Source organism: Sphingomonas echinoides, from assembly GCF_029623395.1.
GTDB lineage: Bacteria > Pseudomonadota > Alphaproteobacteria > Sphingomonadales > Sphingomonadaceae > Sphingomonas > Sphingomonas echinoides_A.
In genome coordinates this window covers 1-111,569 of sequence record NZ_JAPYKK010000004.1, presented here as the reverse complement: position 1 = coordinate 111,569, position 111,569 = coordinate 1, and the positions used below count along the sequence as shown (strand labels likewise).

General features: G+C 65.6%; 105 protein-coding genes, 3 tRNA genes, 1 pseudogene and 1 riboswitch (1 of these 110 running past the window's edge). Of the genes and pseudogenes, 61 read left to right on the top strand and 48 right to left on the bottom strand.

Annotated elements, in window-relative coordinates:
- From QBJ92_RS04180 to QBJ92_RS04160, 5 genes are all read left to right on the top strand, one after another.
- Positions 1-341: the 3' portion of a carboxymuconolactone decarboxylase family protein gene (locus QBJ92_RS04180; protein WP_277968423.1), read on the top strand. It extends 220 nt beyond the left edge of the window; 341 of the gene's 561 nt are visible here — the last part of the coding sequence; the start codon falls outside the window, past its left edge; its stop codon occupies positions 339-341.
- A 28-nt stretch (positions 342-369) separates the two neighbouring features.
- Positions 370-1,188 carry an SDR family NAD(P)-dependent oxidoreductase gene (locus tag QBJ92_RS04175; protein WP_277968422.1) on the top strand — a complete coding sequence of 273 codons (819 nt, stop codon included), beginning with the start codon at positions 370-372 and terminating at the stop codon, positions 1,186-1,188.
- Between the two features lie 275 nt (positions 1,189-1,463).
- On the top strand, positions 1,464-2,393 hold the full coding sequence (locus tag QBJ92_RS04170) for an SMP-30/gluconolactonase/LRE family protein (protein ID WP_277968479.1): 930 nt from the start codon (positions 1,464-1,466) through the stop codon (positions 2,391-2,393).
- Positions 2,390-3,181, top strand: a complete 792-nt coding sequence (locus QBJ92_RS04165) for a molybdate ABC transporter substrate-binding protein (RefSeq protein WP_277968421.1) — start codon at positions 2,390-2,392, stop codon at positions 3,179-3,181. Before QBJ92_RS04170 ends, QBJ92_RS04165 begins: the two co-directional genes overlap by 4 nt.
- 220 nt (positions 3,182-3,401) lie before the next feature.
- Positions 3,402-4,937 carry an OprO/OprP family phosphate-selective porin gene (locus tag QBJ92_RS04160; protein WP_277968420.1) on the top strand — a complete coding sequence of 512 codons (1,536 nt, stop codon included), beginning with the start codon at positions 3,402-3,404 and terminating at the stop codon, positions 4,935-4,937.
- 12 nt (positions 4,938-4,949) lie between these two features.
- On the opposite strand, the gene QBJ92_RS04155 is transcribed toward QBJ92_RS04160, so the two are convergent.
- Genes QBJ92_RS04155 through QBJ92_RS04120 form a run of 8 tightly spaced genes read right to left on the bottom strand, consistent with a single transcriptional unit; the run spans position 4,950 to position 11,482 of the window.
- Positions 4,950-5,795, bottom strand: coding sequence for a Pnap_2097 family protein (locus QBJ92_RS04155; protein ID WP_277968419.1), 846 nt, complete (start codon positions 5,793-5,795; stop codon positions 4,950-4,952).
- Positions 5,792-7,075, bottom strand: coding sequence for an MSMEG_0569 family flavin-dependent oxidoreductase (locus tag QBJ92_RS04150; protein ID WP_277968418.1), 1,284 nt, complete (start codon positions 7,073-7,075; stop codon positions 5,792-5,794). The genes QBJ92_RS04155 and QBJ92_RS04150 overlap by 4 nt, the downstream gene beginning before the upstream one ends.
- A 13-nt stretch (positions 7,076-7,088) precedes the next feature.
- Positions 7,089-7,376 carry an MSMEG_0570 family nitrogen starvation response protein gene (locus tag QBJ92_RS04145; RefSeq protein ID WP_277968417.1) on the bottom strand — a complete coding sequence of 96 codons (288 nt, stop codon included), beginning with the start codon at positions 7,374-7,376 and terminating at the stop codon, positions 7,089-7,091.
- Positions 7,369-8,355: a sll0787 family AIR synthase-like protein gene (locus QBJ92_RS04140; RefSeq protein ID WP_277968416.1), complete on the bottom strand. Its 987-nt coding sequence runs from the start codon at positions 8,353-8,355 to the stop codon at positions 7,369-7,371. Before QBJ92_RS04140 ends, QBJ92_RS04145 begins: the two co-directional genes overlap by 8 nt.
- Entirely contained in the window at positions 8,352-8,891 is a 540-nt protein-coding gene (locus QBJ92_RS04135; protein WP_277968415.1) for an MSMEG_0567/Sll0786 family nitrogen starvation N-acetyltransferase, read from the bottom strand. Before QBJ92_RS04135 ends, QBJ92_RS04140 begins: the two co-directional genes overlap by 4 nt.
- Positions 8,891-10,021, bottom strand: a complete 1,131-nt coding sequence (locus QBJ92_RS04130) for an MSMEG_0568 family radical SAM protein (RefSeq protein ID WP_277968414.1) — start codon at positions 10,019-10,021, stop codon at positions 8,891-8,893. The genes QBJ92_RS04135 and QBJ92_RS04130 overlap by 1 nt, the downstream gene beginning before the upstream one ends.
- Positions 9,948-10,997 (bottom strand): Nit6803 family nitrilase, encoded by a 1,050-nt coding sequence (locus QBJ92_RS04125; RefSeq protein WP_277968413.1) that lies wholly within the window; start codon positions 10,995-10,997, stop codon positions 9,948-9,950. Before QBJ92_RS04125 ends, QBJ92_RS04130 begins: the two co-directional genes overlap by 74 nt.
- Before the next feature lie 2 nt (positions 10,998-10,999).
- Positions 11,000-11,482 (bottom strand): MSMEG_0572/Sll0783 family nitrogen starvation response protein, encoded by a 483-nt coding sequence (locus tag QBJ92_RS04120; RefSeq protein ID WP_277968412.1) that lies wholly within the window; start codon positions 11,480-11,482, stop codon positions 11,000-11,002.
- A 327-nt stretch (positions 11,483-11,809) separates the two neighbouring features.
- On the opposite strand from QBJ92_RS04120, the gene QBJ92_RS04115 reads away from it, so the two are divergent.
- The 8 genes from QBJ92_RS04115 (at position 11,810) to QBJ92_RS04080 (ending at position 21,971) form a co-directional block, all read left to right on the top strand.
- Positions 11,810-13,192, top strand: a complete 1,383-nt coding sequence (locus QBJ92_RS04115; RefSeq protein ID WP_277968411.1) for a PLP-dependent aminotransferase family protein — start codon at positions 11,810-11,812, stop codon at positions 13,190-13,192.
- A gap of 122 nt (positions 13,193-13,314) precedes the next feature.
- A complete protein-coding gene (locus QBJ92_RS04110) occupies positions 13,315-13,743 on the top strand; it encodes a DUF983 domain-containing protein (protein WP_277968410.1) in 429 nt (142 codons plus the stop codon).
- Positions 13,727-14,059 (top strand): hypothetical protein, encoded by a 333-nt coding sequence (locus QBJ92_RS04105; RefSeq protein WP_277968409.1) that lies wholly within the window; start codon positions 13,727-13,729, stop codon positions 14,057-14,059. Before QBJ92_RS04110 ends, QBJ92_RS04105 begins: the two co-directional genes overlap by 17 nt.
- Before the next feature lie 61 nt (positions 14,060-14,120).
- A complete protein-coding gene (locus QBJ92_RS04100) occupies positions 14,121-15,500 on the top strand; it encodes a PLP-dependent aminotransferase family protein (RefSeq protein WP_277968408.1) in 1,380 nt (459 codons plus the stop codon).
- 328 nt (positions 15,501-15,828) lie between these two features.
- Positions 15,829-16,263, top strand: a complete 435-nt coding sequence (locus QBJ92_RS04095) for a cupin domain-containing protein (protein WP_277968407.1) — start codon at positions 15,829-15,831, stop codon at positions 16,261-16,263.
- 160 nt (positions 16,264-16,423) lie between these two features.
- The gene (locus QBJ92_RS04090; RefSeq protein WP_277968406.1) at positions 16,424-18,850 is read left to right on the top strand and encodes a TonB-dependent receptor; all 2,427 of its coding nucleotides are present in this window, start codon (positions 16,424-16,426) and stop codon (positions 18,848-18,850) included.
- A 23-nt stretch (positions 18,851-18,873) separates the two neighbouring features.
- Positions 18,874-20,853, top strand: coding sequence for a glycoside hydrolase family 3 protein (locus QBJ92_RS04085; protein ID WP_277968405.1), 1,980 nt, complete (start codon positions 18,874-18,876; stop codon positions 20,851-20,853).
- Positions 20,853-21,971 carry an alpha/beta hydrolase gene (locus QBJ92_RS04080; protein ID WP_277968404.1) on the top strand — a complete coding sequence of 373 codons (1,119 nt, stop codon included), beginning with the start codon at positions 20,853-20,855 and terminating at the stop codon, positions 21,969-21,971. The genes QBJ92_RS04085 and QBJ92_RS04080 overlap by 1 nt, the downstream gene beginning before the upstream one ends.
- 23 nt (positions 21,972-21,994) lie before the next feature.
- Here QBJ92_RS04080 and QBJ92_RS04075 read toward each other — a convergent pair whose 3' ends face one another.
- On the bottom strand, positions 21,995-23,305 hold the full coding sequence (locus QBJ92_RS04075; protein WP_277968403.1) for a replication-associated recombination protein A: 1,311 nt from the start codon (positions 23,303-23,305) through the stop codon (positions 21,995-21,997).
- Positions 23,306-23,674: 369 nt separating this feature from the next.
- On the opposite strand from QBJ92_RS04075, the gene QBJ92_RS04070 reads away from it, so the two are divergent.
- Together QBJ92_RS04070 and QBJ92_RS04065 are read left to right on the top strand one after the other, a co-directional pair.
- Positions 23,675-24,211 (top strand): PadR family transcriptional regulator, encoded by a 537-nt coding sequence (locus QBJ92_RS04070; RefSeq protein ID WP_277968478.1) that lies wholly within the window; start codon positions 23,675-23,677, stop codon positions 24,209-24,211.
- A complete protein-coding gene (locus QBJ92_RS04065; RefSeq protein ID WP_277968402.1) occupies positions 24,211-24,525 on the top strand; it encodes a DUF2218 domain-containing protein in 315 nt (104 codons plus the stop codon). The genes QBJ92_RS04070 and QBJ92_RS04065 overlap by 1 nt, the downstream gene beginning before the upstream one ends.
- 234 nt (positions 24,526-24,759) lie before the next feature.
- Here QBJ92_RS04065 and QBJ92_RS04060 read toward each other — a convergent pair whose 3' ends face one another.
- On the bottom strand, positions 24,760-25,911 hold the full coding sequence (locus QBJ92_RS04060; protein ID WP_277968477.1) for a glycosyltransferase family 4 protein: 1,152 nt from the start codon (positions 25,909-25,911) through the stop codon (positions 24,760-24,762).
- A 73-nt stretch (positions 25,912-25,984) separates the two neighbouring features.
- On the opposite strand from QBJ92_RS04060, the gene QBJ92_RS04055 reads away from it, so the two are divergent.
- A complete protein-coding gene (locus QBJ92_RS04055) occupies positions 25,985-26,689 on the top strand; it encodes a glutathione binding-like protein (protein WP_277968401.1) in 705 nt (234 codons plus the stop codon).
- On the opposite strand, the gene QBJ92_RS04050 is transcribed toward QBJ92_RS04055, so the two are convergent.
- Positions 26,686-27,153 carry a GAF domain-containing protein gene (locus QBJ92_RS04050; RefSeq protein WP_277968400.1) on the bottom strand — a complete coding sequence of 156 codons (468 nt, stop codon included), beginning with the start codon at positions 27,151-27,153 and terminating at the stop codon, positions 26,686-26,688. The two genes, QBJ92_RS04055 and QBJ92_RS04050, sit on opposite strands and share 4 nt — an antisense overlap.
- A 72-nt stretch (positions 27,154-27,225) precedes the next feature.
- Positions 27,226-27,642 (bottom strand): BLUF domain-containing protein, encoded by a 417-nt coding sequence (locus QBJ92_RS04045; RefSeq protein WP_277968399.1) that lies wholly within the window; start codon positions 27,640-27,642, stop codon positions 27,226-27,228.
- 163 nt (positions 27,643-27,805) lie between these two features.
- Here QBJ92_RS04045 and radA point away from each other — a divergent pair, with 163 nt between their 5' ends.
- The 5 genes from radA to QBJ92_RS04020 all read left to right on the top strand — a co-directional run bounded on the left by radA (position 27,806) and on the right by QBJ92_RS04020 (position 32,376).
- A complete protein-coding gene (gene radA / locus QBJ92_RS04040; protein ID WP_277968398.1) occupies positions 27,806-29,176 on the top strand; it encodes a DNA repair protein RadA in 1,371 nt (456 codons plus the stop codon).
- Between the two features lie 70 nt (positions 29,177-29,246).
- Positions 29,247-29,822, top strand: coding sequence for a CvpA family protein (locus QBJ92_RS04035; protein WP_277968397.1), 576 nt, complete (start codon positions 29,247-29,249; stop codon positions 29,820-29,822).
- 27 nt (positions 29,823-29,849) lie between these two features.
- Complete coding sequence (locus QBJ92_RS04030; RefSeq protein ID WP_277968396.1) at positions 29,850-30,284, top strand: iron-sulfur cluster assembly scaffold protein; 435 nt, start codon at positions 29,850-29,852, stop codon at positions 30,282-30,284.
- Positions 30,281-32,041, top strand: coding sequence for a cation:proton antiporter (locus QBJ92_RS04025; RefSeq protein ID WP_277968395.1), 1,761 nt, complete (start codon positions 30,281-30,283; stop codon positions 32,039-32,041). Before QBJ92_RS04030 ends, QBJ92_RS04025 begins: the two co-directional genes overlap by 4 nt.
- Positions 32,038-32,376 carry a DUF423 domain-containing protein gene (locus QBJ92_RS04020; RefSeq protein WP_277968394.1) on the top strand — a complete coding sequence of 113 codons (339 nt, stop codon included), beginning with the start codon at positions 32,038-32,040 and terminating at the stop codon, positions 32,374-32,376. The genes QBJ92_RS04025 and QBJ92_RS04020 overlap by 4 nt, the downstream gene beginning before the upstream one ends.
- 32 nt (positions 32,377-32,408) lie before the next feature.
- On the opposite strand, the gene QBJ92_RS04015 is transcribed toward QBJ92_RS04020, so the two are convergent.
- Genes QBJ92_RS04015 through QBJ92_RS04005 form a run of 3 tightly spaced genes read right to left on the bottom strand, consistent with a single transcriptional unit; the run spans position 32,409 to position 34,206 of the window.
- Complete coding sequence (locus QBJ92_RS04015) at positions 32,409-32,552, bottom strand: DUF2256 domain-containing protein (RefSeq protein WP_277968393.1); 144 nt, start codon at positions 32,550-32,552, stop codon at positions 32,409-32,411.
- The gene (gene aroB, locus QBJ92_RS04010; protein ID WP_277968392.1) at positions 32,552-33,643 is read right to left on the bottom strand and encodes a 3-dehydroquinate synthase; all 1,092 of its coding nucleotides are present in this window, start codon (positions 33,641-33,643) and stop codon (positions 32,552-32,554) included. The genes QBJ92_RS04015 and aroB overlap by 1 nt, the downstream gene beginning before the upstream one ends.
- Positions 33,640-34,206 carry a shikimate kinase gene (locus QBJ92_RS04005; RefSeq protein WP_277968391.1) on the bottom strand — a complete coding sequence of 189 codons (567 nt, stop codon included), beginning with the start codon at positions 34,204-34,206 and terminating at the stop codon, positions 33,640-33,642. Before QBJ92_RS04005 ends, aroB begins: the two co-directional genes overlap by 4 nt.
- An 89-nt stretch (positions 34,207-34,295) precedes the next feature.
- Here QBJ92_RS04005 and QBJ92_RS04000 point away from each other — a divergent pair, with 89 nt between their 5' ends.
- Genes QBJ92_RS04000 through QBJ92_RS03985 form a run of 4 tightly spaced genes read left to right on the top strand, consistent with a single transcriptional unit; the run spans position 34,296 to position 38,201 of the window.
- Positions 34,296-34,433, top strand: coding sequence for a hypothetical protein (locus tag QBJ92_RS04000; protein WP_277968390.1), 138 nt, complete (start codon positions 34,296-34,298; stop codon positions 34,431-34,433).
- Complete coding sequence (locus QBJ92_RS03995) at positions 34,414-36,306, top strand: hypothetical protein (protein WP_277968389.1); 1,893 nt, start codon at positions 34,414-34,416, stop codon at positions 36,304-36,306. The genes QBJ92_RS04000 and QBJ92_RS03995 overlap by 20 nt, the downstream gene beginning before the upstream one ends.
- Positions 36,303-37,241 (top strand): tyrosine-type recombinase/integrase, encoded by a 939-nt coding sequence (locus QBJ92_RS03990; protein ID WP_277968388.1) that lies wholly within the window; start codon positions 36,303-36,305, stop codon positions 37,239-37,241. The genes QBJ92_RS03995 and QBJ92_RS03990 overlap by 4 nt, the downstream gene beginning before the upstream one ends.
- A 12-nt stretch (positions 37,242-37,253) precedes the next feature.
- Positions 37,254-38,201: an acetyl-CoA carboxylase carboxyltransferase subunit alpha gene (locus QBJ92_RS03985; RefSeq protein ID WP_277968387.1), complete on the top strand. Its 948-nt coding sequence runs from the start codon at positions 37,254-37,256 to the stop codon at positions 38,199-38,201.
- Between the two features lie 107 nt (positions 38,202-38,308).
- On the opposite strand, the gene QBJ92_RS03980 is transcribed toward QBJ92_RS03985, so the two are convergent.
- Positions 38,309-38,473, bottom strand: a complete 165-nt coding sequence (locus QBJ92_RS03980; protein WP_277968386.1) for a Flp family type IVb pilin — start codon at positions 38,471-38,473, stop codon at positions 38,309-38,311.
- Between the two features lie 128 nt (positions 38,474-38,601).
- On the bottom strand, positions 38,602-38,784 hold the full coding sequence (locus QBJ92_RS03975; RefSeq protein ID WP_277968385.1) for a Flp family type IVb pilin: 183 nt from the start codon (positions 38,782-38,784) through the stop codon (positions 38,602-38,604).
- 87 nt (positions 38,785-38,871) lie between these two features.
- Here QBJ92_RS03975 and QBJ92_RS03970 point away from each other — a divergent pair, with 87 nt between their 5' ends.
- A complete protein-coding gene (locus QBJ92_RS03970; RefSeq protein WP_431358365.1) occupies positions 38,872-39,273 on the top strand; it encodes a (deoxy)nucleoside triphosphate pyrophosphohydrolase in 402 nt (133 codons plus the stop codon).
- 39 nt (positions 39,274-39,312) lie between these two features.
- Here QBJ92_RS03970 and QBJ92_RS03965 read toward each other — a convergent pair.
- A tRNA-Cys gene (locus QBJ92_RS03965) sits at positions 39,313-39,386 on the bottom strand.
- A gap of 212 nt (positions 39,387-39,598) precedes the next feature.
- Here QBJ92_RS03965 and QBJ92_RS03960 point away from each other — a divergent pair.
- The 8 genes from QBJ92_RS03960 (at position 39,599) to QBJ92_RS03925 (ending at position 50,790) form a co-directional block, all read left to right on the top strand.
- A complete protein-coding gene (locus QBJ92_RS03960; protein ID WP_277968384.1) occupies positions 39,599-40,264 on the top strand; it encodes a protein-L-isoaspartate O-methyltransferase family protein in 666 nt (221 codons plus the stop codon).
- A gap of 21 nt (positions 40,265-40,285) precedes the next feature.
- Positions 40,286-41,800, top strand: coding sequence for a TolC family outer membrane protein (locus QBJ92_RS03955; RefSeq protein ID WP_277968383.1), 1,515 nt, complete (start codon positions 40,286-40,288; stop codon positions 41,798-41,800).
- Between the two features lie 59 nt (positions 41,801-41,859).
- On the top strand, positions 41,860-42,387 hold the full coding sequence (locus QBJ92_RS03950; RefSeq protein WP_277968382.1) for a DUF2497 domain-containing protein: 528 nt from the start codon (positions 41,860-41,862) through the stop codon (positions 42,385-42,387).
- Positions 42,388-42,516: 129 nt separating this feature from the next.
- Positions 42,517-45,387: a valine--tRNA ligase gene (locus QBJ92_RS03945; protein ID WP_277968381.1), complete on the top strand. Its 2,871-nt coding sequence runs from the start codon at positions 42,517-42,519 to the stop codon at positions 45,385-45,387.
- Positions 45,388-45,455: 68 nt separating this feature from the next.
- The gene (locus QBJ92_RS03940) at positions 45,456-46,946 is read left to right on the top strand and encodes an MATE family efflux transporter (protein WP_277968380.1); all 1,491 of its coding nucleotides are present in this window, start codon (positions 45,456-45,458) and stop codon (positions 46,944-46,946) included.
- Positions 46,947-47,039: 93 nt separating this feature from the next.
- Entirely contained in the window at positions 47,040-48,032 is a 993-nt protein-coding gene (gene hemB / locus QBJ92_RS03935) for a porphobilinogen synthase (protein ID WP_277968379.1), read from the top strand.
- Positions 48,033-48,042: 10 nt separating this feature from the next.
- Positions 48,043-48,573 (top strand): GNAT family N-acetyltransferase, encoded by a 531-nt coding sequence (locus QBJ92_RS03930; protein ID WP_277968378.1) that lies wholly within the window; start codon positions 48,043-48,045, stop codon positions 48,571-48,573.
- Positions 48,574-50,790, top strand: a complete 2,217-nt coding sequence (locus tag QBJ92_RS03925; RefSeq protein WP_277968377.1) for a fused MFS/spermidine synthase — start codon at positions 48,574-48,576, stop codon at positions 50,788-50,790. It abuts the gene before it with no gap.
- Between the two features lie 12 nt (positions 50,791-50,802).
- Here the strand turns inward: QBJ92_RS03925 and moaB are convergent, their stop codons facing one another.
- Genes moaB through QBJ92_RS03910 form a run of 3 tightly spaced genes read right to left on the bottom strand, consistent with a single transcriptional unit; the run spans position 50,803 to position 53,862 of the window.
- On the bottom strand, positions 50,803-51,330 hold the full coding sequence (moaB, locus tag QBJ92_RS03920; protein ID WP_277968376.1) for a molybdenum cofactor biosynthesis protein B: 528 nt from the start codon (positions 51,328-51,330) through the stop codon (positions 50,803-50,805).
- Complete coding sequence (locus QBJ92_RS03915; protein WP_277968375.1) at positions 51,320-53,110, bottom strand: lytic transglycosylase domain-containing protein; 1,791 nt, start codon at positions 53,108-53,110, stop codon at positions 51,320-51,322. Before QBJ92_RS03915 ends, moaB begins: the two co-directional genes overlap by 11 nt.
- Entirely contained in the window at positions 53,107-53,862 is a 756-nt protein-coding gene (locus QBJ92_RS03910) for a uracil-DNA glycosylase (RefSeq protein WP_277968374.1), read from the bottom strand. Before QBJ92_RS03910 ends, QBJ92_RS03915 begins: the two co-directional genes overlap by 4 nt.
- A gap of 156 nt (positions 53,863-54,018) precedes the next feature.
- On the opposite strand from QBJ92_RS03910, the gene QBJ92_RS03905 reads away from it, so the two are divergent.
- From QBJ92_RS03905 to QBJ92_RS03875, 7 genes are all read left to right on the top strand, one after another.
- Entirely contained in the window at positions 54,019-55,662 is a 1,644-nt protein-coding gene (locus QBJ92_RS03905) for an electron transfer flavoprotein-ubiquinone oxidoreductase (protein WP_277968475.1), read from the top strand.
- 12 nt (positions 55,663-55,674) lie between these two features.
- The gene (locus tag QBJ92_RS03900; protein WP_277968373.1) at positions 55,675-56,499 is read left to right on the top strand and encodes a 4-(cytidine 5'-diphospho)-2-C-methyl-D-erythritol kinase; all 825 of its coding nucleotides are present in this window, start codon (positions 55,675-55,677) and stop codon (positions 56,497-56,499) included.
- A 202-nt stretch (positions 56,500-56,701) separates the two neighbouring features.
- Positions 56,702-57,436, top strand: a complete 735-nt coding sequence (locus QBJ92_RS03895) for an N-formylglutamate amidohydrolase (protein WP_277968372.1) — start codon at positions 56,702-56,704, stop codon at positions 57,434-57,436.
- Between the two features lie 8 nt (positions 57,437-57,444).
- Positions 57,445-59,166, top strand: a complete 1,722-nt coding sequence (ilvD, locus tag QBJ92_RS03890) for a dihydroxy-acid dehydratase (protein WP_277968371.1) — start codon at positions 57,445-57,447, stop codon at positions 59,164-59,166.
- A gap of 19 nt (positions 59,167-59,185) precedes the next feature.
- Entirely contained in the window at positions 59,186-59,530 is a 345-nt protein-coding gene (locus QBJ92_RS03885; RefSeq protein ID WP_277968370.1) for a hypothetical protein, read from the top strand.
- Positions 59,527-60,936 (top strand): NAD(P)H-hydrate dehydratase, encoded by a 1,410-nt coding sequence (locus tag QBJ92_RS03880; RefSeq protein WP_277968369.1) that lies wholly within the window; start codon positions 59,527-59,529, stop codon positions 60,934-60,936. Before QBJ92_RS03885 ends, QBJ92_RS03880 begins: the two co-directional genes overlap by 4 nt.
- A complete protein-coding gene (locus QBJ92_RS03875; protein ID WP_277968368.1) occupies positions 60,933-62,114 on the top strand; it encodes a class I SAM-dependent RNA methyltransferase in 1,182 nt (393 codons plus the stop codon). The genes QBJ92_RS03880 and QBJ92_RS03875 overlap by 4 nt, the downstream gene beginning before the upstream one ends.
- Positions 62,115-62,121: 7 nt before the next feature.
- Here the strand turns inward: QBJ92_RS03875 and QBJ92_RS03870 are convergent, their stop codons facing one another.
- Complete coding sequence (locus tag QBJ92_RS03870) at positions 62,122-62,673, bottom strand: class I SAM-dependent methyltransferase (RefSeq protein WP_277968367.1); 552 nt, start codon at positions 62,671-62,673, stop codon at positions 62,122-62,124.
- Positions 62,674-62,769: 96 nt separating this feature from the next.
- On the opposite strand from QBJ92_RS03870, the gene QBJ92_RS03865 reads away from it, so the two are divergent.
- Positions 62,770-62,940, top strand: coding sequence for a CsbD family protein (locus QBJ92_RS03865; RefSeq protein ID WP_277968366.1), 171 nt, complete (start codon positions 62,770-62,772; stop codon positions 62,938-62,940).
- Between the two features lie 57 nt (positions 62,941-62,997).
- Here QBJ92_RS03865 and QBJ92_RS03860 read toward each other — a convergent pair whose 3' ends face one another.
- The 4 genes from QBJ92_RS03860 to QBJ92_RS03845 form a co-directional block, all read right to left on the bottom strand.
- Positions 62,998-64,629: a thiamine pyrophosphate-binding protein gene (locus QBJ92_RS03860; RefSeq protein WP_277968365.1), complete on the bottom strand. Its 1,632-nt coding sequence runs from the start codon at positions 64,627-64,629 to the stop codon at positions 62,998-63,000.
- 204 nt (positions 64,630-64,833) lie between these two features.
- Positions 64,834-65,166: a Grx4 family monothiol glutaredoxin gene (gene grxD / locus QBJ92_RS03855; RefSeq protein ID WP_277968364.1), complete on the bottom strand. Its 333-nt coding sequence runs from the start codon at positions 65,164-65,166 to the stop codon at positions 64,834-64,836.
- 5 nt (positions 65,167-65,171) lie between these two features.
- Entirely contained in the window at positions 65,172-65,411 is a 240-nt protein-coding gene (locus tag QBJ92_RS03850; protein ID WP_277968363.1) for a BolA family transcriptional regulator, read from the bottom strand.
- On the bottom strand, positions 65,411-65,734 hold the full coding sequence (locus QBJ92_RS03845; RefSeq protein ID WP_277968362.1) for a DUF1476 domain-containing protein: 324 nt from the start codon (positions 65,732-65,734) through the stop codon (positions 65,411-65,413). Before QBJ92_RS03845 ends, QBJ92_RS03850 begins: the two co-directional genes overlap by 1 nt.
- Before the next feature lie 144 nt (positions 65,735-65,878).
- Between QBJ92_RS03845 and QBJ92_RS03840 the strand changes: the two genes are divergently transcribed.
- Positions 65,879-67,309 (top strand): Nramp family divalent metal transporter, encoded by a 1,431-nt coding sequence (locus tag QBJ92_RS03840; protein WP_277968361.1) that lies wholly within the window; start codon positions 65,879-65,881, stop codon positions 67,307-67,309.
- A gap of 77 nt (positions 67,310-67,386) precedes the next feature.
- On the opposite strand, the gene QBJ92_RS03835 is transcribed toward QBJ92_RS03840, so the two are convergent.
- The 7 genes from QBJ92_RS03835 to QBJ92_RS03805 all read right to left on the bottom strand — a co-directional run bounded on the left by QBJ92_RS03835 (position 67,387) and on the right by QBJ92_RS03805 (position 73,878).
- Positions 67,387-68,388, bottom strand: coding sequence for an NADPH:quinone oxidoreductase family protein (locus QBJ92_RS03835; RefSeq protein ID WP_277968360.1), 1,002 nt, complete (start codon positions 68,386-68,388; stop codon positions 67,387-67,389).
- Positions 68,351-68,980, bottom strand: coding sequence for a 3-isopropylmalate dehydratase small subunit (gene leuD, locus QBJ92_RS03830; RefSeq protein ID WP_277968359.1), 630 nt, complete (start codon positions 68,978-68,980; stop codon positions 68,351-68,353). Before leuD ends, QBJ92_RS03835 begins: the two co-directional genes overlap by 38 nt.
- A gap of 201 nt (positions 68,981-69,181) precedes the next feature.
- A complete protein-coding gene (gene leuC, locus QBJ92_RS03825) occupies positions 69,182-70,615 on the bottom strand; it encodes a 3-isopropylmalate dehydratase large subunit (protein WP_277968358.1) in 1,434 nt (477 codons plus the stop codon).
- 117 nt (positions 70,616-70,732) lie between these two features.
- Complete coding sequence (locus QBJ92_RS03820) at positions 70,733-71,383, bottom strand: CoA transferase subunit B (protein ID WP_277968357.1); 651 nt, start codon at positions 71,381-71,383, stop codon at positions 70,733-70,735.
- A complete protein-coding gene (locus QBJ92_RS03815; RefSeq protein ID WP_277968356.1) occupies positions 71,383-72,141 on the bottom strand; it encodes an HAD family acid phosphatase in 759 nt (252 codons plus the stop codon). Before QBJ92_RS03815 ends, QBJ92_RS03820 begins: the two co-directional genes overlap by 1 nt.
- A 272-nt stretch (positions 72,142-72,413) precedes the next feature.
- On the bottom strand, positions 72,414-73,115 hold the full coding sequence (locus QBJ92_RS03810) for a CoA transferase subunit A (protein ID WP_277968355.1): 702 nt from the start codon (positions 73,113-73,115) through the stop codon (positions 72,414-72,416).
- Between the two features lie 70 nt (positions 73,116-73,185).
- Positions 73,186-73,878, bottom strand: coding sequence for a VIT1/CCC1 transporter family protein (locus tag QBJ92_RS03805; protein WP_277968354.1), 693 nt, complete (start codon positions 73,876-73,878; stop codon positions 73,186-73,188).
- Positions 73,879-74,038: 160 nt separating this feature from the next.
- On the opposite strand from QBJ92_RS03805, the gene QBJ92_RS03800 reads away from it, so the two are divergent.
- From QBJ92_RS03800 to nadA, 5 genes are all read left to right on the top strand, one after another.
- A complete protein-coding gene (locus QBJ92_RS03800) occupies positions 74,039-74,407 on the top strand; it encodes a BlaI/MecI/CopY family transcriptional regulator (protein ID WP_277968353.1) in 369 nt (122 codons plus the stop codon).
- A complete protein-coding gene (locus QBJ92_RS03795; protein ID WP_277968352.1) occupies positions 74,404-76,140 on the top strand; it encodes a M56 family metallopeptidase in 1,737 nt (578 codons plus the stop codon). Before QBJ92_RS03800 ends, QBJ92_RS03795 begins: the two co-directional genes overlap by 4 nt.
- Before the next feature lie 367 nt (positions 76,141-76,507).
- On the top strand, positions 76,508-77,365 hold the full coding sequence (locus QBJ92_RS03790) for an MBL fold metallo-hydrolase (RefSeq protein WP_277968351.1): 858 nt from the start codon (positions 76,508-76,510) through the stop codon (positions 77,363-77,365).
- The gene (locus QBJ92_RS03785) at positions 77,362-78,045 is read left to right on the top strand and encodes a DUF4230 domain-containing protein (RefSeq protein ID WP_277968350.1); all 684 of its coding nucleotides are present in this window, start codon (positions 77,362-77,364) and stop codon (positions 78,043-78,045) included. Before QBJ92_RS03790 ends, QBJ92_RS03785 begins: the two co-directional genes overlap by 4 nt.
- Before the next feature lie 77 nt (positions 78,046-78,122).
- Positions 78,123-79,133 carry a quinolinate synthase NadA gene (gene nadA, locus QBJ92_RS03780; RefSeq protein ID WP_277968474.1) on the top strand — a complete coding sequence of 337 codons (1,011 nt, stop codon included), beginning with the start codon at positions 78,123-78,125 and terminating at the stop codon, positions 79,131-79,133.
- A 27-nt stretch (positions 79,134-79,160) separates the two neighbouring features.
- Here nadA and QBJ92_RS03775 read toward each other — a convergent pair whose 3' ends face one another.
- The gene (locus QBJ92_RS03775; protein ID WP_277968349.1) at positions 79,161-79,799 is read right to left on the bottom strand and encodes a Crp/Fnr family transcriptional regulator; all 639 of its coding nucleotides are present in this window, start codon (positions 79,797-79,799) and stop codon (positions 79,161-79,163) included.
- Between the two features lie 359 nt (positions 79,800-80,158).
- Here QBJ92_RS03775 and nadC point away from each other — a divergent pair, with 359 nt between their 5' ends.
- From nadC to QBJ92_RS03760, 3 genes are all read left to right on the top strand, one after another.
- Positions 80,159-81,016 (top strand): carboxylating nicotinate-nucleotide diphosphorylase, encoded by an 858-nt coding sequence (gene nadC, locus QBJ92_RS03770; protein WP_277968348.1) that lies wholly within the window; start codon positions 80,159-80,161, stop codon positions 81,014-81,016.
- A gap of 61 nt (positions 81,017-81,077) precedes the next feature.
- Positions 81,078-81,503 carry a hypothetical protein gene (locus QBJ92_RS03765; protein ID WP_277968347.1) on the top strand — a complete coding sequence of 142 codons (426 nt, stop codon included), beginning with the start codon at positions 81,078-81,080 and terminating at the stop codon, positions 81,501-81,503.
- Entirely contained in the window at positions 81,500-82,207 is a 708-nt protein-coding gene (locus QBJ92_RS03760) for a ribonuclease T2 (protein WP_277968346.1), read from the top strand. Before QBJ92_RS03765 ends, QBJ92_RS03760 begins: the two co-directional genes overlap by 4 nt.
- A 13-nt stretch (positions 82,208-82,220) precedes the next feature.
- Here the strand turns inward: QBJ92_RS03760 and QBJ92_RS03755 are convergent, their stop codons facing one another.
- The 8 genes from QBJ92_RS03755 to aroA all read right to left on the bottom strand — a co-directional run bounded on the left by QBJ92_RS03755 (position 82,221) and on the right by aroA (position 89,005).
- Entirely contained in the window at positions 82,221-82,634 is a 414-nt protein-coding gene (locus tag QBJ92_RS03755; protein WP_277968345.1) for a DUF4112 domain-containing protein, read from the bottom strand.
- A gap of 27 nt (positions 82,635-82,661) precedes the next feature.
- Positions 82,662-84,113, bottom strand: coding sequence for an ABC transporter substrate-binding protein (locus QBJ92_RS03750; protein ID WP_277968344.1), 1,452 nt, complete (start codon positions 84,111-84,113; stop codon positions 82,662-82,664).
- Positions 84,114-84,223: 110 nt separating this feature from the next.
- Positions 84,224-84,306 (bottom strand) — tRNA-Leu (locus QBJ92_RS03745).
- 83 nt (positions 84,307-84,389) lie between these two features.
- The gene (gene ihfB, locus QBJ92_RS03740; RefSeq protein ID WP_277968343.1) at positions 84,390-84,671 is read right to left on the bottom strand and encodes an integration host factor subunit beta; all 282 of its coding nucleotides are present in this window, start codon (positions 84,669-84,671) and stop codon (positions 84,390-84,392) included.
- Between the two features lie 154 nt (positions 84,672-84,825).
- Positions 84,826-86,553 (bottom strand): 30S ribosomal protein S1, encoded by a 1,728-nt coding sequence (rpsA, locus tag QBJ92_RS03735; protein WP_277968342.1) that lies wholly within the window; start codon positions 86,551-86,553, stop codon positions 84,826-84,828.
- 237 nt (positions 86,554-86,790) lie between these two features.
- The gene (cmk, locus tag QBJ92_RS03730) at positions 86,791-87,417 is read right to left on the bottom strand and encodes a (d)CMP kinase (RefSeq protein ID WP_277968341.1); all 627 of its coding nucleotides are present in this window, start codon (positions 87,415-87,417) and stop codon (positions 86,791-86,793) included.
- Positions 87,414-87,671 carry a CBU_0592 family membrane protein gene (locus QBJ92_RS03725; protein WP_277968340.1) on the bottom strand — a complete coding sequence of 86 codons (258 nt, stop codon included), beginning with the start codon at positions 87,669-87,671 and terminating at the stop codon, positions 87,414-87,416. Before QBJ92_RS03725 ends, cmk begins: the two co-directional genes overlap by 4 nt.
- A complete protein-coding gene (gene aroA, locus QBJ92_RS03720) occupies positions 87,668-89,005 on the bottom strand; it encodes a 3-phosphoshikimate 1-carboxyvinyltransferase (protein WP_277968339.1) in 1,338 nt (445 codons plus the stop codon). Before aroA ends, QBJ92_RS03725 begins: the two co-directional genes overlap by 4 nt.
- Positions 89,006-89,113: 108 nt before the next feature.
- Here aroA and QBJ92_RS03715 point away from each other — a divergent pair, with 108 nt between their 5' ends.
- The 6 genes from QBJ92_RS03715 (at position 89,114) to QBJ92_RS03690 (ending at position 96,416) form a co-directional block, all read left to right on the top strand.
- Positions 89,114-89,431: a TIGR02300 family protein gene (locus QBJ92_RS03715; protein WP_277968473.1), complete on the top strand. Its 318-nt coding sequence runs from the start codon at positions 89,114-89,116 to the stop codon at positions 89,429-89,431.
- A gap of 159 nt (positions 89,432-89,590) precedes the next feature.
- Positions 89,591-89,666 (top strand) — tRNA-Ala (locus QBJ92_RS03710).
- Positions 89,667-90,374: 708 nt separating this feature from the next.
- A complete protein-coding gene (locus QBJ92_RS03705; RefSeq protein ID WP_277968338.1) occupies positions 90,375-92,837 on the top strand; it encodes a TonB-dependent receptor domain-containing protein in 2,463 nt (820 codons plus the stop codon).
- 187 nt (positions 92,838-93,024) lie between these two features.
- Positions 93,025-94,164: a Gfo/Idh/MocA family protein gene (locus QBJ92_RS03700; protein WP_277968337.1), complete on the top strand. Its 1,140-nt coding sequence runs from the start codon at positions 93,025-93,027 to the stop codon at positions 94,162-94,164.
- A 3-nt stretch (positions 94,165-94,167) separates the two neighbouring features.
- Positions 94,168-95,214, top strand: a complete 1,047-nt coding sequence (locus QBJ92_RS03695; RefSeq protein WP_277968336.1) for a Gfo/Idh/MocA family protein — start codon at positions 94,168-94,170, stop codon at positions 95,212-95,214.
- The gene (locus QBJ92_RS03690) at positions 95,211-96,416 is read left to right on the top strand and encodes a glycosyltransferase family 4 protein (RefSeq protein WP_277968335.1); all 1,206 of its coding nucleotides are present in this window, start codon (positions 95,211-95,213) and stop codon (positions 96,414-96,416) included. Before QBJ92_RS03695 ends, QBJ92_RS03690 begins: the two co-directional genes overlap by 4 nt.
- A gap of 45 nt (positions 96,417-96,461) precedes the next feature.
- Here QBJ92_RS03690 and QBJ92_RS03685 read toward each other — a convergent pair whose 3' ends face one another.
- From QBJ92_RS03685 to QBJ92_RS03675, 3 genes are read right to left on the bottom strand one after another with little or no spacing between them, the layout of a single operon-like run.
- The gene (locus QBJ92_RS03685) at positions 96,462-97,694 is read right to left on the bottom strand and encodes a histidine-type phosphatase (protein ID WP_277968334.1); all 1,233 of its coding nucleotides are present in this window, start codon (positions 97,692-97,694) and stop codon (positions 96,462-96,464) included.
- A complete protein-coding gene (locus tag QBJ92_RS03680; protein ID WP_277968333.1) occupies positions 97,691-98,785 on the bottom strand; it encodes a Ca2+-dependent phosphoinositide-specific phospholipase C in 1,095 nt (364 codons plus the stop codon). The genes QBJ92_RS03685 and QBJ92_RS03680 overlap by 4 nt, the downstream gene beginning before the upstream one ends.
- The gene (locus QBJ92_RS03675; protein ID WP_277968332.1) at positions 98,785-101,451 is read right to left on the bottom strand and encodes a TonB-dependent receptor; all 2,667 of its coding nucleotides are present in this window, start codon (positions 101,449-101,451) and stop codon (positions 98,785-98,787) included. The genes QBJ92_RS03680 and QBJ92_RS03675 overlap by 1 nt, the downstream gene beginning before the upstream one ends.
- 191 nt (positions 101,452-101,642) lie before the next feature.
- Positions 101,643-101,752, top strand: a riboswitch (TPP riboswitch).
- 32 nt (positions 101,753-101,784) lie between these two features.
- On the opposite strand from QBJ92_RS03675, the gene QBJ92_RS03670 reads away from it, so the two are divergent.
- The 4 genes from QBJ92_RS03670 to QBJ92_RS03655 all read left to right on the top strand — a co-directional run bounded on the left by QBJ92_RS03670 (position 101,785) and on the right by QBJ92_RS03655 (position 108,041).
- Positions 101,785-104,094, top strand: a complete 2,310-nt coding sequence (locus QBJ92_RS03670; RefSeq protein ID WP_431358363.1) for a TonB-dependent receptor — start codon at positions 101,785-101,787, stop codon at positions 104,092-104,094.
- A 47-nt stretch (positions 104,095-104,141) separates the two neighbouring features.
- Entirely contained in the window at positions 104,142-105,245 is a 1,104-nt protein-coding gene (locus tag QBJ92_RS03665; protein WP_431358364.1) for a phosphotransferase enzyme family protein, read from the top strand.
- Positions 105,245-105,820 carry a nicotinamide riboside transporter PnuC gene (pnuC, locus tag QBJ92_RS03660; RefSeq protein ID WP_277968331.1) on the top strand — a complete coding sequence of 192 codons (576 nt, stop codon included), beginning with the start codon at positions 105,245-105,247 and terminating at the stop codon, positions 105,818-105,820. The genes QBJ92_RS03665 and pnuC overlap by 1 nt, the downstream gene beginning before the upstream one ends.
- A 181-nt stretch (positions 105,821-106,001) precedes the next feature.
- Positions 106,002-108,041, top strand: a complete 2,040-nt coding sequence (locus QBJ92_RS03655) for a TonB-dependent receptor (RefSeq protein WP_277968330.1) — start codon at positions 106,002-106,004, stop codon at positions 108,039-108,041.
- A gap of 43 nt (positions 108,042-108,084) precedes the next feature.
- On the opposite strand, the gene QBJ92_RS03650 is transcribed toward QBJ92_RS03655, so the two are convergent.
- The 3 genes and pseudogenes from QBJ92_RS03650 to QBJ92_RS03640 all read right to left on the bottom strand — a co-directional run.
- Positions 108,085-110,352 carry a hypothetical protein gene (locus QBJ92_RS03650; protein WP_277968329.1) on the bottom strand — a complete coding sequence of 756 codons (2,268 nt, stop codon included), beginning with the start codon at positions 110,350-110,352 and terminating at the stop codon, positions 108,085-108,087.
- Entirely contained in the window at positions 110,349-111,089 is a 741-nt protein-coding gene (locus tag QBJ92_RS03645; RefSeq protein ID WP_277968328.1) for a hypothetical protein, read from the bottom strand. The genes QBJ92_RS03650 and QBJ92_RS03645 overlap by 4 nt, the downstream gene beginning before the upstream one ends.
- A 4-nt stretch (positions 111,090-111,093) precedes the next feature.
- Positions 111,094-111,569, bottom strand: a pseudogene (locus QBJ92_RS03640) (DUF4139 domain-containing protein); the annotation flags it as partial.

The window sequence follows — 111,569 nt, the reverse complement described above, 5'->3', positions numbered from 1 at the left end:
GGCGGCACTGGCTCGCCGAGTACGAGTGGGCCGCGCACAAGCCGTTCGCGCTGGAAGCCGGGCTGAGCGAAGCGGTGATCGATGCGATCCGCGACGGACGCGATCCGCCGTTCGAGAGCGAGGACGAGCGCCTCGTCCATCGCTTCGTCCGCACGCTGCATGCCGAACGCGGTATTCCGGATGAGCTCTACCAGGCGCTCGCCGCGACGCTGGGGGAAACCATGCTCGTCGATCTGGTCGGAATCGCCGGATATTACACGCTGATTTCGATGACCATCAAAGTGTTCGACGTGCCGCCCCCCGTTGGCGTCGCCCCTGAACTTCCCACGACCCTCGCCTGAAATGGCATTGCACGCACAAGGAACGCCCATGTCCGAAGAACTCCCTGCCAGCGATCGTCTGCGCGGCAAGGTCGCCATCATCACCGGCGCCGGGTGCGTCGGCCCCGGCTGGGGCAATGGCCGCGCCGTCGCGGTCCTGTTCGCGCGCGCGGGCGCCAAGGTGTTCGCGGTCGATCGCGATATGTCCGCGATGGACGAGACGCTGTCGCGCATCCGCGCGCATGGCGGCGACGTGACCGCGCATGCCTGCGACGTGACCGCCAATGACGCGGTCGAAGCGATGGTTGCGGCGTGCGTCGCGGCTTATGGCCGCGTCGACATCCTCGTGAACAACGTCGGCGGCAGCGCCGCGGGTGGCGCGGTCGCGCTGTCCGAGGACAAGTGGAACGCGCAGATCGACCTCAACCTGAAAAGCGTGTTCCTGACCTGCAAGCATGCCATCCCGGAAATGGAAAAGGCCGGGGGCGGCGCGATCGTCAACACCGCGTCGACCTCGGGAATCCGCTTCACCGGATCGCCGCAGGTCGCTTACGCCGCGACCAAGGCGGCGGTGATCCAGCTTGGCCGGGTGACGGCGGTGGAATATGCGCCGCGCGGTATCCGCGTGAACACCGTAGTGCCGGGCCAGCTTCACACCCCGATGGTGGAGGCGCGGCTGGCCGGGCAGCGGACCGGCGGGAATATCGATGCGTTGCTCGACAGCCGGTTGAAGCGGATCCCGCTCGGCTTCATGGGCGATGGCCGCGATACCGCTTATGCCGCGCTGTATCTCGCGAGCGACGAGGCGCGCTTCGTCACCGGCACCGAAATCGTGGTCGATGGCGGCATGACCGCACGCTGCGACTAAGCCGATGCGCCCGCCGATGCCCTTTCCCGTCAACCGCCGCCGCGTGAACGCGGTGAGTCTGGTCGCGGAATCGGCATCGGCGGGTCGCCGGATTGCCGTGCGAAAGATCCCATGATGACCGATCGTGCCATTCCGGCGAGGGCTGCGTTGCTGCGCTTCATCCGCGCGGTTTGCGAGCGCGCGGCGGCGGCACAGGCGGTGCTGGTCGACCACGCGCAGCGGCTTTACGCGTGATGGAGGCGCCCGCTGCCTTTCGCTGGACACCGTCCTTGCGCGTGCCCGATCCTGCCGTGCGCGTGCTCGATCCGCGGTTCGAACGCTATCGCCTGCCGCATGCCCGGCTGGAGCGGCTGGGGGGCGGGATGCGCTGGGCGGAGGGGCCGGTGTGGTTCGGCGATAGTCAGTTCCTGCTGCTGACCGATCTGCCCGAGGATCGCATCCTGCGCTGGGATGCGGTGACGGGCGCGCTGACGACGTTCCGCCAGCCCGCCGGAAAGGCGAACGGCCTGACCCGCGACCGGCAGGGGCGGCTGATCGCGTGCGAACATGGCGCGCGCCGTGTCACGCGCACCGAATATGACGGCCGCATCACCGTGCTGGCCGACGCCTTTGCCGGCGAACGGCTCAATTCACCCAATGACGTGGTGGTCGCCGCCGACGATGCGGTCTGGTTCACCGATCCGCCGTTCGGGCTGGCCAGCGACTATATGGGGCGGCGCGGGGCGGCAGCGCTGACCGCCAACGTCTATCGCCGCGATGTCGCGGGACGTCTCGTTTGCATGGCGGAGGACCTGGAAGGGCCGAACGGCCTGGCGTTCTCGCCCGACGGCACGACGCTGTACCTCGTCGAATCGCGCGCGCGGCCGTGCCGTATCGTCGCTTATGCCGTCGGGGTCGACGGTGCTTTGTCCGACCGTCGTGTCCTGATCGACGCCGGGGAAGGGCGCCCCGACGGGCTGCGGATCGATGCCGACGGCAACCTGTGGTGCGGCTGGGGCGGCGGCGCGGGGCTGGACGGGGTGCGCATCTTTGCGCCGGACGGCACCGCGATCGGCCACATCGACTTACCCGAACGCTGCGCGAACCTGTGCTTCGGCGGCCCGCAGGGGAACCGCCTGTTCATGGCCGCCACCGGCTCGCTCTACGCGCTCTACGTCAACACCATGGGGGCGCAATGGGCCCCTTTCGAAGGAGAGTATCAATGACGATCAAACGGATCATCGCGATGACGATGGCGACGGCTGGGCTCGGGGTTTCGGGCGCAGCGGCCGCCGAGGACGTGCACGTGATCGCCACCGGCGCGCTGCAGGGCGCGATGAAGACGCTCAAGCCTGCGTATGAAAAGAAGACCGGCAACACGCTGGTGATCGCCTGGGGGCCGTCGTTCGGCACCTCGCCCGAAGCGATCCCGGAGCGGATCCGCAACCGCGAGCCGATGGACGTGACGATCGGCACCGAAGAAACGCTGGATGCCGTGGCGAAGAGCGGCGTGTTCGATCCGACGAGCCGCAAGGTCATCGCGCTGTCGCAGATCGGGATCGCGGTGCCCAAGGGACAACCGCACCCCGACGTTTCGACCGAAGCCGCCGTGCGCCAGGCGCTGCTGTCCGCCAAGCGGGTGGCCTATTCGCAAGGCGCGAGCGGCGTCTACATCAAGACGACCATGCTGCCGAAGCTGGGGATCGCCGACCAGATTGCCGCCAAGACGGTGGTTGCCGAGGGGCGCGAGCTGGTCGGTACGGTGCTTGCGCGGGGTGAGGCCGATATCGGGATGCAGCAGGTCAGCGAGCTGAAGGTCACGCCCGGCGTCGACTTTCTCGGGCCGCTTCCCGCCGGGATCCAGAAGGTCAGCCGCTTTGCCGGGATGGTGAGCAAGGACAGCCGCAATGCGAAGGCAGCGCGCGGGTTCCTCGCCTATCTGGCGAGCGCCGAGGCGCGTCCGCTGATCGAAGCGAGCGGGCTCGATCCGGTGCGGCCGACCAAGCGGCGCTGAGCGACGGTCTTACGGACGGAAACGATGATGACCCGGATCCGCCGCCGCCGATGCGCTGCGATTATGCAGCGACACGGCGGGGCGTATCCGCGGGGGACGCGGCGATGGTGACCGCGGTCGTCCTCTTCGCCCGCCGGGCATCCGCCGGATGACGGCGCGGCGGGGGCGCGATCTGCCCCCGCGCTTCTGCGGCACGTCGCCGCACTGATGGAAAGAGCTTATGCTGAACATTCTCGTCCGCCGATCCGCGGTCGGCCTTGGCGCGTGCGCGGTGCTGGCCGGTACCGGTGCGCAGGCCCAAACCGCTGCCCCTCCGGCGTCCACCGATCCGCAAGTCCTGATCCAGGCGCAACAGCGGCGGATCGACCAGCTGGAGGCGCGATTGCGCACGATGGAAGCGCGGCTGGCGATCGCCCCGGCGCCGGCTATCGCGCAGCCGGTTGCGCCGGTCGCCCCCCAAGTCGCGGCGCCCGTGGTCCCGCCCGTCGCCGCGCGCGTGCCGCCGGTTGCGGTCGCGGACATTCCAGAGCGGGTGGCGCGTCCGCCGGTCGTCCGCATCGTGCAGCGGCTCACCGATTCGGAAGCGTCCCCACCGCCTGCAACCGGCAATGGCGAGAAGGCGGGCGTCGTGTTCGTGAACGGCCTGCCGCGGGTGAATTCGGTCGACGGCCATTGGTGGTTCCGGCCGCGCGGGCGGCTGTTCCTCGATGCTTCCACCACCACCGGCGCGTTTGCGGGGCGGAACATCACCGGCACCACCCTGGGGTCGGCGCGATTGGGGATGGAGGGCGCGGTCGGCAACGTGTCCTGGGCGCTGGAAGGCGAGTTCGCCGAAAATCAGGTCGTGTGGAAATCGGCGTTCGTCAACATCCGCCACCATCTGCTCGGGCTCGAGGCGGACGGGTCGATTGGCAACCGCTTCAACGACCGGACGATGGACGGATCGGTCGGGCTCGGCACGACGCCGTTCACCGATTTCAATACGGTCGCGGCGACGATCCTGCCGCGGCGCGGGTTCTGGGGCGTTGGCTTGCAGGAACGGCTCTACGGCCCGAACTGGCATGCGTCGGTACAGGTGACGGGCGAGGACCCCAACAACATCGGCGATGGCGACGACGGTTTGACCGTCGTGTCGCGGATGCACTGGAACCCGATCAAGTCGAAGGGGCTGACCGTGCATCTCGGCGGCTGGGGCTTCCACGAGCGGTTGGGGGGCGAAACCGGATCGCTGGTTCGGGCGAGTGCGATCGCGGGCGGGTTCAACACGCTGGTCCGCGCGCAGCCGGGGCCGGTCACGGGGGTGGACAGCGACACCGGTTACGGCGCCGAGCTGGCGGTGATCACGGGGCGTTTCTGGACGCATAACGAATGGGGGCGCCGGACCTTGCACCGCGCCGGCGGCACCGATCTTTCGCACGATGCCTTCAGCCTATCCGCCGGGTGGTTCGTGTTCGGGACGACCTCGCCCTATGACGCGCGGCGGGGCACCTGGGCGCGCGCGCGGATCGAGGATCCGGTGACGACGGGCGGTTGGGGCGCGGTCGCGTTGCGGGCGCGGTACCAGGAGGTCGACTATCGCGGACTGCCGCTGGGCGGGCTGGGGCGATCGACCACGATCGGTGGCACCTGGTACATCAACAAGATCACGCGCGTCCTGCTCGACGTGACCGACTGGCACATCGCCAATCCCGGCGACGCGCCCGGCAGCATCGATTCGGGGCAGACGGTGAACCTGGGGCTGCAAGTCCAGTTCTGATCGCGCTGGCGCCTAACCGGCGGCAGCCCGTTGCGCGGGCAGGCGATCGGTGAAGGCGATGGCGATCAGGCTGTCGTCTTCCCGGCGCAATTCGATCCAGTGCGAAACCGCAGCGTCGACCGCGTGCACGCCGCAGAGGACGGCGGTGACGCGGTCCCCCAGTTCGATGTTGCCGAGATAGGCGATCCGCCGGGCGTGCGTGGTGAGCGGCGGATCCAGCCGTCGGAACCACGCCCATTCCGCGCGATCGATGAGCGCGGGGAAGGCGGCGAAATAAAGGAAATCCGCGCCGTTGAAATCCTCGTGCGGGTTGGGGTCGAGCGTCAGTCGGGCCAGGTCTTTGCGGTCCGCGCGGCGGAACGGACCGTGGTGCTCCCACCCCTGCGCGCGGAACGGTGGCGCAGGGTCGGCGGGTGGCAACAGGCGGCATGGCCGCGCGACCAGCCCGCGAGTCGCGGATCGATTGCGGCCGGCTTCCCTTCTGCCGACGAACGCGCTGTCGAGCGTCAGCCGCGCGACCGTCTCGTCCTCGACCGAGAGCGTGACGGTGCTGCGGAAACGGCTGCGGCCGGTGCGCGACAGGGTGACGGCGAACGCGAGCTGATCGTGTTCCGCGACCTGGTCGAGCCGCCCGTCTTCCAGCGCGACCCCGGTAAAGGCGGCGTAGAGGCGCGCGCCGGTCGCATCGCGGAAGTCGGGGCGGTCCAGGCCATGCGCTTCCGCCAGCGCCAGCCAGTGACGGTGCCCCGCCGCCTTCCACATCCAGCCTTCCGACAGCCCCGCCCGGCAGAGCTCGGGCATGCCGATGCGCAGCGACTCCTGCGTGGCGACAAGGTTGGCGGCGGCGCTGGCGATCATCCCGCCGCAACCATCCGCTGCGCCGGGGCGAGCGATGCGGCGATGTGGTCGACGATGTGCGCGGCGTCGCGTGCCACCGCGTGGAAGCGGCCCGATCCCCAGGTGTTGAGCCACGGCAAGCCGATGAAATACAGCCCGGGGTGCGCCGAGACGCCGCGATGATGATCGGGATAGCCGCGCGCATCGAACACCGGCGCCTCGATGAACGAGAAGTCCATGCGGAAGCCGGTGCACCAGACCACGCTGCCGATCCCTTCCGCCGCCAGATCGAGCGACAGCGGTTCTTCGGGCGGCGACCAGCACGGCACGTAGGGATCGGCGGACGGTGCATCGATGCCCTCGCGCGCGATATAGCCGTCGATGGTCGCGCGGATTCGGTTGAACGTCGCGTCCGCCCGGTCGAGATGCTCCGACAGGTCTGGTTGGAACCGGACGACGCCCTGGTCGACCCCGGCGAGCATGCCGTACAGCTTCATCCCCTGCGTCGCGAACAGCCGCAGATCGATTTCGCGCCCGCCGTCGCGGCCGGTGAGATAGTGGTTCTCGTTCTGGCGGACCTTTTCGCTCATCGGATGGTCGTCGATCGGCAGGTCGTAATGCCCCATCTCCTCGAGCCATTCGGTCGAATCCTTGCCGCGATACTGGCGCGGCGCGCGCGGCGCATCGCCGACCGCGAGATGGACCTGCCGCCCGGCGAGGTGGAGATCCTCGGCGATCTGGCACCCCGACTGGCCGGAGCCGACCACCAATACGGCCCCATCGGGGAGGGCATCGGGATTGCGGTAATCGAGCGACTGGATCTGCGTCACGCCGGCGGGCATGCCCTGGCCGACCCGCGGGACGATCGGCACGTGATAGCCGCTGATCGCGATGACGACGCGGTCCGCGGTGTAGACGCCGTCGGTGGTCTCGACCAGATAGCCCGCACCCTCCTGCACGATGCGGGTGACCGCCACGCCTTCGCGGATCGGTGGCTTCACCTTCTTCGCATAGCCTTCGATAAAGGCGACGATCTCGTCCTTGACCATGAAGCCGTGCGGATCGGTGCCGCCATGATCGGCGCCATAGTCATAGCCGGGCAGGCGGCAGTGGTGGTTGGGCGTGACCAGGCAGAAACTGTCCCAGCGCTCGTCGCGCCAGCTGTGCCCGATCCGGTTCTTTTCCAGCACGACATGGTCGATCCCCTCTTGCTGGAGCAGATGGCTGAGCGACAAGCCGCCCTGGCCACCACCGACGAACAGCACGGAAACATGGGTACGCGGGACGGGCGTATCGGTCATGGCAGGGTCCTCCTCAGGATTCGAAGCGTTCGATGTGGACCACGGCGTCCGCGCGATCGGCGAAGCGGCGTGCGGTATTGGTGATCTGTTGCGACTGCTGCATCGCGTGGCCGCAGCCCATGCCGTAGCGGGCGCGTACCCGATCGCTGGCTTCCTCGAGCGCGGCGGTGGCGTCACGCACGAAATCGGCGAGCGGATAGTCGATTCCCGCCGTCAGCCGTTCGGCGATGATGGTCGAGGGCGAGTAGCAGCGTTCGCGGTGGCCATCCGGCCAGCGGACGACGAAGCGCATTTCAGGCATGGACCAAGGTCTCCGATGCGGTGGCGGGACCGCCGATGAAAGGGGTGGCGAAATCCCACACGGTGGCGCTCCCGCCGCCCGTGACGATATTGGCGCGGCGTTCGTCAATGACGGTCCCGGCGATGGCGGCGGCGATGTCGCGCGCGGCGAAGCGGGCGAGCACGGCGTCGGTGTTCTCCGGTGCGACCGCGAGCACGAAGCCGAAGCTCGGGAAGGCGGTCAGCCAGCGATCGATCGCGACGCTATCGGGGCGGGGCAGGCGATCGAGGTCGATCTCGACACCGACGCCGGACGTCTCCGCCAGCATCATCGCGGTGCCGACGACGCCGGCCATGCTGATGTCCTTGCCCGCGCGCAGCAGCCCCTCGGCGGCGAGCGCGGGCAGCAGCGCGAGATCGGCGCGCAGCCGGGCGGCGTCGGCGGTGCCGGTGCTGGCATCCCACCACGGAAACGGATCGCGGAACCGGCCGCGCAGATCGGTGACGACGATCAGCGCGTCTCCGGGGCGGGCCGCGAAGCTGGTGACCGGATGTTCCGCCTCGCCCAGCACGGCGACGGCGAGTTGCGGCGCGGTCGCCTTGAGGTTGGTATGCCCGCCGACGATCGGTACGCCGTAGCGCGCGGCGGCTTCGCGCATCCCCGCCAGGATCTCGGCGGCCTGTTCCTCGCCCGCGCTCCACAGCGCATCGACGACGGCGATCGCGCGACCGCCCATCGCGGCGACGTCGCTGAGGTTGACCATCACCCCGCAATAACCGGCGAACCACGGATCGGCGGCGACGAAATCGGCAACGAAACCCTCGATCGCGAACAACAGGTTGCCGCCGTTCGGGTGCGGGATCACCGCGGTATCATCGCCGACCGGAACCGCATCGCCGGCGCCGATGCCGAGCTGCGCGATGACCGGCGCAATATCGCATTTATGCGCGACGCCGCGGCTCTCGCGGATCAGCGTGGCGAGGCGCGCCGCTTCGCTCACGCCGCCCGCCGCGCGGCGTGGAAGCCGATCGTGCCGTCGGCGATCGGGGGATAATAGGCGAGATCGGCCTGCATCAGCAGATGCTCGCGGCCGTGCAGCGCGAGCTGCTCGATCTTCGCCCAGTGGAGGCGGCGGAACAGCAGCTCGTTGGGCGACTGGACGTGCGCGAAGAAGCGGACGCACCCCATCGCATGCGCGCTCGACACCGCCAGCCGGATCAGCGCGGGGCCGATGATCCCGACGCGCCGATAGGCCGGTGCGACGGCGAGCCGCGATCCCCACCAGATGCCTGGCGCGCTTTGATGGATGCGCACCGTGCCGATCACTTCGTCCGGCCCGCCCGCGAGCGTGGAAAGCGCGACGATCGTGGTCGCCACCGCATCGGTCGCGTCGCGGTCGTCATGGTCGAACACGCGCTGTTCGGTACAGAAGACCTGGCGGCGCAGCTCGGCGGCGCCCGCGGCTTCCCAGCGTTCGCTGGCGAAGCGCACGATATAGTCGCTGGCGAGGAAGGGCGGGGGGGCGACGAGGTCCATCACGCGGCTTCCCGCACCGGGAGCAGTTTTTCGAAGGTCGACAGCGCCGAGCAGGCGCCGCAGCGCGCACACCCGGCCTTGACCGATTCCGCCGCCAGCCCGCCATCGCGCAGCATTTGCGCCAGCGGCTGGAGCACCGACGCCATGAAGGCGGGATCGGGCGAGGGATGATCCTCGAGCGGCGTGCCGGAGATCGGCACGAACGGGACGATGAACGGATAGACCCCCAGCGCGATCAACCGCGCCGAAATGTCGAGCAGCGTCTCGCGCGTATCGCCAAGCCCGGCGAGGATATAGGTCGACACCTGGCCGCGCCCGAACACCGGCACCGCAGCTTCGAACGCGGTCATATAGCGTTCGATCGGGACGCTCGCCTTGCCCGGCATGATGCGCTGGCGCAGCGCGGGCGTCACCACTTCCAGATGCATGCCCAGCGTGTCGATCCCGGCATCGCGCATCCGGGTAAACCAGACGTCGTCGTTCGGCGGCTCGCACTGGCCCTGGATCGGCAATGCGACGGCGGCCTTCACCGCGGCGGCGCTGTCGCACAACACGGCGGCGCCGCGATCGGTGGCGTTGGGCGTGCCGGTGGTCATCACCATGTGCCGCACGCCATCGAGGGCCACCGCTGCCTTCGCGACTTCGGCAAGCTGCGCCGGCGTCTTGTGCGCCACCGTGCGCCCGGCCGCGAGCGACTGGCCGATCGCGCAGAACTGGCAAGTCTTGGTCCGGCTTTGATAGCGGATGCAGGTCTGGAGGATGGTGGTGGCGAGCACGTCGCGCCCGTGGAGCGTCGCGATGTGCGAATAGGGAACGCCCTCCGCGGTCTGCAGATCGTAGAAGCGCGGGCGGGGCGGGAAGCTGAGCGTGCCGACGCTGCGACCGTCGCACGTCACCTCGACGCTGCCATCGGCGGCGGGGGCGCTGGCCTTGAACGGGCTGTCGAAGGCGGTGGCGGTGTGCACCGGCACCATCACGGTGATGCCGTCGATCGTCATCGCCTTGTGGTCCGAAGGCCCCGCGCCGCCGCGGCGGCTGGCGACACCCGCCTTGGGATCAGCCAGCCGAATCCCGTGCGACTGCAGATCGGCGATCATCGATGCCGTCAGGGTGCTGGGTTTCGGTGGCATAAGGGAACTCCCGGTCGGAATGGGCGGCAGGACTTGCGCGGTGGATGGCGGGCTTGGGGCGGTCGTCCAGGTGGAGCGAAAGCAGCTCGGGGCGGGCGTAATGGCCGACCGAGTCCATCATCCGCTTGCGCTTGGTGACGAGCGCCATGTCGCAATCGGCGATCAGCAACCCCTCGCCGGAGGTCAGCGGGGGGACGACATTCTGCCCTTCGGGCGAAACGATCGCGGTGTGGCAACCGCCGGAAATCGCGCGACGATGCGCCTCGTCCGGTGCGATCGCCGCGCGCTGTTCGTCGGTCAGCCAGCCGGTGGCGTTGACCACGAAGCAGCCGCTTTCCGCGGCATGGTGGCGAATGGCGGCCTCGATCTGGTCGTGAAAGACCTTGCCGACCATCGATCCGGGGAACTGGCTGGCGTGGATTTCCTCGCCATCGGCCATCAGCGCATAGCGAGCGAGAGGATTGTAATGCTCCCAACAGGCCAGCGCGCCGACCCGCCCGACCGCGGTATCCACCGCGCGCAGGCCCGAGCCATCGCCTTGGCCCCAGATCATCCGCTCATGATAGGTCGGCGTGATCTTGCGGCGCTTGAGCGCGAGCGTGCCATCGGCATCGAAGACGAGCTGGGTATTGTAGAGCGTGCCGCCGTCGCGTTCGTTGACGCCGACGACCAGCACCATCGCATGGCGCCGCGCCGCACTTGCTAGCGCCTGGGTGACCGGGCCGGGGACGACCACGGCTTCGTCATAGAGCGCGAGATGCTTGGCGCCGATGCGATAGGGCGGGTCGATGAACGAGAAATAGGGATAATAGGGCAGGAAGGTCTCCGGGAAGACCATGAAGCCCACGCCCTTTTCCCCCGCCTCGTCGATCGCCGCGAGGACGCGATCCAGCGTGCCACCGGGGCGATCGAGCACCGGCGCGATCTGCGCGGCGGCGACTCGTACGATCCGGCGGTCGTTCATCGACCCGGCCATCGTCAGAGGGTCCAGGTATCGAGGATGAAGGCGTTATCCTTGCGGTGCAGCAGCATGATGTCGAGCACATCCTGCGGCGCGATCGGCGTGATGCCGGGGATCAGCGACGGTTCGCCATGCCCGTACAGCGCCTGGAGCGCGAAGCGGCAGGCATAGACCTTGCCGCCTTCCTTCATGAACTTTTCGATCTGGTTGTTCACCGCCATATGGCCGGGGAACGCCTCGTCGCCGAGCGTCGGGAAGCCGCGCTGGATGCCGAGCGTGACGCCGGGGCCATAGAGCAGCACGCTGGTTTCGAAGCCCTTGCGCTGCAGGCGGGTCGCCTGGAGCATGTTGACCAGCCCGATCGAGCCTTCGAACGCGACGGTGTGGAAGGTGACCAGCGCCTTTTCGCCGGGATCCGCCTTCACATCCTCGAACACCTTCTGTTCGTAATCGACGAAGAAATCGCCCTTCTGGTGTGGCGCCTTGGTGACGGTCGGCATGCGAATCTCCTTCGTTGCAGTGCAATATGCACAGTCAATAGGATGGGGCATTAGGCGTCAATGATCGCATTCATTACAGACCGTAAAATGCGGTCAATATCCTGATGATGCACGGTAAGTCGTTTGGTTTAAGCGGTGAACCGGTGGTCATGGCAGCGGTCAGCTGCATAGGGGTGATGCGGCAGAGGGCATTCGACGTACGAATGCAGTCAATGTAGGGCGAAAGCATCACTCGGCTCCGGGTCGCTTTAATCGCCAGCCGCCTGCGACGGTCGCGTGATTGACCTGAGGGGTGGCGCAATCCTAAGCAGGGGCGGGGAGCGATGCATGACCGCGCAACACTGGACGCCGAACCTCGAACCGTTCGGGAAGCCGCACTATCGCGCGATTGCCGACGCGATCGCCGACGACGTGCGCACGGGCGGCTTGCGGGTCGGGGATCGCTTGCCGCCGCAGCGTGAGCTGGCGGACCGGCTCGGTCTCAATTTCACGACCGTCGCGCGCGGTTATGTCGAGGCGCAGCGGCGCGGGCTGGTCGCGTCGCGCGTCGGGCAGGGCACTTTCATCGCCGGCCAGTCGCAACGGCCGCATGTCGCCGCCCGCCCGTCCGTCGTCGATCTGACGATGAACGTCCCGCCCGAGCCCGAGGAGCGCGCGCTGCTCGATCGGATGCAGGCGGGGCTGCAGAAGGTCGCGCACGATCTGCCGACGCTGATGCGCTATCAAGGATTCGGCGGCACCTATGTCCAGCGCGAAGCGGCGACGCATTTCCTGCGGCAGCGCGGGGTGGTGGTCGAGACCGAGCGGCTGGTCATCTGTCCGGGGACGCATGTGGCGTTCCAGGCGGTGCTGCAATCGCTGACCCAACCGGGCGACACGCTTCTGTGCGAAGCGCTGACCTATCCGCCGATCCGGGCAATCGCGCAGCGGCTGGGGCTGAAGCTGGTGGGTGTGCCGATCGACGCACAAGGGATCGACCCCGATGCGTTCGAGGCGTTGTGCCGCGACCATGCGCCCAAGGCGTTGTACCTCAACCCGACGCTGCTCAATCCGACCACCGCGACGATGCCCGAGGACCGGCGGTTGCGCACGATTGCGGTCGCACGGGCGCATGATGTCGTGATCCTGGAGGACGATGCCTATGGCGCGCTGCTGCGCCGCCCGCCCGCCGCGTTCGTAACGTCGGCGCCCGACATCACCTTCTACGTCGCGAGCCTGTCGAAATGCGTCGGTGCGGGGTTGCGGATCGCCTATCTCGTCGCGCCCGACCAGCGGCGGTTGTGGCCGGTGAACGGATATCTACGCACTACCTGCGTGATGGCGTCGCCGATGACGACCGCGCTCTCCACGTTGTGGATCGAGGACGGCACCGCCAACACCGTGGTGGAGGCGGTGCGGCGCGAAACCGCCGCGCGGCAGAAGATCGCGGCGCAGGTGCTCACGGGCGTGGCGCACCAGACCGATCCGCATGCCTTCCACATCTGGCTGTCGCTCCCCGAACCGTGGCAGCGCTCGGCGTTTGCCGCGAAGATGCGGGCGTCCGACCTCAGCATCGTCGTCAGCGATGCGTTTACCGTGACGGGGCCGCCGACCGAGGCCGTGCGAATATCGCTGGGCGGCGTGCTCAGTCGCGCCGAATTGCGCACCGCGCTCGATTATCTGATGCATGTGATCGAGAATGAGGTTGAGGAAGGCGCGCACTTCGGGTGAGCCGGGGAGCGCGCCGGGATGGTTTTGGCTGAACCGGCGCTTCCGATATTTGCATGCATATTCCCTCGACAATCCATACATAAATACCTATGTACGGATCAGTGATTCGTGGTGGTACCGATATGTCTGCTGAAATTTTGCCGAACACGTTCGAATGGATCCTGAAAAGCGGCTGGAAGGGCTTGTGTCCGCGTTGCGGCAAGGGGCACATGTTCGATTCATGGCTCAAGGTGACCAAGACGTGTGACAACTGCGGGCTGGATTACCGCTTCGCGTCGCCGGACGATGGCCCCGCATTCTTCTCCTTGTGCCTCGTCGCCTTCCCGCTGATTTTCGCCGTGGTGTGGATCCAGGCGGTGTATGAGCCGGCGTGGTGGTTTCACCTGTTCGTCTCGCTGCCGTTCATGCTGATCGGATGCCTGTTGCCGTTGCGACCGATCAAGGGCTGGCTGGTGGCGTCGCAATACGTCAATCGCGCGGTCGAGGCGGGGACGACGAAGCTGTGGAACAAGCTCGATGGGCGCGAGGACGACAATGTCTTTGACGATTGAGCACCGGGCGACGGACCATGTCGCCGCAGCGCGACGGGCCGCGGCCGACGTGTTGGAGCGCAGCGGACGACACGTCGACGCCGGAATCGTGCGGCGCGGCGGGGGCGACGATTTCGCCGAAGTCCAGGCCGCGCTTCAGGCGGTGTCCGCCGCTTCCGCACAGGTCGCGCGGCTCGAGCGCGCGCTGCGATGCTATGCCGACGAAACCTTCTGGGAAGCGGTCGCGCATGGGGACTCGCTCGCGGCGCACGATGCTGGCGAGATCGCGCGGGCGGCGCTATCCGGCAAGGAGATGTTCCAGCAGCATCGCGACTGACGGATCGCGTTTTTCGGGCGCGTCGCTGGTCATTGTATGGGTAATCGGGTAAGAAATTTACATGCAAACGTGGAAACCCGATCTCGCGGCGCTCGCCGGGCCGAAGTATCTCGCGATCGCGCAGGCGCTGGCCCGCGACATCGCGGCGGGGACCTTGAGCGCGGGGGATCGCCTCCCGCCGCAGCGCGTGCTGGCCGAAACGCTTGGCGTCGACCTGACGACGGTCACGCGCGCTTATGGAGAAGCGCAGCGCGTCGGGCTGATCGAGGGCGAAGGCCGGCGTGGCAGCTTTGTAAAGGACAAGCGGCAGGCGCCGTCTCCAAGTGGCGTGGATCACGACGATCCAGGGATGAATGCACCGCCGCTGGTCGTCGGTGGATCGCTTGCGGATGCGTTCCGCAAGACCGCGGGGGCGCTGCTGGCGTCCGACGGCGGCGCCGCGCTGCAATATCAGCAGAGCGGTGGCATGCCGCCCGTGCGCGAGGCCGGGGCGAATCTTCTCCGGCGACGCGGGGTCGCGGCGCATGAGGATTCGGTGCTGGTCGCGGCAGGGGGGCAGCATGCGCTGCACGCGATCTTCAGTGTCGAGCTGAAGGCGGGGGACCGGCTGGTCGTTTCGGGCTTCGTCTATCCCGGTCTCCTCTCGCTTGCGCGGCGGTATGGCGTGAGCTTGCTGGCGGTCCATGCCGATGCGGAAGGGATCGATCCCGATGCGCTGGACGCCGCCTGTGCCGCCGAAGACGTGCGCGCCGTCTATCTGGTGCCGACGAACGACAACCCGACCACCGCCACGATCGGCCTCGATCGGCGCAAGGCGATTGCCGCGGTGGCGCAGCGTCGCGGGCTGATGGTGATCGAGGACGATGCCTATGGCTTGCTCCCCGAATCGCCGTTGCCGCCGATCGCGGCGTTCGCCCCGGAGATGACGTGGCATATATCGAGCGTCTCGAAGATCCTTTCGCCGGGGTTGCGCGTGGCGTGGCTGCGCGCGCCGGACATCGCCAAGGCCTGGCGGCTCGCAGCGGACATGCACGAGACGGCGATCATGGCGCCGCCGCTCAATGCGGCGGTGGTCGCCAGCTGGGCCGGCGACGATACCTTCGCGCGGCTGGTCGGCGAGGTTCGCGCGGAGGCGCGCGTGCGGCAGGCGCTGGTCGGCAAGTGCCTGCCGGACGACAGTTTTCGTGCACATGCGGACGGCTATCATCTATGGGTGCCGCTGCCGCGGGACGTGGATGCCGCGCCGATTGCGCAAGCGCTTCGGCCGCACGGCATCTCGGCCATTCCGGGCGATGCCTTCGCGGTCGATCGGGCGGCGGCGGGGCCAGCGCTGCGGGTGTCGATTGGTGGCATGCTGGCGCGCGATCGGCTCGAACGCGGACTGAACCTGCTTGGGGCGTTGATCGGCCCGGGAGCACCCCGAAAAATCTCGCTCGTCTGACCGCGGTTAGGGCGCGGACGTCACAACCAGCGCGCCTTTCTTGAGGCGCGGTGGGGCGCGAACGTGCGACTCTGAAACGATTAGGCCACCACGAATTCAACCGATCGAGCCCGTCGCGCTTCCATGCCGATCCGGCATGGCAAACTATAAAAATATAGTTTTTGATCTAGATGTGGATCAAGCGCTAGCACTGCGGTGACGAGCGAGACCGATCGCCGTCCCACGATCCTTGAGCCCATCCACGCACCGACGAGACAGGGTCTCGTCTCGATGCGCGGGCGAACATCGCGGCATCTATGAAACGGTCGGGATAGGGGGATGTATGCGCGTGGGGTCTTATCCTGGCTTGGGAATGCGCGGGGGGCTCGCCATCTGTGGCGCGGCCTGGGTCATCGTCCTTTCCTTCGTGTCGCTCGGCGTCGTCGTCGCGCAAGGGCTGCCCAAAGAAAAGACGGGGGTTTCGAACGTCGAGACCGCAGCGGTGCCGCTGGCGCCAGACTTCGCAATGACGCACGGCAGGACGCTGCGGATGCGCAAGGTCACCATCCTTCCCGGCGGCGCCTTGCCAATGCATCCGCATGTCGACCGGCCCTCGGTATCCTACGTGCTGAGCGGCACGCTGACCGAATATGTCGCGGGGAACGATACGCCGCGCACCTTGGACGCGGGGGCTTCCAACGCGAGCTTCACGCATGCGCATGCCTTGCTGAACCGCGGCACGACCCCGGCAGTGTTCATCGAAGTCGATCTGCCGGAAAAATAATCAGAATTCGACTGTCTGTGGATCGAGACAGTCGCGGTTCGTCCGGACCCCGGACGATCGAAAGACGAGATCCGGAATACCGAAAACATAAAAGACATCAGGGTGTGTAACGCCTGCCGGTAACAGCCGCGCAGACGATCAGATAAAACAGGGGATTGGAATGAAGTACCGGATTTCAACGGCCGCGTTGGCGTTTGCCTTGGCCATGCCTGCGAGCGCGCAGGCGCAAACTGTCGAGACCGCGCCGCTCCAGGATCAGCAGGTTGCGCCCGCCGCACCGGCAGAAGAGGCGGAAAGCCAGGGCAGCGATATCGTCGTGACCGCGCAAAAGCGCTCCGAACGCTTGCAGGATGTTCCGCTCGCGGTGACCGCGCTCAGCGCCGATGCGCTGCAGAGCCGCCAGATCAACGATACGCAGAGCCTGGTTCAGGCCGTCCCCTCGCTCACTTTCCAGCAGGGTACCAACCCGTCGAACACGACGTTCCGGATTCGTGGCATCGGCACGCAGTTGTTCAGCCAGGGCGTCGAATCCGCAGTGGCAGTGGTCGTCGACGGCGTGGTTGCCGCGCGGCAGGCGCAGGGCTTTGCCGATTTCGCCGATCTGGAACGCGTCGAAGTGCTCCGCGGGCCGCAGGGTACGCTGTTCGGTCGCAACGCGACCGCGGGCGTCCTCAACATCACGACCGCGCGGCCATCATCTACCTTGACCGCGCGCGGCGACGTGACGGTGGCGGAGCATCAGGAATATCGCGCGCGCGGCACGGTTTCCGGCCCGATCAGCGATACGTTGCGGGCCCGCCTGACCGGCTTTTACAACAACGTCGGCGGCATCACGTATAATTATGCGACGGACTCGAAGGTCAATGGCTCCGAAAGCTGGGGCTTGCGCGGCAAGCTCGACTGGGATGCGACCCCCGACCTCAATTTCCGGCTGACGGTCGATCATCGCGATACCAAGGCGGATTGCTGCGCGCAGGTTCTGATCAGCGCGGTAAACCCGGTGATCGCGCAGTTGACCGCCCCCGTGGTCGCCTCGCGCCGCAACCGCAGCATCAACGACGAGACGCTGACCTTCGGCGATTCGCGCCAGACGACGGCATCCTTGCAGGCGGATTGGGATCTTGGCGCGGCGACGCTGACGTCGATCTCGGCCTATCAGGATTATCAGCTCGACGCGAACCAGTCGGTCGATCGCATTCCGTCGCAGCCGGTGCGTTTCGTCAGCCCCAGCTTCGCCTATGCGCATTGGCCGCTTGGTGGCGGCGGGGTCGGGCTCGGCAACTTCACGCAGGAGCTGCGGCTGTCGTCCAGCGGCCAGCATGACCTCAACTACGTCGCGGGGCTGTTCTATTCCGATCTCAACATCGACCGCGACTTCACCCGGCGCCGCGCGACCTGTTCGGCGGGCGTCATCGGCCAGCCCTGTACGGGAACCTCGGTGGTACAGTCGGCCCGCAGCGACGCGCATCTCGACGGCGAGAGCATCGCGGCGTTCGGCCAGGTGGATTATCGCATCGTCGGCGGGCTGAAGCTGCTCGGCGGCGTGCGCGTTCAGCGCGAAACGGTCGCGGTGCGCGGCGTTCGCGTCTCGCCGGTGACGACCGGGGAAGTGCTGTTCCCGGGCAGCGGCCCTGTCTCGGGCAGCCAGCGCGTGCGGGATACCGCGGTTACGGGGAAGGCCGGGCTGCAGTATGAATTCAGCCGCCGCGCGCAGCTCTACGGATCGTATTCGCGCGGGTACAAGGGACCGGGCTTCGACACCGAGATCACGGCGAACTTCGCCAACCAGGCGCCGATCCAGCCCGAATATGTCAACGCCTATGAAATCGGCTTCAAGGGCCAGACAAGCGATCGCTCGCTCAGCCTGAACGTTGCGCTGTTCCTCTCGGATTACAGCAACTTGCAGGTGCAGGCCAACCGGTCCGACCCGGCGACCGGCGTCACCCAGTTCGTCACGACGAATGCGGGTTCGTCGCAGAGCAAGGGGTTCGAGATCGAGGCGGTGATGCGCCCGGTCGACGCCTTCACGGTCAACGCGTCGTTCACTTATGCCAAGGCGACGGCGGATATCGACGGGCTCAACTGCGCGTTGCAGTTCCAGGGAGCGGCTCCGATCCTGACCGGCAACTTCCCGGTCAACCAATGCTATCGCCGTCGATCGGTGGTGGGCGGCACGACGGTGACGTCGGGTCCGTTGCAGGACGTGCGCAACGGCACGCTGCCGGCATCGCCGCGCTACCGCATCAACATCACGCCGCGCTATGAGGACGTGATCCCCGGGACTTCGCTGACCGGCTTCGTCCAGACTGCGATCAACTTCCAGAGCGCGCAGAACTTCTCGCTCGAGCAGGATCCGCTGCTCGGCCAGCCGTCCTACACGCTGGTCGATCTGGCGGTCGGCGTGCAGACCGAGGACAAGCGCTATTCGCTAACCGTCTTCGTCAAGAACCTGTTCGATACCAACTACCTGACGTCCATCAGCCACAATTCGCTGCTGGCCACCACCGCCACGCCGTCCGATCTCATCGCCAATTACAGCAAGGATGCGGATCGCTATGCCGGGGTGACGTTCGGGGCACGGTTCTGATCGGGCGGACCCCAAGCGCTCGGGTGAGCGCCGCGATCCTGCTGGTCGGGATCGCGGCGTCGCTCGCGCCGTCGCCCGCGGCGGCGGGGGAGCGCCAACCCGTGCTGGCGGAACGCGACGTCCCCGTGCTGGTGCGGCACGGCCTGCGCTTTCGCGATCTCGATCGCGACGGGCGGCTGTCGCCGTTCGAGGACTGGCGGCGATCGCCCGCGGCGCGCGCGGCGGATCTCGTCGGGCGGATGACGCTCGACGAAAAGGCGGGGACGATGGTGCACGATGCCGCCCCGCTGGCGGCGGATGGTCGCGGTTATGATCCGGTGGCCGCGGCCGCGCTGATCCGGGATGGGCATATGACCAGCCTGATCACGCGGCTCGCGGCGTCGGGCCGGACGCTGGCCGAGCAGAACAACGCGCTGCAGGGCATCGCCGCGGGCGCGCGGATCGCGGTGCCGCTGACGATCAGCACCGATCCGCGCAACCATTTCCAGGTGCTGGACGGGGCGAGCGTGGCGGGCGTCGCTTTCTCGAAATGGCCCGAGGCCACCGGCTTCGGCGCGATCGGCGATGCTGCGCTGGTCGAGCGGTTCGGCGACATCGCGCGGCAGGAATATCGCGCCGCCGGGATCCAGCAGGCGCTGTCGCCGATGGCCGACCTTGCGACCGAACCGCGCTGGTCGCGGATCAACGGCACCTTTGGTGAAGATCCCGACCGGGTCTCGCGGCTGGTCGGCGCGTATGTGCGCGGCTTCCAGCATGGCGCGAACGGGCTGATGCCGGATGGCGTGTCCGCCGTCGTGAAGCATTGGGTCGGCTATGGCGCGTCGGAAAAGGGATATGACGGGCATAGCTGGTACGGCCGCTATGCCGCGCTGAGCGATCGCACGCTGGCGCTGCACACCGCCGCGTTTCGCGGGGCGTTCGCCGCCGGGGTGACGGGGGTGATGCCCACGTATGCCATCGTCAAGATTGCCGGACGGAACGACGGGCGCCATCCCGCGGTCGGGGCGGCGTTCAGTCCGTATCTGCTGACCGATCTGTTGCGCGGGCAGTATCGCTTCGGCGGCTTCGTGCTGTCCGATTGGGGCGTGACGCGGGATTGCGGGCCGCTGTGTCGGGATGGCTTTCCGGCGAAGACGCTTCCGACGCGCGAGGGGTTCTCGACCGCCTGGGGCATGGAGTCCGTGACGGTCGAGGACCGCTTCGTGCGGGCGATCGCGGCGGGGGTGGACCAGTTCGGGGGCACGACCGATGCGCGCCCGATCGCCGCTGCGGTGCGCGCGGGGCGTTTGCCGCTGGCGCGGATCGATGCTTCGGTGCGGCGGATGCTCGCGCTCAAGTTCCGCATGGGCCTGTTCGAAAACCCCTATGTCGATCCCGCCGCGGCCGAGCGAATCGTCGGTGCGCCGGGTTTCCGTGCCGAAGGGCTGCGCGCGCAATCGCGCGCGCTGGTGGTGCTCAAGGCGGATGCCGTCCGGCTGGCGAGCGGAACGCGAGTCTATCTCGTCGGGGTCGATCCCGCCGTTGCGGTGGCGCACGGGCTGGTTCCGGTCGCGCGGCCGGAAGACGCGGCGCGTGCGGTGATCCGCATGGCGGCGCCGTGGCGCGGCGAACATACTCAATATTATTATGGCGCCAAGCAGCATGAGGGCAGACTGTCCTGGGCCGCCGACGACCCCGCCCTGCGGACCTTTACGGAGCTGGCGGCCAAGGTGCCGACGATCGCGGTGGTCTATCTGGATCGCCCGGCGATCCTGACGCCGCTATTGTCGCGCGCGGGCGGACTGGTGGCGGATTTCGGCGCGAGCGACGCCGCGCTGCTGGATGCGCTGACCGGACGGGTTGCACCGGAAGGGCGCTTGCCGTTCGAACTCCCATCGTCCGAGGCGGCGGTGGATGCACAAGCGGGCGACGTGCCGCATGACAGCCAGAGCCCGCTATTCCCGATCGGATTCGGCCTGACGCTGTCGGGCACCCCGCTTCGGCCCCTGGAAGGACCACGATGATGCGATGCCTGTCCCTATTGCTGTTGCCGCTGTTGATTGCGGCGGCGCCTGATCGTCCGGCGCCGCCCGCGCTCGCCACGCAGGGGAGCTTCTATGTCGGCGGGCGCGACGTGGAACAGGGCGGGACGATGCTGCGCGTCGACAGCATGTATGTGGAATATCGCGTCCCCGCGCGGCGCACCAAGAAGACGCCGATCGTGCTGGTGCATGGCAATTACCAGAACGGCACCGCCTTCACCGGAACGCCCGACGGGCGCGAGGGGTGGGCGGACCTGCTGCTGCGGCGCGGCTATGCCGTCTATATCGTCGACCAGCCGATGCGTGGGCGATCACCGTATCATGCCGCGATCGACGGCCCCGCCGCCACGATCCCCGCCGCGCAGATGGAGCGGCTGTTCACCGCGCCGGAGCGCAGCTCGCCGGTCCCGCAGACCAAGAAGCACGATCAATGGCCGGGCACGGGGCGCGTGGGCGACCCGGTGTTCGAGCAGCTCTACACCTCGCAACAACCGACCGTGACCGCACCCGGAGAGCGGATCGACTCGGTCGTGCGCGCTGCGCTGGAGGCGTTGCTCCACAAGATCGGGCCGGCGATCCTGCTGACGCATTCGCGCGCGGGCACGTTCGGCTGGGAGGTCGCGGACGACGTCCCCGAGCTGGTGCGTGCCGTCGTCGCGATCGAGCCGAACGGCCCGCCATTCTATGATCCCGCTTCCGCCGACGGCAAGACGCCCGAGAAGATGACGCGGCCGTGGGGCCCGACCTATGACACGCTCACCTATGCGCCCGCGGTCGCCGATCCGTCCGAGCTGCGCATTGCGCGGCAACCCAGCGCCGAGGGGCGGGACTTGCTCCCGTGCTGGCTGCAGACGGGGACTCCGCGCACCTTGCCGCGGCTGGCGCATGTCCCGGTCATGATCGTCGTGGGCGAGGCGTCCTATCACGCGCCGTACGACCATTGCACCGCTCGCTTCCTGAAGCAGGCCGGGGTGCCGGTCGATCTGGTGCGGCTCGAGGATCGGGGGATCCATGGCAACGGGCATCTGATGATGCTGGAGAAGAACAACGCGCGCATCGTCGGGGTGATTGCGGATTGGCTGAACACCGCGGTACGCTGACCTGATTGACGATCGGGCGGGGTTCAGGCCTCGTCCGCTTTCCCCTGCTGTTTGCGCCGCGCCCAGAATTCCAGGCGCTTGCGGACGTCGCGCTCGAAGCCGCGCTCGTTCGGCGCGTAGAAGACCGGTTTCGTCTCCGCCAGCGCTTCGGGGAAGAAGTCCTGCCCCGCATACGCATCGGGATGGTCGTGATCGTAGCGATAGCCCTCGTGATAGCCGAGTTCCTTCATCAGCTTGGTCGGCGCGTTGAGAATGCGGCGCGGCGGGGGCAGCGACCCCGTCGACCTGGCAAGCGCATAGGCACGGTCGTACGCAAGATATGACGCGTTGGATTTCGGCGCGGTCGCGACATAGTTGATCGCCTGCGCGATGAAGAGCCGCCCCTCCGGCAGCCCGATCCGCTCGAATGCCTGCCATGCGGTGATGACCTGAACGAGCGCCTGCGGATCGGCCATGCCGACGTCTTCGGACGCGGCACAGGCGAGCCGCCGGAACACAACCGTCGGATCCTCGCCGCCGGACAGCATCCGCGTCGCCCAGTAGAGCGCGGCGTCGGGGTCGCTGCCCCGCAAACTCTTGTGGAAACAGCTCAGGAGATTGAAATGCTCCTCCTGTCCGCGATCGTAGAGCGGGGCGCGGCGCTGCACCAATCCGGCGAGCGTCGGCGTATCCATCTGGTCGATGTCGCCGGACGACAGGATTTCTTCGCACATGCCGAGCAGATAGCGCGCATCGCCGTCGGCCATCTCGACCAGCGCGTCGCGCGCTTCCGCGGTCAACGGGAGCGGCTTCCCGATATGCGCCTCGACTCGGTCGACGACGCGGCCCAACCCGTTCTGGTCCAGACGATTGAGCGTGTAGACTTTCGCGCGCGACAGGAGCGCGGCGACGAGGCTGAAACTCGGGTTCTCCGTGGTCGCCCCGATCAGCACGATCGTCCCGTCCTCGACCGCGGGCAGCAGCGCATCCTGCACCGGGCGTGAAAAACGGTGCAATTCGTCCACGAAGACGACCGTCGACGTGCCCGACGCATCGCGGTGGTTCGCGGCGTCGGACATGGTCTTGCGCAGATCCGAAATGCCGGTCGACACCGCCGATAGCTGGAGGAAGCGATACCCCACCTCGGCGGCGACGAGCCGGGAGATGGTCGTTTTTCCGACCCCGGGCGGGCCCCACAGAATGAAGGAACTCAGGCGCCTGGCCGCGATCATCCGGCCGATCGGTCCGGTCGGCCCCAACAGATGATCCTGGCCGATGACGTCGGCGATCCGCCGGGGACGAAGCTGCTCCGCCAGCGGCGATGGGGCTTGGGCGCTGAAAAGAGTCTCAGACATGAAGATCGTCCTTCGGGGGTAGGACGGCGTCAGCCGCTAAGGTTGCGGCTGGTTGCCAGTGAAACGGAGCCGCATCCTATGGGGGGAGGCGCGTGCCCCTTCGGCGGTTGCGACCGTTCGGCGCGGAAGCCGCCCGGTCGCGGCGAAGCGGTATCACCGTGGAAGATTGGGTGGAGCACAAAATTTTGCACAGCCCCACTTGCGCTCCGTACTTCAAGATATATCTTAGTGCCATCGACGATAGAAAGAGACAGTATGTTTAGACATGAGAACGAACAGAGCCACGGTCGCCATCAGCATGGAAACCAGCACGGGCATGGACAGGGGCGTGGCGGACACGGGGACGGCAGGGGCGGCATGGCGGGCATGATGCGCGGCGGCGGACGCGGCTTCGGTGGCGGTGACCATCCGGAAGGCCGGTTCGGGGGCAGGGGCGGTCCGCGCGGGCGGCGCATGTTCGATGGCGGCGAATTGCGGCTGGTGTTGCTCAAGCTGATCGCGGACGAACCGCGCCACGGCTACGACCTGATCCGCAGTATCGAGGAGCTGACCGGAGGTGCCTATGCGCCGAGCCCGGGTGTGGTCTATCCGACGTTGACGCTGCTCGACGACATGGATCTGATCGCGGCGCGACAGGCGGACGGCGCCAAGAAGCGGTTCGAGGCGACCGAGGCGGGTGTGCAGCATCTTGCCGAGAATGCCGAAGTGGTGACCGCGCTGCTCGCGCGGCTTGCCGAAGTGGGCGCGGAACGCGCGCGGACCGACAGCGCTTCGGTGCGCCGCGCGATGGGCAATTTGCGGGAAGTGCTGATGCATCGATTACGGGATGAGCATGTCTCGATCGAGACGATCCACGCCGCCGTCGCGCTGATCGACGATGCCGCGCAGAAGATCGAGCGGCTGTGATGGCGTATGTGGCAATCGCCCGCGTGCCCACTGCGCATGCCAGCAAATATCTGCAGCAGACGTGCAAGCATTGGGAGCATAACCTGACGGTCACTTATTCTGCTACGCACGGCACCGTGGTGTTCCCGCGCGATGCCCGGGGTGCGGATCATCCGGGCGATGCGACCGTCACGTTCGATGCCGAGCCGGAGGTTCTGGTGGTGCGGATCGAGGCGACGTCGGCGGAGCAACTGGACGGGCTGAAAGGGGCGGTCGCTCGCCACGTCGACCGGTTCGCGTTCCGGGAGGCACCGCTCGCCTACGACTGGGGGTGAGGGGCGCGGCGCAGAGTAGGCGCCGCGCGCTCGACCACACTCCGCATCACGCGCCCACCCTACACGCGGCGTCACCCTGAACGCGTTTCAGGGTCCACCGTGCCGCTAAGGCTGGCCTGCGTTGCATGGTGGATGCTGAAACACGTTCAGCATGACGGCAGTGGAGGGGGGGCGGTGCCCCCTCGCGCCGTCCGATTATGTTGCACAGCGTCCGCCAATCACCTTGAACAACGCCTACCGCGCCGCCCGCCGCGCGAGGACGCGGAGATAGGTGTCGAGCACCGTCTGGTTGATCGTGTCCCATTTGTAGCCCGCCGCCTTGGCGTGGCCCGCAGCGCCCGCCGCGCGGCGGAAGGCGTCATCCTCGCAGAACCGCTGAAGCGCATCGGCATAGCCCTGGATGTCGGTCGGCGGGACGATCAGCCCGGTCACGCCGTCGTCGATCAACCCGACCGCGCCGGACGCGCGCGCGGCGACGACGGGTACGCCCGCCGCCATTGCCTCGAGCGTCACGTTGCCGAACGTCTCGGTGATGCTGGGGTTGAAGAACACGTCCATCGACGCGACCGCACGGCCGAGATCGTCGCCGGATTGGAACCCGGCGAATACCGCATCGGGCACTTCCTTGGCGAACCAGTCGCGCGCCGGACCCTCACCGATCACGAGCGTCTTGTGGCGCACCCCGCGGCGGTCGAGCGCGTGCATCGCCTCGGCAAAGACGTCGAGGCCCTTTTCCTTGACGAGACGCCCCAGGAAACCGACCGCGATCTCGTCGTCGGCGATGCCCAGGCTGCGGCGCCACGCAAGATCGCGTCGGGCCGGGGTGAAGCGATCGTGGTTCACCCCGCGTGACCAGCGGCTGACCGAGGTCGGCACGCCCCATTCACGCAGGATCTCACCCATCATCTGGCTCGGCGCGAGCACTTCGTCGACGCGCGAGTAGAATTTCGCTTGGATCCGCACCAGCGTCCGGACGAGGAACCCGAGCCCGTAGTAGCTCATGTAGGTTTCGAACCGCGTATGGTAGGAGGCGACGACCGGGATATCGTGCTCTTCACCATAGCGCACGGCCGCGTGGCCCAGGATGTCGGGGGCGGACACGTGGATCAAATTGGGCGCGAACGCTTCCAGGTCGCTGCGGAGCCGCGCGTTAAATCCGCGCGAGATCTTATACTCTCCGCGTCCCGGAAACTTGAACGACGGCGCGCTGACGAGGTCGCCGGTCGGGGCGAATGCCGGGCGTCGGCTGGTGGGGGCGTAGACGCGCACGCTCGCACCCTTTTCCAGCAGGTGCCCGACCAGCAGGTTGAGCGCCTGGTTCGCACCATCGCGTGTGTAATTGTAGTTGCCGCTGAACAGGGCCACGCGGAGATCGGTTGCGTCCATCGCCGCGGCCATAGCGAAGCCTATGGGGGATGACTATCTCCCACGAAGCCACCCCTTGGCCTGGAGTCCCGCCATGACCGATCTTTCGCGTTTTCCGATCACGCAGCAATGGCCCGCGCAGCATCCCGACCGGCTGCAACTCTATTCGCTGCCGACGCCCAACGGGGTGAAAGTGTCGATCATGCTCGAGGAAACCGGGCTTCCGTACGAACCGCATCTGATCGATTTCGCGAAGGACGATCAGAAGACGCCCGCGTTCGTGTCGCTCAATCCCAATGGCAAGATTCCCGCGATCCTCGATCCGGATGGCCCGGGCGGGGTTCCGCTAGGGTTGTTCGAATCCGGTGCGATCCTGCTGTATCTTGCAGAAAAGACGGGCAAGTTCCTCCCGACCGACCCGGCGGAGCGGTTGCACGCGATCCAGTGGGTGATGTTCCAGATGGGTGGGGTGGGGCCGATGTTCGGGCAGGTCGGCTTCTTCGTGAAGTTCGCGGGCAAGGACTATGAGGACAAGCGGCCCCGCGACCGGTACGTCGCCGAGGCCAAGCGGTTGCTCGGCGTGATGGACGCGCATCTGGCGGGGAAGACGTGGTTTCTGGGCGACGCCTATACGATCGCGGATATCGCGATGATTGGCTGGGTCCGCGGTCTCGTCGACTTTTACGGCGCTGGCGATCTGGTCGGGTTCGAAGCGTTCACCAATGTGCGCGGCTGGCTCGACCGGGCGCTGGCGCGGCCTGCGGTCCAGCGCGGCCTGGAGATCCCTGCGCGCGGTTAGGGCGCGCGCGATTCGAGGATCGCCGCGATCTCCTTTGCGAAACGCTGCATCGTCGCGATGACTTCGGGCCGGTCGACCTTGGCCGGCGCGGGGTCCAGCGCGCAGATCGTCCCGAAGAACTGGCCGTCGGACAAGGTGATCGGCAGCGAGATGTAGCTCTCGAACCCGTAGAGGATCGGGGTGGGGTGCATTTGCCAGTCGCTGTCGTTCGACGCGCTGTCGAACGCGACCGGTCTGCCATGATCGCGAATTTCGTTGCAGATCGTGGTCTTGAGATCGAGTTCGTCGCCCGCGTCGAGGCCGAACTCGACTCGGTCGATGACATGACAAGCGGTCCACGTCTGGTCGGTTACATGCGCGACGGCAGCAAACCCCATGCCGGTGAGTTCGCAGACTTTTGCCAGAATTTCGGCGACATGTGGATTGGCCGCCAAGGCAACACGACAATCGTCAATATTGTGCATCGCTATGGGTCCCCGGCGGCTGCTATACCTGTTCCACCAAACCGGACAAGCGGCGTGCACGGGACGGACCGGTCAGGCAGCCGCGTGGAGCGCCGCGAACGACGTGAACTCCGCACGGAGCGTGACGTCGTCGATCGGCTCGACGAGGCGCTCGACGATCGTGCGCAGATCGTCCGTTTCGAAACTGTCGCCAGGCGTCCGTACCGGGCGATAGCCCATCGCCCATTCGCCAAACATCCGCGTCTCGATCGTCTTGCGCGACAGTTTGACGACCGCAAAGTGGCGCGGGTCTCGCGCAATCCGATCGAACACGCCAGCGACAGCCGGCTCGGGCCCTTCCAGTGCCTGGAGAAATCGCCGTCCCCCGAACAAGAGGAGGCCGGTAACCCCCGCCGCTGCATTGTTTCGCCGCGACGCGCGCAGAATGCCATCCAGGGCGGCGGTATCAAAGTCGCTTCGGGCGGTGCTGATGTAGAGGATACGCTGCATGGGGAACTCCGAGATCTCATCTGAAAATTGCTCGAAAATCCAAATGTTTCGTTAATTTTCCTGTGAATACCTTCCTGATCTGGATCTGGTGCGGACGGAGAAGGGACCGCGTGCAGGCGGGAACCCTGTTCCCTTAACGTTCCAATTGCGCTAAGTTGCGGCCATGGCAAAACCTCAAAAGCGTTACGTGTGCCAGTCCTGCGGTTCGGTCTCGCCGCGCTGGGCGGGGCAGTGCGGTGACTGTTCCGAATGGAACACGATGGTCGAGGATGCGGGGGCGACCGTTACCCCGTTTCAGGCCAAGCATAATCTCATCGGCGGCGGGCGGTCGATCCAGCTCGTCGGGCTGGATGCCGAGATCACGCTGCCCGAACGCATGGCGTCGGGGATCGCCGAGCTCGACCGCGCGCTGGGCGGCGGCTTCGTCGAGGGGTCCGCCACGCTGATCGGCGGCGATCCCGGGATCGGCAAGTCGACGCTGCTGTTGCAGGCCGCGGCGAAGATGGCGATCGCCGGGCTGCCGGTGGCCTATGTGTCCGGCGAGGAAGCCGCGGACCAGGTGCGCTTGCGCGCGCGACGGCTGGGGCTTGGCAACGCGCCGGTGATGCTCGCCGCGGCGACGTCTGTGCGCGACATCCTGACGACGCTGTCACAAGCGACGCCGCCGGCCTTGTTGGTGATCGATTCGATCCAGACGATGCATTCCGACCTGATCGAAGGCGCGCCCGGGACGGTCAGCCAGGTTCGGGCGTCGGCGCAGGAACTGATCCGCTTCGCCAAGGAACGCGGCACCGCGGTGGTCCTGGTCGGGCACGTCACCAAGGACGGCAGCATCGCCGGGCCGCGTGTGCTCGAACATATGGTCGACACCGTGCTCAGCTTCGAAGGCGAGCGCAGTCACCAGTATCGCATCCTGCGCGCGATCAAGAACCGCTTCGGCGGCACCGACGAGATCGGCGTCTTCGCGATGGTTGCTGAGGGCCTGACCGAGATTGCCAACCCCTCCGCGCTGTTCCTGACCCAGCGCGAGGAAGGCGTGACGGGCACCACCGTCTTCCCCGCGCTCGAGGGAACTCGCCCGGTCCTGGTCGAGATCCAGGCGCTGGTCGTCCGCCTCGCCAGCGGCGCGACGCCACGGCGCGCGGTGGTCGGGTGGGACAGCGGTCGGCTGGCGATGGTGCTCGCGGTGCTGGAGGCGCGCTGCGGACTCAGCTTCTCTGCGTGCGAAGTCTATCTCAACATCGCGGGCGGCTACCGCGTGCAGGATCCCGCGGCGGACCTCGCGGTCGCGGCGGCGCTGGTGTCCGCACTGAGCGAACGCCCGGTGCCGGTCGATGCGGTCGCATTCGGGGAGATCGCGCTGTCGGGCGAAATCCGGACCGTCGCGCATTCGGCGCTGCGGTTGAAGGAAGCGGGCAAGCTCGGGTTCGAACGCGCGCTGTTGCCACCGGCGGTGACCGACGAGAAGAGTTCGCTCAAGCTGACCGGATTTCGCACGCTGGGGGCCTTCGTCGAGCATATGCTCGGGAAGTGACCTGTCGGATCCGGCGCGTTCGGATAGCGCGCCCTCGACTCACCCCATGCGGTGCGGATATGGCGCACGCATGAACCTGACCGCGCTCGACATCGTCGTCCTCATTGCCGTTGGCGGCGCGGCCATGTTGGGCGTGGCGCGGGGGTTCGTTACCGAATTCCTGTCGCTGTTCGCCTGGGTAGCGATCGTCTTCGCGGTCAAGCTGTTCCACGTACCCTTGACCCACGCGCTGACCGGCGTCGTGGGGACGACCGCGGGGGCCGCGGTCCTGGCGTTCGCGCTGCTGGCGGGGGGAACCTATTTCCTCGGCCGAATGATCGCCAATGCCGTGGGGGCACGAACCCGCGATTCGGTCATCGGGCCGATCGATCGGGCTTTGGGGTTCGGCTTTGGCGCGGTGAAGGGGCTGATCCTGGTCAGCCTGGGTTTCCTGCTGGTCGTGCTGGTGACCGACACGATGGGGGGTGGACCGACCCAACGCCCGATCTGGCTGAAATCCGCGCGGGTCTATCCGCTGCTCAACGTGACGAGCGCCGGGATCGCCGATTTCGTCGATCGTCGGCGCAAGGGGCTGCCGTTGTTCGAACCGACGTTGGGCCGCACCGAGCCGGCGCGTCCAGTGAAAGACACCAAGCGGGGTGACTGAGGCGCTTGCGCTGCCTACATACGGTGCATGACCGCGCCGCTCTACAATACCGAAATCCTTCGCCTCGCCGCGACGATCCCGCATCACGCCCGCTTGCCCGATCCGATGGGGAGCGCGGAAAAGCGTTCGCCGATCTGTGGCAGCCGGGTGACCGTCGACGTCGCAGTGGATTCTGCGGGGCGGGTTTCCGATCTCGGCATGTTGGTGCGGGCCTGTGCGCTTGGACAGGCGTCTGCGTCGCTGCTCGGTGCGGAGGCGATCGGCAAGTCGGCCGACGAACTGGCTGCGGCGCGCGATGCGGTCGCGGCCTGGCTGGCAGGCGAGGGCCCCGTGCCGGATTGGCCGGGATTCGAGGTGCTGACCCCCGTCTTGCCGCATAGCGCGCGCCATGCTTCGATCCGCCTCGCGTTCGAGGCGGCCGCCGACGCTGCGCACGGCGCGACCGCAAAGACCCCGGCATGAGCGAATCGCTGCTGTTCGACGGTGTCGTCCTTGGCGGTTTCGCTCTCATTTTCGTTCTCATCTTCCGGCGGTTGGGGCTCGGCGCGACGCTGGGCTATCTGGTCGCGGGCGCGGTGGCGGGGCCGCAGGTGCTCCATCTCGTCGGCAACGCGCAGTCCAAGATCGGCGTCGCCGAACTTGGCATCACGCTGCTGCTGTTCATCGTTGGTCTCGAACTCAATCCGTCGCGACTATGGGCGCTGAAGAAGGAAATCTTCGGGCTTGGCGCGATGCAGGTCGTCGCGTGCGGTCTTGCCGTGACCGCGGTCGTGTGGGTCGCGACGCATTTCTCGGGGGCCGCGGCGCTCGTGCTCGGTCTTCCGCTGGCATTGTCGTCGACCGCGCAGGTGCTCCCCATGCTGCAATCCGCCGGACGCATGCGCACCCCGTTCGGGGAACGCGCGTTCTCGATCCTGCTGTTCCAGGATCTGTCGATCGTCCCGCTGATCACGATCGTGACAGTGCTGTCGCGTAACCCCGCCGATGCCAATGGCCCGCCGGGGTGGCTGCTGTTTCTCTATACCGTCGGGGCGGTCGCGGGGTTGGTGCTGGCGGGGCGGTTCCTGCTGCGTCCGTTCTTCCGGATCATCGGCAATCTCGGCGAGCGCGAGATGTTCGTGTTCGCGGCGCTGTTCACGGTCGTCGCGGCGGCGGCGATCATGGAAGCGCTCGGCCTTTCTACCGCGCTCGGTGCGTTCGTCGCTGGCGTCATGCTCGCCGACAGCCCGTACCGGCATGAACTGGAAGCCGATGTCGAGCCGTTCCGCTCGATCCTGCTCGGCCTGTTCTTCCTCGCGGTCGGCATGATGCTCGATCTCCACGCGATCGCGGAGCGGCCGTTCTTCGTGATCGGCATGGCGCTCGCGCTGATCGCGACCAAGGCGTTGATCATCTTCGGCATCGGCATGATCTTCCGGATGACCTGGCGGAGCGCGCTCGCGCTTGGCCTGCTGCTCAGCCAGGGGGGCGAGTTCGGCTTCGTGCTGTTCGCGCAGGCGCAGAAGGCGTTGCTGGTCGCGCCCGAAGCCGCCAGCCTGTTCGGGGCGATCGTCACGCTGTCGATGGCGACCACGCCGTTCCTCATGTCGATCACGCGCCGAATCCGCGAGGAACCGGTGCAGACCGGCGATCGCGACGGACCGCAGGCGGATGGCGCGAACGCGCTGATCGTCGGCTATGGGCGGTTCGGGCAGACCGTCGCGCAGATGCTGATCGCGCAGGGCATTCCGGTGACGCTGATCGACAACGATATCGAGATGATCGACATCGCGGGAGAGTTCGGCGCCAAGGTCTATTACGGCGACGGTACGCGGATGGACCTGTTGCGGCAGGCGGGCGCGGGGGAGGCGGAACTCATCATGTTCTGCATCGACGGCGACCAGCTATCGGCGGACCTGGTCGAGGGGGTCCATCAGGCGTTCCCCAATGCCGCGATCTTCGTTCGCGCCTATGATCGTCGCGCGGTGATCAAGCTGAAGGGCGCCCCGGTCGACGGAATCGTGCGCGAAGTGCTCGAATCCGCGGTCAGGATGGCGCGTCTTGCGTTGTTGCAGGTCGGGGTCGACCAAGCCGAGATCGATCGCAGCGAGGATCGCTATCGCCGCGAAGATCGCGAGCGGCTCAAGGCCCAGGTCGAGGCAGGGGACATTCGCGTCGCCCGCGACCGGATCATCACCCAGGTCGCGCGCGACGGCCCGAGCGAGGCGTTGGGCGGATGAACGTGTTGGCGATGCTGGCCGCTCTATGCGGCGCGATGGCGGTCGGGGCGGGGGCGTTTGGCGCCCACGGCGCGACGGGCGATGCCGCGAAGTGGCTCACCACCGGCGCGCACTATCAGATGATCCATGCGGTTGCCGCGCTTGTCGCGTTGCAGATGGCGGCGCGCGGCCCGGCGTGGCTGTTCGTCGTCGGCGGCCTGATCTTTGGCGGGACGTTGTATCTGATGGCGCTGGGTCTGCCGCGATGGCTAGGCGCAATCACGCCGATCGGGGGTGCGCTGCTGATTGCCGGGTGGCTGTGGCTGGCGTGGCGGGCGATGCGCGCAAGCGTGTGATGCGGGCGCCACTGCCCCACTTTGAACGCTAGCTACCCCTTTGCCATCCGGCACTTGTCCGAACAATAGACGACGTTGTCCCAGTCGCGCTCCCACTTCTTGCGCCACGCGAACGGGCGCTGGCACACGGGGCAGACCTTGGTCGGAAGATCGCGTTTGGCGACGCCGCGCGGCATCAGGCGGCCAGAAAGGCGCGGACGTCGGCCAGGTCGACCGACTTGTCGAGGAACGTCCGTCCGATCCCGCGCGCGAGCAGGAACGGCAGCGTGCCCGCATCCATCTTCTTGTCGTGGAGCATGTGATCGACCAGCACGTCCGCGCTCGCCGTAATCCCCGCAGCGCCAACGCCGTCCGGCAAACCGATCGCGCGCAGATGCGCCGCAACGCGCTCGGCGTCGGCGCGCGGCGCCAGATCGTGCGTGGCCGAATAGTGGAACGCGAGCGCCATCCCCGCCGCGACGCCTTCGCCGTGCAACAGCCGGTCGGAAAACGCCGCTTCGGCTTCCAGCGCATGGCCGAAGGTATGGCCGAGGTTGAGCAAGGCGCGTTTGCCGGTGGTCTCGCGCTCGTCCTCCGCGACGATCCGCGCCTTCGCGGCGACCGAGTGCGCGATGGCATAAGCGCGCGCGGCCGGATCGCCCGCGAGCAGCGCGGCGGCGTTGGCCTCGCACCAGTCGAAGAAGGCGGGATCGTCGATCAGCCCGTATTTGACGACTTCGGCATAGCCCGCACGCACCTGCCGCAACGGCAGGGTATCGAGCACGTCGGGATCGATCAGCACCAGCGCCGGCTGATGGAACGCGCCGATCAAATTCTTGCCCGCGCGGCTGTTGATCGCGGTCTTGCCGCCGACCGACGAATCGACTTGCGCGAGGAGCGTGGTCGGGATCTGCACGAAATTGCACCCGCGCTTCAGGATCGCGCACGCAAAGCCGACGAGGTCGCCGATCACGCCGCCGCCCAGCGCGATGACATGATCCCCGCGTTCGATCCCGAGATCGAGCAGCTTGTCCGTCAGCGCTTCGAGCTGCGCCCAGCTCTTGGTGGCTTCTCCGGGGGTTAGGACGATCGCTTCGCTCTCGACCCCAGCAGCGGACAGCGACGTTTGCACCGTTTCCAGGTGCGGTAGAACGTTCGAGTCGGTCACGATCGCCATCGTGCGCCCGCGCGACAGCGGCGCGAGCCATTCCCCCGCCCGCGGCAACACACCGGCCTCGATCACGACGTCATAGCTGCGCGAACCGAGCGAAACGGGGATCGTGGTCATAGTGTTCCAAGCGCTTTCAGAATGGCATTTACGGTCGCATCGTGCGGGGCCCGGTGACTGGAAACCCGCAACGGCGCCATCGCGTAGAACGGGTTGCGCACGCGCGCCAGTTCCTCGAGCACCTTGAGCGGGTCCTTTCCGCGGAGCAGCGGCCGGGTATCGCGTCGCGACACGCGGTCGGCGAGCACGGCGGGTTTGGCGTCGAGCCACACCGCAAAGCCCTGCGTCAGGATCGTCTCGCGGGTCTTGTCGTCGACGAATGCGCCGCCCCCGGTCGCGATGACGCGACGTTCGCCATCCATCAACCGCGCGATCACGCGGCGTTCGCCATCGCGGAAATAGGCTTCGCCGAATCGCGTGAAGATGTCGGGGATCGACATTCCGGCAGCGGTTTCGATTTCGGTGTCGGCATCGACGAACGGCAGGCCGAGCCTGACCGCGAGCCGACGCCCGACGGTGGATTTGCCCGCGCCCATCAGCCCCACGAGCACGATCGGCGGGCCGTTCCACAGGAACGGGTCGGGCAGGGCGGTATCCTGCGGAGGTGGCGGGCTTTGCAACATTGAAACGAGGGCTATACAGCGCACCGTCGCATCGGGCAAAAGCTCGCTTGCGCCGCTTTTGTCTTTTTGGTCCGTTACAGGTCTTGCCCATGCCCCGCTTGCTCATCGTGCTTCTCGTCGTCGTGGCCGTCCTGGTCGGCGGCCTGTTCGCGCTGTCCGGGGTGGCGCGCGAAAAGCCGCTGAAGCATGTCGAGAAGGCCGTGCCGCTTGCGAACCTTCAGAAGTAGCCGCGCGCTACCGGCGATCCTCGCGACCGCCGTCCTTGCGGCGACGCTGACGATTCCGGCGGCGGGGCAAAAGGGGCCTGAATCGATCCTGCCGCCCGGGTTTGGCGACCCGAACCCGCCGCCGCAACCGGTGGCACCCGCGCGTCCGCGTCCGAAATCCACGCCTCAGTCGGCGCCCGGAACGCCGTCGACCTTGACCCCGGCGCCCCGTCCCGCGGCGCCGGTCGGTCCGGAGGTCGGATCGCCGATCGCCGCGCCGACGCCGTCGGTTCCGGCCTTGCTTCCAACCGAGTTGCCCGAGCCCGGCGCAACGCCATCGCCGGTCGCGACCCCGCCGTCCCCCACGGACTTCGGGGCATTCGTGCGCGCCGACATGCCGAGCTATGCGCGCCGGTCGCTCGCGCAGGTTGGCGTCGCGGGGCCCGCAGAGGGCGCGATGGCACCGAGTGCATTCGGTCGCGCCGACGGACGCTATCTCGAGACGCTGATGCGGCGGCTGCGCGCCCCGATCGCGTCGCGGTGGGTATCGATCGCGCTGCGCCGCGCGTTGATGGCGCGAATCGATACGCCCCGCGGCGTCAACGGTGCGGATTTCGCGGCCGAGCGCGCGTGGTTGCTCGTGCGGATGGGCGAATCGGTCGCCGGGCGCGCGATGGCGCAGGCCGTCGACACCGAAGATTACACGCCCAAGATGTTCGAGGCGGCGATGCAGGCGGCGCTCGCATCGGGCGATCCTGCCGCGCTGTGTCCGGCGGCGGAAGATGGCGCCGCCCTGGGACGCGAGCGCGGCTGGGTTCTTGCGCGAGCGATGTGCGCTGGGTTGTCGGGAACCGCCACCAAGGCGAAGCCGCTGTTCGATGCCGCGCGCAAGTCGCGGGTTGCGGGCGGGATCGATCTGATGCTGGCGCAGAAGGTCATCGGCAACACCGGTCGGGCGCGACAAGCGACGACGATCGAGTGGGATAGCGTCCCGTACTTGACCGCCTGGCGGTACGGGCTGGCGATGGCGATGGGCGTCGAAATCCCGGAGCGTCTGCTCGAGACCAGCGCCCCCGCCGTGCAGGGCTGGCGCGCGCTGTCGCCGAGCCTGACGCCGGGTGCGCGCGCCGGTTCGTCCGAGATTGCTGCCGCGCGCGGGATTCTTTCCAGTGCGGCGCTGGTCGATCTATATGCCGCGATCGATGCCGGTGACGATCAACCCCCCGCCGCGGCCAGCGTCGCGCGGAACCTGCGCGCCGCGTATGACGGCACCGATGCCGATGCGCGTATTACGGCGCTCGCGAAATTGTGGGACGAGCCCAAGGGGTATGAAGCGCGCTACGCTCGCCTGATCCTGACGGCGGGCGCGGCGGCCCGTATCCCCACGTCGATCGAAAAGCCCGATGTCACGCGGCTGGTCGCGGCGATGTTGAGCGCCGGGTTCGACACGCCCGCGCTGCGGTGGCGCGAGAAAGCGGTCCGCGGCGGAGACGCCTGGGCGATGCTGACGCTGATTGATCCTGCGCCGTCCACCGTCTCCTACGGCGATGTGAGCGGATATGCCGGGGAGAACGACGCGACGGGGATGAAGCGGCGGATGCTGTTCGCCGCGCTGGCGGGGTTGGGACGGTTGTCCGCGGCGGATGTCGCACAGGGTGCCGAGGCGCTCGCGGTGCGGGTCAACCGGTCCGACAGTTGGACACGCGCGATCGCCAAGGCGGCGCTGGACGACCAGCCCGGGACGGTCGTCCTGCTTGCGGCGACCGGATTGCAGTCGCCGTCCTGGCGCGGGGTTCCGCCTGAGGCGCTTTACCATATCTGCGCCGCGCTTCGCTCTGTCGGGATGGTCGGCGAAGCCCGGATGATCGCCGCCGAGGCGATCGCGCGGCTTTGACCTCCGATCCGCGCGGGGTGGGCGACGACCGCGCGCTGATCGAGCGGTTTCTGGAAATGATGACCGCGGAGGCCGGCGCCGCGAAGAATACCGTGGCGGCGTATCGCAGCGATCTGCTGCTTGCGTCTGGGGTGCTGAACGGTGGACTGACCGTCGCATCGGCGGACGATCTCACGAAGGTGGGCACCGAATGGCTCGGCCTGTCGAAAGCTAGCGTGGCGCGAAAGTCGGCCGCTTTGCGGCGGTTCTTCGCCTTTCTTGCGGAAGAGGGGCATCGTTCCGATGATCCCGGCGCGGCGTTGCCACGACCCGGCGCGTCGCGTGGATTGCCCAAGATGCTCGACCATGCGGACATCGATCGATTGTTTGCCGCGATCGCAGAGCGGATCGAGCGGGATCCGCCTGATCCGAACGATCTACGTCTGTCGGCGTTGGTCGAGCTGCTGTATGGATCAGGCTTGCGCGCGACCGAACTGGTCTCGCTGCCGCGGCGTGCGGTCGCGCCTGATCGACCGTATCTCATCCTGCGCGGTAAGGGTGGCAAGGAACGGCTCGTTCCCCTGTCCGATCGAGCGCGGGCAGCGGTGGCGGCGTGGCGGGTGCATGTCGCCGACGACAGCCCGTGGCTGTTTCCTTCGGGGAAGGCGTATCTCAGCCGGATCCGGTTGTACCAGTTGCTCAAAGCGCTCGCGGCGGAAGCCGGCATTCCCCCAGAGCGGGTCAGCCCGCACGTGCTGCGCCACGCGTTCGCGACGCATCTGCTTGCGGGCGGGGCGGACCTGCGCGCGTTGCAGGCGATGCTTGGCCATGCCGACATCGCGACGACCGAGATCTACACGCACGTCGAGGCGAGCCATCTGGTCGCGCTGGTGAACGCGCGGCATCCGCTGGCGGACGAGACACGCCGCGTTGACGCGAAGACGCCTGAGGCTTAACCGCCGCAGCGTATGGCAACCTTTCTCGATTTTGAAAAACCGATCGCCGAACTCCAGGGCAAGATCGATGAATTGCGGGAAACCGCTTCGGACGGCACCGTCGACCTGAGCGCGGAAATCGCGCGACTGCAGGCCAAGGCGGACAAGCTGCTGCGGGATACCTATGCAAAGCTGACGCCGTGGCAGAAGACGCAAGTCGCACGCCACGGCGGTCGTCCGCACTTCAAGGACTATGTCGCAGGCCTGTTCGACGACTGGATGCCGCTGGCCGGGGACCGGGCGTTTGGCGACGACCAAGCGATCATGGGCGGCTTTGCGACGTTTCGCGGGCGCCGGGTGCTCGTCATCGGCCATGAAAAGGGCGATGATACCGCGAGCCGGTTGCGACACAATTTCGGCATGGGCAAACCCGAAGGCTATCGCAAGGCGATCCGGTTGATGCAGCTGGCGGATCGGTTCGGTTTGCCGGTGGTGACGCTGGTCGATACGTCCGGTGCGTTTCCCGGAATCCAGGCGGAAGAACGTGGCCAGGCCGAGGCGATCGCCCGGTCGACCGAGCAGTGCCTTGCGCTGGGCGTTCCGATGGTCGCGGCGGTCGTTGGCGAAGGCGGTTCCGGTGGCGCGATCGCGCTTGCGGCAGGCAATGCAGTGCTGATGTTCGAGCACGCGGTCTATTCGGTCATTTCACCCGAAGGCTGCGCATCGATCCTGTGGCGGACCAGCGACAAGGCTGCCGATGCGGCCGAAGCGATGAAGGTGACCGCGCAGGATTTGAAGGGGCTCGGCATCATCGACACGATCGTCCCCGAGCCATTGGGGGGCGCGCAGCGCGACGCCGGCAAGGCGATTGCCGCGCTAGGCGATGCGATCGACGCGGCCTTGACCCGTTTGGTCGATCACTCGCCCGCCGAGTTGCGGCGAATGCGGCGGGAGAAGTTCCTGGCGATGGGGCGCCTCTGATTTCGCACTGGTAACGACTGGATCAGCGTACGCCCGCCTGAAACGGAAAGAGCGGCGGAACCGAAGTTCCACCGCTCCGCCAGCGTCAAAATCGGGTCAAGAGAGCATTACTGAACCATCTTCGATGATACGTTGGTGAACGTCGTGCTCAGCTTCGTGCCGAGGGTCGACATCGCGGTGATCGCGGCAACGGCGATGAGCGCAGCGATCAGGCCGTACTCGATTGCGGTGGCGCCCTTCGAGTTCTTGATGAGGTTGCGAACGGTCTTCATGATTCGGTCTCCGTAGGATGGCTTCAGTACCCGGTCGGACCGGTGCGCCGGCCAACTCCGGAAGATTTATGCGCTGTCGGGTTTAGAAAGATTTAAACTGGCGAAGAATTTTAGAGCGTTGGAGCCGATCAACCAACCGGAACGGCGATCACCGCCGTACTAATATTTTTCCACATGCTTGTCGTGCCATGGCCAAGCTGGACCATGGCCGCGAGCGACGCGATGACGACCAGCGCGACGATCAGTCCATATTCTATCGCGGTTCCAGCTTTTCGGTCGGCAAGCAGCCGTTTTATCATTCCGACGAGCATGTCGGCAGCGCCTCCGGTCGGTGTAGGAAGCGGACAGCGTTACTCGGAGAGCCTTACCGAATGCCTAAGCAACACCCTGATATGCCTATGATGCTCGTCGTCGCGGCGGCGCTGACGAATCACGAAGGACAGGTGTTGGTCCAGCAGCGTCCGCTCGACACCACCTTGGCCGGGCTGTGGGAATTTCCCGGCGGCAAGGTCGAGCCCGGGGAGCAGCCAGAAGCGGCTTTGGTCCGCGAATTGTGGGAGGAACTGGCGATCGAGGTCGATCCAGCCGCGCTGACCGCCCTGACGTTCGCGAGCGTGCCGCTAGCCGATCGGCATCTGCTCTTGTTGTTGTATCTGTGCGGCGAATGGCGCGGCGTACCACAGCCGCTCGCCGCAACCGGCCTGGCGTGGCACCATCCATCAGCGCTTCGAAAGATCGCGATGCCGCCGGCCGACATACCGTTCATCGCCGTGCTCGAGGCCGCTCTGAAGGCACGGTAGGAGCGCGAAGCATCCCGCCGCGCCGAACGAATGGAATTCTGGAGGCCCGACCGGGAATCGAACCCGGGTGCGAGGATTTGCAGTCCTCTACGTCACCACTCCGCCATCGGGCCGGAGAGCGGCGCAGATGCAAGCGGATCGGCTCGGTGTCAACTCTTGCAGTCAAAAAAACGGCAATGCGGTTAACGGCCTGTTTACCGAAAGTGGCCAGAGACGGAATTGGAACAAGCGCTCGCTTGGCGAAGTAGAGGACGCACGGTAGAAGCGGTGCATTGACGATGAGTGTATTGTTGCACTATAACAGTACCGCGACGAGGGTGTCATCATGAATTTGGATTTGCGCGAGCACGATATGACGGCCATGCGCCATGCGATGGTGGCAAGCCAGTTGCGGACCAACGCGGTCAGCGACCCGCGCGTGGTGGCGGCGATGGACCTGGTTCCGCGCGAGGCGTTTCTTCCCGAAGCCGTGGCGAAGCTCGCCTATCGCGACACCGCCGTCCCGCTGACCCACGGGCGTGCACAGAACGTGCCGATCGCGACCGGGCGCCTGTTGACGCAAGCCGAGTTGCGCGCAACCGATCGGGTGCTGCTGATCGGCGCTGCCGGTGGGTACACTGCGGCGGTTCTCTCGGAACTGGTCGCGTCGGTCGTCGCGGTCGAGAACGATCCGGCCTTGCTGACGATCGCCCGGGCGGCGCTGTCGGCGTACCCCACTGTCTCGGTGGTCGACGCACCGCTGTCGGAAGGTCATGCCGCCGATGGGCCGTATGACGTGCTGTTCATCGATGGCGCGGTCGAAGCCGTGCCGCAGGCCCTGGTCGATCAACTCGCGGTCGGTGGTCGGATCGTCGGTGGCCTCGCAGATCGCGGCGTCACCCGGCTGGCGGCGGGACGTCGCACCGCAGGCGGGTTTGCGCTGCTCGACTTCGCCGACATCGATTGCGTGCCTTTGCCGGGCTTTTCGAGCCCTCGTACTTTCACTTTCTGACCAAGAAAAGAGCCGCCTGCAATGCGATTTCTGTCCCTTCTGAGCGGCTCTGCAGTGGTGATGGTAATGGCGGCGCCGCTGTCGGCGGAAACGCTGCGCGATGCGCTGATCAAGGCGTATACGAGTAACCCGACGCTGGCGGCACAGCGCGCCAACCTCCGCGCGATCGACGAGAACGTTCCGATCGCGCGGTCGCAGGGGCTGCCTGGCGTGCAGTTGCAGAGCAGCTACACAGAGAACGTCGTCAAGGCGGCGAACAGCTTCGTCGCTCCGGACCGAAGCGGGACGGGCAACGTCACGCTGACGGTTCCGCTCTATGCCGGGGGCGCGGTGCGCAATGCGGTCCGCGCTGCGAACACGCGGGTCGAGGGCGGACAATTGGGGCTCCGCGGGACCGAGTCGGATCTGTTTTCCGCGGTTGTCGGATCCTATATGGACGTCATTCGGGACGAGGCGATCGTCGGGCTCAACACGCAGAACGTCCGCGTGCTCGACGTCAATCTGCAAGCAAGCCGCGACCGCTTTCAGGTAGGGGATTTGACCCGGACCGACGTCGCGCAATCCGAGGCGCGGCTGGCGCTGGCGCGGAGCCAGTTACAATCGGCGCAGGCGCGACTGATCTCCAGCCGGGAGAGCTATATCCGCCTGGTCGGTGCCGTTCCCGGTCGACTGGACTTGCCGCCGAGTTTGCCCAACCTGCCCGCCAACCCGGACAATGCGGTGGCGGTTGCGCTCCGAAACAACCCGACCTTGCTTGCGGCGGCAAAGGAACGTGACGCTACCGGGTTCGACATCGGGGTCGCACGGTCGAACCGCTTGCCGCGGATCAGTGCGAGTGTCGGCGGCAACTACTACAATTATTTCGGGTCGCTGGGTTCGGGGACGGGGGTTGCGATCGGCCAGTCCGGGAAATCCGCGACCGTCGGGGTCGGCCTGACGCTCCCGCTCTATCAGGGCGGCCGCCCCGCGGCGCAGATCCGCCAGGCGCAGGACGCGCGCGCGCAGTCAATCGAACGCGTGACCGAGACGGAGCGCAGCGTCATCGCCCAGGCGCGGTCCGCTTATGCCGTGTGGAAATCGTCGCTCGAGGTGATCGCGTCGAGCGAAATCGCGGTCAATGCCAACAAGCTTTCGCTGGAAGGGGTGCGGGCGGAAAACAGCGTCGGTAACCGGACCATCCTCGACATCCTCAACGCCGAGCAGGAATTGCTCAACTCGCAGGTGACGTTGGTGACCGCGCGGCGCGATGCGTATGTCGCCGGGTTCGCGTTGCTTGCATCCATGGGGCAGGCCGAAGCCCGCGATCTGGGCCTCGATGGCGGGCCATTGTATGATCCGGTCAAACACTATGAGAGCGTTCGCGGAAAGATCTGGGATTATTCGTCTCAGGCCGACCCTGCAGTGACGGGGACTCGCACGACCGATACGCCCGCACAGAACGCAGCCGTTACACGCGCGCTCGACCCGATGCTCGACTCGGCACCAGTTGACAGAAGCGCGCCGATTACCGCAGGTGAGCAGACGAAGAACCGCTGACGCGGCGTATATGTTTATTCGCGGGGGTTTTGATGGCGGACTTGGGCGGAGAGCCATCGATGGAAGACATTCTTTCGTCGATCAAACGCATCATCGCCGAGGAAAGCGATACTCTCCCAGGCCGAGCCAAGCGCAGCGATCGTGCGGTCCCGCGCCGACCTGAAGGCGACGCCACCGTCCGGGACGATATTCTGGAATTGCGCGAAGCGGTTCAGGCGGCAATGCCGGATCAGATCGCGCGGCGCACCGACGCCCCGGTCGCTGGGCCGGCCGAGACGGCGGCTGCTACGCCCCCGACTTCACTCCCCCCGACTTCACTCCCCCCAACGCCTCCGCCCGCTCCGGTGGCGCCCCCGGTACCCGAGACGCCGAATATTCTCTCGCAGCGGACCGCCGCCGCATCCCGTGGGCCGCTGGACACCTTGTCGCGTCTCATCGTCAAACCCGAAGTCGCTGGGAGCGATACGCTCGAGGCGATGGTCCGGGAAATGTTGCGTCCCATGTTGCGCGAATGGCTCGACGCCCATCTTCCGCAGATGGTGGAAGCAATGGTGGCCAAGGAAATCGACCGGATCACCGGGAAGTAATCGCGCGCGGCGACCGTCAGACGCGATCGCGGACGGATCGCCGGCGCGTTCGAACACCGTCGGTCGCGCTGCCAGGACGGACGGAGTGCCCTTTCTTTTTGCGCGTCCCCGGCTAAAGCCGATGGCATTATGAGCGAACTTCCCAAAACCTTCGACCCCGCCGAACTCGAGCAGCGCTGGTACGCGCATTGGGAGGCGACCGGCCAGTTCCGGCCTGATCGCCCCGGTGCCGAACCCTGGACGATCGTCAACCCGCCGCCCAACGTGACGGGCTCGCTCCACATCGGGCATGCGCTCGACAACACGTTGCAAGACATCCTGACGCGCCACGCGCGGCTGAAGGGCAAGGATGCCTTGTGGGTGGTCGGGACCGATCACGCGGGCATCGCGACGCAGATGGTGGTCGAACGCCAGATGGGCGCGCTCAACCCTCCGGAGAAGCGCACCGACTTCACGCGCGAGCAGTTCGTCGACAAGGTGTGGGCGTGGAAGGAAGAGAGCGGCGGCGAGATCACGCAGCAGCTCCGTCGGCTCGGTTGCTCGATGGACTGGGCGAACGAGCGGTTCACGATGGACGAGGGCTTTTCCAAGGCCGTTCTCAAGGTGTTCGTCGATCTCCACAAGGAAGGGCTGCTGTATCGCGACAAGCGGCTGGTGAACTGGGACCCGGGTCTCGGCACCGCGATCAGCGACCTCGAGGTCGAGACGCGCGAGATCAAGGGGAGCTTCTGGCACCTGCGCTATCCGCTCGCGGACGGTTCGGGGTTCATCGAGGTCGCGACGACGCGGCCCGAGACGATGCTCGCCGACATGGCGGTCGCGGTGAATGCATCGGACGAGCGCTATACGCATCTCGTGGGCAAACAGATCAAGCTGCCGATCACGGGGCGGCTGATCCCGATCATTACCGACGACCATGCCGATCCGGAGCTTGGCTCGGGCGCGGTGAAAATTACGCCGGGGCATGACTTCAACGACTTCGAGGTCGGCAAGCGCGCTGGCATGGCGGCGGGCACGATGCTCAACATGCTCGATGCCAAGGCGCAGGTCGTGCAGGTTACGGACGGGCTAGTTCCGGACGCGTTCCTCGGGCTGACCACCGCGGAGGCGCGCAAGGCAGTCGTCGCGCAGTTGAAGGCGGAAGGGTTCCTGATCCCGCACGTCGACAAGGACGGCGCCGAGCACGACGCCGAGCCGCGCACGATCCAGACGCCCTATGGCGATCGATCGGGCGTGGTGATCGAGCCGTGGCTGACCGACCAATGGTATGTCGATGCGGCGACCCTTGCGAAGCCGGCGATCGAGGCGGTGCGGTCTGGGGCGATCAAGATCGTGCCCAAGACGTGGGAGAAGACGTTCTTCAACTGGATGGAGAACATCCAGCCTTGGTGCGTGTCGCGGCAGCTCTGGTGGGGGCATCGGATTCCCGCGTGGTTCGCCGAGGACGGGTCGGTGTTCGTTGCGATGAGCGAGGCCGACGCGCAGGCGCAGGCAGGCGAGGGCGTTGCTCTCACGCAGGATAGCGATGTGCTCGACACGTGGTTCTCCTCCGCGCTGTGGCCGTTCGCGACGTTGGGTTGGGACGGTACTTCTTCTTCTTCTTACCCCTCCCCTTCAGGGGAGGGGCCAGGGGTGGGGGATGCCTCGCAGAGGACTTCGCTTGCTGGACGGCCCCACCCCAACCCAGTGTCAGGTCGGTCAGGCTCCCAGCCTGACCTGAATAGCCCGGGGGGCTATTCACCTGACACTCCTAAAGGGGAGGGGCTCAAGGACACGCTCCACGGCCGCTACCCCAACGACGTGCTCATCTCCGGCTTCGACATCCTGTTCTTCTGGGACGCCCGCATGATGATGCAGGGTTTGCACTTCATGGGCGATGTGCCGTTCAAGACCCTGTATCTCCACGGTCTTGTCCGCGCGGCCGACGGCGCGAAGATGTCCAAGTCGAAGGGCAATGTCGTCAACCCGCTGGGCCTGATCGACCAGTACGGCGCGGACGCGCTGCGCTTCTTCATGGCGGCGATGGAGAGCCAGGGCCGCGACATCAAGATGGATGAGAAGCGCGTCGAGGGCTATCGCAACTTCGCGACCAAGCTGTGGAACGCCTGCCGGTTCGCGCAAGGCAACGGCATTGGCGCGAGCAAGACGCTCGAAGCGCCGGTCGCCAACCTCGCGGTCAACAAGTGGATCATCGCCGAGACCATCGCCACCGTTCAGGCGGTCGATCTGGCGCTTGCCGACCTGCGCTTCGATGGCGCGGCGAATGCGGTGTATCAGTTCGTGTGGAGCCGCTTCTGCGACTGGTATCTCGAGCTGATCAAGCCCGTGCTCGGCCAAATGGATGCGCCCGCCACCGGACCGGACGCAGACGAAACCCGCGCGGTCGCAGGCTGGGTGATCGACCAGATCCTCGTCCTGCTCCACCCGTTCATGCCCTTCATCACCGAGGAGCTGTGGAACGCGATGGGTCCGCGCGAGACCAACCTGATCGTCGCGCACTGGCCGATCGCGGATGCGCGCGCACTCGATCCCGCGGCAAGCCAGGAGATCGACTGGTTGATCCGGCTGATCGGCGAAGTCCGCGCGGCGCGGACCGAGCTGAACGTCGCACCGGGCACACGGATGCCGGTGCACGTTCGTGATGCTGGACCCGAAACGCTGGCGCGGCTCGAACGGCAGGCGAGCGTGATCGCGCGGCTCGCGCGGATCGATCTGGCGGCCGGGGATGCGCCTGCCGGCGGTGCGGTGCAGGTCGTCGTCGACGAGGCAACGTTCGTGCTGCCGCTCGCCGGAGTGATCGACCTCGACGCCGAACGCGCACGGCTGACCAAGGGGATCGAGGCGGCAAGCAAGGAGCGCGACGCGCTGGCCGGCCGCCTGGGCAACGCAAGCTTCGTGGAACGTGCGAAGCCCGAGGCGGTCGAGAAGGCGCGCGCGGATTACGCGGAAAAAGCCGCGGAAGCCGAGCGACTAGGCGCCGCCCTGGCGCGTTTGGGGTGAAATAGCCGGCGCATGCTGGCGGACACACAATCCCCCTCCCGTTTGCGGGAGGGGTCAGGGGAGGGCCTGTGAGCGACGTCGTTGAGAGAACAGCCCCTCCCTCCGCCCCTTCGTCAAATGCGAGGGGTGCCAAACAGCGCGACCTGACCACCGGCCCGATCGCGACGACGTTGCTCGCCTTCGCGCTCCCCACGCTGGGGTCGAACATCCTGCAATCGCTCAACGGGTCGATCAATACGATCTGGGTCGGGCGCTTCCTCGGCGAAGGCGCGGTCGCGGCGACCGCCAATGCCAACACGATCATGTTCCTGATGTTCGCCGCGGTGTTCGGCTTCGGCATGGCCGCGACGATCCTGATCGGACAGTCGATGGGGCGCCGCGACGTCGAGGCGGCACGGCGGGCGTTCGGCGCGTCGATCGGTCTGGTGATGGGTGGCGCAGTCGTCATTGCAGTGCTGGGTTGGATCTTCGCCCCCGATATCCTGACCAGCCTCGCCACCCCGCCGAGCGTGCAGCCGCTCGCGCTGGCCTATCTGCGCGTTATCTTCCTCGGGCTTCCCGCGACGATGCTGCTGGTGCTGCTCGGCATGGCGTTGCGCGGCGTCGGGGATTCGGTGACGCCCTTGTGGTTCACGGCGTTGAGCGTGCTCCTCGATAGCGGGCTCAACCCGGTCTTCATCAGGGGGTGGTTCGGTATGCCGGAGATGGGGATTGCCGGGTCGGCGGTGGCGACGCTCATCTCGGTTCATGTCGCGGCGCTCGGCTTGCTCGCGTATATCTATCGCCGCGACCTGCCGATCCGGTTGCGCGGGGCGGAGCTTGCCTATCTGATGCCGTCCGCAGCGCTGGCGCGCACGATCCTGCTGAAAGGCCTGCCGATGGGCGCGCAGATGCTGGTCGTATCGGTTGCGGCGCTGACGATGACGGGTCTGGTCAACCGCTATGGCGTCGATACCACAGCGGCATACGGTATCTCGATGCAATTGTGGGGCTATATCCAGATGCCCGCGCTGGCGGTCGGCGCGGCGGTGAGCAGCATGGTGGCGCAGAACATCGGTGCGGGGCAGTGGGCGCGGGTCGATCGCATCACCGTGGCGGGGCTGGTGTTCAGCGCGTTGCTGACGACGACGATGGTGATCGCGATCATCGCGTTCGACCGGCCGGTGATGCTGCTGTTCCTCGGCGGCGAGAGTGCGGCGTTGCCGATCGCGCGGCATATTCAGGTGCTGGCGAGCTGGAACTTCATCGTGTTCGGCATGACGATGGTGTTGTTCTCGACGGTGCGGGCAAACGGCGCGGTGTGGGCGCCGCTGACGATGCTGTTCATCGCGATGTATCCGGTGCGGCTCGGTTTCGCGCTTGCGTTTCAGCCGACGCTCGGGGCCGACGCCTTGTGGTGGAGCTTCCCGCTAGGGTCGGTCGCCAATTTCGCGATGGCTGTGATCTATTATCGCTATGGCGGGTGGCGCAAGCAGCGGCTGGTGGTGCCGGCGGACGAGGCGCACGATCAGAGCCAGAACCCTGCGGAACCGGGTGGGCGGCTGCATCCGGCGGGGTGAGGGGCTCGCAAACGAATACACCAGCGCTGACGGCTGCGCCCCGCCACGCGCTAACCCTTGCGCGACCTTCGCCGAAGTTCCAGAAAGCGGCGCATGACCGCATCCTATCCAGCGCTTCGCCTCCGTCGTACTCGCGCCAGCACGTGGAGCCGCCGCCTCCATGCCGAGACGGTGCTCACCCCGGCCGATCTGATCTGGCCGCTGTTCATTGCCGAGGGGCAGGGGGTGGAAGACCCGATCGCGTCGCTGCCAGGCGTTTCCCGCTGGTCGATTGACGGGATTGTGGCGCGCGGGCGTGAGGCGCGCGATCTGGGGATCCCGTGTATCGCGCTGTTCCCGAACACACCGTCGCATCTCCGCACGGACGACGGGCGCGAGGCGCTCAATCCCGACAATCTGATGTGCCGTGCGATCCGCGCGCTCAAGGATGCCGTTCCGGAAATCGGCGTGCTGACCGATGTCGCGCTCGATCCCTATACGACGCATGGGCATGACGGCCTCGTCGATGCGGCAGGGTATGTGGTCAACGATGCGACGTCCGAGGCACTCGTCGGGCAGGCGCTGATTCAGGCCGAGGCGGGCTCCGACATCATCGCGCCGTCGGACATGATGGATGGCCGGATCGGCGCGATCCGGACCGCACTCGAAGACGGCGGGCACCACAACGTCCAGATCATGTCCTATGCCGCGAAATACGCGAGCGCGTTCTACGGTCCGTTCCGTGACGCGGTCGGCAGTCGCGGATTGCTGAAGGGCGACAAGAAGACCTACCAGATGGATTCGGCCAACGCCGAGGAAGCGCTGCGCGAAGTCGCGCTCGACTTGGCGGAAGGCGCGGATAGCGTGATGGTCAAGCCCGGGATGCCGTATCTCGATATCATCCTGCGCGTGAAATCAGAGTTCCAAGTCCCCGTTTTCGCTTATCAAGTTTCCGGTGAATATGCGATGATCGAGGCCGCTGTCGCGGCAGGCGCGGCGGATCGCGATGCAATGGTGCTCGAATGCCTGATGGCGTTCAAGCGTGCTGGCACGTCCGGTGTCCTGACGTATCATGCGGCACACGCAGCCCGTCTCCTCGGTGCATGAGCGTCTTCGCGTGATCGAGACCGAGCGACTGATTTTGCGGATGGTCAAGCCGCGCGATCGGGCTGCGTTGTGGGACCAGTGCCGCGATCCCGCCGTGATGCAGTACCTGCTTCCCGTCGTTGACGAGGCTGCACTCGATGCGATGATCGCGCGGATGCACGCTTCACAGGCTGAGCACGGTTTCGCCTTCTGGATCGTGGAACGCAGAACGGACGGTGCGTTGCTTGGGATCTGCGGTCTCAAGCCCGGCGCGCCCGATACGCCGATCGAGGGCGCGCTGGAAATCGGTTGGCGGTTCTCGCAGGCCTATTGGGGGCAGGGATATGCGCGGGAAGCAGCGCAAGCGACGCTCGACTGGGCATGGGCACATCTCGCCGCTCCGCAGGTCGTGGCGATTACCGTGCCTGGGAACACCGCCAGCTGGGGGCTGATGGAGCGGCTGGGCATGCATCGCGTCGTCGATGGCGATTTCGACCACCCGCTGGTCGCCGATGGAAGTCCGCTCAAGCGCCATATTCAGTATCGCATCGACAGGCCTTGAATGACACCCCTGCGTAGGCGGCGCGGTGTCGTGCACCCGCTGTTCGTGCTGACGATCCTGTCGAGCGCGTTCTTGCTGTTCCTGGTTCAACCGATGGTTGCGCGAATGGCTCTACCACGGCTCGGCGGAGCCCCGGCGGTGTGGAACTCGGCGATGCTGGTGTATCAGGCGTTGCTGCTCGGCGGGTATGGCTATGCGCACTGGTTGGGGCGGCTCGAGCCGCGTTTGCAGGGGCGGGTTCATCTTGGCGTGCTGCTGGTGGCGGCGCTGTGGTTGCCGATTGGATTGGGCGGATTGGCACCCGGTGCGGGCGTCGCGCCCGCCTTCTGGGTCCCGTGGCTGTTCGTCCTGTCGATCGGTCCGTTGTTTTTTGCGGTCTCGGCGCAATCGCCGCTGTTGCAACGCTGGTTCAGCCTGGCGCGGGAGGGACAGGATCCCTACGCGCTGTACGCCGCATCCAACCTTGGCAGTTTCGCGGGATTGATCGCCTATCCGTTGCTGGTCGAGCCAGCCATGACGCTGTTCGATCAGCGGATCCTTTGGAGCAGCGGATACATCATTCTGGGCGTAATGGTCGCCTTGTGCGCGGCGACACTCCCGCGCGACCGTCCCTTGCAGGCGGTTACGCCGATCCTGTCCGCGCCGCCGGGGCGGAAGCGGATCGCCCATTGGATCCTCCTCGCGTTCGTTCCGTCCGGGTTGATGCTGGCGACGTCGACGTACATCACCACGGACATCGTCGCGATGCCGCTGCTGTGGGTCATTCCGCTCGCGTTGTACCTGTTGAGCTTCACGATCGCGTTTGCGCGCGATCGCGCCGCGGCGGACATCCAGACCCGAGTCGCGCCGATCGCGATCCTGCTGTTTGGCGGAATCCTCGTCAGCGGCATGCCAGGGTTGCCCTATCTCGGCGCGATCATGGCGCTTGCGCTCTTGTTCCTGGTGTCGGTCGCCTTGCATACGGCGCTGTATCGGTTGCGGCCCGAGCCGGACCGGTTGACCGGGTTCTACCTCGCGATGTCGCTCGGTGGAGCGCTGGGTGGGGTGTTCAGCGCGCTCGTGGCGCCGCTGCTGTTCAACTGGACCTATGAATATCCGATCCTGATCCTCGCGGCGGGCGTGCTGACGCCGCATGCCTATCTTCTCGCGCCGTTGCAGCATGTCTGGGAGGGCAACCCATCGCGTCGCCGTGTGCTGATGCTAAGCGTTGCGCTCGTCGTGACAGCGCTGGTCGCCATCATGCTCCTCAACAATGGTGGTGGCGATACGCCGTCGCAGCTTCAGCAAATCGTGATGCTCGGGATCGTCGCGATCGGTGTCCTTTCGATCGGGGCTCCGCTTGCGTTCGGGGTCGCGTTGCTCGGTGTATTGGTTGCCTTTGGGGGATATCAGGCAATCCTGATTTCGCTGGAGCCGGGGGCTCGGACGCGCAGCTATTTCGGGATCTATACGGTGCACAGTAGCCCCGGCGTGCAACAGCTTGCGCACGGGACGACGGTTCATGGGACGCAGCTCCGCGGCTCACCTGCGCGCGAACGGACGCCGACGGCCTATTATGTGCCGGATTCGGGGATCGGACAGGCGATGCAGGCACTTCCAGACCTGTACGGTCGGCATGCGCGCGTCGGTGTCGTGGGGCTGGGGACGGGAACGCTCGCTTGCTATGCCAAGCCGGGGCAGGACTGGCGGTTTTACGAGATCGACCCCGCGATCGTCCGCATCGCGCGGGACAGCGGTCAGTTCAGTTTCCTGGCGCGCTGCCTTCCGAAGCCCACGATCGTGCTGGGCGACGCCCGTCTCAATATCGCGGCAGAGCGACGGGATAGCCTCGATCTGCTGGCGCTCGACGCCTTCTCGTCCGATTCCGTCCCGATGCACCTCATGACGCGCGAGGCATTTGCCAGCTACGGGCGCGTTCTGTCGCGCCGCGGGCTGTTGCTGGTACACGTGTCGAACCGCTTCCTCGACCTCGAGCCGGTGGTGGCCGCCGCCGCAACGGCGGGTGGATGGCACGCGACCACCCTGTTCTACACACCGCCGGCTGATGCCCGCGAGGCCGCGACGATGTCGCAATGGATCGCGCTGTCGCGCGATCCGGCGGTGATACGGGTGCTGCAAGCGCGCGATTCAGGTTGGAAACCGATCCGTCACCGTCCCGGCTTCGTGCCGTGGACCGACGGGTATTCGACGGTGCTACCGCTGATCAAGGGGTACTGACGGCGCAGCGGTTCAGCGTTCCCGCAACCGGGGCATCAGCTCGACGAAGTTGCAGGGCTTGTGCCGGCTGTCGAGCTGGTCCTTGAGGATCCCGTCCCAACCATCCTTCACCGCACCCGTCGATCCCGGCAGCGCGAAGATATACGTGCCGCGCGTCACGCACGCACAGGCGCGCGACTGCACCGTGGAGGTGCCAATCGATTTGAAACTCAGCCAGCGAAACAGTTCGCCAAAGCCCGGGATCATCTTCTCCGCGATCCGTTCGATCGCTTCGGGCGTGACGTCGCGGCCGGTGACGCCGGTGCCCCCGGTCGTGATCACGCAATCGACGGCTTCGTCGTCAATCCAGCGATGCAGTACGGCGATGATGAGCGCCACGTCGTCCTTCACGATCTCCCGATCGGCGAGCACATGACCCGCGTCGCTCAGGCGCGCGACGAGCGTGTCGCCCGATCGATCCTCGGCAAGACCGCGCGTATCGGAAACGGTAAGGACCGCGATCCGAACCGGTTGAAAGGTTGCGGTCAGATCAATTGGCACTGGCGACCGCCTGGCGACTGTTGCTCGAACTCAGGCGAACCGCGCTCGCGCCCGGCATTCCGGGGAACCGTGGCCACAAGCCCTGCGACAACGCCGCCCGGCTGGCCGACGCACGGCGCCCGGTCTGCGCCTCATACACCCAGTAATTGCGCAAGACCGTCGTGACATAGCCGCGCGTCTCCCAATAGGGGATCGATTCGATGTACAGAAGCGGATCGCCACCGTCATGCGCTTGCGCATCCCACGCCTGAACCGGGCCCGGCCCGGCGTTATAGGCTGCGATCACCTTGGGCAGCAGACCGTTGGTGCAACTCTGATCGCGCAGTTGTTCGAGATAGCTTTGGCCGACCTCGATATTGGTGCCGGGTCGCGATAGCGCGGTACGGTCGAAGATTCGCCCTTGCTTGCGCGCAATGTCAGTGGCCGCGCTCGGCATGACCTGCATCAGGCCATAGGCGCCGGCCTTGCTGACGACATCGGTCCGGAACCGCGATTCTTGCAGCGTGTGCGCGTAGACCAACGCCTTGTCGACGCGCCAGCCGCCGTCGGGCGTCCAGTTCGGCGCGGGGAAACGTGCCTCGACCGGGGGTGCCGCACCGACCGGGCCGTTATGCGACAGCCAGACGAGCGTCGATGGAAGATCGAGCGCAGCCGTCAGCCGGACAAGCGAGGGATATTCCGCCGCATTCCCGATCCGCGCCTGTTGCTTGATCACCTGATCCGCGAGAGCGTTCTCGCCGATCTCGACCAGGGCAGCCGCGACGTGAATGTTGGGACGATGTTCGAGCGCCTGCCAGTCGCCGGCGAACACCTTGGCGTTCGACTTCAAGGGTGCGTCCTTGATCGCGAGCGCCTGGCGCGAAAGAAGCCCGTAGAAGGTCTCGCGATACTGCGCGGCGTTCTTGAGACGGCCTTCCACCTTGTCGGGACGCCCGCACTGCATGTCCGCGCGCGCTGCCCAGTACAGGCCGGCCGCACGCATATCGACATCGCCCGCCCGTGCAGCGACGTTCTGGAAGGCGTCGCCAGCGGCGGCGCAATCGTGCTGACGCCACGCTGCCAGCGCGCCGACCCACATCGCCTCGACCGCGAAATCGCCGTAGCCGGTCATTGCCTTCGCGGCCATCGCGCGCGCGTTATTGTCGTCCCCCGCGAGATAGTACATCCACGCGATCTTGCGCTGCCACTCGGTGATCGAATCCTGCGACAGCCCATAGGTCGATTCAAGCAAAGCCTGCGCTTCCGAGCCAAGATCCTCCTTGACGTATGGCTGCATCTTGATGGCCAGTTCGGCAGCGATCATGTCGCCCGCGACCAGGCTCCTGGCGCGCTTGCGCGCTGGGGCGCCATCGATCCAGATCAACGCGCGCGCTTCGGGGAGTGCGGGGAGGCCGACGCCCCCGCGCGACGCCGCCATCGTCGCCAGCTGACGCGCCTGGGGCAATTCGGGCGCTTCGGAAAGCAGCTTGAGCAACGGATCGAGATCCGCCTTGGGTGAGCCCTTGGCGGTGAGCAGTTCGGCGCGGGCGATCGCATGCAACGGGCCCGGTTTCATCAGGTCGAGCGCAAGCTGCGCATCGAGCCACTTCTGTGCGCGGATGGCGCTGAACACCGCACGATAGCCTTCGCGCTGCTGGGGATCGAGCTGCGGCGGGATGGCCGGGCGGGCGTTGGCCGTTTCGACACTCGCTGGCTCGACCGCGGCATGGGCGATCCCCGGTACGATCGACAGGACGCTCGCCAGCGTTAGGGATACCGACAGAAATTTCTTTGCGCTCATGCGCCTAACCCCGCGATAAGCATTTGTAAGTCCTTCCAGGCACGTGCCTTTTCCGCCGGCCGTTCGAGCAGCAGTCGCGGATGAAAACTGGCGACGGCTTCGACGGCGATGGATTTGCCGGATTGTCCAACTTCCACATTAACCCATTGCAAACGTCCGCGTGCTCTCGGCACATCGGCCCCGATTAGCGCACGGCTTGGCGCGTTCCCTAACACAAACAGCCGCTTCGGTTCCACTATTGCGACGTGGTGCCGGATCAGCTCGCCGAGCCGTTGTTCGATCTCGGGCGCTATGCGCCCTGCCACCGGCCGAATCGTGCACATCGGTGCGATATAGACCGAGCTTCGGTCCCGTCCGATCGCGGCGAGCATACGGTCGAACAGCCGTCCCGCCGCGCCACTGAGCAGCGTTCCCGATTCGGCGTCGTCGCGGTCCGGAACGTCGGTGACGATCATGATGTCGGATTTTGGATTTCCGGTCGCCAGGATCGACGCGCCGCTCCACCCGCTTTCGGGAGCCTCCGAACCACCACGCCAGGTCGAGAACGCTTCCAGATCGGTCGGCAAGGGCGCGACGATCGGCGCATTGGATTCCGCTACGGCATGCCGCTTCGTTTCGCGAACGACCGGCGCCGGTACCGCAGTCCAGTCGCGCGGCGCCTCGTCCGCGAGTGAGTCTACACCCGCGTCACGCCACCATTCGAGCACGCTCGCTGCGGCGATTTGCCAATCGATATTCTGGTCCGCCCCCATGCGGCCCTTAGAGTCCTATGTTGACGCGAAGGTCAATTCACTGGCACTCGGTTTTTATAGCGATGGGGCCGGACGTTCCGCGGGCGCGACGAGACTGCGCTGCCCCAACCGCAGTGGAGAGACACCGTGAGCGAGACCGAAACCCAGCGTGAGTCGATGCCCTATGACGTTGTGATCGTCGGCGCGGGGCCTGCCGGCCTGTCCGCCGCGATTCGACTGAAACAGGTGGCGGCCGAACGCGACCTCGAATTGTCGGTGTGCGTGCTCGAAAAAGGGTCGGAAGTCGGCGCGCACATCCTGTCCGGCGCGGTCATCGATCCGAAATCGCTCGACGAGTTGCTGCCCGACTGGCGCACTATGGGATGTCCATTGGCCGAAGTCCCCGTGACGGACAATCAGCACTGGATGCTGTCCAAGCGCGGCAAGCGCGCGGTGCCGCATTTCATCACGCCCGGCTTTATGCACAACAAGGGCACCTACACCGGCAGTCTGGCCAATCTGTGCCGCTGGCTGGCGGGGCAGGCGGAGGAACTGGGGGTGGAGATCTTCCCCGGGTTTGCCGCCGCCGAAATCCTGTACAATGAAGATGGCTCGGTGAAGGGCGTCGCGACCGGCGACATGGGCGTCGCGCGCGATGGCTCGCACAAGCCGGACTATACGCCAGGCCTGGAGATCCACGCGAAGTACACCTTCCTCAGCGAAGGCGTGCGCGGGTCGCTGTCCAAGCAGATCATCGCCAAGTTCGATCTTGCACGGGACAGCCAGCCGCAGGTGTACGGGATCGGCATCAAGGAGCTGTGGGACATTGCGCCCGACAAGCACGTTCCCGGTCGTGTGATTCATACACAGGGCTGGCCGCTCAACGAGACGCCCGGCTCGAACGGTGGCGGCTTCCTGTATCATCAGGCGAACGGTCAGGTCGCGCTCGGGTTCGTGACGTGGCTGAGCTACACCAATCCGCACCTGTCACCGTTCCACGAGATGCAGCGCTGGAAGACGCACCCTGCGATCGCGGAGATGCTGCAAGGCGCCAAGCGCGTGTCGTATGGCGCGCGCGCGATCAACGATGGCGGCTTGCAGTCGATTCCGAAGCTGGTGTTCCCGGGCGGGGCGCTGATCGGCTGTTCGGCGGGCTTCCTCAACGTACCGCGGATCAAGGGTACGCATACCGCAATGAAGTCGGGCATGATGGCCGCCGAAGCCGCGGTCGACGCGATCGCATCGCAGCGCCAGCATGACGAACTTGCGGCGTATCCGGCAGCGTTCGAGGAAAGCTGGGTCAAGAAGGAGCTTTCGATCGTCCGCAACGTCGTGCCGCTGGTGGAGAAGTTCGGCGAGCTGATCGGCTCCGGGCTCGCCAATGCGACGATGTGGCTGGAGAGCTGGGGCGTGAAGATGCCGTTCACGATGAAGCATCACGCCAACCACAAGACGCTGTGGCGCAAGGATCAGGTCCACCCGATTCAATATCCCAAGCCCGATGGCGTCCTGACGTTCGACCGGCTGTCCTCGGTGTTTATCTCGAATACCAATCACGAGGAAAACCAGCCGGTTCACCTGAAGCTCGCGGACCCGGACATTCCGGTGAAGTACGATCTGCCGCTCTACGACGAACCCGCGCAGCGCTATTGCCCGGCGGGTGTGTACGAAATCGTCGGCGAGGAAGAGGGCGACCCCAAGTTCGTCATCAACGCGCAGAATTGCGTGCACTGCAAGACGTGCGACATCAAGGACCCGACCCAGAACATCACGTGGACGGTGCCGGAAGGCGGCGGGGGTCCGAACTATCCGAACATGTGATAGCGGGGCTCCATGATTGTCGAATCGGCTCCGGCCAAGATCAACCTGGCGCTCCACGTCCGTTCGCGACGCGCCGACGGATATCACGAACTGGAAACGCTGTTCGCGTTCGTCACGGACGGGGACACGGTGACGCTGGCGCCGGGTCCGTTGTCCTTGACCATCACAGGACCGTTTGGGTCAGGGCTTTCGGGCGAGGGCGATAATCTCGTCTTGCGCGCCGCGCGAGCGTTCGCCGAGCGGTTCGGGACGAGCGTCAGCGGTGCGTTCACGCTCGACAAGCATCTGCCCGTCGCATCCGGAATCGGCGGCGGTTCGGCGGATGCTGCCGCCGCGCTGCGCGCGCTTGCCCGGGCCAACGACGTTGCGGTCGATGATCCTCGCCTGTTCGAGATCGCCGCGGTTCTCGGATCGGACGTGCCCGCGTGCCTGTTGGGGCGTACGGCGCTGGGGTCGGGCCGCGGAGAGCATCTGGAGCCGCTCGATGGTCCGTCAGGGATGCCCGTGTTGCTGGTCAACCCGGGAGTGGCGGTATCGACGGCGGCCGTCTTCCGGGGATGGGACGGCATCGATCGCGGACCGATGCCGGACGGCGACGTCTTGTCCCTCGCGCGTGCCGGACGAAACGATCTCGAAGCACCGGCCCGCGCCGTGGCGCCTGAAATCGGCTTGGTGCTTGATTACCTGAATGGGGGTAACCATGTCCTGGCACGGATGTCGGGGTCTGGCGCCACCTGTTTCGCCCTTTACGCCACCGTCGCGGACCGCGCAGCGGCAGCCACTGCAATAATGGCTGCAAAACCGGACTGGTGGTGTCTTAAAACGGCACTCGCATGACACTTTACCGTATCAAACCGGGACGTAATTGCGTCATTCGGCGTCAAAATGCACGGGTTTTCGCGCCTGGCGTGATCCTTGCTGAGGGACTCGTCGATGGGTCCGCTGCTGCCCGTGGTTCGCCCATCGATGGTCCGTGGCTACGCCGCGCGCCATCCAGGCCGAGGGGCGGCGAGGGTAACTTTGCCGCCCCCATCCGCGCATGAGCATACCCGAGATCCTCAATGGCGCGTCGGGCGGAATCCTCCTGCTGTGCGACCATGCGTCCAACGTGGTTCCCGCAGGCGTAGACCTTGGAATTTCACCGGTTATTCTCGACAAGCACGTCGGCGTTGACATCGGAACCGCCCCGCTGACGAGGGCATTGTCCCACGCGCTCGCGGCGCCGGCTGTTCTGGCAACGGTATCGCGGCTGGTCATCGATCTTCACCGCCAGCCGGACCATCCCGGGCTGATCCCGCAAGTCAGCGACGGCCATCCCATTCCCGGCAACGTCGATATCGACCGAGACGACCGGATCGCGCGGTTTCACAGGCCGTATCACCGCGCGCTGGACGAGACCATTAGAGCCGTAAAACCGAAGCTACTGGCCGCGATCCATAGTTTCACCCCGCAACTGGAAGCCGGTGAGAATCCGTTACGCCCATGGGATATCGGGATTCTTTCCAACCGCGATCGGCGCGCCGCCGATATTGCATTGCCCTTGTTACGTGAGCTTGGCCTCGTCGTTGGCGACAACGAACCCTACTCGGGCCGCCTGCTCAACGCGACGTTGAACCGGCATGGCGAGGGCCGGGGAATCCCTGGCATTGCGATCGAAATCCGCAACGATTTGCTGTCTGACGAAGCCGGCGTCCAGCGCTGGACCGACATTCTGGCGCCAATCCTGCTGGAAATACGTAATAGACTTGCGCGAGAGGGGCGTCTCGCGACATAGGCGCGCGCATGACACGCACTTTCGACAAATCGAAGCTCCCCAGCCGTCACGTTTCGGTCGGGCCCGAGCGCAGCCCGCACCGTAGCTATTATTACGCGATGGGGATCGCCGAAGAGGACATCGCCAAGCCGTTCGTCGCCTTGGCGAGTGCCGGTAACAATTCGGCACCGTGCAACACGACGTTGGATTCGCAAGCGGATGCCGCCCAGGCGGGGGTCATCAGCGGTGGCGGGATGCCGCGTCGGTTCAACACGATCACCGTTACTGACGGGATCGCGATGGGCCATCAGGGCATGAAGTCCTCGCTGGTCAGTCGCGAAGTCATCGCCGACTCGGTTGAGCTGTCAGTCCGCGGCCATTGCTATGATGCGCTGGTCGGCTTTGCCGGGTGCGACAAATCGCTGCCCGGGATGATGATGGCGATGCTGCGGCTCAACGTGCCGAGCATCTTTGTTTACGGCGGGTCGATCCTTCCGGGGCGTTTCCACGACAAGGACGTCACCGTCGTCGACGTATTCGAGGCGGTCGGCAAATATGCTGCTGGCGGTTGTCCGCTGCAGGAACTGATCGAGCTCGAGAAAGTCGCCTGCCCCGGCCACGGTGCATGCGGCGGCCAGTTCACCGCGAACACGATGGCGTGCGTCGGCGAGGCAATCGGGCTTTCGCTCCCCAACTCCAACATGATGCCCGCGCCGTATCGCGGCCGGGACGAGATTGCGATTGCTGCGGGCGAGCAAGTGATGGCACTGATTGAAGCCAACATCAGGCCGCGGGACATTTGCACGCGCGAAGCCTTCGTCAACGCAGCGCGCGTCGTTGCGGCGACTGGCGGCTCGACCAACGCTGCGTTGCATTTACCGGCGATGGCGAGCGAAGCGGGGATCGAGTTCGACCTGTTCGACGTTGCTGAGGCTTTTAAATCAACACCTTACATCGCCGACCTCAAGCCAGGCGGGAAGTATGTCGCCAAGGATATGTACGAGGCTGGCGGCGTGTACATGCTGATGAAGACGATGCTGGCGGGTGGATTCTTGGACGGCAACTGCCTCACCGTGACTGGCAAGACGCTCGGCGAGAACATTGATCAGGTCACGTGGAACCCCGATCAAAAGGTGATCTACGACGTCAAGACGCCGCTGTCGCCAACCGGCGGTGTCGTTGGTCTGCGTGGCTCGCTTGCGCCCGATGGAGCGATCGTCAAGGTCGCGGGGATGCATCGGCTCCAGTTCGAAGGTCCGGCCCGGGTGTTCGACTGCGAGGAGGATTGTTTCGCTGCGGTCGAGGCGCGCGCCATCAACGAGGGCGAGGTGATCGTCATTCGCTACGAAGGGCCGAAAGGTGGTCCTGGGATGCGCGAAATGTTGTCGACCACGGCGGCTCTGTACGGGCTCGGACTTGGCGAGAAGGTCGCACTGATCACCGACGGCCGGTTTTCGGGTGGGACGCGCGGGTTCTGCATCGGTCATGTTGGTCCCGAAGCGGCGGAAGGCGGTCCGATTGCGTTGGTGCAAGATGGCGACACGATCCGAATCGATGCCGAGGCCGGGACGATCGACCTCGACGTCGCGCCGGAAACCCTCGCGGCGCGCGAGGCCGACTGGGTGGCGCGGATCAACGATTACCAGTCCGGCGCGTTGTGGCGCTATTCGCAGACGGTCGGTCCTGCCTATAAGGGTGCGGTAACGCATCCTGGAGCAGCAACCGAACGTCATGTTTACGCGGACATCTAAGTCGGTCTGTACGCTGCTGATGGCGCTGGCGGTGTCATTGGGGGCGTGTGGCCAGCAGCCGATCCCGGAAAGCGAAGCCCCGAAAGGCGACCCCATCGCCTGTTCGGAAGCCGGGGTCGGTCTTGCGGCAACTTGTACCCTTGAAGTGATGCAAACCCGCGAGGGGCTGGCCCTCACCGTGCGTCATGCGGATGGCGCGTTCCGCCGGATGATCGTGCCTAGGGACGGCCATGGTGTCGTTGCCGCCGATGGCGCGGAACCGGCGGTCTTGCGCGTGTTGAACGCCGCGGCAATAGAGGTCGCGATTGGCCGGGACCGGTATCGTCTGCCGTCGACGATCAAGGGCGTAAGGCTCATCGAATGACCCCGATCGACGGAACCTCCATTCTGAGCGCCGCAGAAATGCGGCGTGCCGAGGCGAGGGCGATGGTCGACGAGGTTACCGTAGACAGTCTGATGCATGCCGCTGGCGTGGCAGTGGCGAAGGCAGTTCGGCGCCTAGCGGGGGAATCGGAGATTCTCGTCGCCTGCGGAGCCGGGAACAACGGCGGCGATGGGTACGTCGCGGCGCTCACATTACGCGACATGGGCTTAGCGGTTCGGGTCGCAGCCTTGGCCGATCCGAGCAGTGATGCAGCAATTGCCGCACGCGCGCATTGGCGTGGTCCGGTCGAGCCATTGAATGTGGCGGCGCCCGCGCCCGTCTTGCTCGATGCCGTGTTCGGCACGGGTCTTACCCGACCGGTCGATCCGGATCTTGCTGAGACAATGGCGCGGCTTTCCCGCGCGGCGCGCCTCGTCATTGCGGTCGACCTGCCAAGTGGCGTTGATACCGATACAGGTGCAGTCCTCGGGGCGGCGACGGTCGCGGACGTGACGCTGGCCTTGGGCAACGTGAAACCAGCGCATCTGCTGGTTCCCGCGGCCACGTATTGCGGGAAAATACGCTTATTAGACATAGGTCTAGGGCCGCAATCCGATACGAAGTGGCAAGTTGTCCAGCGTCCCACGTTTCTCCAAGCGCCGGGAGCTGCAGCACACAAATACACGCGTGGCATGGTCGCGGTCATTGCAGGCGCGATGCCTGGCGCCGGAGAGCTCTCAGCGGAGGCGGCGTTGCGCGCCGGGGCAGGGTATGTGCTGCTGCTGGGGGAAACACGAACGACAGTGCCGCATGCGATCGTACGGCGACCGTATGAACCGGATGCGCTTGGCGACGTTCGGATCGGTACAATCGTGATCGGTCCCGGGCTTGGCCGCGATGCCGCGGCTGGAGCGATGCTGGACCGGGCGCTCGACGTCGACACTGCGCTGATCATCGACGGTGATGCCCTGCAGTTGATCGATAAACGGCGTATGGCGTCAATCCGCCGCCGTACCGCGCCGACAATACTGACACCCCACGCTGGCGAGTTCGATGCCGTATTCGGGGCCAGCGACACCCCGCGGATCAAGCAGGCGACGGCTGCGGCGCAAACCGCAAAGGCAATCGTCGTGCTGAAAGGAGCGGGCACGATCATCGCCGGGCCGAATGGTGCTGCGATCGTGACCCAACCCGCAAACAGCTGGCTTTCGACGGCAGGAACGGGAGACGTGCTGACTGGGGCAATTGCTGCAATGGTTGCGGCGAAAGATCTTGCAGCCGTTCGGATGATCGATCGCGTCGCCGCTGGCGTATGGCTCCACTCGGAGGCGGCGCGACGGTTGTCCGGTCCTTTCCTCGCCGATGATCTTGCGCACGGGCTCGGTGCCGCTAGGGCGTCGATATGACCGATACGATCGTGAAAGTAGCCGCACGCGGCGATGGCGTGACCGGCGACGGCCGTCATGCAAAATTTGCCGCGCCAGGCGACCGATTGACGGCAGACAATGTCGTCGAGCCTGGGCCGCATCATCAAATACCACCTTGCGGGCATTTTCCAGTGTGCGGCGGTTGCCAGCTCCAACATCTCGACGACGAGAGCTATGCCGTTTTCCTTGTCGATCGGATCGCGGGGGCGTTGGCAGCGCATGCCTTAGTGACCGATATTCGGCAACCGATGCTATCGCCGCCCCAAACACGGCGCCGTGCGACGTTGCACGCAGAGGTTAAGGGCGGAACGATCAAGCTGGGGTTCAGTGCGGCGGCAAGCCACGAGATCGTGGACTTGAAGGAATGCCATGTCCTCACGCCTGCGCTCTTCCAGATGCTGGCACCGTTACGGAAGCTCTTGTCGAAGTCTTTGAAGGGACGGGCGCGGGTCCATCTGACCGAGATCGATCAGGGCATAGACGTGCTGATAGAAGGGACGCTCGCGGAAAGTCTTGCCGTTGCCGAAGCGTTAACCCGATTTTGTGCTGATCACGCGATAGCGCGGCTGGCGGTGGACGATGGTCTCGGGCCTGAAACCCGTTGGGAACCCGAGGGCGGTACGATCACGTTTGGCGGCGTTCCTGTGCCGTTTCCCCCGGCGTCGTTTCTTCAGGCTACGCGCGAAGGACAGGAAAGCCTGATCGCTTCGGTCCGCGAGGCGGTTGGAACGGTGCGCGGAGCGACCGCCGACTTGTTCGCCGGACTTGGCACATTCGCGCTTTCTCTGTCGGGAAAGGTTTATGCAGCCGAGGCCGGTCGCGACGTGATCCTTGCGCTTCAGGCCGGAGCCAGTCGCGCCGGGCGAACGCTCTTTACCGAGCATCGCGACCTTTTCCGCCGACCGTTGACAAGCGCGGAATGCTCGCGCTTCGCCGCCGTCGTACTGGATCCGCCGCGGGCAGGCGCACGGGAGCAGGTTGCTCAACTGGCCGCGTCGACCGTACCTGTAATTGCTTATGTATCCTGCAATCCGAGTAGCTTCGCCCGGGACGCGGAAACGTTGTGCAAAGGTGGGTACCGACTGGAATGGATCCAGCCCATCGGACAATTCCGGTGGTCGACGCATACCGAGTTGGCTGCGCTGTTTCGGCGGTGACGTCGGTCTAGAGTTTCTCGGCGAGCCATATTCCGGCGTCATCGCAGCTTGGGTCGGCGGTCATATGCGCGATCAGGCGCAGCCCGCTATCGGCGATCGCGTCGGAGTAATTCGTCGCTTCGAGGTCGAATCGGTATGGCGACCCGTCGCGATAGTCCTTTCTGCTTGGGTCGAGATCCGCAGGCGCATTGAAGAGCATCCGCCCTTCAGGCTTGAGCCAGGCGGCGGCACGGCGCGCCATGACGGCGCGGTCATCATGGCTGAGCCAGGTCAGCGAATTCCACGCGATTACCGCATCGAAAGTCTGGTCGATCGCTACCGTCCGCATGTCCGCCTTGATCCACTGGCCTCGGGGGAAGCGGGTGGTTGCCAGCGCGATGACTGATCCTGCGGCATCAACTCCCGTAAGGGCGAAGCCACGATCCATCAAATATCGCGCAATCGGCTGTCCGTCGCCGCAACCCAAGTCGAGGATAGTGCTTCCCGTCGCCAACGGAGCGACGAGACGGTCGATCCACGCTTTGCCGACGAAGCTGCCCGCGGGTGCGTTATCCGTCATGAGTTTTTGGGAACCGGTATGCAAAATAACCGTTTAGTTGACGGGAGTGGCGGATGTCGGTTTGCGACATCACCTAGAACCGAAAGGATAAGTGCCATGGGCGAACTCATCGACAAGATCAAAGGCAACGTCAACGAGGCCGTTGGCAAGGTTAAGCAGGAAAGCAACAATCCTGAGACGCAGGCAGACGGCGCAGCGCAGGAAGCCAAGGGCAAGGCCCAGCAGCTGGGTGGCAAGGTCAAGGGCGCGCTCGGCGACGACATCTGATCAGCTCGTTGTAAGTTGCGTGGGCCGCTCCGGGAAACCGGGGCGGCCTTGCTATGTCTAGAGCATGCCTCCGGACGTGATCACCCGTACGTCGGTTTTGAGGTGAAGAACCCTGACCCCGGTCTGCGCCATGGCGCGTCCAAGGGCCGGGGCGAACGAACCGGTCGTTTCGACAGTTTCCGCCCAACAACCGTACGCGCGGCCCAAGGCTGCGAAATCCGGATTATTCAACGTTGTCCCGCTGATACGAGAGGGAAATGCGCGTTCCTGATGCATTCGAATCGTACCGTAGGCGGCGTTGTCGACGATTATGACCAGCATGTCGGCTTTATGGGCAACCGCGGTCGCGAGTTCCTGACCGTTCATCAGAAAGCAGCCGTCCCCCGCAAGCGTGACAACCATCCGGCCAGGATATCGCAGTGCGGCGGCGGTGGCGGCCGGGACGCCGTAACCCATGGCACCGGCAGTTGGCGCCAGCTGCGTCCCAGGTCCGTCATACCGCCAATAGCGATGCCACCAGCCTGAGTAGTTTCCAGCGCCGTTGCATATGATGCTGTCGGCGGGCAGCTGCGCGCGCATCTCGGCGACGCACGGCCCCAAATCGAGCGTTACGTCAGGTCGTGGCAACGGTGTCGACCACGCAAGATACGCATCGTGCGCTTCGGTACCGTCCCGCGGTCGGCAAGTAATCGAGTGGAGCGCCTCGGCGAACGATCCCATGTCCGCGCAAATCGCAAGATCGGTACGGTAGGTCTGGCCCAGTTCAGTCGCATCCGGGTGAACGTGCACGAGCCGCTGGCCAACGTGGTCCGGCGTGACGAGCGTGTAACCGTCCGTCGTGGCCTCCCCCAGTCGCGGGCCGACGACGAGCAGCAAGTCAGCCTCTCGAACTCGCTTTACGAGGGCGGGGTTGGGCCCATATCCAAGGTTGCCGGCCCAGACCGGCGACGTATTGGGCAGCGCATCCTGACGACGAAATGCGGCAGCAACCGGAAGTGCGCTCCGTTCCGCCCAGATGCCGAACGATTCGGCAGCTCGCGCGCTCCACCCAGCGCCGCCGATGATGGCAAGTGGCTGCTGTGCCTCCTCCAGCATTTCTGCCAAGACATGGAGCTGAAACGGGTCACAAGCCTGTACGACTGGCGCAACCCTTGGACGGTCTACAGTTTCGACGACGTCGAGCAGCATGTCTTCGGGCAACGCCAAGACGACAGGTCCAGGACGACCAGACATAGCGACGGCGAAAGCCCGGGCAACATACTCGGGAATACGGCGAGCATCATCGATCTTGGCCGCCCATTTCGCGATCGGCGCGAACATCGCCGGAAAGTCGATTTCCTGAAAGGCCTCGCGATCCCGCGTGCCGCGGTCGACATCGCCAATGAACAAGATCATCGGTTGCGAATCCTGCATGGCGACGTGAACGCCGATCGACGCGTTGGTAGCGCCCGGACCACGGGTCACGAACGCAATGCCCGGTCGCCCGGTCAAGGCGCCATCTGCGCACGCCATGAACGCCACGCCACCTTCCTGCCGGCAAACGGTAAGGTCGATCTGCGGTGAATCGTACAACGCATCCAGAACCGCGAGGAAACTTTCCCCCGGTACGGTGAAGATGCGGTCACACCCCTGCGCCAGAAGGTTGTCGACCAAAATCCGGCCACCGGTGCGAGGAGAAAGCGATGTCATGGCGTGATCTTAGCGATGCTTCGTCAGCAGCGCAAAAGGGCCGTGACGGTCGCCGGGGAAGCCCCTTGCTCGAGCTTCATATCGTCCCGTCAAACGGGACATTGGCTGTAGAATGATCCGAAACTTCTGTGGTCAGCATGCGGCGGGTGAGGCCGCTTCAGCAGGGTGGGTCTTGGCGCGACAGCAAAGACCCACCCGACCAGATCAGTGAGCCTTCGCGACGCCTTGTTCTTCCATCAGCGAAGCCAATTCGCCGCTCTCGTACATTTCCATCATGATGTCGGACCCGCCCACGAATTCACCCTTTACATAGAGCTGCGGGATCGTCGGCCAATCAGAGAAAGCCTTGATGCCCTGACGGATGCCTTGGTCCTGCAAAACGTCGACACTGTCGAACTCGACGCCGACATGGTTGAGGATTGCGATCGCACGGCTCGAAAAGCCGCACTGCGGGAAGAGGGGGCTGCCCTTCATGAACAGCACAACGTCGGACTTGCCGACTATCTCGGCGATACGGGTGTGGGATTCGTCGGTCATCATCATTACTCCTGAACAGGAACGGCAGTGGAGAGCTGCAGTGCATGGAGCACGCCCCCCATGCGATCGCCCAACGCGGCGTAAACGGCGCGCTGTTGCTTCAACCGCGGCAGGCCGCGGAAACTTTCTGCGGTGACACGTGCGGCCCAATGGTCGCCGTCACCCGCGAGATCGGTCATCTCGACTCGAGCATCGGGAATACCGGCGACGATCAGCGCTTCAATTTCGTCAGCAGACATTGGCATCATTCGGATCCCATCAACTGGCGACGTGCCTCGATCGTCTTCTCTTCGATCGTGCGACGAATGGTGGCTTCGTCGATCGCGATATTAGCGGCGGTCAGATCGCTGACCAGCTTGCGGATAACGTCTTCGTCGCCGGCTTCTTCAAAATCAGCCTGGACGACCGCGGTCGCATAGGCGTCAGCCTCCTCCTTGGTCAGCCGCATCTCCGCAGCCGCCCAATGCCCCAGCAAGCGGTTGCGCCGGGCGATGATGCGGAAAGCCATCTCTTCGTCACGTGCAAATTTGGTTTCGAATGCGCGCTCGCGATCGTCGAAGCTGCTCATGTGACGTTGGTCCCCGGAAACGGTGAGAAATGATGTAACGGAGATAGGGGCAGCGTCGCGCTGGTGCAACGCATCGCTGTCGGAACGTTCGTCGTGCAAAACCGGGTCGGAGAATCATCGGAGTTCGGTTAGGGCTTTCTAGGCATGGCATCTTCTCCCCCGAAACGTCCCCTGTTCGAGCGGGTCGGTGCACCGGCCGACTCTGCCCACGCCACACGGTCGCTGCCGGAAGCGCATCGCAGCGTGAAGGTTTGGGAGTCGGGAGACCCAAAGCGTTCGCGCTTCCGGCAGTGGCTGGCGTTCGCGGGTCCGGGTTTCCTCGTTTCGGTCGGTTATATGGATCCCGGCAATTGGGGCACCGATCTCGCGGGGGGCAGCCAGTTCGGCTATACGCTGCTGTGGGTCATTCTCGCATCGAACCTGATGGCGATTTTCCTTCAGGTGTTGTGCGCGCGGCTTGGGATCGTCACCGGTCGCGACCTCGCTCAATCCTGTCGGGATTATTACGCGCGCCCGGTCGGGATTGCCCTGTGGTTGCTGTGCGAGATTGCAATCATCGCGTGCGACTTGGCGGAAGTGATCGGGTCTGCAGTCGCGCTCAACTTGCTGTTGGGGTTGCCGCTGGTGTGGGGAGTGGTCCTCACCGGTCTCGATGTTTTGCTCTTGCTGCTGCTGGTCAACCGCGGGTTTCGCAAGATCGAGGCGATCATCATCGTTCTGGTGGCGACCATCGGGCTGTGTTTTGCGTACACGATCGTGCTGGCCAAACCGGACTGGAACGCAGTCGTGTTGGGGGCGGTGACGCCCGCGATACCTAATACCGCGGCGCTGTTGATCGCCTTGGGGATTCTCGGCGCGACGGTCATGCCGCACAATCTGTATCTGCACTCGTCGATCGTCCAGACCCGCGCATTCGGCGCGGGGAAACGCGACGTCAAAGCGGCTCTGGCGTTCAACACGATCGACACCATTCTCGCGCTGGGCATGGCGTTTTTCGTCAACGCGGCGATCCTGATACTGGCTGCAGCGGTCTTCTGGCGGAACGGTATGGTCGTGTCCGAATTGCAGGAAGCGCATCAGTTGCTTCGTCCGGCGCTGGGTGGTGCCGCGGCAACTGCTTTTGCGCTGGCCCTGCTTGCCTCAGGTCAATCCAGTACCATCACCGGGACACTGGCGGGGCAAATCGTGATGGAGGGTTTTCTCAACATCAGGGTGGCCCCGTGGCTGCGACGTCTGGTGACGCGTGGACTGGCGATCATTCCGGCCCTGATCGTCATTTCCGCGACGGGCGGGAAAGATACGGTGGAATTGCTGGTCGTAAGCCAGGTCGTCCTGTCGATGCAGCTCCCGTTCGCGATCTTCCCGCTGATGATGGTGACGAGCAGCCCGGTGCGGATGGGGGAATATGCCAATCCGCTGTGGGTCAAGCTCGTGGGTTTCACGATCTGCACTGCGATCGCTGGGCTCAACGTCTACCTGTTGTGGGAGACGATCGGGCCGATCTGGGTGGGATTGATCGGTGCCGCGATACTCGGATTCGCTGGCTACGTGCGGTTCGTCTACCGCGCGACCTGAGCCGGTCGAAAGAATTTTCGAATGCGGAAGTGTTGCGATACCGTGGGACGAGCGCACGCCCGTCCCACGTGTCGCGGCTATTGTGCGACCGTAACCACGAGTTTGCCGATCGCTCCCCGCGCGGCCATTTTCGCGATTGCCTTGCCACCGTCCTCGAACGCGAACGTCTCTGTCACGCGTGGCGCGATCTTGCCATCCTGCCAAAGCCGGAAAAGACGGTCGATATGAGCTCGGTTTGCCTTGGGGTCGCGTGCCGCAAATGCTCCCCAGAACACGCCGCAGACGTCGCAGCTTTTGAGCAGGGTCAGGTTGAGCGGCAGTTTCGGGATGCCAGCGGGAAAGCCAACCACGAGGTAACGGCCTTCCCAGCCGATCGAGCGGAGAGCGGGCTCGGCGTAATCCCCCCCGACCGGATCGTAGATCACGTCGTAGCCGCCTGCGCCGCCCGCCGCCTTGAATTGCTCGGCGAGCGCCTTGGACTGATCCTTGTCGAAGGGTGCCCGGGCGTAGATGATCGTTGCGTCGGCACCGGCATCGCGGGCGGCCTGCGCCTTTTCCTCCGACGAAACCGCCGCGACCACGCGCGCGCCGAACGCCTTGCCCAGTTCGATCGCAGCGAGCCCAACCCCGCCCGCTGCACCGAGGACGAGAAGGCTTTGCCCCTCAGCCAGGCGGCCGCGATCGATCAGGGCATGGATCGTGGTGCCGTAGGTCAGCAGTAGCGACGCGCCCTCAGCGAAGCTGCGCCCTTCCGGAAGCGCGAACAGGCTGGCCGCAGGCAGGGCGACTTTTTCGACCAGCCCGCCCGAGCCGGTGGTCGCAATCACGCGGTCGCCAGGTTTCCAGTCGGTAACACCAGGGCCGACACTCTCTACGACACCAGCAATTTCGCTGCCAGGCGCGAATGGGCGAGGTGGCTTGAACTGATACTTGTCCTCGATGATCAGGACGTCGGGGTAGTTGATCGAGCACGCCTTGACCGCGACCACCACCTGACCCGATGCCGCCACGGGATCGGGCAGCGTGTCCATGATTAGCGTTTCAGGTCCGCCCGGCGCTTTCGACAAGAGTGCTCGCATCCGCCCGTTCTCCGCTCATCCACGGCCGGTGTTCGCTTACCCCGGCTTCGTATTTCGAAATCGCGGTATCTCTTGCCAGGGTCAGGCCGATCTCGTCCAGCCCTTCCATCAGGCACTGTCGGCGGAAGGCGTCGAGCTCGAACGAAAAGCGGTCCTGATACGGTGTCGTGACGGTCATCGTTTCCAGATCGATCGTCACGGGTTGATCCTGTGCGACTTCCAAAAGCCGATCGATTGCCGCTTGTGGCAAAACCACGGCGACAATTCCGTTCTTGAACGCGTTGCCGGAAAAAATATCGGAAAAGCTCGGTGCAACCACGGCGGTGATCCCCAGGTCGGCAAGCGCCCACGCCGCATGTTCCCGACTCGATCCGCAGCCAAAATTGTCGCCAGCGATCAGGATCGGGGCGCCGTGGTAACGGGGATCATCGAAAATGTTGCCGGGTTTAGCGCGCACTGTCTCAAACGCGCCCTTGCCGAGGCCTTCGCGCGTCACCGTCTTCAACCAGTGCGCCGGAATGATGACGTCGGTATCGACATTTTTCTGGCCCCACGGGTAGGCCGTGCCGGAAACTTGCGTGACGGGCTGCATCGCTTAATCCTATGGTCTGTCGCGTCAGGCGGGCACACCGGAGCCGGGGAAAACGGCACCAGTCTGCACAGGGGTCACCGGTCTTTGGAGGCAATCGCGTCGTTCGCGCTGGTGCGCGCAGTTGCGGCGTAAGCGGCGATACCGCTTGCCAATGTCCCCATCACCAACAAAATTAGAACACGCTTCATGGTTTGTCCCCCCTTACGCCGTTACAAGATCGCGCACGTCACTCAATCGCCCGGTAACGGCGGCTGCCGCCGCCATGGCCGGCGAAACCAGATGCGTGCGCGCACCCGGCCCTTGACGCCCTACGAAATTGCGGTTCGAAGTTGAAGCGCAACGGAGACCAGGCGGTACTTTATCGGGGTTCATTGCAAGGCACATCGAACATCCCGGTTCGCGCCATTCAAAACCGGCTGACACAAAAATGCGGTCGAGACCCTCTGCCTCCGCCTGACGCTTGACCAGACCGGAGCCTGGAACGACCAGCGCATGGACGCCATCCGCAACGTGCCGACCCTTGGCGACTTGAGCCGCAGCTCGCAGATCCTCGATGCGGCTGTTCGTGCAACTGCCGATGAACACGTAATCGATCCCAACGTCCTGCATCGCCGTGCCAGCCGTCAACCCCATGTACTCGAGCGATTTGCGGGCTGCATCGCGCTTTGCCGGATCGGCGAAGCTATCGGGGTCGGGAACGGTGCCCGTGATCGCGACGACGTCCTCCGGGCTCGTACCCCACGTCAGCAACGGGGCGATGTTGGTAGCGTCTAGCGTGACCGTGCGGTCATAGCGCGCGCCGGGGTCGGTCGGCAGCGTACGCCAATAGGCGACCGCGCGATCCCAATCATCGCCCTTCGGGGCCATCGGTTTGCCTTTAAGATACGCGAACGTTGTATCGTCGGGGGCAACCAGACCCGCGCGGGCGCCCCCTTCGATCGACATGTTGGCAACCGTCAGTCGGCCCTCGATCGACATCTCCCGGATGATCGACCCGGTATATTCGAGCACATGGCCCGTTCCGCCCGCAGCGCCGATCTTGCCGATGATCGCGAGGATGACATCCTTAGGTGTGATCCCGAAGCCGAGCGTGCCGTCGACGCGGATCTCCATCGTCTTCGATTGGCTCAGCAAGAGGGTCTGGGTTGCGAGAACGTGTTCGACCTCACTCGTCCCGATCCCGAAGGCGAGCGCACCGAGCGCGCCATGCGCCGAGGTATGGCTGTCGCCGCATACCAATGTCGTGCCGGGAAGGGTGAAGCCTTGCTCCGGGCCGACGACATGGACGATCCCTTGCGCCGCTGCGATCGCGTCGATGTAATCGATGCCGAACTCGCGCGTGTTGCGCTTGAGCGCATCGAGCTGCTGTACGCTTTCGGGATCCGCGATTGGCAGGCGCGCGCCGCTGGCATCGCGACGCGGCGTGGTCGGGAGGTTGTGGTCCGGAACCGCGAGCGTGAGATCGGGGCGACGGACGCTTCGTCCGTTAGCGCGCAGACCGGCAAACGCTTGCGGGCTCGTAACTTCATGGACGAGGTGGCGGTCGATATAGATCAGGCAGGTCCCATCGTCGCGGCGTTCGACCACGTGATCGGCCCAAATCTTTTCGTACAAAGTCAGGGGTTGGCTGGACATGTTGCGCGCTTTAACTGAAAAATGCGTGAATGCAATGTTACGCACCGCGTTTGTTGCGCAGTGGCTACGTCATTTTGTCGACGTCGAGCGCCTGACCGTAGCCCCGCGAAGGTGGTACTACAGGACGTAGTGGGCGGTCGTTTTGCTCGCGATCTCGTCGCTGCTTACGCCGGGTGCGGTTTCCACCAGTTTGAATGGGGAGTTGTGATCAGCGCGCTGGAACACGGCCAGATCGGTAATGATCATGTCGACCACGTTCTTACCGGTCAGCGGCAGGGTGCAGGCGGGAATGAACTTGGGGTCCCCGTTCTTGGATGTATGCTCCATCACGACGATGATCTTCTTCACCCCCGCGACCAGATCCATCGCGCCGCCCATGCCCTTGATCATCTTGCCCGGGATCATCCAGTTGGCGATGTCGCCATTCTCGGCGACTTCCATCGCGCCGAGGACGGTCAGGTCGATGTGGCCGCCACGGATCATCGCGAAGCTATCGGACGAGCTGAAATAGGCGCTTTGCGGCAATTCACTGATCGTCTGCTTGCCAGCATTGATAAGGTCCGCATCTTCTTCGCCCGCGAGCGGGAAGGGGCCGATGCCGAGCATTCCGTTCTCGGATTGCAGCGTCACCTCGACGCCCTGCGGAATGTGGTTGGCGACCAGCGTGGGAATGCCGATGCCGAGATTGACGTAGAACCCGTCCTGCAGCTCCTGCGCAGCGCGGGCGGCCATTTGGTCCCGGGTCCAGCCTTTTGCCTGATCGGCCATCACTTGTCTCCTGCGGGCGGGGCCCAGCGTTTGTCGTGCGGGAAAACGTCGTCGAAGCTGCCCTTGAGCGCGCTGCCGTACACCGGGTTGGGCAGGATGAACCAGCCGGCCCCGAATTTGGCTGCAATTGGCTCGCGCTGGACAGCGGCGCGCCGCGCGGGCGGAGTGAGGGCAGTGTTGAACAGGTCGCTGAAATCGCCGAGCTGGTCTCCGCCCATCGCGACCACGCAGAACTTGGCCGCGATCGTGGCGCGGCGGCCATCCTTGCGGCTGCCCATTGCATCGTCGCCTGCGAGGTAGAGCGTTTCGCCATGCACCGCCGGCCCGAGCCCGGCGCGCTCGATCGTCGCGCGGGTTACGTCGGCATGGGCTGCCGAGCGATTGGTGTTAAATATCACGGTCACGCCCATGCGGCGAAGCGCTTCGAGCGCCTGGGCCGCGCCGGGTTGCGGGGCGACTTTGTCGAGGTCGGTTAGCTCCCAGGCGTCCCATGTCTTTTGGTTGTACGGCGCCGGGTGTGCGGCGTCGTTCGCCTCGAAGCCGAGGTTGAGGAGAGCGGTTTCGTCGACGTCGAAGACGGCAGCCTTTGGCTTGATGCCGCAGGGCACCCATTTGGGTGCGGCGAGCGTGGCGTCGGGGGCGAGGACGGCGGAGTCCGTTGGGGTCGCAGCAACCTGCGCCGCAGCGAATTGCGTCAGCTGCCGCCAGGTCTGAAGCGCTTGCGCGGCGGCTTCGCCAGAACCGTAGAGGTACTGCATTTCGGGCGGGACAGCGGGCCTGCTTGGGGGCGCCACAGCGACGGGCGGCGTCGTCGTGCAGGCTGAGAGCGCCAGTGCCGCCAGTATCAAGCCCCTCCCCTTCAGGGGAGGGGTTGGGGGTGGGGCTGTGCCTTGCAGAGAGCTGGGTTTTGCTGGACTTCCCCACCCCAACCCAGCGCCGGGTCGGTCATGCTCCCAGCATGACCTGAACAGCGCTGGGCGCTGTTCACCCGGCGCTCCTGAAGGGGAGGGGCTCAATGAAAGCCCCTTCTTCACGCGGCCTCGCGGACGGTGCGGAACTCGATCTTCTTGTCGTACGGCGCGCCGAGGACGAGACGCTGGACGTACACGCCCGCCAAGTGGATCGCGTCTGGATCGAGCGCACCGACGGGCACGATTTCCTCGACCTCGGCGACGCAGACTTTGCCAGCCGTCGCCATCGGTTGGTTGAAATTGCGCGCGGTCTTGCGGAAGATCAGGTTACCGCTCTCGTCCGCCTTCCACGCCTTGATGATCGCGAGATCGGCGCGGATGCCGCGTTCAAGGATATAGTCCTCCCCGTCGAAGCTCTTCACTTCTTTGCCCTCGGCGACGAGCGTGCCGACGCCCGTCTTGGTGTAGAAGCCGGGGATACCCGCGCCACCTGCGCGGCACCGCTCGGCCAGCGTCCCTTGCGGACAGAATTCGACCTCTAGTTCGCCCGCCAGATATTGCCGTTCGAATTCTTTGTTCTCGCCGACGTAGCTCGAGATCATCTTCTTGATCTGGCGGGTGCGGAGCAGCTTGCCCAGGCCCTCGCCGTCGATCCCAGCGTTGTTGCTTGCGATCGTCAGGTCCTTGGTGCCGGCGTCGCGGATCGCATCGATCAGGCGTTCGGGAATGCCGCAAAGGCCGAAGCCGCCCGCGCAGATCATCATGCCGTCGTGGAGCACCCCTTCCAGGGCGGCGGCGGCATCGGGATAGATCTTGCGCATGAACGGTCCTTTCGGAGGATGTGGCCCGATTAGAGCGGGGTGAGGCGGAGGGTCAACCCGCGTGGAGAGCTCAGACCTGCGCGCCGACCAGATGGCCGATCCCGGCCGTCACCGCCATCGCCAGCGCCCCCCAGAACAGCACGCGCAGCGCGCCGCGCCCGAGCGGTGCGCCCCCGATCCGCGCACCAGTCGCGCCGAGCAAAGCGAGCAAAACCAGCGTTGTCACGACGACCGCCTCGATCAAGGCGGTGCCGCGGAACAGAAACGCCATCAGCACGGGGAAAATCGCCCCCAGCGCGAAGCTGGCGGCGGACGCCAGCGCCGCCTGAACCGGACGCGCCTCCATCACCTCGTGGATGCCCAGTTCGTCCCGCATGTGCGCGCCAAGCGCATCGTGCGCCATCAGTTGCTGCGCGACCTGGAGCGACAGGGCGGCATCGAGCCCGCGGTGGCGGTAGATCGCGGCGAGTTCGCGCGTCTCGGCCTTGGGATCGTCATCGATTTCGGCGGCTTCCCGGCGGCGATCGGCGGCTTCGGTGTCGGATTGCGAACTGACCGAGACATATTCCCCCGCCGCCATCGACATCGCCCCGGCGACCAGCCCGGCGACGCCCGTCAGCACGACTTCGGAGGGCGCCCGCGCGGCGGCGGCGACGCCGACGATCAGGCTGGCGGTCGACAGAATTCCGTCGTTGGCGCCGAGGACGGCGGCGCGGAGCCAGCCGACGCGCTGGACGAGGTGCTTTTCGGGGGGGCGGATCATGCTCCGGGGCGTAGCGCGGTTAGTGGTGGCAAGCCAGATGCTTGGGCTCGCGCGTCGACGGCAAAAGTCGCGAAGGTCGCCTACAGCGCCCGCGGTACGGCTCTTGACTACGGATGTAATCGATACGATTACAGCTGTAATCAGTACGGAGGCGACTCGAATGCCAGAGAAGATCAGCGATGCCGAGCATACCGTCATGGAAGTGCTGTGGGACGAAAGCCCGCTGACCGCGCAAGACGTGGCCGAGCGGATTCCCGCGACGCGCGACTGGACCGCCAATACCGTCAAGACCTTGCTGGGCCGGTTGCTTGCGAAAAACATCATTGCGCATGAAGCGGATGGCCGACGCTATTTGTACCGGCCGCTGGTGCAGCGTACGGATTATGTCGCAGGCGAATCAAAACGCTTGATCGACCGGTTGTTCGGCGGGAAACTGACCCCGCTGGTCGCGCATCTTGCCGAACGCGATGAACTGACCGCGCAGGATATCGCGGAGATCGAGGTTCTGTTGAAGGGACTGAAGGGATGATCGGGCCGGTCGGAGCAAGCTGGGCAATCGAGGCGCTGATCGCGTCGAGCGTCCTGATGATCGTGGTGCTGGTGTTGCGCGAACCCGTGCGGCGCGCGTTCGGGGCGAATGTCGCTTATGCGTTGTGGGCACTGCCGGTGCTACGACTCGTCCTGCCGCCGCTGCCGGCCGCGTGGACCGCCGCAGCACACGTCCTAATGCCGCAAGCGGCCGTCGTTCCGCTGCACTTTAACGCCGATACGGTCGGTTTGCTGCTGGCCGAACACAGCGCACAGGCCACATCGGCGGCGGGCAGCGCGTGGATCCTGCCGATGATCGCGCTGGTGTGGCTGGCCGGGGCCGGCGGTTTCTTTGTGTGGCATGCGCTGTCGCATCGCCGGTTCTGCAACCGGATGCTGTCGAGCGTGTCGCAACAGATCGACCTGGACGGCGTCCGCGTGATCGAAAGCGATGCGGCGAGCGGCCCGCTCGCCTTCGGAGTGGTGCGGCGCTACGTCGCCTTCCCGCGCGATTTCGCGGCGCGGTATGAGCCCGAGGAACGCGACCTGGCGCTGGCGCATGAGCTTGGCCATCATGCGCGCGGCGATCTGATCGCGAACTGGATCGCGCTCGGCGTGCTCGCGGTCCATTGGTTCAACCCGGTTGCGTGGCGCGCCTTCCGTGCCTTTCGCGCTGACCAGGAAATCGCCAACGACGCGCGGGTGCTCGCGGGGATGAACCCGATGCGCCGCCACACCTATGCCTGCGCGATCGTCAAGGCTGCACACCCGGCACTGTACGGCACCGTCGCCGCGACTTGCCACCTCAACACGGTAGACGACCTCAAGCGGCGGCTGCGGATGCTGACGACACGGCGCACCTCACGGCTCCGGCTCGCGGGTGGCGGCGCGCTGATCGCAGTGCTGACGCTCGGCGGGCTCGGCCTGACCGCCTCGGGCAGTGCGGCGGCGGCGCGGGTTCGCTCCGACGTGGAACGCGCGACCGGCGTGGACATTGCGGCGCTCGTGCCGCCATCCGCACCGGATACCCCGCAATATCCGGACGCAGCACTCCCAACCGTGCCGCCGACCCCCGAAACGCCGGAAACGCCCGACGTCCCCGGCGAAGTGGTAGCGGCACGCCCGGCGATCGCTGCGCCCGAAACCCGTCCGGACCAGAGCTGGGCCGCGCAGCCGCCCCAAGCCCCGCAGGCACCGCACGTTCCCGTTCCGCCGCCTGTGTGGGAGGGGAAGGGGGGAACCACCGTCGTCACAGTCGACGAGAACGGCAAACGCGTGGTGCGGCACGGCAAGTACGTAAAGCTCGGTCGCGACGGTCAGTCGACGCTGATCCAGCAGGACGGCACGGTCGTGCACCTGCCGGCGCCACCCGCGATCCCGGCGGTGCCGAAGGTTCCCGAAGTCCGCTCGATGGCGTGCGGTACGCGGGGCGATCCCCGCCGGATGACGCTCGAGGAAGAGCGGGGCGGCCGTCGGCAGATCACGGTGTGCACCGATCGGATTGCGGCAGCCGAGGCGCGGGGTGCCGCGGCGGCGGCAAGGGGCGCGCAACTGGCAATGAACGGGCGTCTGATGGAACAGCGCGCGTATCGCCAGGCACTCGACGGGTTGCGGACGGCGCGGGCGCGGATGCTCATCAACCGCAACGTGCCAACCGAGGCGCGGCGGTCCGCGCTGGATGCGATGAATACGTCAATTGCGGAACTCGAAAGCAACGTAGCGCGCGCGCGGTGATCCGATCCATCCCCGGAGGCGTTGCCTCCGGGGATGGAGATTGCGCGCAACCGGAGGCGTGCTCCGGGGAAGCTGAGGGCTTCGAACAGTTGCGCGCCGCCTCAGCCGTGTCCCAAGAGGCAGGACGACTGGCGCTTCCCGAGCGGGACGCGGTTTTCCTGCGGAGGCAGGAACTCAGAGCCAAGCAATCCAACCCCGCGCGGCGCGTGTGACTCCTGGGCTCCTGCCTTCGCAGGAGAACGAACAGCGGTTCGCCGGAGGTCTCGCCTTCACGGGAAGCCGCAAGGGCTGCAGGCGGAGGCGCTTTCGCCGGGGCCGCACGCGGCGCGGGGTTGCGCGCCACGCCGCGAGCCGCCATTTCGATGCTATGAGCGAGCAACAGACCGGGGTGCCCGAACAGCGCGAACCTCTTGTGGCACGCGTGCTGGCGCCGAACCCGTCGCCTTTCACCTATACCGGGACGCAAGTGCATCTGGTCGGGACGAGCGACCTCGCGATCATCGACCCCGGACCCGACGACCCCGCGCACATCGCCGCGCTGGTCGCGGCGATTGCGGGGCGGCGCGTCACTGCGATCGTGGCAACGCATACCCACCGCGACCATAGCCCGGCGACGCGTCCGCTCGCCGCGATCACCGGCGCGCCGATCATCGGCTGCGCACCGCTGACGTTGCAAGATCTCGGGCCGCGCGCGGATGCGGCGTTTGACACGGGGTATATGCCCGATCGCGTGCTGCGCGACGGCGAAAGCATCAGCGGGGAAGGCTGGACGCTGACCGCGTTTCCGACGCCGGGCCACACCTCCAACCACCTCGCCTTTGCCTTGCCCGAGACGAAGGCGTTGTTCTCGGGGGATCATGTCATGGGCTGGTCGACGAGCATCGTCTCCCCGCCGGACGGCGACATGGGCGCCTATATGGCGAGCCTTGAGAAGCTGCTCCCGCGCGACGACCGGATCTATTATCCGGGGCATGGGGACCCGATCGAGAGCCCGCAGCGGTTGGTGCGTGGGATGCTCGGGCATCGCAAGCAGCGCGAAGGACAAGTCCTGCGGATGCTGCGCACCGCGCCCGAGACGGTCCCGGCAATGGTCGGGCGAATGTATGTCGGGATCGACCCGCGGCTGTTCCCCGCCGCCGAACGCTCGGTCCTCGCGCATCTGATCGATCTGGCGCAGCGCGGGCAGGTTCGGGCGGCGGGCGACGTGTGGAGCGTGGTGGCATGAGCTTTCTAGGGAAATTCGCGGGCGCGCTGGCGCTGCTCGCGCTGTTCGTGCTCGCGCTGTTCTGGGGCCTTGGGGCGATGGTCGAGCACAAGCTGGCTGGCCCCGACCCGGTGACGATCGTGAGTGGATCGTTGCAGGGCCTGCGCGAGCAGAACCGACTTTCCGCCTTTGCGGCGCGCTATGTCGCGGTATCGACCTCGACCCAGTCTCAATATGGCCTGACGAGCCAGAAGACGCTGATCATGCCCGGCAATGTCGAATATCGCGTCGACATGGCGAAGCTGACCGCGCGCGACGTGACGTGGGACGCCAAGACCCGGACGCTGGGCGTGACGCTCCCGCCGATCGAGGTCTCGCCGCCGCAGATCGACCTGACGCAAATCCGCGAATATGGCGAGGGTGGTCTGCTGTCCGCGATCAGCGACGCGGACGCCAGATTGCAGGCGGCGAACCGGGCCGCCGGGCAGCGCGAGTTGATTCGCCAGGCGCATGAGCCGGTGCCGATGAAGTTTGCGCGCGATGCGACCCGCCGCGCGGTGGAGCGAAGCTTCGCGCTGCCGTTGAGCGCCGCTGGCCTGGACGCGACCGTGAAGGTGCGTTTCGCCGACGAGGCGCACGACAATAGCGAAGTTTGGGACACCACGCGCTCGATCGCGGAGGTGCTGGGTAACCGCCGCTAATCATGGGTGTACCGTGATGGGTTGATCGCCGCCGCCGCCGGGGCCATGTGCACCGCTGTAAAGGCGGGAGGATGCTCATGGACGCACGCGGTGGTATTGGCGGAACGTTGACGGGGCTCGACCTGCGTGCGGAGATCGACCGGTTGCGCAAGGATCGCAACGCGGTGATTCTGGCGCATTATTATCAGAAGCCCGAAATTCAGGACCTCGCCGATTTCGTCGGGGACAGCCTCGACCTGTCGAAGAAGGCAGCGGCGACCGATGCCGACGTCATCGCGTTCTGCGGGGTGCGCTTCATGGCGGAAACCGCGAAGATCCTCAGCCCCGAGAAGATCGTCGTGCTCCCCGATCTGGATGCCGGGTGCAGCCTGGAGGACAGTTGCCCGCCCGACCAGTTCGCCGCGTTCCGCGCGGCGCATCCCGATCACATCGCGCTGACCTACATCAACTGCTCGACCGAGGTGAAGGCGTTGTCCGACGTGATCGTCACGTCGTCGTCGGCCGAGAAGATCCTCAGCCAGATCCCGCTCGACCAGAAGATCATCTTCGGGCCGGACAAGAACCTCGGCGGGTATCTCGCGCGCAAGACCGGGCGCGAGATGCTGCTGTGGCCGGGCGTGTGCATCGTGCACGAGGCGTTCAGCGAGACCGAGCTGCTCAAGCTGCAACTGCAGCATCCGGGCGCACCGGTCGCGGCGCATCCCGAATGCCCGCCGTACATCCTCGACCATGCCGATTATGTCGGGTCGACCAGCGGGATTCTCGCGTTTGCGGATGCGATGCCGGGCGATACGCTGATCGTCGCGACCGAGCCGCATATCATCCACCAGATGGAGAAAGCGGCGCCGCTCAAGAATTTCATCGGGGCGCCGGGGGCGGACGGCAACTGCAATTGCAACATCTGCCCGTACATGGCGCTCAACACGATGGAAAAGCTGTACGTCGCGCTTCGCGACCTCAGTCCGCGGATCGAGATTGAAGAAGGTCTGCGGCTGCGCGCGAAGAAGAGCCTCGACGCAATGCTCGCGATGGCGAGCGGGACGGTCGGGATGGGCGACCTTGGCCCGCTGCGCGTATCGGGGGACTGACTCGCGCGGCCTCTGGGAACGGTTCGGTCAGGGCAGGGGCAGGTGCAGGTAGCGCGGGTTGAAATCGCTCGCGTCGCGCAAGCCGGCCCAGTCGATGATCCGGATCTGGCGGCGGTCCCGCTCGATCAGCCCGCGTTGTGCAAGCCCTTTAAGCACGCGGTTGACGTGGACCGCCGTCAATCCGACGGCGTCGCCGAGCTGTTCCTGCGTCATCGGTAGATAGTCCGACTGGTCCCGCGGAACCCCGGCGACGGCGCGTCGCAGCGAGAATTCGCAAAGCAGATGGCCGACTCGCGTGTGCGCATCCCGTCGCCCGATGTTGACGATCCATTCGCGTAATCGTGAGGATTCGGTGAGCGTGATCCGCCATAGTACCCGCGCAATCGCGGGGCGCGTCGAGGCGAGATCCCGGAGCGCCTGAATGTCGACGTGGACCACTTCCGCACGCGTGAGCGCCTGGGCGTTATGATCGGATTCGTCGAACCACAGGTTTTGTAAATCGACAAAATCGCCCGGAATCTGGAGCGATATGACTTGGCGGGCGCCGGTTCTGGTCAACCGTTGGCAGTAGGTGAATCCCGACATGATAAACGCGCAACGCACCGGCTTCTCCCCATCGCGCACGATGTAAGCGGATGCGTCAATCTGGCGCGTCGTCAGGAGCAATTCGCGAATCGCGGCATGATCGGTTGGATCAAGTGTTCCGTAGCGCGAAAGTTGGGTAATCAACACGTCATGTACCGAGGGATCTGTCATTACGTCCCAGTAGGAAAAATGAGGTTTAAACTGTAAGCAATTTAAGTTTACGTAGTTGTTACAACAGCTTTCGACAATGCCAAACCAAATGCACTATTTAATGAAGGCTGCCGCTCCGCATGAAAACATGCGTTCGGTACCGCGTGATTATCGAATGTTAAATACCGTCAATCAGCCGATCGGGATAGTGCTGCGGGTGCGATACAGCGGTGTGGGATACGGCGTGATTTTCAGGCTGACCGGCACGGCCGTTTTGGCTACGCAAGGCTATGACCGACCATTCCTTTACGCTCGACGGCTTCGACCTCGGCACTTTTGTCGCGGCCACGCTGGCTGAAGACATGGGCGACGCGGGGGACATCACCGCGCAGGCGGTAATCCCGGCGGACGCGCGCTTCACCGGGGTGATGGACAGCCGCGAGGCGATCGTCGTCGCGGGGCTGCCGATCGCCGAAGCGGTGTTCCGCGCGCTCGATCCGGGCGTGACGATCGAACGGTTGGTCGAGGATGGCGACCGGGTCGCGGCGGGGAGCGACGTGCTGCGCCTGTCGGGCAACGCCCGCGCGTTGCTCACCGCGGAGCGCTCCGCGCTTAACACGGTGCAACATCTGTCGGGGATCGCGACGCTGACGCGGACCTATGTCGATGCGATTGCGGGGACGGGCGCGACTTTGCTCGACACGCGCAAGACCATTCCGGGGCTCCGGCGGCTCGAGAAATACGCGACGCGGATGGGCGGCGCGACCAACCATCGGATGGGGTTGTGGGACGCCGCGATGATCAAGGACAATCACGTCGCGGTCGCGGGCGGGGTTGCCGCCGCGGTGGCGCGGGCGGTGTCGGCGGGGATCGCGCGGATCATCGTCGAAGTCGACACGCTCGACCAGATCGCCCCCGCGCTGAATGCTGGCGCGACGCATCTGCTGCTCGACAACATGGACACCGCGACCCTCGCCCGCGCGGTTGCGCAGGTCGGCGGACGCGTGCCGACCGAGGCCTCCGGCGGCGTCCGGCTCGACACCATTCGCGCGATCGCCGAGACGGGGGTGACCTTCATCAGCGTCGGCAGGCTGACCCAGTCCGCGCCCGCGGTCGACCTGGGGCTGGACTTCACCGCGCAGCCGTAACCGCTGGCGCTGCCACACGATCGCGCTAAGCTGGCGGTCATCGTTTTGGGGGAAACGACTCATGCAACGACCTATCTCCATCGTCTGGTTCGAGCGATGCTATCTCGGTGCCGTCGTCATCGGGCTGATCAACATGGCTCTCTCGTGGGACCAATCGATCGGCCGGCTGGTGGAAAACCCCGGGGCGCGGCAGTTGGGGCCTGGGTTCGCCCTTTCGATGCTGTTGATCGGCACTGCGATCAGCATCGCGATCTCGCTGACGCTGTGGTTCTTCGTGGCGCGGCGCCGCGCGGTCGTCGCGAAGTGGATCGTCACCGCCTTCTTCGCGCTGGTGCTCGTCACGATGCTCAGCGCCGCTGGGACCGGGAAGATGCAGCCTGGCGTCTCGGGCGTGCTCGGGATCGTTGGATTGGTGCTCAACGGAATTGCGGTCTGGCAGATGTTCAAGCCGGACGCGCGCGCATGGTTTGGAGAAACCGCAGCATGAAACCCGTTCTGATCGCCGTCGCGATGCTCGTCGCACCCGGCGTCGCTTTTGCGCAAACCGAGCAGTGCCGCGTTCCTGCGACGCTCCCGCGACCGCATCCCGACGTGGCGACGGAGAGCCAGCCGCAACGGATCCTCCCGATCGGCGGGTATACGCTCGCGCTCACTTGGGCGCCGGAATATTGCCACGCCAACGCGCGCGACCCGCAAGCGCGCTTCCAGTGCCGTAGCGGCAACCGCTTCGGGTTCACGCTTCACGGGTTGTGGCCCGATGGCGTGGGCAAGGATTGGCCGCAATATTGCGCCGCGACCCCGGTGCTGCCCGCCACCCTGATCCGCCGTACCGTCTGCGCGACGCCCTCGCCGCAACTGATCCAGCATGAATGGGCGAAGCACGGCACGTGCATGGGAATTACGCCCGATGCTTATTTTGCGCGATCGACCGGGCTTTACGGCAGGCTGCGCTTTCCCGACATGCGCGCGATGTCTCGTGGTCCGTTGAACGCCGGACAGATTGCGGCGGCGATGGCGCGCGCCAATCCCGGCCTGCCAGCCGAGGCCGTGCGGGTGACGGTCAACAAGCGCGGGTGGCTGGACGAGCTGTGGCTATGTCTCGACAAGCGCTTTGCGTACGAGCCATGCCATACCAGCTCGGGCGGCGTGCCCGCTGGGACCGCCGTCAAAATATGGCGGGGGAAAGCCTGAAGCGCCGCGTCGCCTACGCCTGATCGACGACCGCAAGGGCGGGGTGGTGCTTGTCGAGATGGCGCTTGATGATCTTCAAATTGCGCGTGTTCGAGCGGAAGATGAGATCGGGCACCGCGCCGATGAACGGAACGAGCCCCAGCGCAAAGTCGATCCCGACATTGCCGAACATCCGCGCCATCTGCGTCTTGCTCATGCCGAGGTTGCGCGCTTCCCACACGATCCAGCTGCCCATCGCCGCGCCGACGATGTCTCCGCCGATCGGCAGGATGTTGAGCATGAAGTCGAGGCCAACCTTGCGGTTGAGCCCCGGGATGGTGAACAGCCCTTCGAGCAGCCGCTCCATCGCCTCGATCCGCTGGCGCACCGCCGCTGGATCCTTGCTGGCATAGCGCGCAGCCATTTCAGCGATGTGCGGGGAAGACATGCGTGTCGTGTTCTGGACCATAGTGTATCAATTGGTGTCTGGGCGAAGATGATTCAACGGGTGCCATGCACGGCTATTTGCGGTCCAGCTCCGCAGGCGCGGCGCGACGAGCGACCAGCGGAGCGGCCGGGCGATCGGAATGAAGGCGACATCGCTCGCCAGTGCCGCATCCGCAGCGGCAATTTGCTGGGAACGAAGCCTGGGAGAACCGGCTTCGCGTGCCGCTTCGATCGCCAGCTGGGCCACGCCGCCGCACGGCTGGCATGCGCGCGCGACGTACCACCGCGCGCTGTCATACGGGGCGACTTCGTCGATCAGGCGCAAGTCGGCGGGGGCATCGGGTGCGACCCGTTCCGCGGCAATGCCAAGCGACGCCAGCGCGCCCGCGACATAGCCATACAGGATCGTCGCGCCCGGGCCGGGCGGTAGCGCCACCCGCATCGTGATGGTGCCCGGATTGGCGGCACGCCACGCATCGATCGTCGCGCGGGGGGAAAGATCGTCCGGGCCCGGGGCCTGTGTCCACGCCGCAAGCGCCGGAGGAGCGGCGGAATCGAGCTGTTCCGGCAACAACTGGACCGTCGATTCCCATTCCGGCGAAATGGCGGCGGTGAAGCCCGCGCGGTCGATGCTCCGCGCGATCGCCGCGCGATTGACCGCATTGGCCAGCACGCCGTCCCGGTTGCTGAATGCCAGCCCGAACAACCCCGCCGCCGGATCGAACCGGCGCGCGATCGGCGCGATGCGGGTTTCCAGCACGATCGGCCAGTCGACGAAGCTTCCGCCCAGGACCACATCCGCCAGCCCGGCATCGAACCGCGCGATCGCCATCGCGGCCCGTTCACCGATCAACTTGACGTTGGCGTCGGTCGAGGGCTCCGCAGCCTGATCATCGGCGGCGCGCGACGGATCGAACGCAGGCCGCAACCGTGCGACCGGACCGCGCTGCGCGAGGATCCGGAAAGGGCCGCTGCCGCCTTGCGACGGTGCGACGCGGAAGATTGCGAGTTCGGGTTGCGCGAACAGCTTGAGCAAATCGGGGCGCGGGCGCTTGAGCCGGATCTCGATGACTTCGGGGGTCATCTCGACGATCTCGTCGATCGCAGTGAGAAAGGGGGAAAGGATGTTGCGCGATCGGGGAACGAGCTGGCGCCGTAGGAGCTTGACCACTTCCGCTGCGGTAACGGCCTGCCCGTCGGGCCATTCGGCGTCGCGCAGGCGGAAGATGTAGCTGGTACCGTTGTCGATCACGCTCCAGCGTTCGGCGATACCGGGTTCGATCTGGCCCGCTGCATCGAACCGGACCAGTCCTTGCGCGGTCGAGTCGAGCAACACGCGCGCGGATGGGTCGAGCTGTCCTTTGGCCGGATCGACCAGTGCAGGGGCGGCGCCGATCGCGCTTGCGACGATGGGGCCGCTATCGGGTTTTTCGGAGCACGCTGCGAGCAGTGTCGCGGCACAGACCAGAAGCGATGACACGACCGTTCGGGGGGAGGGCGGTAGCAGCATGATGCCCCTGTGCCATCGCAACCGCGGTCGCGCCACTCCCGATGCGGGGCTGGCGGCCGTTATCCTGCTTGAATTCCGGATGGTGCGGACGGCGGGACTCGAACCCGCATTCCGAAGAGGGAGATTTTAAGTCTCCTGCGTCTACCGATTTCGCCACGTCCGCAACATGCCGTGCCAAGCGCAAGTCACGTGCTGCGTCAAGCGTGCGATGGAGTTTCGGCGCATCGCACGAGAGAGATCAACGGATCAGGCGACGTTCAGTCGCTGCCGCATTTCCTTGCCGGGCTTGAAATACGGGACACGCTTCGCGTCGACCGCGACGAGTTCGCCGGTGCGCGGGTTGCGGCCCGTTCGCGCGTCGCGGGGGCGCGTGGAGAAAGCGCCGAAGCCACGAAGTTCGACACGGCCGCCAATGGCGAGGCGCTTGGTGATTTCTTCGAAAAACGTCGTGACCAGCGCTTCGACATCACGCGGCGTCAGGTCAGGGTTTTCGTTGGCGAGCATTTCTACGAGTTCGGAACGGATCATTGCGTTTTTTCCCACCCCCTACGGACCATGCCCCCACGGTATGGATTAAGGCCGTATCGGCATTGATTTACCGCAACTCCACCAACGTACAAAGGCAAATTACGACGGCATAAGTTAAGTGGGGGTCGTTCTTTCGAACGACCCCCGAACAGTCTTACTTCTTGGTATCGCTGTTCTGTGCCTTGAGCGCTGCGCCCAAGATGTCGCCCAGCGACGCGCCCGAGTCGGACGAGCCATACTGTGCCACGGCCTGCTTCTCTTCGGAGATCTGCATCGCCTTGATCGAGAAAGTCGGCTTCTTGGAACGATCGAAACCGGTCACCATCGCATCGAACTTCTGCGCGACCTGGAAACGCTCCGGACGCTGCTCGTCACGATCGCGGCCGAGATCGGTCCGCTTGATGAAGCCCGTTGCGCCGTCGTCACCGACCTGCACTTCGAGACCGGCATCGCGCACTTCGAGCACCGTGACGGTGACGATCGCGTTCTTGTTGAGGCCCGACGACGCATTGCCGCCTGCTGCAACCGTGCCTGCCGCCGGGGCGCCACGCTCGAGCTGCTTCATGCCAAGCGAGATACGCTCCTTCTCGGCATCGATGTCGAGCACGATCGCCTGAACGACCTCGCCCTTGCGATGCAAGTTGAGCGCGTCCTCGCCCGACACGCCCCAGGCGATGTCCGACATGTGGACCATGCCGTCGACGTCGTTGTCGAGGCCGATGAACAGACCGAATTCGGTCGCGTTCTTGACTTCGCCTTCGACGGTCGAACCGATTGGATGCGCTTCAGCGAAGGCCTCCCACGGGTTGTTGATCGCCTGCTTGAGGCCAAGCGAGATGCGACGCTTGTCGGGATCGACCTCGATAACCACGACGTCGACTTCCTGCGAGGTCGATACGATCTTGCCCGGGTGGACGTTCTTCTTGGTCCAGGACATTTCCGAAACGTGCACCAGGCCTTCGATGCCCGGCTCCAGCTCGACGAACGCACCATATTCGGTGATGTTCGTGACGCGGCCGGTGAGCTTGGCACCAACCGGGTACTTTGCTGCTGCGCCCTCCCACGGATCGCTCTCGAGCTGCTTCATGCCGAGCGAGATACGCTGCGTGTCCTTGTTGATGCGGATGATCTGAACACGGACGGTGTCGCCGATGTTGAGAACTTCCGAAGGATGGCCGACGCGCTTGTAGCTGAGATCGGTGACGTGCAGCAGACCGTCGATGCCGCCGAGGTCAACGAACGCACCGTAATCGGTGATGTTCTTGACGACGCCGTCGATGATCTGGCCTTCAGCGAGGCTGAGGATGAGGCCCGAACGCTGCTCTGCGCGAGTCTCTTCGAGGATCGCACGACGCGACACGACGATGTTGCCGCGCTTGCGATCCATCTTGAGGATCTGGAAGGGCTGGGGGATATCCATCAGCGGGGTGACGTCGCGCACGGGGCGGATGTCGACCTGCGAACCAGGAAGGAAAGCCACGGCGCCGTTGAGGTCGACCGTGAAGCCGCCCTTGACGCGGCCGAAGATGACACCCTCGACGCGTGCCGACTTGGCGAATTCGGTTTCGAGCGTGTCCCATGCGGCTTCGCGGCGTGCGCGGTCGCGCGACAGCATCGCTTCGCCGTGGACGTTCTCGACGCGGTCGACGAACACTTCGACTTCGTCACCGATCTTGAGGTCCGCCTTCTGGCCGGGCATCGCGAATTCGCGAAGCGGCACGCGGCCTTCCGACTTGAGGCCGACGTCGATGACGGCGAGGTCGTTCTCGATTCCGGTGACGGTGCCCTTGACAACGCGTCCCTCGAAGCTGTCAGCGCCGCCGAGCGTGAGTTCGAGGAGTGCCGCGAAATCGTCGCGGGTTGGGTTTGGCTGAGTGGCCATAAAGTGTTGCGTTCCTAAATCATGTTCCGGCCAGCCGGTTGTCTCCGGCGGTCTTGGCCAATATTGCCGCGGCGGCCGAATGCCGGACACGACATCCGCCGGGACAGTTTACGCGGAGGGGCAAGTCGCGGTCATGCGAAAAGGGCGCGAAAGGGCATGCCTGACGCGCCGACCTCCGCGGGCACCGCCCGCCGAACGCCGTGGCTATAGCGCAAGTCGCCCTTTCAGGCAAGGCGATCAGTCCCGCTGAGTCCTCGCGTCGACGATGGCGATAGCCCGTTGGACCGAGGCCTCGATCGACAGGAAGCTCGTGTCGAGCAGCGCGGCATCTTGCGCGGGCACCAGCGGTGCGGTCGCGCGGGTCGAATCCCGCAAATCGCGCGCGCGAATGTCGGCGAGAACCTTGTCGAGACTGAGCGTCGATCCGCGGTCCTTGAGTTCCGCGTGGCGGCGTTTCGCGCGGATGTTGGGGGTTGCGCGGACGAACAGCTTGGCGTCGGCGTCGGGAGCGATGACCGTGCCGATGTCCCGCCCGTCGAGGACGGCGCCGCCCTCCTGATAGGCGAACCGCTTCTGCCGGTGGAACAGCGCGGCGCGCACCAGCGGGTGCGCCGACACGACCGAGGCGAGCGACCCGATCTCGTCGCTGCGCAAGTCCGCGTCTTCCATCAACGCATCCTCGAAATCGCACGCGGCGACCGCGTCGGCTTCGATCGCCGGGTCGAGCTCGAGCTTCGCGACGTTGGCCGCGACCGCGCGGTACAGCAGGCCGGTGTCGAGATAGGGCAAGTCGTAATGCCGCGCGAGCGCCCGCGCGATCGTGCCCTTGCCCGAGGCGGCGGGTCCATCGACGGCGATGATCATGCGCGCGCTCCCGGCCGTGCAACGGTCATGCGGACGAGCCCGAACGCCGCAATGGCGGCCCAGGCGAGTTCGAGGCACAGCGCGGGCAAGTTGAAATTCACGCTCAGCGACAGTGCGAGCAGCGCTGCGCCGAGGAAGTTCAGCAGCGTGGAGAACAAGTCGGGCGCGGCGTTGCGCAGCGTCTGATGGGCATAGCCGATCAGGATCGTCAGCGCGCCGACGAACCCGATCAGGTCGGCAGTGGAGGCGGTCATCGGTCGGTGGCACCCTGAAGTTGCGCGATCTGGTCGAAGAACGCGGGGTAGCTGGTGGCGACGGGCGACATGTCGTCGAGCGTCACCGGCTTATGACAAGCGAGCGCGGCAATCGCCAGGCTCATCGCGATGCGGTGGTCGAGCAGCGTCGCGATCGTCGCGCCGCCGGGGAGGGTTTCCCCGCCCGAACCGTGGACGATCATCCCGTCCTCGACTTCCTCGACTCGCGCGCCGATCGCGCCGAGCGCGGAAGCCATCGCAGCGATCCGGTCCGATTCCTTGACGCGCAGTTCGTCTGCGCCGCGGGCGATCGTCGTACCGGTGGCGAAGGCGGCCGCCACGAACAGGATCGGATATTCGTCGATCATGCTGGGCGCGAGATCGGCAGGGACTTCGATTCCCGACAGCGCGGCATAGCGGACGCGCAGGTCGGCGACGGGCTCGCCACCGACTTCGCGCGCGTCGCATTCCTCGATGCTCGCGCCCATCATGCGCAGGGCGGTGAACAGGCCGGCGCGGGTCGGGTTGAGGCCGACGTTCTCGACCGTGATGTCCGACCCCGGCACGATCGTCGCCGCGACCACCAGGAAGGCGGCGGACGAGGGATCGCCGGGCACGGTGATCTGCTGCGGTTTGAGTTCGGCCTCGCCGCGGATCGAGATGATCTTACCTTCGGGGGAGTCCTCGACGGTCACGTCCGCGCCGAACCCGCGCAGCATCCGCTCGCTATGGTCGCGAGTCGCGACGGGTTCGATCACGCGGGTGATCCCCGGCGTATTGAGTCCCGCAAGCAGCACCGCAGACTTCACCTGCGCCGAGGCAACGGGGAGGGTGTAGGTGATCGGGATCGCCGGGCAGATCCCGCGCAGCATCAGCGGCAATTGCCCGCCGGGGCTTGCGGTGAACTCCGCGCCCATTTGCGACAACGGCGTGATGACGCGACCCATCGGGCGCTTCGACAGCGATGCGTCGCCAGTGAACGTCACAGTGATCGGGTGGCTTGCGACCAGCCCCATCAGCAAACGCGTGGAGGTGCCCGAATTGCCCATCTCGATCGCGCTGGTCGGCTGCAACAGGCCACCGACCCCGACGCCGTCGATTGTCCACACGCCATCGTCGCCGCGCACGATCGTCGCGCCCATCGCGCGCAGCGCGGCGGCGGTAGCGAGGACGTCCTCGCCTTCGAGCAGCCCTTCGACCCGGCTGGTGCCGACCGCGAGCGCGGAGAACATCAGTGAACGATGACTGATCGACTTGTCGCCGGGGACGCGGACGCGTCCCGCCAGCGGACCGGAGGAAGGGATTTCGAGCGGGGTGGGGGTGGAGTGCTGCATGGGGCCTGCGCTTTGACAGTGCGCTTGCGCTATGGCAAGGCGCGCCCCACTTTGCGACGTTCGCGTTGCAAGCTCTCAAATTCAATTTTGAAGAAGGTCAATCGGCCCATGATACAGCCGGAATGGGGCACGAAGCGTACGTGTCCGAAATGCGCCACCCGTTTCTATGATCTGGGCAAGGATGATCCCGTCACGTGCATCAATTGCGGTGCGCATTGGGAGCCAGAGCCCATCCTGAAGTCGAAGCAGCCGCTGCCGTTCGAGCAGGCCAAGCCCGAGCAGGTCAAGAAGGACGACGATCTCTCCGGCGACGACGAGGATATCGACACCGGTGAAGACGAAGAGCCCTCGCCCGACGACGAAGTCGACCTGGGTGGCGACGACGACCTCGGCGTGGAAGCGCCGACGGAAGACGACGAGCATTGATCGGCGGATCGGCCCGCGCGCCTCGGCGTGCGGGTCGATCGCGATAAAATTTCCCTCTAATTTCGGCAAAGCGACGTTCCGCGCTTGCCAACCGCGCCGCCCCTAGGTAGGGGCAGCGCCTTCCCGCCGCGGACCCGCCCAGGACCGCGCAGAAACAATGGGGCCGTAGCTCAGCTGGGAGAGCGTTCGCATGGCATGCGAAAGGTCAGGGGTTCGATCCCCCTCGGCTCCACCATTCGTTTCCCGTGACGACTACGTCACCTTCACCACCATATTAAGACAGCGTCTTGCGGCAGTTCCGTTCAGGACCACGATGTAACTTTTCTCGGTCGTCGTGCGCCGCCCGCGCGCAGGCGAGTAGGCCGCATCCGTTTCGCTGCACTGTCCGTCGGCTGAATGTGCGCGGAAGGACTGGCTTCTGCGTCCATTCCTCAATCCTGATCTCAGCGGCGAACCGTCAGGGTTGTCTGGCCGTCCGGCGATCGCGTGCTGATTCCAGAGATTGACTGGATTCCGGACGATACGTCCGGCGCCGCGGACCTCAATAGGAACGCCGTTTTCGTATCATCCAAATTATTCAGTCCGTCGCAGCGCGTTCCTGCAAGGACGGTCCTATAATGAAAATACGATCCAATACAGTCCTATACACTACGAACTGCATAACTCTGCATCAGCGACCTTAACCTTCGTTCCTCCATGGTAAAGACGCGGTAGCGATCTCTACCATGTCACCGTCGACATTGTTCGGCATCCGGTTTTCGACATTCACGACTTTCCGAGCACTATGCTCGGAGGGTTGAATAGGCGTGCCTACTTCACAGTACGCGCTTCGGATCGTCGCCTCACGCATCGAAATTGACGCAATCGACGTCGATCAGCCAACCTGGAAGGCTCAATAATGCACGCAAGAAACTCGCATCTGCTCCATGCGGGCGTTTCCGCCGTGGCTATCCTGTCTGCTTGGACTCCAGGTCTTGCGCATGCGCAGGAGGCTCCGGCGTCGCCCACCGCCTGGGAAGCCAGTCGGACGATCGACGACCGTGCGACGATCTCGACTGGCGTTGCGAAGGCGCGTGACCCTCTCAATAGCGCAACGTCGACCAGCGCCTTGAAAGAACGCGATATCTCGCTCCTCGCACCGATGTCGCTGGCGGACCTTTTGCGCGACGTTCCTGGCATCCGGGCCGAGGCCGGTACCGGTATCGCCAACAACAGTTACACGGTGCGCGGCCTGCCGCTGGTAAACGCCGGTGCCAAGTATCTGCAACTTCAGGAAGACGGTCTTCCCGTTCTTGAATTCGGCGACTTCGTGGTCGCGCCGTCCGACATTTTCCTGCGCACCGACCTCAATGTCGCGCAGATCGAGTCGATTCGCGGTGGCTCATCCTCCACTTTCGCGTCGAACGCGCCGGGCGGCGTGGTGAACCTCGTCTCCAAAACCGGGGAGGTCGAGGGTGGATCGGTCCAGGCGTCGACCGGACTCGACTATAACACCCAGCGGCTGGATGCTGACTATGGCGGCCAGCTTGGCGGGGGATGGCGCTTTCACGTTGGTGGTTATTATCGCCAGGGCGACGGACCGCGCCGCACCGGCTACAATGCGCTGCAAGGCGGTCAGGTGAAATTCAACATCACCCGACAATTTGCCAACGGCTACATCCGCTTGAACGCCAAATTGCTCGATGAGCGTTTCCCCTATTATTACACCTATCCCGTGGCGGTGACCGGTACGAACGCGAAGCCCACGTTCCGCAACGTCGCGAATTTCGATATCAATTCGGACACGGCGCAGTCGCGCTACATTTCCACGCGCATCGCGCCTGGCCTTGGTGGTGCCGTCACCAACACCGATATGCAGGACGACATGCGGGCGAAGTCCAAGAGCCTTGGTTTCGAGGCGCAAACCGTTCTGGCGGGCTGGACGGTTTCCGACCACTTCCGGTATGCCGACAACAGCGGATTGCTCAACCAGGTCGTGCCGCTCGCAGTCGGCCCTGCGGCCGAGCTTGCCCAGACGTTCGGCGGTCAGCCAGGCACGACGCTGAGCTATGCCAGCGGACCCGCCAAGGGTAGCCAGATCGACCCCGCGACGCTCAATGGCAACGGGCTGCTTTTGGCGACGGGGTTCTACCGCGCCGGGATCAACAGCATGCGCAACGTTACCAACGATCTGCGCTCCAGCAAGGCGTGGACGATCCACGGCACCACGCTGACCACCACCTTCGGGGTCTACAAGGCGTTGCAGGATCTTAAGACGTCGGAGGGAATGACGTCGGTCTTGCAGGACGTGATGGGGGACGGCAGATCGGCGCTGGTCGACCTGCGCCGCCCGGACGGGACGCTCATCACCCAGAACGGTGTGCTGGATTACGGCTTTCTCGGACAGCCCGGCGTCGCCCGGAACGCCGATGTCCGGTACGACATCACTGCGCCTTATGCCTCATTCAACGTCCAGAAGGACCGCTTCGTTCTGGGCGGGTCGATCCGTTATGATATGGGGAAGGTACGCGGCAGCGCCTTTGCGGATCAGACCAGTCGCCCGCAGGACATGAACGGGGACGGTCTTATCGACCTCAATGGCCCGGAAGCCACGGTGCCCTTTATCGACCCCGCATCGCGCTGGCCGGTGAACTACAATTATCACTACATCTCATACTCGGTCGGTCTCAACTACCGAGTGGCCGAGGCGCTGTCGGCGTTCGCGCGATACAGTCTTGGCGCGCGGGCAGGGGCCGACAGCGTGCTGTTCTCGCCGGCGCTCGACCGGGCGACGGGCGCGCTGGCCGATCGTACGGCAGCCTATGATCCGGTCCGGCAGGTCGAGGGCGGCTTCAAATACCGTTCCGGTGGAATCATCGTCAACGTCACGACCTTCTACGCGTTGACGCGCGATACCAACTCGCAGATCTACAATGACGCGAATGGCAATCAGGTGATCGGACTCGTCCAGCGGTCCTACCGGACGTATGGTGCCGAGCTGGAATCGAAGGTGCGCAGCGGCCCGTTCAGTCTCGCCGGCAATGTCACTCTGGCGGGTGGCAAGATCACCAAGGCGAACGATCCGGCCGTCGTCGGCAAGGCGCCGCGGCACCAGTCCGCTGTCATCTACAGCGTGACGCCGCAGTATGAGACCACGCGGTTCACGATCGGCGTGAATGCGGTTGGCCAGACTTCCAGCTATTCGCAGGACGTCAATCAGTTGAAGATGCCCGGGTTCACGACGGTCGGGGCATTCCTGCAGATCCGCCCAATCGAGCGTCTTTCGCTCGGACTGAATGCGAGCAATCTCTTCAATACGACGGCCTTCGTCGATATCGGGGATGCCGTCCTGCCTGCCTCCGGCGTCGTGCTGGCGCGAACGCTGCCAGGCCGGATGCTCACGGGTTCGGTCCGCGTGTTCTTTTGAGGTGCAGCGGCTGGGGGACGATCCTTGTCGTCCCCCAGCCGCGGCGAAAGTGTTGCCGCGTGGCGGAGGGCCATGCCATTGTTCCGCATCCCGTTGGGGGCAGGGCATCATTGCGAACGCAAAAACCCTAAGCTAGATGCTTGGCGCATCCGCCATTCGGCCTACGCCTCTTCGAAGTTGGGAAATCATGCGCACAGTGGCGATCATCGGGACCGGCTTCGTGGCCGATCTCTACGCAGCCTCGCTCCGGACCTTTCCTGATATCCAGGTCGTCGCCTGCTACGACAAGGATGCCGAGCGGTTGCAGCGCTTCTGTGCGCATTGGCAGCTTCCTGCGGTCGACAGCATCGACGCGGTGCTGACCGGCCCGGCGACGCTGGTGCTCAACCTTACCAACCCGCACGCGCATTTCGAGGTCAGCCGACAGCTGCTCGAAGCGGGCAAGCATGTGTATTCCGAGAAGCCGCTGAGCATGCGGATGGAGGATGCGATCGTGCTCCACGAGTTGGCGAAGGCAAGGGGGCTGCAGATCGCGTCGGCGCCGTGCAGCCTGCTCAGCGAAGCGGCGCAGACCTTGCGGCTCGCGGTCGAGGAAGGGCGGATCGGCGTCCCCAAGCTGGTCTATGCCGAGTTGGACGACGACTATATCTCGCAGGCGCCGCTGACCAAGTGGAAGAGCGAGTCGGGGACGCCGTGGCCGATCGAAGACGAGCTGGTCGTCGGCTGCACGCTCGAACATGCGGGCTATTATCTGACGTGGCTGATGGCGATGTTTGGTCCGGTGCGAACGACCGTGTCCGCGTCGGCCGGGCTCGCGGACGTGTCCGGGCTGACCAGCGCCGAGACCGCGCCGGATTATTCGTCCGCCACCTTGTTCTTCGAAAGCGGCGTGGTCGCGCGGCTGACGTGCAGCATCCTTGCTCCGCATGACCACCGGATTCGTGTGATCGGTGATCGCGGCGTGGCGAGCGTTTCGGAATCGTGGGACAATCGCGCGGCGGTCAAGGTGCGGACGCGGCATGTGATCCGGCGGCGGATGATCAACAGCCCCGTCGCGCGCAAGGTGCCGTCGCCTGCGTTCACGCGCCACCCAGCGGTCAAGCGGCGCGGGGCGGCGTCGATGAACTTCATGCTCGGGCCAGCGGAAATGCTCGACGCGATCGCTGCCGGGCGCGAGGCGCGGCAGGCGGGCGATTTCGCGCTGCACCTGACCGAGGTGTCGCTCGCGATCCAGTCCGCGGGGGAGAACACCGGCGCGCAGCACATGACGACGCGCTTCACGCCGTCGCCGGTGACGCGGTGGTCGGGCCAGCGGACCGGGGTGTAAGCGATGGCGCAGGACATTCGCGTCGGCGTGGTCGGCACGGGCTATATCGCGCATACGATGGTCGCCGCGATCGGGCATGTTCCGGGGCTGCGCGTCGTCGGCATCTGTTCCGCCAGTGCCGATCGTGCCGGTAGCGTGGCGAAAGCGCTGGGGATCGCAACGGCGTTCACCGGGGTGGACGCGTTGCTCGCCGATCCGGCGGTGGACATGGTCTATATCGCGAATGCAACAGCGGAGCATGCCACGGTCGCGATCCGGGCGCTCGAAGCGGGCAAGGCCGTGTTGAGCGAGAAACCGTTCGCAATCGATTCTGCGGAAGCGCAGCAGGTCGTCGCGGCGGCGCGCCGGACGGGCGTGCTGTTCATGGAAGCGGTTGCGACACCGTTCCTGCCCGCGGTCCACAATGCGCTCGCCGACGTTGCGTCGGGGCGGCTGGGGGCGGCGCGGCAGCTGTCGGCGAGCTTTGGCTATCCCACCACGCCCGCCAGCCATCCGGGGTGCTATGCTGCGGTCGGGGGCGGGGTGCTGCTCGATCGCGCGGTGTACCTGGTAACGCTGGCGCGGCTGGCACTGGGGCCGGTGGTGGACGTTCGCGCGCAGATCACGCGGGACGGGAACGGCGTGGATACCGAAGCCGCGCTCCTGCTGACGCACGCCAATGGCGCGACGGCCCAGCTGACCGCGTCGCTGACCGCGATGCTCGGCAATATGATGACGATTGCGTGCGAACGCGGCGCGGTGACGGTGGCGGCGCCGTTGCTGTCGGCAGAGAAGATCGCGGTCGAGACGGTCGGCCCCCCGTCGCGCCCGACCGGGGCTAGCGGTATGCGTGACCGCGTCAAGGCGCGGCCGATGTTCCGGCGGCTCGCGGGAATCGCGCGGCTGCGCAAGATGGGCTTCGCCTCATTTGGGGCGAGCCCCTACGTCCCCGAGCTGATCCATTTCCGGGATCTTTACCGGGCTGGTGCCATCGAGAGCCCGGTGCTGCCGGTGGACGTGTCGCTGGACGTGATGCGCATCTTGGATGCAGCGCGGGAAGACCGTCGATGAAGCTCGCCTATCTGATGAACTCCTACCCGATGACGAGCACGACGTTCGTCCGCGGGGAGATCGAGCAGCTCGAGGCGCTTGGCCAGCCGGTGAAGCGGTTTGCGGTTCGGCATTGGGAAGGGACGTTGCTCGACCCCGACGACATCGCCGAGCAGCGCACGACCGAATATCTGCTGACGGGGAATCTCGGCCGGCTCATCGTCGCGGCGCTGGCCGAGCCGTTCGTCAATCTTGGCGGATTGCTACGCACGCTGCCGGTCTTCCGGCATGTGCTGGGTCAGTCGCACGGCGGGTTTGCCAAGAACGTCAACTATTTGCTGCAGGCGATCTATCTCCGGCGGCGGACCAAAGCGCTCGGGATCGACCACGTCCACACGCATTTTTCCACGAATGCGACGACGGTCGCGATGCTCGCGAAACATCTCGGCGGGCCGACCTATAGTTTCACGGTTCACGGGCCGGACGAACTCGTCGACCCGAAACAGAATGCGATGGGGCGGAAGGTCGCCGATTCGGCGTTCACCGTCGCGATCACACAATATTGCCGTGGGCGTATTCTGGAGGAAGCGCCTGCGTTCGCGGACAAGGTGCGGATCATCCCGTGCGGGATCGACTTGCCCAAGTTCACGCCATCGGGGCATGCCGGAGAGGCGGGACGGTTCGTGTGCGTCGGTCGCCTGTGCCCGAACAAGGCGCAAAGCCTGATCCCCGCCGCGGTCGCGCTGGTGTGCAAGGAATTTCCGAACATCCGGGTCGATCTGATCGGGGACGGTGAGGACCGCGCGCTGATCGAGGCCGAGATCGCGCGCCACGGCGTTCAGCAGCATGTCCACATTCTTGGCTGGGCAGATGCGCCGGGCGTCCGCAGCGCGATCTCGCGGGCGTCGGCGCTGCTGCTGCCGAGCTACGCGGAAGGGTTGCCGATCGTGCTGATGGAAGCGTTCGCGCTCGGGCGTCCGGTGCTGACGACGACGATCGCCGGGATTCCCGAGCTGGTCGACGCGGAATGCGGCTGGATCTTTCCGTCAGGGTCGGTCGAAGCGATCGCGGATGCGCTCCGCTCGGCGTTGCGCGCCTCGCCGGAAGCGATGGTTGCGCTCGGTCAGGAGGGGCGGCGCAGGATCGAGGCACGCCACGACGCGGCGAAATCGGCGCAACAGCTTCAGCACGCGATGGCTGCGACGGTCCCCGCGGAGCGCTAAGGGTTCACAAGGACCGCCGTCCACTTTGCGGAACGTGGTCCCGTCCTAGGGCCGCGTCTTGGTTCCCGCAGACGCGAGGGGGGCGAGGTGCGCGGTCAGGACGCGCGCGAAGCGGGCGGCGGGGCACAACGCCGTGCCGCATCCTGGGACCGTGAGCGTAGTAAGCGACGTTTCGCGTCCGAGCTGCCGCAGCGCGGCCGGCGACTGGGTCCGGTACGATACGCGAACGAAGCGGGCGCCGGTTTGCCGGTCGCGGAGCCGTTCGATCAGCAACGCGCCGCCCGGCGGAACATCGTTCGTCGCATAACCCGGCGCAGGAAGCTCGACCCGGAGCGCGCTGGCGAGTGCCGTCACGGTCGTGTCGTGCCCCATGAACACCGTCAGGCGGGGCCCGGGAGACGATAGGGCGCCCAGGACTTCGCGCCCGAGCACTGCGGCCTGATGCGCCGCCATGTACGGAGGATGCGTGAACACCGCGAACAAGGCGGCGTGCAGCGTACCGATCTGCTGTAGCGTTGCCAGATCCACCCGGCCCCAGCCTACGTCGCTACGGGGCAATCCCTGGACCTCCTGCAGCAACAGCACTTGTGCGACGCCGGACGCGGCGCGGATCGGCCCGGCCAGGACGATTTCCCGTCCATCCGCGCTTGGCGTGACGGCTGGCGCATCGGTCGGGACACACCCGTCGTCCGGTTGCGCGCAGCCGAGGATACGACCCAGCGTCGCAAGCGCGACGCGGTGACGGTTGGCGAGCGCGACCATCCCGCCCGTGTCGCGGTTGATGGAAGCGATCGCCAGGGCCGGATCGAAAGTGGTCGCTCCAGCGCGAAGCGGTTCGAAGATCGGATCGATTGTCCCGATCGGCCGATGATCGACCGCGATGTGGCAACCGGGGGCGAAGCCGTTGGCGTAGGCGGCGCCGCTGGCGATCGTCCGGTCCGAGCTGTTGGAGTGGATCCGCACGGCGGGGCATCCGTTGGCCGAGAACAGTCCTTGGGATACGAAAAGGGCGCGGTCCTGCGCTGCGACGATTTCGAGCGCCCGGACGCCGTGCGGTGTGACCCGGCTCTCGGCAACCGGCCACGTCGGCCACGGCGCAGCGGTGCGCGTTCCCGTCGGCACTTCGCCGTCGAGCGGTGCGCGGATGCCGTGCCGGATGACCATCGCTGCGCGCTCGACCACCAATCGGGAGGGCGCAGCGTGTGCCATCGAAGCGACCAGCACGCCGACGCCGAGGCACACGCCGCCGATTCCCCTGATCCAGGTCTTGGTCTTCATGGCTGAACCTCGCACTTGGTTGGGACGCGTACCGGGCTGCATCGTTGCATCGTCTTGCCCGGCAGGGTCACGACAAATCCGAGATGGAGCGGATCGGGCGCGCCGGGGTAATAATCCGTGCTCACGGCTTGCGCACCGCTCGCCATTGCAGCGGTCGCCATGGTGTAATCATGCGCGCGCGCTTCGACCGTGTTGGCGTCCGTTCGGGTCCGGACGATGACGCCCGCCGCGACCCAGTTCCGGATTTGCGCTGCATCGGCCACGGGGTCCTGCACGATCTGGATCGCGGACTCGGGTTGATCTTCGGGATACCAGCCGAACATCGCCCGACCGGCAAGCGAGGGGTGCCCGACGCGATAGGCGTCGGATACCGGCTTGCGCACGTCGAACAGGATGAAGATCCGCCCTCGCGCCGCGTCGAGCGAAGGCCATCCTTTCTCGCGAACGGCGTCGCGCAGGCTTGGCGCGTTACCGCGGACTTCGTCGGGGGTGATCAGCCGTCGTCCGGGCAATACCGAGCGGATCTCGCCGTCGAGCGCGTCGAGCAGCGCCCGGTCGTCGAGCGCCAGCGGGGTGGCGATCTCCGGTCGGGACGAGGGCGTGTCGGCGGCGTTGATCGTGATCATGATTGGCAGGTGCCTGGGATGCGCGCGCGACCAGCGATCGACTTCGCCCAGGCAGCGTACTAGGGTCACGCAGGTGCTGAGATAATCCACGTCGGGAATGTGGAACACCTTGAACCCAGGCTTGAGCATCGCGGCGCGATCGAACCCTGTCTTCTCTCCGGCGGCCTTGGCCCAGGCTTCCCCTGCGGGCGCCGCATAGCGGCCACCCTTGGGATCGGCGAAGATGTCGATCTCGATTTGGCGGACGCCGTGGTCGAGCTGCTGCGCCAGCGGCAGATGATAATAGTCGAGCCCTTGCGCCAGCTTGGGTTCGGCCGCGCGGATCCTGGACATCACTGCGTCCGGGATCTTTGCCTTGAAGCTGTTATGCGACCCGACGACCTGAATGTCGTTCATCGCGCGCGGGGCCGCCGCCGCGCCGGTCAGGACCAGCGCGGCGGCGGCGAGCAGGACGATACGGCGCATCAGAACTGCGCCCGCACGCCGAACAGGATCGTGCGCCCGTAATTGTTAATCTCGCCGAACTGGAGCTGCTTGTCGTTGTAGGTGTAGGTATTGGCATTGGCGATGTTGATCGCCTCGATGCTGAACGTCACGGCGTGGTTTGCCCGCACCGAGATGTTGCCATCCAGCGACCCGAACGCGGCGACATAGGTCGGCACCTGCGTGGTGCTGCCGATGCCCGCGAGATACTTGTCGCGCCAGGTATAGGACAGCCGCATCGAGAGCGGCCCCTTGTCGTAGAAGCCGACGACGTTGAAGCTGTTCTTGGACAGTCCGATCAGCTGATCCTTGATCGGCCGTGCGCCGGCGGTGTAGCTCGCCTGGACCGAGGTGTGGGTGTAGGACGCCTGGAAACCGAGACCGTCGAACGGCTTGGGCAGGAAGGTGAACACCTGGTTATAGGCGGCTTCGGCGCCGTAGACCTTTGCCTTGCCGCCATTCACCTGCGTGCTGAGCAGCACGGTGCCGCGGCCGGGGATCTCAACGTTGATGTTCTGCGCGGTGATGTAATCGTCCATCGCCTTGTAGAAGACCGCACCCGTCAGCGATCCGGACCGGCTGAAATACCATTCCAGCGACCCGTCGAATTGCGTCGCAAGGAACGGTTTCAACGCCGGATTGCCGCCGCTTGCCGTCGCCTGATCGGTCGAAACGGTAATTTGCGGGGCGCTTTGCGTCACGTTCGGACGGGTCAGCACGCGACTTGCGGCAAGACGCCCGACCAGGGAGGGCGTCAGCTCGGCGCGCAGGTTGAAGCTTGGCAGCCAGTTGGCGAAGGTCTGCGGAAAGCTTGCGGGCGTCGGGACGTTGCCGGCCGTCAGCGTGCCGCTGGCGACCTGATCGGTATGGACATAGCGCACGCCGACATTCCCCGTGACCGGGACCGCACCGAGCGGGAAAGCGTAATCGGCGCGCACATAGCCGCCGGCGGTCTTCTCGGTCACGACATAGGACGCGCGCAGATCGCCCGGCGCGAGCGGTGCGTTGGCGACCGCATCGGTGAACAGCTTGTCGTAGAAGACGCTGGTGATCGGCACGAGCCAGGTGCGCGGAATGTTGCCGCCGACGCCGGACAGGAAGTTGTCGAACGGGATCTGCTCATAGCCGTTCGGCGCGAACGTCGTGAGCGCGGTGTTGGCGGCCGGATTGACGGTGAAGTCGCGGCGGCGATAGTCGCGCTGACGCCAGTGGTATTCTCCGCCGGCAGCGATCTTGGTGATGAAGCCAGACAGCGCACGCTCCACGTCGAGGCGACCGTAGGTGTCCCAATCCTTGCTGTTCTTGGGCGCGATATTGAACGGATAAAGCGTGTACTTGCTCGCATCGAGCACGTTGACCGGCGTCGAGATCGTCGGCGCAACCTGATAGCCGCCCGACGAATCGTAGCTGAGCGGGGCGAAGAACTGGATGCGGCTGCGCACCGTGCCTTGGGCGTTGCTCGGGTGGAAACTGTGCGCGTACGACCAATTGGCGTTGGCGACGATGTGCCAGCCTTCCGGGTTCCAGACCTGTTTCAGCCCGACCGTGATGAGGTCGTGGCGATTGAGGCTGTATTCGCGCGTCCCCATGAAGCGGACGTCGTTGATCGTTGCCGCGACGACGGTGTTCCCGTCGAGCTTCGCCGAACCGGGCACCAGCACCGGGCGATGGCCGGCGACGCTGGCATCGTCGGGATAAATGTCGAGGCCGTACTCGTCATAGGCGACGTCGAGCCGCGTCGCGAGGACGTCGAGCGTCGTTTCCAGCTCCGCGCTCGGGCTCCACTGCGCCGAGATCAGCCCCGACAGCCGCTTGCGATTCTCGGTTTCCACCGTCGGTCGCGTGCGACCGGGCGTGTAGAAACCGGTCCCGAGTGCCGAGCGGAATTTGTCGAGATACCAGCCCGTGTTGTAGAACCGATCGTTACGGACTTCCTTGCCCCAATATTGCGCGCCGGCGAGGATGCCGAAGGTGCCGTCCTTGCTCTTGTAGCTCGTCAGCGCGGTCGCGTTCGGCGTGACCTTCTTGGCGAGCGTCGTGTAGGTGCCGCGCAGGTTGAGCGTGGTCTTGGTCCCGACTTCGAGCGGGCGGAAGGTGTGGACGTCGATATTGCCGCCTAGCGCACCCTCGGTCATGTCGGGCGTCGGCGTCTTGACGACGTCGATTTGCGACACGAATTCGGCGGGCAGCATTTCGAAGCGGAACTGGCGGCCGTTGGCGCCGCCGTTCTCGATTAGATCGTTGATGGCGACCGGGCGGCCGTTGAGCAGCGTGCTCTGGAATTGCGGCCCGAGCCCGCGGACGCTGACATAAAGGCCTTCGCCGCGTGGTCGCGTGATTGCGACGCCGGGGACGAGCTGGAGCGCTTCCGCGACGTTCTGGGCGGGAAACTTGCCGATGTCGGTCGCGTTGATCGCATCGACGCCGAACCCGGCCTTGCGCTTTGTCTCCGTCGCTGCGGCGAGGCTGCGGGCGTAGGAACCAGTGACGATGATGTCACCCTCGCCAGGGGCGCTGGAGTCGTTCGCGGGGGCGCCTGCAGCAGCCGAAGGCGCGAGCGTGGTCTGGGCGGCGGCGGGAAGGGCAACGCCCAATGCCGAAAAGGTAAGCGGAAGCGTCGCCAGAATCAGGCGCGAAGAGTGCAACATGTTGTGATTTTCCCCCAACGGACCGTTCGATCCGACGAGCGTCCCTCTAGGGTGGGTCTGTTGCGGTTTGGCGACGTATACGTTGCACTAGCGTTACGACACCGTTTCAAAGATGTGACGCTGACCGGGAGAAGCCGAGGGGTGTAAACGCTGGATAAAGTGTTTCCACTTCCAGACCGATAGCCTATGGGGCCGCATCCCCGGGGGGCCGCTGTTGCGCGGCTGAGAGGTGGGCTGCAGCCCATGACCCGCTGAACCTGATCCGGCTTATCCCGGCGTAGGGAGGGCTGGCGGAGTGTCCGTTGTCCCCCCGTGTGGAGTGGACTTGGAACGATGCCGGGCATGATTTCGTACGATGGTTTGAGGGTTCGACGCGGCGCGCTGGTCCTGGCGGCGGGGCTTCTGACGATGCCTGCGTCCGCCTGGGCGCAACAAGCGAGCGAGGACACGGCGGACATTCGCGTGACGGGGCACCGCGACCCCGAAGGACTGTTGCCCAACCAGACCGCGCCCAAGGCGGTGAGCGAAATCTCCGCCGACTTCATCGTGAAGCAGGCGCCGACGCTCAATGCGTTTCAGCTCGTCACGCTGTTGCCCGGCGCAAACGTGGCCTCCAGCGACCCCTATGGGCTGTCGACCAGTTCGAGCCTGACCCTGCGTGGGCTGGGGCAGGATGAGATCGGCGTTCTGCTCGAGGGCGCGCCCCAGAACGACATCGGCTATTATTACGCCTATCCGTCGCAATTCGCCGATCCGGGGAACTTGCGGACGATTACCCTGGCGCAGGGATCTGTGGACATCGATTCCCCGACGGTCGGCGGGGCGGCGGGGTTGCTGTCGCTGACGCTCGACGACCCCAAGGCGACGCGGCAAGCGGTCGTCGATCTCTCGCTCGGCTCGTATAACGCGCGACGCGTGTTCGCGCGGGTCGATACGGGGACGATCGGGACGACTGGTCTGAAGGCGTTCGTTTCCTATTCGAACACGCGGGCCGACAATTGGCGCGGTGCCGGGTTCGACACCCGCCAGCATGTCGATGCAAAGCTGTTGCGCGAGTGGGGCAATGGTAATCGCGCAAGTCTGGCCATTTCGTACAATGACGCGAATTCGTCCAGCTATCCCAGCCCGACGCTGGCCGACTGGCAGGCGGTCGGTCGCGGGTTCAATTACGACGAGCGCTACACGGCGGGGAACACCAATTACTGGCGGCTGTACCGGGCACCGTTCCGGAGCCTCTACGCAGCGGCCCCGGTGCATGTGAGACTGAACGATCGCCTGACGCTCGACAGCACGAGCTATCTCCAGTTCGGCTACGGCAATTCGCCTTATGGCACCGAACTTGCCTCGACCGGCAACTTCCTCGGCAACGAAGAGCTGGCGCAGCCGATCGCGCTGCCGGGGGCGGTGGACGGGGTCGCGACGGTGCTCGGCAATTACACGGGCGACCAGATGCGCACCGGCAATGTCAGCAAGCTGACGCTGCAGGCGGGTCTCCACCGGATCACCGCGGGCCTGTGGTTCGATTACGGAACGGACCGAGTGACGCAGACCTACACCTCGATCGATGTCGAGGGGAACCCGACCGATCGCTGGGGATACCGCGACCGGGCGATCCGCACCGCCGATGGCCGCCTGCTCGCTTATGAGAACCAGCGCACCGTTACCGTGACGAAGGGCTTTTTCCTCGCCGACAGTATCGCGCTCACGCCGCGTCTCACGCTCGATGCCGGGTTCAAGGGCGTCAACCTGCTGCGAAGCGGCCGCAACTACTTGCCCGGGCCGCAGACGAACGTGCGTCGCGACAGCTTTGCCGCACTGCCGCGGGCGGCGATCCATTATGCCGTCAGCGATCGTCAGCAGATCTTCGCCAACGTCACGACCAATTTCCGGACGCCGAACGAATTCACGCTTTACGACAGCTATGCCGGCGGTGTGCTCTCCACGCGCGGTACGGACTCGCTGAAGAACGAATATTCGGTGTCGCAGGAAGTGGGCTATCGCTACATCGGCCCCAATCTCTCCGCATCGGCGACCGCGTTTCACTATAAATTTCGCAACCGGCAATTGGCGACCGTCATCGTTTCGGGCGGCGCGCAGGTCAATTCCACGCTCAACGCCGGGGGACAGTCGTCCTACGGGATCGATGCGGAAATCGATTACCGCCCTGCGAAGGGCGTCAGCGTCTATTTGTCCGGCGAATATCTCCACGCCCGAATCGACGACGACCTGCCGGCCGGCGGGGACTTTCTGCCGACGCGGGGGAAGCACGCGGTTTCCAGCCCGACCGTACAGTTCGGCGCGGGCGGCACGTATGACGACGGTCGTCTCTTCGGCAGCGTCGCGGGCAAATATCTCGGGCGCCAATATGCGACCTTCATGAACGACGAAAGCATCAAGGGGTATGCGACACTCGACCTGTCGATCGGCGTCCATCTTGCCGACTGGATCGACGGGAAGCGCACCGATCTGCGGATCAACGCGATCAACGTGACTGATCCGCATATCCTGTCGGGCGTGCAGGCGGTCAGCACCAATGCGCGCGACGTCATGGGGAGCGGGGGCGTTATCATCGCAGGGTCGGCCCCGGCCTATTACATCGGGAGCGGCGCCGCCGTGATGGCGACCGTGTCGCGCGGGTTCTGATCTTGGGCGACGGTCTGGAAGCCGCCCTCGCGCATCAGGTGCACGGCATGGGGACTGCGCTGGAAAGCCCGACCTGGCCTGCAATCCTGCGCGACGAAGCGGAGGCGGTGGTGTCGCGGTTCTCGGCGGCGGGGCGGGTGGAGCGATTGACGTGGCACTCGCCGCGCCCGTTTTCCGCCGCGGCTCTGGTCGAGACGACAGGCGGCGCGTTTCTCCTGAAACGACATGATGGCCGGGTGCGGTCGGTCGCGGGTTTGGCGCAGGAGCATGCGTTCATCGCGCACCTCGCCGCCGCAGGGTGCGCGGTGCCTGACGTGATGCGCACCGCTGACGGCGCCAGCGCCGTCACCGAGGTCCTGGGGACCTATGAGCTGCACCGCCAGTCGGCGGGGACCGACCTGTATCGCGATCGCCCTTCCTGGACACCGTTCCTGTCGCACGCGCATGCGCACGCGGCGGGGGTCGCGCTGGCGCGTGTGCATCAGGCGGCACAAGGTTTCGAGGCGCCGTCCCGGAGCGTCCAGCCGCTGGTTGCGAGCTTTACCATCCTGCCCGCCGAGGACGCGCTGGCCGCCGCCGAAGCCTATGTCGCGGCGCGCCCGGCGCTGGGTGCGTTTCTGGCGGGCAAGGCGTGGCGGGGCCAGTTGCAGTCGCTTTTCGCGGCGGCCGCCGAGGGGCTTGCGCGGCGTCTGGCGGACCAGCGGGCGGTGTGGACGCACAATGACTGGCATCCGTCCAACCTTCTTTGGGCCAGGGACGGAACGGTTGAAACCGTGTTCGATTTCGGTCTCGCCGACCGGACGTGCGCGGTGCACGACCTTGCCACCGCGATCGAGCGGACCGCGATCGCGTGGTTGCACCTGGGCGCGGGGGATGTCGTCGCAGATGCCGACGCGGCGCTTTATCTGCTGGCAGGCTATGCGACGATCCGTCCCCTGAGCGCACGCGAGATCGAGACGGTCGTGCGGTTGCTTCCGTTGGTCCATGTCGAGTTCGCGCTTTCGGAGGTCGCGTATTTCGCGGGCGTGCTTGGCGACGGTTCAGCAGCCACGCAGGCCTGGGATGCGTATCTCATCGGTCATGCCGAATGGTTCCTGTCCCGGCCCGGGCAGATGTTCCTGGAGCGTATCCGCATTGGTGGGCGCGGCTGATGTCGACGCTGGAAATTGCTGCCGTCGTGGTCAGCATCCTGGCGATCTGGTTGACGGCGCGCCGCAATCTGCTGTGCTGGCCGCTCAATCTCGTTGCCTGCGCGCTGTACTTCAAGCTCTTCCTCGACGTGCGGCTCTACGCCGACATGGTGCTGCAGGCGGTGTTCGGCGTCGGCATCCTGTATGGCTGGATGGTCTGGCGGCGCGGATCCCGCGAGACGGGGGAGGTCGTCGTCATGCGCTTGATGCCGCGGCAGGCGCTCGTCGGTCTTGGAGCGGGCGCGATCGGTGCGGTCGCGATCGGGTGGTTCACCAGCCATCATACCGATGCGGCTTTGCCGTGGGTTGATGCGACGCTCAGTAGCTTCAGCATGATCGCGCAATATTGGACGGCGCGGCGGCATCGCGAAAGCTGGCTGCTCTGGATTGTCGTCGATGTCGCCTATGTCGCGATGTTCGTGGTCAAGGACTTGATCCTGACGGCTGGACTCTATGCGGTGATGATTGGCCTTGCCCTTGCTGGCTACCGCGCATGGCGCAAGCATACCGACGGAAATACGCGCCAAACGATGTAGAAGCCTGCTTGTTGCAATTTATTCGCATTAGCCCTAATCCGCCCTTGCTCCGTAGCGCTATAGTGCGACCGGATGCTCAGGGGGATCGTCGATGCTTGCAGGTTACCATCGGTTAATGGGTCAGCGCCCCGCGTATGTAGGTCTGAGCGCGATCCTGTTGGCCACCTGCAGCGCGCTTCCGATGGCGGCTTCTGCTCAAGAGGCGCGATCCGAAGGAAGCTCCGGTAGTCCGGATAGCGACATCGTCGTCACCGCGCGCAAGGCAAGCGCCAGCATTCTGGGCAGCGCCGTACCGATCACAGTCTATCCGCAGTCCGTTCGGGTATTTGATCAACGCCAGCTCGAGGCGCTCAACACCACACGGCTCGACGACGTGCTCGATCTGGCCGGGGGCGTGTCGCGCCAGAATGACTTCGGTGGTCTGTGGGACAAATACGCGATCCGGGGTTTCGCCGGAGACGAGAACGCCGGGCCGGATATTCTGATCAACCGATTCAGCAGCAATCTCGGTTTCAACGCACCGGTCGACACAGCGACGGTCGAACGCATCGAAGTCCTAAAAGGCGCCAGTGCCGCCTTGTCGGGGCGGGGAGAGCCCGGCGGCGCGATCAACATCGTCACCAAGGCGCCGCTTGCGCACCCGCATGCCGCGGCGACCGCCAGTTACGGGAGCTGGAACAGCGTGCGGGTGACGGGCGACGTCGGGGGCCCGATCGGCAAGGGTTTGTCCGTCCGGCTCATCGGCGTTGGGGAAGAGCATGATAGCTTCCGCAAGACCGTGGAAGGATCGCGTCGCCTGATTGCGCCGTCGGTCTCCTGGCAGGCAACAGAGGCGCTGCGCCTGCTTTACCAGGCGGAGTATATGCACAATGAATCCACGTTGGACCGGGGGATCGTCGGTATCGCTGGCAACGCCCGCGCGATGGACCGCAGGACGTTCCTCGGCGAACCGTCGGACGGACAGATCTCGCAAAAGATCCTGTGGCAACAGGCCAGTCTATTCGCTGACCTGGGAAGCGGCATCGGTCTCGAACTCGGCGGAAGCCAGCGCGACGGATCGCTGCGCGGGCTCGGCACCATGGTCGACTTCGGTGGCCGCGGGCTCCAGGCGAACGGACGTACCGCCGGGCGCGACCGCCGCTACCACGACTTCTCTTGGAACGACCTTACGCTGCGCGCGGAACTGACCGGGTCGGTGCGTGTCCTCGGGCTGGAGCACGACCTGCGGCTGGGCGTCGACCGGGTGCGCCACTTCATGGACTTCCGTCTCGATCGCGCGCGCGGCACGCCCACCCGCCCGATCCTGCTTATCGACCTTTTTGAGCCGGTGTACGGTCAGGCGTTGCCCGTCCCGCCGCCGGGGCTCAGCCGAACCGAGTCGATGCGCAGCGAAAGCGTCTATGCGCAGGATATCGTACGGTCGGGACCGTTCACGTTGCTGCTGGGCGCGCGGTGGAACAGCTTCCGCCAGGACGTGACCAATCGCCTTACGGGCAACGCCAACCTCGACACGACGAACCGGGGCGTGACGCCGCGCGCAGCGCTGTCGTGGCAGGTCGGCAATGGCCTGTCGCTTTACACCAGCTGGGGGGAGTCGCTGCGGCTCAATCCGTCCGACGGTCTGTCCACCTTCGATGCGGAACGGAGCAACTCGACCGAAGTGGGGGCCAAGTTCACCGCGCTGAGCGGCAGGCTGACGGGTCAGGCCGCGTTGTTCGATCTGGAGAAACGCAACGTCCTCAACCCGAACGCGACCGATCCGTTCGTGAAAACGCAGATCGGTCGACAGCGTTCGCGCGGGGCGGAGGCGGAAGCGACGCTGAACCTGATCGATAATCTCTACGTGACGGCGACGTACACCTACCTCGACGCGAAGGTTCGCAAGGACGCGAACCCAGCGCTGATCGGTACGCCCTTGTCCAACGTGCCGAAGAACGCGTGGGCGCTGTTCGCGGTCAAGGACATCGGCAGGGCCTCGGTCGGCGGCGGGGTGACGCACGTTGGAAACCGTGCCGGCGATCCGTTTGCGAGCGGGTATCGCCTGCCTGCCTATACCATTGCGCGCGCGAACCTGAGCTACGCCGTGTCGGACCATCTGAAGCTGCGCTTCGACATCGATAACATCTTTGATACGTATTACATCTCAAGCTCTTATGCGAATGTGTGGACGACGCCGGGGGCGCCCCGCAACGTGCGCTTTACGATCGCGTCCCAGCTATGACGGTTGGCGATCAATCGAGATCGCGCCGCGCTAACCCGACAGGTCAGCCGTTGTAGTAATAGGGCGAACGCTTCGCCCAGATCGACTTTGGGTACCGGCTATGGAGCAGAGCGAACGCGCGTTTGCCGAGATGATTGTGGTTTCCGCCCCAGCGTCCGACACGGATCAGGCGATACAAGGTCTCGGCTGCGCGGGGATCGTTCGGGTGCGCGCGGACGTAGGCGAGTGCCTCGTCCCACAGCGACGTAGCGCCGCTGTCGGCACGATCTTCGCCGTCGCTCATCGGGAAACGCTGGCGTTCCGCGAGCGCGGCCGGGACCAGCGGGACGGCGAAGGGCGGCGTGTGGAACGGGAAGCGTCCTTGGCCGCATTTGCCTGCGCAGGGGAGGTCGGACGGATCGGCGTCCTCTGACGCGTTGCCGCCGTCCCCATAACGTTCGGGCATGTACCCGCTGGCGGGCGGGAACGCAGCGGCCGCTGCCTGATGCCCAACTGGAGGAATCATCCAGTTTGTCCAATAGCCCGAGAAAGCGGGTTCGGTGCCTTCGGGGCGCGTATAATCGGCAAGGTCGGTGCGCAGGCTCGGGATCTTCGCCATCACGAAGATTTCGGCGAAGCGCTTGTTCGGGCCCGGTGCGGTGGTAACGATCCGCGCCCAGTCCGCGCGCACCTGCGGCAACAACCCGATCAGGGCGCGGGCCGTCTCGTCGATCGCGGCGGTGTTCCGAAGCGCGACGCCGCGCGCATAATTGGTCAGCGCGAGATCGAGCCGAAAGTCTCGCGGCAGATCGGGATCGCGGCCGAGCGCAAGCCGTGATGCCAGTGGCAACCGATCGATGATGACCCGCGCATCGCCCCCGAGACCGACGAACGCCTGCCCGCGCCGGCCCAACAGTCCGTCGCCGGCGGGCCAGTCGCCGTCGATGCAGCCGGTGGCCGATCCGGCGCAATATGGTTGCCGAAGTGCGTGAACCGCAAAGTCCGCGAGTGTCGGCGCAAGCTGGGTACGGATGGCGAGGAAGATGTTGCGATCGGAGGGGGTGAGGTCGGTTCGCGCCAGCACCGGATCGACCTGTGCTCGCATGACGTCATCCGGCACGCGCCCGATGGTCAGGCGCATCGCGTGATAGTGCAGACTGAGCCAGGCGGGATCGCGGGGATCGGTCCGCGCGGCATCGGCGACGAGCGCTGCGGAAGCCCCATCCTGCGGGGTCGCGAGACTGAGCGCTGCAACCAGCCACGCCGTTCGGTGCGTCGCCTGCCACTGACCTTGCGCATGTGCCACACCCGCCGATCGGTCTCTGGTCTGCACCGTCGCAATCCAGTCCGCCGCCTCCGGCTTCACGGGCGACGTCTCCGACAAGGCCCAATAGTCCTTGAACTTAACCGCGATGTCGGGCGCGGGGGCGACGGTGCCGAGGTCGCGGTCGAGCCGCGCCAGCAACGCCGCCGGGCGTTCGTGATATTCGAGGATTTGCGCAATCCGGTCGATTTCTCCCTTGCCGTAGGTTCCGGCGGGGGCCTGCTGCAACCTCGCGAGCGCGGCGTGTGCGCGCGCAAAGCCGGCGGCGTCGGATCCGGTAATCGCGGCGCGCAGCACGGTGCGAACCTGAAGGTACAAGGCAAGTGGTTGCCACGGTGACTGGCGATCGCGCTCGATCGCGGCGAAGCTCCGCTCGGCCTCCGCCAGGCGGCCATCGTACAGCGCCAGCGCGGCGGCTTGATACGCGTGGTCTGCGCGCAGCCAGGCGGGGGCGGCGGCGTCGAGCGGTGGCAGCGCCACCCCCGTTTTGCTGCAGCCGTCGAACACAGCGTCCTGCGCCGCGAGCCACGCGCGGACCCAAGGTGATTCTGCGCCATTGCGCGCCACGCGGTCCTTGAGCGTCACGACAGCGGTGTCGAAAGCGTCGCCGAAACAGGTCGGAATGCTCGTGTAATTGGGCCCCTGGCGCTCGGTCGCGATGTAATAAACGTCCGGTGACGCGCCGGGCACCGTTCGCCGTGCGGCAAGCCAGGCATAGCTATTGTCCTGTCGCTCGCCGCAACACGGCGTCGCGAGGGCGTCGGTCGCCTCCGCGCCGCTTGCGAGACCGTTGAGCAGCCGCCAGTCCAAGTAGAGGACGGGGGCGGGCGCGCCGCCCTTGACGATGCCGACCCGGCCCGCCGCCAGCGCCAAGCGATCGATCGGCTGAAGCGCGTTCGCGGTGACATAGTCGGGCAGGGGCGGCGGCCCGCCGGAACCGGAGGCGCGGACCGCCAGTAGCGCCACCGCCGCGATGCTTGCTGCCGCCAACACGCGCCGCCGCGTCATCGCCATTCCTCCACCTGATGCTGCACCGAATCGAAATCCGCTTTCGTCCAGCTCCGTGGATCGAACAGGTAGATCCTACGATCGGCAGGCGCATCGGCAATGGGGGTATCGACGGAAATGGCGAGCGCATGGCGACAAACGGGATCACGCCAATCGCCGTCCTGCGCGATCGTCGCGCGGATCGACGGACCGCCGCGACCCATGCGGAACAGCATCGGCACGACCTCGTCGACCGGCAGTGTATGCAGCCAGTCCTCCTGGCACCAAGAGGCGAGCGCGGTGATCGACAGAGAGACGTCGCGCGGCAGGCTCTTGCGGACATCGCGGACGACATCGGTCAGTATCCCGCGCTGGGATCGGCGCACCTCGAAGTCGATCTGTACCCGGTGCGTCGGAATGGTCCGCGCGAAGTGCAGCACCGCAGCGGCGACGCGCTGGCCGAGCAGCGGAGTCCAGCGCACGGGCGTGCGCTCGTCGATCTGGACGTGGACTACTGCGGTCGTCGGTGGCGTCTTGACCAGCAACGGAAACCGGCGCCCCCGCGCGACGAAGCCGTCACCGGCGATCTCTACGAAGCCGGTCTGCACTGCGACCTCGACGTCGTCGGGCAGGAATCGCAGGTCCTCGGGCCGCTCCCACGCCCAGGCGACGAGCGTGGCGGGCGTGGGCGCGCGCTTTCCCTCGCAGCCGGACAGCAGGAGCGCGGCAAGCAGGAACAGGGGTCTGATCGTCGTCACTTCCCTAAAAACGATACCGCAATTCCGCGCTTCCGCCGGGCGGCAGGATCGGCGTCCAGGTGACGATGCCGTCGGTACGGTTGACGTTTTCGGCCTGCGGTTCGACCTTCTGCCCCGCCGCGCCGATTGGCACGTCGAGCGTCACCGCAAAGGGATTGGCGTTCGCGACCGTGAGAACCGCTCCGTTTGGCCCGATCCGCTTCTGCGAAACGAGGACCTGACGGCTGACGCCTGCCGCAATCCGCACCCGCTCCCCCACGGTACGGTCGGTCATCGCGCCCAACCCGAGGAGGAACCTTCCGGACTCGCGGCGGGCGTAGAGCGCTGTCCCGCCGGCGGGGAGCGCAATGCCCAGGCCGTTCGCGTTGTCGTTGGTCACGACCAGCACGACCGCGGTCGGTGCCGCATCGAAGGGCTGGCCGGGATAGACCTCGCGCCGGTACCGCCGCTCGAACGGCACCGCAGGCTGCGCCAGCAACG

What these genes read in the sequence shown, in the direction of transcription:
- QBJ92_RS04175 (WP_277968422.1), top strand. Translation starts at nt 370, where the DNA reads ATGTCCGAAGAACTCCCTGCCAGCGATCGTCTGCGCGGCAAGGTCGCC.
- QBJ92_RS04165 (WP_277968421.1), top strand. Translation starts at nt 2,390, where the DNA reads ATGACGATCAAACGGATCATCGCGATGACGATGGCGACGGCTGGGCTC.
- QBJ92_RS04160 (WP_277968420.1), top strand. Translation starts at nt 3,402, where the DNA reads ATGCTGAACATTCTCGTCCGCCGATCCGCGGTCGGCCTTGGCGCGTGC.
- QBJ92_RS04155 (WP_277968419.1), bottom strand. Translation starts at nt 5,795, where the DNA reads ATGATCGCCAGCGCCGCCGCCAACCTTGTCGCCACGCAGGAGTCGCTG.
- QBJ92_RS04150 (WP_277968418.1), bottom strand. Translation starts at nt 7,075, where the DNA reads ATGACCGATACGCCCGTCCCGCGTACCCATGTTTCCGTGCTGTTCGTC.
- QBJ92_RS04145 (WP_277968417.1), bottom strand. Translation starts at nt 7,376, where the DNA reads ATGCCTGAAATGCGCTTCGTCGTCCGCTGGCCGGATGGCCACCGCGAA.
- QBJ92_RS04135 (WP_277968415.1), bottom strand. Translation starts at nt 8,891, where the DNA reads ATGGACCTCGTCGCCCCCCCGCCCTTCCTCGCCAGCGACTATATCGTG.
- QBJ92_RS04130 (WP_277968414.1), bottom strand. Translation starts at nt 10,021, where the DNA reads ATGCCACCGAAACCCAGCACCCTGACGGCATCGATGATCGCCGATCTG.
- QBJ92_RS04125 (WP_277968413.1), bottom strand. Translation starts at nt 10,997, where the DNA reads ATGGCCGGGTCGATGAACGACCGCCGGATCGTACGAGTCGCCGCCGCG.
- QBJ92_RS04120 (WP_277968412.1), bottom strand. Translation starts at nt 11,482, where the DNA reads ATGCCGACCGTCACCAAGGCGCCACACCAGAAGGGCGATTTCTTCGTC.
- QBJ92_RS04115 (WP_277968411.1), top strand. Translation starts at nt 11,810, where the DNA reads ATGACCGCGCAACACTGGACGCCGAACCTCGAACCGTTCGGGAAGCCG.
- QBJ92_RS04110 (WP_277968410.1), top strand. Translation starts at nt 13,315, where the DNA reads ATGTCTGCTGAAATTTTGCCGAACACGTTCGAATGGATCCTGAAAAGC.
- QBJ92_RS04105 (WP_277968409.1), top strand. Translation starts at nt 13,727, where the DNA reads ATGTCTTTGACGATTGAGCACCGGGCGACGGACCATGTCGCCGCAGCG.
- QBJ92_RS04100 (WP_277968408.1), top strand. Translation starts at nt 14,121, where the DNA reads ATGCAAACGTGGAAACCCGATCTCGCGGCGCTCGCCGGGCCGAAGTAT.
- QBJ92_RS04090 (WP_277968406.1), top strand. Translation starts at nt 16,424, where the DNA reads ATGAAGTACCGGATTTCAACGGCCGCGTTGGCGTTTGCCTTGGCCATG.
- QBJ92_RS04080 (WP_277968404.1), top strand. Translation starts at nt 20,853, where the DNA reads ATGCGATGCCTGTCCCTATTGCTGTTGCCGCTGTTGATTGCGGCGGCG.
- QBJ92_RS04075 (WP_277968403.1), bottom strand. Translation starts at nt 23,305, where the DNA reads ATGTCTGAGACTCTTTTCAGCGCCCAAGCCCCATCGCCGCTGGCGGAG.
- QBJ92_RS04070 (WP_277968478.1), top strand. Translation starts at nt 23,675, where the DNA reads ATGCGCGGCGGCGGACGCGGCTTCGGTGGCGGTGACCATCCGGAAGGC.
- QBJ92_RS04065 (WP_277968402.1), top strand. Translation starts at nt 24,211, where the DNA reads ATGGCGTATGTGGCAATCGCCCGCGTGCCCACTGCGCATGCCAGCAAA.
- QBJ92_RS04060 (WP_277968477.1), bottom strand. Translation starts at nt 25,911, where the DNA reads ATGGACGCAACCGATCTCCGCGTGGCCCTGTTCAGCGGCAACTACAAT.
- QBJ92_RS04055 (WP_277968401.1), top strand. Translation starts at nt 25,985, where the DNA reads ATGACCGATCTTTCGCGTTTTCCGATCACGCAGCAATGGCCCGCGCAG.
- QBJ92_RS04050 (WP_277968400.1), bottom strand. Translation starts at nt 27,153, where the DNA reads ATGCACAATATTGACGATTGTCGTGTTGCCTTGGCGGCCAATCCACAT.
- QBJ92_RS04045 (WP_277968399.1), bottom strand. Translation starts at nt 27,642, where the DNA reads ATGCAGCGTATCCTCTACATCAGCACCGCCCGAAGCGACTTTGATACC.
- radA (WP_277968398.1), top strand. Translation starts at nt 27,806, where the DNA reads ATGGCAAAACCTCAAAAGCGTTACGTGTGCCAGTCCTGCGGTTCGGTC.
- QBJ92_RS04035 (WP_277968397.1), top strand. Translation starts at nt 29,247, where the DNA reads ATGAACCTGACCGCGCTCGACATCGTCGTCCTCATTGCCGTTGGCGGC.
- QBJ92_RS04030 (WP_277968396.1), top strand. Translation starts at nt 29,850, where the DNA reads ATGACCGCGCCGCTCTACAATACCGAAATCCTTCGCCTCGCCGCGACG.
- QBJ92_RS04025 (WP_277968395.1), top strand. Translation starts at nt 30,281, where the DNA reads ATGAGCGAATCGCTGCTGTTCGACGGTGTCGTCCTTGGCGGTTTCGCT.
- QBJ92_RS04020 (WP_277968394.1), top strand. Translation starts at nt 32,038, where the DNA reads ATGAACGTGTTGGCGATGCTGGCCGCTCTATGCGGCGCGATGGCGGTC.
- QBJ92_RS04015 (WP_277968393.1), bottom strand. Translation starts at nt 32,552, where the DNA reads ATGCCGCGCGGCGTCGCCAAACGCGATCTTCCGACCAAGGTCTGCCCC.
- aroB (WP_277968392.1), bottom strand. Translation starts at nt 33,643, where the DNA reads ATGACCACGATCCCCGTTTCGCTCGGTTCGCGCAGCTATGACGTCGTG.
- QBJ92_RS04005 (WP_277968391.1), bottom strand. Translation starts at nt 34,206, where the DNA reads ATGTTGCAAAGCCCGCCACCTCCGCAGGATACCGCCCTGCCCGACCCG.
- QBJ92_RS04000 (WP_277968390.1), top strand. Translation starts at nt 34,296, where the DNA reads ATGCCCCGCTTGCTCATCGTGCTTCTCGTCGTCGTGGCCGTCCTGGTC.
- QBJ92_RS03985 (WP_277968387.1), top strand. Translation starts at nt 37,254, where the DNA reads ATGGCAACCTTTCTCGATTTTGAAAAACCGATCGCCGAACTCCAGGGC.
- QBJ92_RS03980 (WP_277968386.1), bottom strand. Translation starts at nt 38,473, where the DNA reads ATGAAGACCGTTCGCAACCTCATCAAGAACTCGAAGGGCGCCACCGCA.
- QBJ92_RS03975 (WP_277968385.1), bottom strand. Translation starts at nt 38,784, where the DNA reads ATGCTCGTCGGAATGATAAAACGGCTGCTTGCCGACCGAAAAGCTGGA.
- QBJ92_RS03970 (WP_431358365.1), top strand. Translation starts at nt 38,872, where the DNA reads ATGATGCTCGTCGTCGCGGCGGCGCTGACGAATCACGAAGGACAGGTG.
- QBJ92_RS03960 (WP_277968384.1), top strand. Translation starts at nt 39,599, where the DNA reads ATGAATTTGGATTTGCGCGAGCACGATATGACGGCCATGCGCCATGCG.
- QBJ92_RS03955 (WP_277968383.1), top strand. Translation starts at nt 40,286, where the DNA reads ATGCGATTTCTGTCCCTTCTGAGCGGCTCTGCAGTGGTGATGGTAATG.
- QBJ92_RS03950 (WP_277968382.1), top strand. Translation starts at nt 41,860, where the DNA reads ATGGAAGACATTCTTTCGTCGATCAAACGCATCATCGCCGAGGAAAGC.
- QBJ92_RS03945 (WP_277968381.1), top strand. Translation starts at nt 42,517, where the DNA reads ATGAGCGAACTTCCCAAAACCTTCGACCCCGCCGAACTCGAGCAGCGC.
- hemB (WP_277968379.1), top strand. Translation starts at nt 47,040, where the DNA reads ATGACCGCATCCTATCCAGCGCTTCGCCTCCGTCGTACTCGCGCCAGC.
- QBJ92_RS03925 (WP_277968377.1), top strand. Translation starts at nt 48,574, where the DNA reads ATGACACCCCTGCGTAGGCGGCGCGGTGTCGTGCACCCGCTGTTCGTG.
- QBJ92_RS03915 (WP_277968375.1), bottom strand. Translation starts at nt 53,110, where the DNA reads ATGAGCGCAAAGAAATTTCTGTCGGTATCCCTAACGCTGGCGAGCGTC.
- QBJ92_RS03910 (WP_277968374.1), bottom strand. Translation starts at nt 53,862, where the DNA reads ATGGGGGCGGACCAGAATATCGATTGGCAAATCGCCGCAGCGAGCGTG.
- QBJ92_RS03905 (WP_277968475.1), top strand. Translation starts at nt 54,019, where the DNA reads ATGCCCTATGACGTTGTGATCGTCGGCGCGGGGCCTGCCGGCCTGTCC.
- QBJ92_RS03900 (WP_277968373.1), top strand. Translation starts at nt 55,675, where the DNA reads ATGATTGTCGAATCGGCTCCGGCCAAGATCAACCTGGCGCTCCACGTC.
- QBJ92_RS03895 (WP_277968372.1), top strand. Translation starts at nt 56,702, where the DNA reads ATGAGCATACCCGAGATCCTCAATGGCGCGTCGGGCGGAATCCTCCTG.
- ilvD (WP_277968371.1), top strand. Translation starts at nt 57,445, where the DNA reads ATGACACGCACTTTCGACAAATCGAAGCTCCCCAGCCGTCACGTTTCG.
- QBJ92_RS03885 (WP_277968370.1), top strand. Translation starts at nt 59,186, where the DNA reads ATGGCGCTGGCGGTGTCATTGGGGGCGTGTGGCCAGCAGCCGATCCCG.
- QBJ92_RS03880 (WP_277968369.1), top strand. Translation starts at nt 59,527, where the DNA reads ATGACCCCGATCGACGGAACCTCCATTCTGAGCGCCGCAGAAATGCGG.
- QBJ92_RS03875 (WP_277968368.1), top strand. Translation starts at nt 60,933, where the DNA reads ATGACCGATACGATCGTGAAAGTAGCCGCACGCGGCGATGGCGTGACC.
- QBJ92_RS03870 (WP_277968367.1), bottom strand. Translation starts at nt 62,673, where the DNA reads ATGACGGATAACGCACCCGCGGGCAGCTTCGTCGGCAAAGCGTGGATC.
- QBJ92_RS03865 (WP_277968366.1), top strand. Translation starts at nt 62,770, where the DNA reads ATGGGCGAACTCATCGACAAGATCAAAGGCAACGTCAACGAGGCCGTT.
- QBJ92_RS03860 (WP_277968365.1), bottom strand. Translation starts at nt 64,629, where the DNA reads ATGACATCGCTTTCTCCTCGCACCGGTGGCCGGATTTTGGTCGACAAC.
- grxD (WP_277968364.1), bottom strand. Translation starts at nt 65,166, where the DNA reads ATGACCGACGAATCCCACACCCGTATCGCCGAGATAGTCGGCAAGTCC.
- QBJ92_RS03850 (WP_277968363.1), bottom strand. Translation starts at nt 65,411, where the DNA reads ATGCCAATGTCTGCTGACGAAATTGAAGCGCTGATCGTCGCCGGTATT.
- QBJ92_RS03845 (WP_277968362.1), bottom strand. Translation starts at nt 65,734, where the DNA reads ATGAGCAGCTTCGACGATCGCGAGCGCGCATTCGAAACCAAATTTGCA.
- QBJ92_RS03840 (WP_277968361.1), top strand. Translation starts at nt 65,879, where the DNA reads ATGGCATCTTCTCCCCCGAAACGTCCCCTGTTCGAGCGGGTCGGTGCA.
- QBJ92_RS03835 (WP_277968360.1), bottom strand. Translation starts at nt 68,388, where the DNA reads ATGCGAGCACTCTTGTCGAAAGCGCCGGGCGGACCTGAAACGCTAATC.
- leuD (WP_277968359.1), bottom strand. Translation starts at nt 68,980, where the DNA reads ATGCAGCCCGTCACGCAAGTTTCCGGCACGGCCTACCCGTGGGGCCAG.
- leuC (WP_277968358.1), bottom strand. Translation starts at nt 70,615, where the DNA reads ATGTCCAGCCAACCCCTGACTTTGTACGAAAAGATTTGGGCCGATCAC.
- QBJ92_RS03820 (WP_277968357.1), bottom strand. Translation starts at nt 71,383, where the DNA reads ATGGCCGATCAGGCAAAAGGCTGGACCCGGGACCAAATGGCCGCCCGC.
- QBJ92_RS03815 (WP_277968356.1), bottom strand. Translation starts at nt 72,141, where the DNA reads ATGCAGTACCTCTACGGTTCTGGCGAAGCCGCCGCGCAAGCGCTTCAG.
- QBJ92_RS03810 (WP_277968355.1), bottom strand. Translation starts at nt 73,115, where the DNA reads ATGCGCAAGATCTATCCCGATGCCGCCGCCGCCCTGGAAGGGGTGCTC.
- QBJ92_RS03805 (WP_277968354.1), bottom strand. Translation starts at nt 73,878, where the DNA reads ATGATCCGCCCCCCCGAAAAGCACCTCGTCCAGCGCGTCGGCTGGCTC.
- QBJ92_RS03800 (WP_277968353.1), top strand. Translation starts at nt 74,039, where the DNA reads ATGCCAGAGAAGATCAGCGATGCCGAGCATACCGTCATGGAAGTGCTG.
- QBJ92_RS03795 (WP_277968352.1), top strand. Translation starts at nt 74,404, where the DNA reads ATGATCGGGCCGGTCGGAGCAAGCTGGGCAATCGAGGCGCTGATCGCG.
- QBJ92_RS03790 (WP_277968351.1), top strand. Translation starts at nt 76,508, where the DNA reads ATGAGCGAGCAACAGACCGGGGTGCCCGAACAGCGCGAACCTCTTGTG.
- QBJ92_RS03785 (WP_277968350.1), top strand. Translation starts at nt 77,362, where the DNA reads ATGAGCTTTCTAGGGAAATTCGCGGGCGCGCTGGCGCTGCTCGCGCTG.
- nadA (WP_277968474.1), top strand. Translation starts at nt 78,123, where the DNA reads ATGGACGCACGCGGTGGTATTGGCGGAACGTTGACGGGGCTCGACCTG.
- nadC (WP_277968348.1), top strand. Translation starts at nt 80,159, where the DNA reads ATGACCGACCATTCCTTTACGCTCGACGGCTTCGACCTCGGCACTTTT.
- QBJ92_RS03765 (WP_277968347.1), top strand. Translation starts at nt 81,078, where the DNA reads ATGCAACGACCTATCTCCATCGTCTGGTTCGAGCGATGCTATCTCGGT.
- QBJ92_RS03760 (WP_277968346.1), top strand. Translation starts at nt 81,500, where the DNA reads ATGAAACCCGTTCTGATCGCCGTCGCGATGCTCGTCGCACCCGGCGTC.
- QBJ92_RS03755 (WP_277968345.1), bottom strand. Translation starts at nt 82,634, where the DNA reads ATGTCTTCCCCGCACATCGCTGAAATGGCTGCGCGCTATGCCAGCAAG.
- ihfB (WP_277968343.1), bottom strand. Translation starts at nt 84,671, where the DNA reads ATGATCCGTTCCGAACTCGTAGAAATGCTCGCCAACGAAAACCCTGAC.
- rpsA (WP_277968342.1), bottom strand. Translation starts at nt 86,553, where the DNA reads ATGGCCACTCAGCCAAACCCAACCCGCGACGATTTCGCGGCACTCCTC.
- cmk (WP_277968341.1), bottom strand. Translation starts at nt 87,417, where the DNA reads ATGATCATCGCCGTCGATGGACCCGCCGCCTCGGGCAAGGGCACGATC.
- QBJ92_RS03725 (WP_277968340.1), bottom strand. Translation starts at nt 87,671, where the DNA reads ATGACCGCCTCCACTGCCGACCTGATCGGGTTCGTCGGCGCGCTGACG.
- aroA (WP_277968339.1), bottom strand. Translation starts at nt 89,005, where the DNA reads ATGCAGCACTCCACCCCCACCCCGCTCGAAATCCCTTCCTCCGGTCCG.
- QBJ92_RS03715 (WP_277968473.1), top strand. Translation starts at nt 89,114, where the DNA reads ATGATACAGCCGGAATGGGGCACGAAGCGTACGTGTCCGAAATGCGCC.
- QBJ92_RS03700 (WP_277968337.1), top strand. Translation starts at nt 93,025, where the DNA reads ATGCGCACAGTGGCGATCATCGGGACCGGCTTCGTGGCCGATCTCTAC.
- QBJ92_RS03695 (WP_277968336.1), top strand. Translation starts at nt 94,168, where the DNA reads ATGGCGCAGGACATTCGCGTCGGCGTGGTCGGCACGGGCTATATCGCG.
- QBJ92_RS03690 (WP_277968335.1), top strand. Translation starts at nt 95,211, where the DNA reads ATGAAGCTCGCCTATCTGATGAACTCCTACCCGATGACGAGCACGACG.
- QBJ92_RS03685 (WP_277968334.1), bottom strand. Translation starts at nt 97,694, where the DNA reads ATGAAGACCAAGACCTGGATCAGGGGAATCGGCGGCGTGTGCCTCGGC.
- QBJ92_RS03680 (WP_277968333.1), bottom strand. Translation starts at nt 98,785, where the DNA reads ATGCGCCGTATCGTCCTGCTCGCCGCCGCCGCGCTGGTCCTGACCGGC.
- QBJ92_RS03675 (WP_277968332.1), bottom strand. Translation starts at nt 101,451, where the DNA reads ATGTTGCACTCTTCGCGCCTGATTCTGGCGACGCTTCCGCTTACCTTT.
- QBJ92_RS03670 (WP_431358363.1), top strand. Translation starts at nt 101,785, where the DNA reads ATGCCGGGCATGATTTCGTACGATGGTTTGAGGGTTCGACGCGGCGCG.
- QBJ92_RS03665 (WP_431358364.1), top strand. Translation starts at nt 104,142, where the DNA reads ATGGGGACTGCGCTGGAAAGCCCGACCTGGCCTGCAATCCTGCGCGAC.
- pnuC (WP_277968331.1), top strand. Translation starts at nt 105,245, where the DNA reads ATGTCGACGCTGGAAATTGCTGCCGTCGTGGTCAGCATCCTGGCGATC.
- QBJ92_RS03655 (WP_277968330.1), top strand. Translation starts at nt 106,002, where the DNA reads ATGGCGGCTTCTGCTCAAGAGGCGCGATCCGAAGGAAGCTCCGGTAGT.
- QBJ92_RS03650 (WP_277968329.1), bottom strand. Translation starts at nt 110,352, where the DNA reads ATGACGCGGCGGCGCGTGTTGGCGGCAGCAAGCATCGCGGCGGTGGCG.